This is a genomic window from Francisella hispaniensis FSC454 (genome assembly GCF_001885235.1).
Classification (GTDB): Bacteria; Pseudomonadota; Gammaproteobacteria; order Francisellales; family Francisellaceae; genus Francisella; species Francisella hispaniensis.
On sequence record NZ_CP018093.1, the window covers coordinates 461,374 to 576,716 of the forward strand.

Below are 115,343 nucleotides of genomic sequence, written 5' to 3' on the forward strand. Positions count from 1 at the left end.
TGGTTGGTTATTTAAACTTAAAATTTCTGATGAATCTCAACTGGCAGATCTATTATCTGCAGATGCTTATGCAAAAACTCTTGAGGATTAATTGCATACATAAAAAATCTGTTTTTAATCTTTTATAAAATCTTGTACAAAGGCATGGAGGAAGTATGTCTTTTATCCCACATAAACCAGAACAAATCAAAAAAATGCTTGATACTATAGGAGCGAGCTCTGTAGATGAACTATTTGATGAAATTCCAAAACACTTAAGAGCTGATACTCTTAAGATTAAAGATGGTATCAACGAGATTCAATTAGCTAATCTTATGAGAAAGAGAGCTAATAAAAATCATCATAATACAAATTTTATAGGAGCAGGAGCATATAGTCACTATATTCCGGCTGCAATATGGGATATTGTAGCTCGTGGAGAGTTCTATACGGCATATACACCATATCAAGCAGAGGCTTCTCAAGGTGGTTTGCAGGTTATATATGAGTTCCAAACCATGATGGCTGGCTTAACAGGTATGGATGCTTCAAATGCGTCTATGTATGATGGAGCGACTGCTTTGGCAGAGTCGGTACTTATGGCGATTCGCTCAAATAAAAAAGCAAAGTCACAAAAGGTCTTGATTGCCGAAGCTTTACACCCAACTTATTTAAGAGTATTAGAAACTATCACAAAGCATCAAGGTATAGAGTTTGATATTATTAATCTTGATTCTAAAAATGGTAAGACAGATATTACTAAGTTGGAAGATTTTGCGAATACCGATTATGCAGCTGTAGTTATCCAAAGTCCTAATTTTTTAGGTCAAATAGCTGATGTTGATGGGATTACAAATTGGGCACATAAGCATGGAGCTTTAGTTATTGCAGTTACTAATCCTATTTCATTAGCAATCTTAAAATCGCCAGCAGAGTGGGGCGACCATGGTGCTGATGTAGTGTGTGGTGAGGGTCAACCTATGGGTGTGCCTTTAGCTTCTGGTGGACCATATTTTGGTTTTATGACTTGTAGGATGCCACATGTGCGTCAAATGCCGGGGCGTATAGTTGGCAGAACTGTTGATTTAGATGGTAATGAAGGTTTTTGCTTAACTCTACAAGCAAGAGAGCAGCATATCCGTCGTGCTAAAGCTACTTCAAATATCTGTACTAACCAAGGTTTGATGGTTACAGCTGCAACTATTTATATGAGTTTATTAGGTACTGAAGGTTTAGAAAGAGTAGCTAGTGTTTCACATGAAAATACTACTAGGCTAGCGACTGAGTTAGCTAAAATAAACGGAGTAAGCATTAGATTTAATAATGCTTTCTTTAACGAAGTAGTAATTGATTTACCTGTAAATGCTGAAACTTTTGTAACAGAGATGGAAAAAGAAGGTATTGATGCAGGTTATTTCCTAGGAGAATATCATAGTGATTTAGCTAACTCTATTATGGTTTGCGCTACAGAGATTCATACTGCAGAAGATATAAATGAATATATACAAGCCACTAAAAAAGTTTTAGCTAGGATAGGAGGTTAATTTAAATGGTTATTTTCGAAAAAACTAGAGGTAAAAACTCGCCATCAGTAATGCCTAGCAAAAAAGGTGATGTTTCAAATATCCCTACAGATATGCTACGTACTAAGAAGCCAATACTTCCAGAGCAAGCTGAGCTAGATGTGATTAGACACTATACACAACTATCACGCAAAAACTTTTGTATAGATACAAACTTTTATCCATTAGGCTCTTGTACTATGAAATACAATCCGCGAGCTGCACATAAGTATGCTTCATTAGCAGGATTTTTAGAAAGACATCCTTACGCAAGCGCTCAAAGTGTACAAGGTACTCTTGAATGTCTATATGATTTACAAGACTTAATCAAAGAACTAACTGGTATGACAGGTGTATCACTTGCACCTATGGCTGGGGCTCAAGGTGAGTTTGCAGGTGTAGCTATGATCAAAGCATATCATCACAAGCGTGGTGATTTTGAGCGTGATGAAATCATTGTACCAGATGCTGCTCATGGTACTAATCCAGCTACTGCAAAAGTTTGTGGTCTAAAAGTTATTGAGATACCTACAAAGAAGGATGGCGATATTGATATCGAAGCATTAGATAAAGTGCTAGGACCAAAGACAGCTGGTATCATGCTTACTAATCCATCAACTGTTGGTGTGTTTGAAAGAAATATCGCTGTGATAGCTAAAAAAGTTCATGAAGCTGGAGGTCTGCTATACTATGATGGCGCAAACCTAAATGCAATCATGGGTAAAGCGCGTCCTGGTGATATGGGCTTTGATGTTCTTCATATGAATTTGCATAAGACTTTTGCTACTCCTCATGGTGGTGGTGGTCCAGGTGCTGGTCCTGTAGCTGTTAATGATAAGCTAAAAGAGTTCTTGCCAGTACCTATGGTTGGTAAAAAAGCTGATAAATTTGTATGGTTAGAAGAAAAAGATGTACCAAATACTATTGGTAGAATGTCTGCATTCAACGGTAATATTGGTGTATTAATTAGAGCTTATATCTATGGTGCGATGCTTGGTGGTAATGGCCTAACAGAAGCATCTGAAATAGCGACTCTAAATGCGAACTATATGATGGCTCGTTTAAAAGAAGAAGGCTTTACGATTGCTTATCCTGATAGAAGAGCTTCTCATGAGTTCATCGTAACTTTGAAACCTGAATTTCAGAATTATGGTGTGACAGCTACTGATTTTGCTAAGTGTTTGATAGATAGAGGAGTGCATGCTCCTACTATGTATTTCCCACTATTAGTACCAGAATGTTTGTTGATAGAACCTACTGAAACTGAAAATGTTGATAGTATGGAGAAGTTTATCCAAGCAATGGTAGAAATCAGAGATATTGCTAAGAAAGATCCTCAGTATCTAAAAGGCGCTCCTTATAATTTACCAGCGCGTCGTCTTGATGATGTCAAAGCTGCAAAAGAGCTTGATATTGTTTGGCAGCCTAAGTAATTCTTCTTTATAATCCTTTTAGGTTTATCAAAAAAATATATACATGTCTACAAATCTTAATCTAGTCAAAATTATATTTGTAATAAATATAATTTTTATAAATTTATCTTTTTATTTTCAGAGTGAATTGTTTAGTAATCTTGCAATACTATGTGCAGCTATATCGCTTATAACAAGTGTGATTTTTGATAAGAAAATTTTCAATTCAAATCTATTTTTATTTTTATCAACCTTACCAATTTATTTGATAATACCACTTTATCAGAATCCAATGCTTGCAACATTATTAATCACACTATTAATATCTGTATTAGTATACAAAAAGCAGGTTTTTGAGCTATTTAATTTTGGGAAAATAAAAGATATTAGGGTTTGGTTAGCGGTAGTGGTTGTATCACTAGTAGCTTCAATAAGCTTGATAGTTTGGGGGATATCAACGAGTGAGCTAACTGGAGTCGGAGAAGCAACTTCTCAAGAGCTTGAGAAACTTAGTACTATTGTAATTTTAATGATAATACCTGTTGGGGCATTGCTAAATGCAACTGTTGAAGAGGTTGTTTTTAGAGGAATCATCCAAACTGAATTGAGTAAAGTTTTTAATATTTCAGTAGCAATATTTTTACAGGCTTTTTTATTTGCAGGATTTCATTATGCTGGAGGGTTTCCTAATGGTCTAACTGGATTTGCGATGACTTTTGTTTATGCTTGTGCTCTAGGTACGATGAGATATAGAGTCAAAGGACTACTTGCTCCTATCATTACTCATACATTTGCTGATATGACAATTTTAATATTTTTGTGGGTGTATTTTTAGAAAAGTAAACTACATTTTCATATTAAATAATCTATAATCTTAATAATATCTTTTAGATTTTATAATTTCTAATGACAACTCAGCAATATCTCGAGCAACTTAACAAACGTTACAAAACTGGCATATCGCGCGAACATACATACCGCAAGGATTTAGAGGATCTGTTGGTTTCTCTAGTCAAAGATATAGATGTCACAAATGAGCCGGCAAATGTCACAGACTGTGGTAACCCTGATTATGTGATTACCAAAAAAGATATTCCAATTGGATATATCGAGGCGAAAGATATTGGCAAAGATCTTAACTCAAAAAACTATAAAGAGCAGTTTAGTCGCTATCGTAAGGCTTTGGATAATTTGATTATTACAGATTATTTGCGTTTTCAGTTTTTCAAAGAGGGTGAGCTAGTTACACAGATTGAGATTGCGAGCATAGAAAATGGCGAGATTAAACCAATTACTAAGAACTTCCAACAGTTTGAAAATCTAATCAAAGATTTCTGTACTTATATCGGTCAAACTATCCGTTCGCCAAAGAAACTAGCTGAGATGATGGCAGGTAAGGCAAGGCTACTGCAAAATACTCTTGAAAATGCACTAAATAAAGATATTGAAGATGAGCAAAATAGTGGTCTAAGATCACAATATGAGACTTTTAAGAATATTCTAATTCATGATCTGACACCAAAGGGCTTTGCCGATATTTATGCTCAAACCCTAGCGTATGGGATGTTTGCTGCAAGGTATCATGATGAGGTTTTGGATACTTTCTCGCGTCAAGAAGCTGCTGAGAAAATACCCAAGACAAATCCATTTTTGCGAATGCTGTTTGACTATGTCGCTGGTACAAATATTGATGATAGGATTAAGCATACGGTTGATAACTTAGCTGATGTCTTCCGTGCGGTAGATTTACGCAAGATACTTTCAAAATTTGGTAGAAGTACCAAAACCCAAGATCCGATAGTGCATTTCTATGAGGATTTTCTATCTGAATATGATTCTAAGCTTAGAAAAGCAAAAGGCGTATGGTATACACCACAACCTGTAGTGAGCTTTATCGTGCGCGCAGTTGATGAGGTGCTAAAATCAGAGTTTGGACTAAGCCAAGGGCTAGCAGATACTACCAAGACAAAGATACAAATTGACAGTCAAACAACTGATAAACGCTCCAAATCTGGTTATAAACAAATAGAAAAAGAAGTCCATAAAGTCCAAGTACTAGATCCAGCAACTGGTACAGGCACATTTTTAGCAGAGGCGATTAAATTTATCTACAATAACAATTTCAAGGCTATGCAAGGTGCTTGGAGTGGTTATGTAGAGGAGCATTTGATACCTAGGTTAAATGGCTTCGAGCTACTGATGGCAAGTTATGCAATGGCACATCTAAAACTAGATATGCTCCTAACAGATACAGGCTATAAGCCAAAATCCACCCAAAGCCAACGCTTCCATATCTATCTGACAAATTCACTAGAGGAGCATCACCCTGATACTGGGACACTCTTTGCTAACTGGCTAAGTAATGAAGCCAATGAAGCAAACCAAATCAAAAAAGATACCCCAGTGATGGTAGTGATGGGTAATCCGCCATATAGTGGCGAAAGTGCTAATAAAGGTCAATGGATAATGGACTTAATGGAGGACTATAAGAAAGAACCTACAGGTGGCAAATTACAAGAAAGAAATCCTAAATGGATAAATGATGACTATGTTAAATTTATGCGTTACGGTCAGTATTATATCGAGAAAAATGGTAGTGGAGTGCTAGCATTTATTAATCCACATGGTTTCTTGGATAATCCTACTTTTAGAGGTATGCGATATAGTCTGCTAAAAACTTATGACAAAATTTATACTATAGATTTACATGGTAATTCTAAGAAAAAAGAAACTTGCTCTGATGGTTCAAAAGATGAAAATGTCTTTGATATTATGCAAGGCGTATCTATAAATATACTCATCAAAACTGGAGCTAAGAAAAATAATGAATTAGCTGAAGTTTATCACTATGATTTATACGGTAAACGAAATGATAAATATGAGTTTTTAGCTCAAAATAGTCTAAAAAATATCCAATGGTCAAAAATTGAAAATATAGCACCTCAATACTACTTTGTGCAAAAGGATTGGGATCTTAAAAAGCAGTATGATAAAGGTTTTAATATACAAAATTTATTTCCAGTAAATAGTGTAGGAATTGTTACAGCTAGAGATAAATTTACAATTCATGATACTAAGCAAGAAGTAGAAAATACGATTAAAGAATTTCTAAAAATTAATGATGAACAAGCAAGAAGTAAGTTTAAATTAGGTAAAGATGTAAGAGATTGGAAAGTAAGTTACGCAAGAGCAGATTTAGAGGCTAATTACCAAAAAGAAGGAGTTTTTGCAGAAGTTGCTTATAGACCATTTGATAGTAAGTGGACATTTTATACGGGTAAGTCAAAAGGTTTTCATTGTTATCCAAGAAATGAAACCATGAAACACATGCTTAGAGGTGAGAATGTTGGAGTAATATTTTCTAGGACTGTAACAGGAGCATATGATTGGAGTGATATTCAAGTAACAAAGAATATTGTTGAGTTTGGTATTATGGCGACTAGAGTTGGTAATGGAGCACCTATAGCGCCACTTTACCTCTACCCAGACAATGACTCACTAGACTCTAGCAGAGTACCAAATTTGGATATGAGTATTGTTAATGAGATTGAGAAGAGCCTTGGCTTGGAGTTTGTGGCTGAGAGATCATACCCCACCGAAAATAACTGTCATACCCGCGAAGGCGGGTATCTCTCAGATACTAGCAACAAGGTAAGAGATTCCCGTCTACACGGGAATGACGGCGATAATAATTCCCCTTCAGATATGAAGGGGTGGCAGTCGCAGACTGACGGGGTAGTTTTAAAAAACTTTGCCCCAATAGACATACTCGACTACATCTATGCAGTACTACACAGCCCTAGCTACCGTGAGAAATACAAAGAGTTTCTAAAAATAGATTTCCCACGCGTACCATATCCAACTATAGATACATTTTGGCAATTGGTAGAGCTAGGTAGTCAACTTCGCCAAATTCATTTACTAGAGTCGCCACTAGTTACAGATTTCATCACAAGCTATCCAATAGATGGTGATAATATTGTCGATAAACCAACCTATAAAGATGGTAAGGTTTACATCAACAAAGAGCAGTACTTTGATAACGTCCCAGAAGTTGCTTGGAATTTCTATATTGGTGGTTATCAACCAGCTCAAAAATGGCTCAAAGATCGTAAGGGTAGAGAGCTAGGCTTTGAAGATATCCTACATTATCAAAAGATAATCGTAGCACTTACTGAAACTGATAGGTTGATGTGGGAGATTGATAAGATGGATGTTTGTGGAATGGATACTACGATCGAGTCGTAGTATGACGCAATCTTTTGGATTAGTTATACAATCCCCAAGCCTCAATAATATCTTTTTCAGTAATTTTTCTTTGAGAGTCTAAGTTCTCAAAATAAAGCTTATACTGTTGTATAAGTTGAGCAATATACATATCTTCACCAGATATATAGGAAATATCATTTTGGTTACAATATTCTAACAAATAGTTTTTCTTATTATCTTTTTCAGGCATAGCGTGACAAAATACTATTTTTGCATCCTTAACTAAGTCTATAAATTGGGTATTTTGCTCTAGTTCTGGTGATGATGATATTGGTGTGGCATCAACTACTAGATCATAGGGTCCTTCAAAGTGTGGGATATTTTCTATTCCTAGTTCTTTTCTTTTTTGAGCTACTTTTTCAGTATTTCTACCAATAATAGTTACCTTGATACCTAAGTCTTGGAGTACTTTAAAAGCAACCCCAGAAACTCCACCATTACCATAAATTATAGCTGTTTTGATGTCTTGTTTAGACTCTTTGATACCTTTTGTAAGTGCAGTATGCAAACCATAGCAATCGGTATTGTAGCCATAAAGTTTACCATCTTTGTTGATGATAGTATTTACAGCCAAGGTTTGTTGAGCAAGTGGTTCAACATAGTCTAAAAATGGTATTACTTTAGATTTAAGACCATTGTGAGCAGTGACAGTACCACCATTTACAAAAGGAGCTCTAATAGCATCAGTATAATTTTTAGCTGAAATCTCGCCATCAAAAGTAAAATAACAAAGATTAAAACCAAGTTTTTGTATCGCGGTATTGTGCCGATGTATCGATGAATTACTTCCAGATGTTGAGAATAATAGCTTAGTTTTAGTATTTAGAGGGATTTTAAATAAATCTGACATTTTTTTACCTATTTTTCAAAGTTATCTAACTATGTATAATCATTAACGAATAAGATTTCAAACCAGGAAGTTCACCAGAGTTTACTGTTTGGATTGTATCAACACCAGCTTTTTCGTGATTTGCGACAATATGCCAAATTTTACCAGCGGGTATTGGCATAAGTGCATTGACATCATAACCATCTATAGAAGTTGCATTATAGATGACAATAATATCTTGCCAGCTATCGCCATTAGCATTATTTTTGAAATGTGAAATAATCACACCAGATTTAGAATCATGATGAGCAGTAGTCATGTTTAAGTGTTTTTCTATAGTTTCACGATCTCTCATTCTAAAAGCAGGATGCTCTTTTCTAATTCTAATCAGCCCTGCAATATAATCAAAGAATACTTTATAGCGAAGCTTATCTGACCAATGAAAAGCATTAATATTATCGCCACTTTTATAACTGTTATGATCGCCTTGCTTGGTTCTAAGAAACTCTGAACCACCATGAATAAAAGGTATACCTTGGGCTGTTAAAACAATTCCCAAAGCAAGAGCATTTTGCCTAACAAAGCGATGCTCAAAAATATTTTCAGGAAGATTTTTACGATAATATCCTTGGGGGATATCATGACTTTGGCTTTTTTCAACCTGATCCCAAAGAGTATAATTATCATGAGCATCAACATAGTTAACTGACTCGCCAGGCATTGCTGTTAAGCTATAAATTGAGCCACGTAATCCTTCAATTACATTACCAATATTGTTAGGATTATGAGGATCTCCGTTGATAAAACCATTACCAGGATTGTTATTGCCACGAATAGCATCACGGAAATAATCATTAAATATTGAGAATTGTTGATTCCTTTGTGTACCTCTATGAGTACCATTTACTAATGGTGAGTCGCCACCTTTCCACGGCTCGCCATAGATAATTACATTTGGATTTATTTGCTTAACTTTGCTAACGATATTTTTAATCGTATTAATATCAATAAGTTCCATTAGGTCAAAACGGATACCATCAATTTTATAGTTTTTGACCCAGTGAATCACTGAGTCTTGGATAAACTTACTGACCATAGGCTTTTCACTGGCTAATTCGTTACCACATCCTGAACCATTAGTGAAATTGCCTAGCGCATCTGTCCTGAAATAGTATTTAGGTACAATTTTGTCTAAATTTGAAGTTTCTGTCATATGGTTATAAACCATATCCATTATTACACCAATACCTTTTTGGTGAAAACCTAATATCATATTTCTAGCTCCTCTAATTCGTTGTAGAGGATCGTAAGGGTTTATAGAATAGCTACCATCTGGAGCATTGTAGTTTTGTGGATCATAGCCCCAGTTGCGGTTATCTTTTTCATTATTTTTTTTCTCATCTACTGATGAAAAATCAAAAATCGGTAAAAGATGAATATGAGTAACTCCAAGCTCAACTAAACTATTTATGCCTGTTGATACTTTTTGGTTTGTAGCAGAATCTATATAGTAAGTGTTATTTTCAACTGCACCTAAATATTTACCTCTTAATTCTTCGCTAACACCACTTTCTGGACTAATAGTAAAATCGCGTAGATGTGCTTCATAAATGATAGCATCTTCTCTATTTAGGCAGTTAGGATTATGTAATTGCTGCCATTGTTCAGGAGTAACTTTAGGATCATTAAGATCTACTAAAAAGCCTTTTCTACCATTTAGACCTACTCCATAAGCATATGGATCAACCGCATGGGTTATCTTAATACATCTTTGACCTTTGTTATCTAAATCTTCAAAATGTAACCTGTAGATGTAATATTTATTCTCGTAATTTTTACGACAAATTTCTATATTATGAGTACCATAACTTCTTTCAGCTGTTAGCTCATGGACAACATCAGGTTGCTTTTTATTGTTGTCTAAATCCTCATTATAGATTAGAACCTCAACCTTGATTGCTGTAGGTGCCCAAATCCTTAGTGATATTAATTCATCACTAAAGCTAACTCCGATATTATCAGGATAGTAGAAATTATTTAGATATTCTCCCATTAATACCTTTGCTGCAGAAAAAGTGTTATTCGCTCTTATTTCTACAAGGTCGTGTGGGTTTATAGGTGGCAAGCCAGTAAATATAAGCTGCTTGGTGCGATGTTTTACGATTAAGTCAACATTCTCAACTTTTTTAGAATTTACCCAAAGTTCAAAAGATGTACCAATTCTAGGGATATCTGATAGATAAGCAATAATCCGTGATGCTTCATTCATCACTGCATGTATTATTCTAGGGTTGGTTTTATTGATGACATCTTCTAGAGATCTATAAATTGTAGCATCACCATAAACAATATAATAGTTTTGATGTTTCTTCGAAATTTTAAAACAGCTGGTTTGTTCCGCCCAATCATTATGCCAATTTATATCCCAAATTCTTTTTCTTGCGATGACATTTTTCTTTTGACAAAGTCCATATAAACCAAAATCGCTTCTGTGTGCAAGCGAAACTGAGTATGCTGGTTTATCTTTATTGAAATTCCATAAATCCCAATCGAAATTCTCACCTTTATATTGCTGATCTTTTTTTATGAAATGTACAAGTGAGCCTTTTCTTTTTTCTTTAATAACCGTGAAAATTCTTTCAGCTTTGAGTTCAGGATTATTTTTAGCAAAGCATGAGACTTTAACCTCTGTCAAATTACTAACGCTAGGGTCTATCAAAAGTTTGCTATTAGTCAAAGTTATTTTTGAATTTTGAGGACTAACTTGCCACTCAACATCAACAATATTCTGATAGCCGGTAATTGATCTTGTTATAGCAATTAGCTCCAAGTTAAAACCTGAAACTACGTAATTTTCAGAAGCTTTGATTTCGAGAGCGCCTTTTGCTACTTGCCAATTAAAGCTAAGTGGTATCAAATCGTGATCATTTATAGAAACCTTAAACTCTTCACCAGCTAGACTTACTAAGATAAATGAGTATTGATTTGTCCCTGCATTAAGGTTTGATATATTAAAAACATCTTTAGTTAACCACAAACTACCATCATCATTGTCAGTAGTCCATGTAAGTTTATACTCTTCAAGTTTTTGCCAATCGTTAAAATTAGCAATTACATAACCATGTAAAAAACCATCAGCTTGGATGCGAAATCTAATACTATTAGTCTCAAAATCCAGATAAACCTGATGAGTTGCATCAAGGTGAGTGAAATTGCCAAATTTATCTTGTATCCATATATTTTGATTTGTTGCCTGCATAAACTATAAAATCTCTATTGTATTAAAATTTGATTATTTGATAAGTTTGAGTACGAGTGTTGCCATAGGAGGGATTTTGATTGTAATTCTTTGCTCAAATCGATGTGATGACTGTGGTGAGGAGAAAATCTCTGTACTCATAACCTGTCCTGAACCGCCGAATTCAAGACTATCTGAGTTAAATACCTCTTTGTATGATCCTGCGTCTGGTACTCCTAGATGATAGTCATAATATGTCACTGGAGTGAAGTTACAAATAAATATTAGCTTTTGTTTATCATCTTTACTACTTCTAACAAAAGATAGGATACTTTGCTGCGAATTATCGGCATCTATCCATCTAAAACCGTGGTGTTCATAGTCACACTGCCACAGTGCTGTTTCATTGCGGTAGAAATCATTTAACTTTTTGAAAAAGTGTAGAGTTTGTTTGTGAGTATCGTATTGATCAACTACTTGCCATTGGAGTTGTTCGTATTCACGCCATTCAACAAATTGACCAAACTCACTACCCATGAAAATAAGCTTTTTACCAGGATGCCCAATCATGTATGACATATATAAGCGTAGTCCAGCATATTTATTCCACAAGTCTCCCCACATTTTATTAATCAAAGATTTCTTGCCATGAACTACCTCATCATGCGATATCGAGAGAATAAACTTTTCTGAATAATGATAGACCATCGAAAAAGTTATCAAGTTATGATGATATTTACGATAAACAGGATCTAGGGAGATATACCTTAAGGTATCATTCATCCATCCCATATTCCATTTAAAGTCAAAACCTAACCCGCCTTTTTCAACAGGAGTTGAAATATCTGGCCAAGAGGAAGATTCTTCAGCAATAGTAACAACCCCTTTGCAGGTGTGTTTTAGAACTCCATTTAGTTCTTTAAGAAAAGCTATACCTTCAAGGTTTTCATGGCCGCCATAAATATTAGGTATCCATTGACCATCTTCTCTATCATAATTAAGATAAAGAATATTTGATACTGCATCAACACGCAAACCATCTATATGAAACTCACTGATCCAGTACATTGCATTTGAGATCAAGAAGCATTTTACTTCATTTCTGCCTAAGTCAAAATTATGTGTTCCCCAGCCTTTATTGATTGCTTTTGTAGGTTCTTGATACTCATAGCATGGACTTCCATCAAAGTATATTAAACCATGCTGATCTTTACAGAAATGTCCCGGTACCCAATCTAGAATTACGCCTATATCATTATTGTGCAGCTTATCTACTAGTCGCTTTAAGCCAATTATATCACCATGACGGCTATTTACAGAATAAAAGCCAGTAGGTTGATAGCCCCATGAAGCATCTAGTGGGTGTTCGTGTAATGGCATAAATTCAACATGAGTATAGCCCATTTCTTTGATGTATTGAGGTAGAGTTTGACTTAGCTCATCATATGTCATGAATTTACCGTCTTTAGTTTTCCATGAAGCTAAATGTAGCTCATAAATATTCATGGGATTATCATAGTAGTTAGTTTTAGCGCGCTTTTCTAGCCATTTATCATCACTCCAGGTATATTGAGTTTCAGTAGTGATTATAGAAGCTGTATTTGGTCTTAATTCAGCGAAAAAAGCATAAGGATCGCTTTTATAGACATAATGATTAGTATCTTTGTTAGTTACTACAAACTTATATTTATCACCATTTTTTGCATTTTGGATAAAAACACTCCATAATCCTGCTTCACTAATAGCACTCATATAGTTGTTTTCTTGAATTTCCCAGTGGCTAAAATCACCGATAACACAAATGCTTTTAGCATTAGGAGCCCAGGTAGTAAATCTTATACCATCAACCCCATTTTCATGAGTTTTATGAGCTCCCATAAAATTATAAGCATATATATGTTTGCCTTCGTGAAAGTAATATTTATCCTGATCACCTATAGCAACATCATAACTTTGTTTTGAATTTTTATTTTTCATAAAAGCTCCTAATCAAAAATTTTAGGCTATAACAAAGCTTACTGATAAAACAGCTTTAATCATCAGCCTGTAAATATTTTTAAATACTTCATTGATTACAATCTTAATAGTTTATATGAACTTAGTAAACTAGATAATTAAGATAAAAAATAATTTTACAAATAATACAATTATTGGTTATTCTAAATTCAAGGAGATAGTGATAAGATGGATGATATAGGCTTTTAACAATAAGCCGCCTAACATCGACTAGCTCACTATTTGAGTGTATGTTAATCAATAAATACTAGGGTAAAAAAAATGGCGATTCAAACTGTATCAACCAAACCTTTTGCTAATCAAAAACCAGGGACATCTGGATTACGAAATAAAGTTACTGCTTTTCAGCAACCAGGATATTTAGAGAATTTTGTACAATCTGTATTTAACTCTTTGGATGATATAGAAGGCAAGACTCTAGTAGTAGGTGGAGATGGTCGCTATTATAATGATGTTGCAATACAAACTATAGTTAGAATGGCAGCAGCTAATGGGTTTGGTAAAATTATAGTTGGTCAAAATGGTATCTTTTCTACTCCGGCTGTTAGTTGCGTTATCCGGAAGTATAAAGCTTTTGGTGGGATTGTATTATCAGCAAGTCATAATCCTGGTGGTCCAAAAGGAGACTTTGGAATTAAATATAATGTTTCTAATGGTGGTCCAGCTCCTGAAAAAAATACAGACAGAATTTTTTCTGAAACAAAAAAAATTAATCAATATTTTATAAGTGATGCACCTAAGGAAAGCCTTGACTTAGACAAATTAGGTACATACCAGATAGAGAACACAATAGTTGAAGTTATTAATTCGGTAATTGATTATGCTGAGTTAATGCAACAAATATTTGATTTTGGTAAAATTCGCGAACTATTTGCTAAAGGCTTTAAGGTACGTTTTGACTCTATGAGTGCTGTATCTGGTCCTTATGCAAAGTATATTTTTGAAACTCTTTTGCAAGCTCCAGCTGGTACAGTTGTCAATGCTGAACCACTTGAAGATTTTGGTGGTTTTCATCCGGATCCAAATCCTGTCAATGCCGAAGACTTAGTCAAGCATATGCGTAGCGGAGAATATGATTTTGGTGCGGCATCTGATGGCGATGCTGATAGAAATATGATTGTTGGTAAACAAATAGATGTATCACCTTCAGATAGTCTAGCAATTATGGCTGCAAATGCGCATCTTATACCAGCGTATTCAAAAGGAATCAAAGGTGTTGCTAGATCGATGCCTACATCAACAGCGGTTGATAGGGTGGCAGAGTCATTAGGTCTACGTTGTTTTGAGACTCCAACTGGATGGAAATTCTTTGGTAATTTATTAGATGCTCAGAAAATCACATTATGTGGTGAAGAGAGTTATGGTACTGGCTCTGATCATATCCGTGAGAAAGATGGGGTTTGGGCTGTGCTATTTTGGTTGAATCTAGTTGCTGCTACGGGCAAGCAAGTTGATCAGTTGGTTGAGGAACATTGGCAAAAATTTGGACGTAACTTCTATTCAAGACATGACTATGAGGCTATAGATACTGCGATTGCTAACTCTATTATGGACTCTTTAAGAGAAAGGTTGTCTAGTCTTGCAGGAACTCAATTAAATGGTGAGAAAGTCGCTAAAGCAGATGATTTTAGTTATACAGATCCAATAGATGGTTCAGTTTCTAACCATCAAGGAATAAGAATTATTTTTGAAGATGGTTCCCGTATTGTGTTTAGGTTATCTGGTACAGGAACACAGGGTGCTACTTTACGTATATATTTAGAAAAATATGAGTCAGATTCTTCTAAGTTTAGTAAACCGACACAACAAGCTCTAGCTAGCTTGATAGAGATTGCTGAAGATTTGACCAATATCAAACCTTTAACAGGAATGACTGAACCAACTGTAGTTACTTAACTAAAATTTTTTTAACATAAAGGAGCTTATGATATGGATAATCATAATTCATCACATCAGTTGTACAAAAAAGCTATGGCATTAGTTTTAGCTGGGGGACGTGGATCACGTTTATACAACTTAACTGATACTAGAGCAAAACCAGCAGTATATTTCGGAGGCAAATTCAGGATTATCGATTTTGCGCTATCTAACTGTTTAAACTCTGGTATTAGAAGAATAGGTGTAGTAACTCAGTATAAGTCACATTCACTATTGCGTCATTTACAGCGTGGCTGGGGATTTTTACGTGGAGAACTAAATGAGTTTATCGATCTTTTACCGGCACAGCAGAGAGTTGATGAAGAACACTGGTATAGAGGTACTGCCGATGCTGTTTATCAGAATATCGATATTTTACGCTCATATGGTCCTGAGTATGTGATAGTTTTAGCAGGAGATCATATCTACAAGATGGATTATTCAGTTATGCTTAGAGATCATGTTAAAAGTGGTTATAAGTGTACAGTAGGATGTGTTGAAATTGATAAAGAAGAAGCGTATGCATTTGGTATTATGGGTATTGATGAAAATCGTAAAATCACAAGTTTTATCGAAAAGCCTAAAAAAAATGCACCAACAATCCCTGGTACTACTGATAGATGCTATGCAAGTATGGGTATTTATATATTTAATTCTGACTATTTATACGACTTACTTGAAGAAGATATTGCAAATAAAGAGTCAAGCCATGATTTTGGTAAAGATATAATTCCAAGAGTAGTTAGCGAAAATCAAGCTTTAGCTCATCCATTTAGTATGTCTTGTGTACCTAGAGGAGGTGGTGTTGAGCCATATTGGCGAGATGTTGGTACTATTGACGCGTTTTGGGAAGCTAACCTTGATTTAGCAGCGAATATGCCTGAGCTAAATATTTATGATAAAGATTGGCCAGTTTGGACAGCTCAAGAACAGCTACCGCCTGCTAAATTCGTTCCTGATAGAAAAGGTAAGCATGGGGTTATTACTAATACTCTAGCTGCTAGTGGTTGTATTGTTTTAGGTTCAGAAATATCAAAGTCTTTGATGTTTTCAAATGTTAGAATCTCATCCAACTGTGTTATCGATCAGTGTGTGATAATGCCTGAGGTTGTTGTTGGCGAAAACTGTCGTCTGAAAAAAGTTGTAATTGATAAAGGTTGTGATATCCCTGCCGGTATGGTTATTGGTGAGGATCCTAAAGAAGATGCTAAGAATTTCTACAGAACTGATAAGGGCGTAGTACTAGTAACTAAAAAAATGATAGATAAACTAAGAGAAGAGTAAGAGAAGTCTATGCGAGTTTTACATGTATGTAGTGAGCTGTATCCACTACTAAAAACAGGTGGTTTAGCAGATGTCACAGCAGCTTTACCTCCAGCATTATCTAAATTTAGAGTTGATAGTAGAGTTTTAGTTCCTGGGTTTCCAGCATTTATCGGGGCTGTTGAGGATAAAAAGCTTTTGCTTAAGCTTCCAGGGCGATTTGGTAGTGATGAGATAGCTATTTTTTTGGCTAAAATACCTGACTCAAAGCTAGATATATATGTAATTGATGCTCCTAGTCTGTATAATCGTCCTGGTAATCCCTATGCTGATAATAAAAATCAAGCTTATACTGATAACTATTTAAGATTTGCTTTATTAGCTTGGGTAGCAGCAAGACTTGCTGAAGGGCTAGATTCTTGTTGGCGGCCAGATATAGTACACAGTCATGATTGGCATGCTGGCTTAGTACCTGCATACATAAAAGCAACAGAAATTGCGACTGGTATAAAATCTGTCAAGACGGTGTTTACAATACATAATCTAGCTTATCAAGGGCTTTTCCCGCTAAGTACTTTTTCAGAACTGGATTTACCAGGACATTTTTTAAGCATAAATGGCTTAGAATTCTACGGTCAAGTGTCTTTTATGAAAGCTGGATTATACTTTGCTGATAAGATCACTACAGTTAGTCCTACATATGCCAAAGAGATACAGACTTACCAACAAGGGTGTGGTCTTGAGGGTTTGCTCGCAGATCGACATAATGATTTATATGGTGTATTAAATGGCGTAGATCCACAAATATGGAATCCTAAAAAAGATACTCTTATAGAGGCTAACTACTCATCTACTACAGTTGCGACAGGTAAAGCAGAGTGTAAGATAGCATTACAACAAATGATGGGTTTAGCTAAAAGAGAAGATGCACTTTTATTTGGTATAGTAACTCGGCTTACAGAGCAAAAAGGCCTAAACCTTTTAATTGAAGCAATAGGCGAAATCACTAGTAGAGGTGGTCAAGTTGTTTTATTGGGAAGTGGTGATAAAGCTTTAGAAGAAGCATTTTTAGCGGCTGCTAAGAAATCTCCTAAATCAATAGCTGTACAAATTGGCTATGATGAAGAGCAAGCTCATCGTATAGTTGCTGGTTCAGATGTGATATTGGTACCATCACGTTTTGAACCTTGCGGATTGACACAGTTATATGGTTTAACTTATGGTACTCTACCTCTTGTACATAAAGTTGGTGGATTAGCAGATACAGTTACTGATTCCTCTTTGGAGAATTTAGCTGATGGTACAGCTACTGGATTTGTCTTTGATGAGTTTAGTGTTGAGTCTCTAACTTTAGCAATTCGTAGAGCTTTTGCATTATACAATCGTAAAGCAGATTGGAAAAAAGTTAGAAAAACAGCTATGCAACAAAAAGTAACTTGGGACTCATCAGCCGAAAAAATATATCAAATATATAAAAATTTAGTCAGAGAAAATAGCTAAAATATTTTCTATATCTTGTATAGAAAATGTTTTAATGACATTATATTCTTTACTGAAATTAATATTTTAAACTCAAATCGGTTTCCTATAAAAGGTCTTGTATTATGAATGAAAAAAATCAAATTAAATTATACCTTGAAAAAATACTAAATTGTGATGTAAGTGCAGCAAATGATCAAGATTTGTATTATGCATTACTGACTTATGCTAAAGATCAAAGTGCAAATCTTCCAGAACAAGATTATAAAAAGAAAATTTATTATATTTCTAGTGAATTTCTGATAGGTAAAATGCTAATTAGCAATCTGATAAATTTAGGTGTATATAATGATATCTGCCAAATACTAAAAGAAAGTGGTAAAGATATTGTACAGATTGAGGAGTTTGAGCCAGAGCCTTCGCTTGGTAATGGAGGTCTAGGTAGATTAGCCGCATGTTTCTTGGATTCTATAGCATCACTAGGTATTCCTGGTACAGGGATTAGTTTGAATTATCATTACGGTTTGTTTAAACAAAAGTTTAAAAATCATTGTCAAAATGAGAAACCTAATCCGTGGATTGAGAAATTAGGTTGGCTAAATAAAAAAGATACTAGTTATAAAGTTGATTTTAATGATTTTAGTGTTGAATCACAATTGTATGAGATTGATATTGTTGGCTATCAGAATAATTTTGTCAATAAGCTATGTTTATTCGATATTACTAGTGTTGATGTAACTGTTATCCAAGATAATATTACTTTTGATAAAACAGCTATTGAGAAAAATTTAACACTGTTTTTATATCCAGATGATAGTGATGAGGCTGGCCATCTTTTGAGGATTTTTCAACAGTATTTTATGGTTAGTAATGCGGTAAGTTTGATTTTCTCTGATATAACTAACAAAGGCTATTCATTAGTAAACTTACCTGAGCATGCGGTTGTCCAGATTAATGATACACATCCGACTCTAGTGATTCCTGAGTTAATACGTCAATTGGTTACTAATGGTATCGATATTGATAAAGCAATAGAGCTTGTAAGTAAAACAGCGGCTTATACTAACCATACAATTTTAGCAGAGGCTTTAGAAAAGTGGCCTTTGAGATATTTAGAGAAAGTTTTATCTAAAGAAATTATAGATATCATCAAGTATTTAGACAAAAAAGTAAAGCAACAATATAAACAGTCAGAGTTAGCTATCATTGATACTAATAATTGTGTACATATGGCACATATTTGTATTCATTATAGTTTTAGTGTTAATGGTGTAGCAGCATTGCATACAGATATTCTTAAAAAAGCTGAGTTAAAACATTTTAATGAGATATATCCAAATAAGTTTAATAATAAAACTAATGGTATTACTTTCAGACGTTGGTTATTACAAGCTAACCCAGAGCTAACTAGTTATTTGAAAAGTTTGATTGGCGATAGCTTTGTACAAGATTCTAAACAACTTGAGAAACTATTGGCATATCATAATGATAAAAATGTCTTAGCTAAACTTGATGAAATTAAGAAAGCTAAAAAAGCGCAATTTATTGAGTTTGCTAGCTATTATTCAGGAGTTGAGCTTTTAGAGAATGGTATATTTGATGTGCAAATAAAGCGTATTCATGAATATAAGCGCCAGCAAATGAATGCTTTGTATATTATTCATAAATACCTTGAGATTAAGTCAGGATTATATCCAAAACCTAAGCGCCCAATCAATTTTATCTTTGGTGGAAAAGCAGCGCCTGCATATATAATAGCAAAAGATGTAATTCATCTTATATTATGTTTACAAGAGCTTATAAATAACGATGCTGATGTTAATCAATATATACGAGTTTTATTTGTAGAAAACTATAATGTTAGTATTGCCGAAAAGTTAATTCCTGCTGCTGATATTTCCGAGCAAATTTCATTAGCATCAAAAGAAGCTAGTGGTACTGGTAATATGAAATTTATGCTAAATGGAGCTATTACACTTGGTACTATGGACGGCGCTAATGTTGAGATTGCTGATTTAGTAGGAAGTGCAAATATGTATACTTTTGGTAAAGATAGTAACACTATTATTGATTTATATAAAACTAGTGGTTATAAAGCTATTGAGTACTATAATAATCCAGTTATTAAAAATGCTGTAGATTTTATAACTTCACCAACAATGCTGGCTATTGGTGATAAAGATAAATTAACTAGACTATTTAATGAGCTTATAAATAAGGATTGGTTTATGACTTTAATTGACTTGGTTGAGTATATTAAGGTCAAAGACAAAATGCTTAGAGATTATGAAAATCGTGAAGATTGGTTAAGAATGAGCTTAGTAAATAGTGCTAAGTCAGGCTTTTTTAGCTCGGACAGAACAATTGGACAGTATAATAAATATATTTGGAAAATCTAAGATTATTTGAGTAATATTCTTCATCAAACAAGAGAAAAGCTATGAGAAAAGCTGGATTATTATTAGCTATTTCAAGTTTGCCTAGCCAGTTTGGTATTGGTGACTTGGGTAAAAGTGCTTATGAATTTGTTGATATTCTAAAACAAGCAAATACTAAGATTTGGCAGGTATTACCACTTACACCATTAGGCTTCGGTAACTCGCCATATCAGTCGAGCTCTTCTTTTGCTGGAGATGAAATCTATATTAGCTTAGAAAAACTAGCAGATTATGGTTTGCTTGAAGAATCATCTCTTAAAAAACTAAATGTAAACTCTGACAAAGTTGAATATGAACTTGTTCGTAATTTCAAAGATAACTATCTTAAAGAAGCATTTAGTAATTTTCAAAGCTCAAAAGATAAGTTTGAACAAGAGTATAATGATTTTATAACTCAAAACTCTTGGGTTAAAAACTATACTATTTTTAAAGCTTTTAGAAAGGCTAATAATAACCAAGCTTGGAATTTTTGGACTGCAGAATATAAAAACTGGATTAAAGAGAAAGCAATAGAGCTTGATCAATTCCAGCAAGAGATAGATTACCAAATATTTTTGCAGTTTATCTTTTATAAGCAGTGGTTTGAGCTAAGAGGGTATGCTAATAAAAATAATATCGAAATCATGGGCGATTTACCTATCTATTTAGGTTTTGACTCTGCTGATGTCTGGGAGCATCAAGAAATATTTTTATTAGACGAGAATCAAAATCCTAGTTTTGTTGCGGGAGTTCCACCTGACTTTTTCTCAGAAACTGGTCAACTATGGGGTAATCCTCTATATGATTGGGATAAACTCAAACAAACAAACTTTGATTTTTGGATAGATCGACTCAATGGCAACTTCAAGCTATTTGATATAGTTAGGATTGATCATTTTAGAGCTTTTGATACTTATTGGAAAATCCCAGCAGGTGAAAAAACTGCTATAAATGGTGAGTGGGTTGAGGCTCCTGGGTATGAATTTTTTGATATGGTATATAAGCGCATTCTTAATGCTAATATCATTGCTGAAGATCTAGGAGATTTAAGACCAGAGGTATTTGAGCTGAGAGACCACTATAACCTTAAAGGTATGAAGGTTTTTCCATTTCACTTTGATCTAAAAACTGCTAATTTTATTGAAGATGCTAATATCATTGCTTATTCAGGTACTCACGATAATAATACTCTAAAAGGTTGGTATTTTGATGAGCTAAACAGATACCAGAGAAAGCTTTTAAAACGTTATTTTAAAGCTAATGATAAAAATATCTTTAGAAAGATTATTAAATATCTACTAAATTGTGATGCTAAATATGTAATATTGCCAGTACAAGATATTTTAGAATTAGATAGTAATGCTAGGCTAAATACTCCTGGCACTGTAGGCGAACCTAATTGGCAATGGAAATTGGTTGATTTTAATTTACTTAAGTCAAAAACTAATCGCTTAGCTAAACAGATATCTAAGTCTATAAATCATTAATATTTTTCCGATTCTTATAAGATACTTATTAGTATTCAAATATGATAAAATCTTTTACAAAATTATAATTATGTGAAAATTTTAATTAGTATGCTTACATTTCAAGAAATTATTTTAAAACTACATCATTATTGGGCATCTAAAGGTTGTGCTATTATTCAACCACTAGATATGGAAGTAGGTGCTGGAACATTTCATCCAGCTACAACTCTGCGCGCGATAGGTCCAGAGCCATGGACAGCTGCGTATGTACAACCATCTAGAAGGCCTACGGATGGTCGCTATGGCGAGAATCCTAACCGTACGCAACATTATTATCAATATCAAGTTGTGATGAAGCCATCGCCTGATGATATTCAAGAGCTATATTTAGGTTCACTTAGAGAGTTAGGCATTGATCCTTTAGAGAATGATATTCGCTTTGTTGAAGATAATTGGGAATCGCCAACATTAGGAGCTTGGGGATTAGGTTGGGAAGTATGGTCAAATGGTATGGAAATTACACAGTTTACATATTTCCAACAAGTGGGTGGACTTGAGTGTAAGCCTGTAATGGGTGAGATTACTTATGGTCTTGAGCGACTGGCTATGTATATTCAAAATGTTGATAGCATGTATGATATCTTATGGGCTAATACGCAAAATGGGCCTTTATATTACCGTGATGTATTCTTACAAAATGAAATTGAGATGTCGACTTATAACTTTGAAGAAGCTAATGTTGAAGAGCTTTTCAAACAGTTTGATTTATTAGAGAAAGAAGGTTATAGACTAGTAGGAAAAAATCTACCAATTCCAGCTTATGAATTTGTGTTAAAAGCATCGCATACATTTAACCTATTAGATGCGCGTCATGCTATATCTGTTACAGAAAGACAAGGCTATATTCTAAGAGTTAGAAAATTAGCGCTAGAAGTAGCTAAAGCATATTACAGTGCTAGAGAAAAATTGGGTTTTCCAGCTTTTAAAAAAGGCAATTGATTAAATGCTTTCGCTAACTTACGATGTAAGTTTTAGCGACATACTTTTTGCAATAGCAGAAAAAGTATGCAAAACTGCTTAGCACATGTTCGCGCTTTAATGTAAGTCATTGGTGCCTACAAAACTCGCAAGCTCAGACAGTTGTAGTCACTGGATCAATGACTCTGACATAAGCTTGCCACAAAGTGCTCTAATGTGGTGAAAATTAAAATGAAAAATATAAACCAAATATTAAAATTTCTAGATATTCAAACCTTATCTCAAAATAATTTTCAAATTGAATCGCTATCTTTAGATAGTCGTAAGTGTGATGATAAATCGGCATTTGTAGCTCTCAAGGGTCAGTTAACCGATGGTAATAAATATATTAATAGTGTTTTAGCTAAAGATATCAGTTTAGTATTAACAGATAGTCATGAATTTGAAGACCAGAAACGTGTTTTTTATATTCAAAATTTAAAAGAGAAACTATCGACCCTTGCAAAATGGTTTTATGATTATGAGAAACCACAAAATATAATAGGTATAACAGGTACAAATGGTAAAACTTCTATCTCTAGTTATATTGCTCAATTTTTAGATTTAAGTTCACAAAAAACGTTACTTTTAGGTACAAATGGCAATGGCATTTATCCTGATTTAAAAGAGAGTTCACATACGACATTAGATATATTGTCTTTGTATCAAACTATTTCATATCATAAAAACTATCAAAATCTTGTTATGGAAGTATCTTCTCATTCATTAGATCAAAAACGTACTGAAGGCTTAGATTTTGATGTTGCTGTATTTAGTAATCTTAGCCATGATCACCTTGATTACCATAAGTCTATGGCAAGTTACTTTGAAGCTAAGGCAAAATTGTTTCAATTCAAAAGACTTAAAAAAACCATAATAAATATAGATGATGAGTATGGTCAAAGACTGTGTAATATGACAAAGGTACCGGTTATCACAGTGAGTCTAAAATCTGAATATGCGGATGTCTATATTAAGCCTAAATCTATAGAAGATATTAAAACTAAGTTTGAAATGTTTTTTAATGGTAGGTTTGTTGGTGAATATACAACTAAGCTTATCGGTGATTTTAACTTGATGAATTTGGGCTTGAGCTTTGCATCACTTGATGGTGTGTTAGACTGGGATTGTATATTAGATCTAGGAAATATCAAACCAGTGAAAGGCCGAATGGAAGTAATAGAGCTAGATAATGATATAAAGATAGTTATTGATTATGCGCATACTCCAGATGCTTTAGAAAAAGCTCTACAAACTCTAGCTAACTATAATCCAAATAATCTATGGTGTATTTTTGGTTGTGGTGGTAATAGAGATACTTCCAAAAGACCTAAAATGGCTCAAATAGCAGAAGAATACGCTAATAAAATAGTTGTTACAGAAGATAATAATCGTTTCGAAAATATTGAAAATATTTTTAGTGATATTAAGAAAGGATTTAAGTATCCTCAAAAGCATATTTTTATCACCTCTCGAGAACAAGCTATTAGATTTAGTATAGAAAATGCTAATCAAGGCGATATTATTTTATTAGCAGGTAAGGGTCATGAATGTTACCTTGATAAGAATGGCATTAAAGAGTATTTTGATGAAAGAGAAATTATAAAAAATATGCTGTAATATTATTTGAATATAGTAAATAAAGAAATATAATTCATTTTTCACATTGAGATCATAGAAATGATTAATAAAAAAGTTTTGACCGTATCAATGGCTGCGATTTTATTAGCTAGTTGCTCATCTGTACAATTAAATCCTATAGCTAGTAAGGTGGAAATATCTAGAGCTGCTCCTGCGAAAGATTGTAAATTTATTAATACCATTACAGGTACACAAGGTAACTTCTTTACTGGTGCATTTACATCTAATAATAATTTGCAGGAAGGTGCATATAACAAAGTAAGAAATAAAGCAGCTAAAATGGGGGGTAATTATATTCAGCTAATATCTAGCCAAGCTGGAAATACCGGTAGCGGAGGTGGATTTGATGGTGATTATAATTCCAGCTATGAACAAACAAACTATACTGTAACAGGTTCTGTTTATAATTGCCCAAGTAATAATTCTTAAGATAACTTATTAGTTTTATTTTAAGATTAATGCTAAAGATAATATTGAAAAAATGAAAGTCTTTAAACGATAAGAAATAGATGAGAGAAATCTATAATAACTAGCCTTTAGTCATTGATTATCTTAGAATATATCTAATTAATAATTAAACTATTTGCACTTTCATTCATGATCAAGTCACTAAAACAATTAGCAACCCAAGCAGGCTTAGAATATTTGGGTGAAGATGTATCAATACAAACAGTAGCTATAAATTCAAACGAAGTAAGACAAGATTGCTTATTTGTTGCAATTATAGCTAATCGTGATGGGCATGAGTTTATTCCAAGTGCTATTGCTAATCGCGCTAAAGCTGTTCTAGTTTCAAAAAAACAGGATTTAGATATCCCACAAGTAGTTTGTAGTAATACTATCAAAGGCTTACGAGCTTTAGCCAAAGAGTATCGTAAAACTCTAACTATGCCGACAATATCCTTAACAGGTAGTTGTGGTAAAACAACGGTTAAAGAGATGATAGTAACTCTACTTGGAGGTAAAAAAGTTCACTTTACTCAAGGTAATCTAAATAATTATCTTGGTGTGCCAATGACAATACTAGAAACCCCACATGACGTTGATTTTGCGGTGATTGAGGCCGGTACAAATGTTGGCGGTGAAATAAAAGCCGCTGCTGATATTATCCAACCAAATATAGCGATGATTACAAATGTTGGAGCTAGTCACTTAGAGAATTTAAAAACATTAGATGGTGTAATGATAGAAAAAGGTGAGCTTCTTAAAGCTCTACCCAAAGACGGCTTTTGTATTGTAAATCTTGATGATGAAAGAATACCAAACTATGCATATAAATTAGACTGTAAGAAAATTACTTGCTCAATGAGTAATCAAGATGCTGATATTTTGATTTTAGATTATCAGGTTACTCCAGAGTTATACGATGTTAAGATTAGAATTTTTGACAAAGAATATAGCTATCAGTTGCCAAATATTGGTAAACATAATTTGTCTAATAGTATGCTTGCAATAGCTAGTGTAGTCGCTGCAGGACTCGAACCAAACAGTTTTTTACAAAATACGCAAAATATCAAAAATTATAAAGGTAGATTTTCAACTGAAAAGCTAAATGATAAGTTAACTCTTGTAGATGATACATATAATGCTAGTGCTGGAGCTGTCCAAGCTGCCATTGAAGATTTGGCTGAATTTGATGGTAAAAAAGTTATAGCAATTACCTCAATGAGAGAATTAGGTGATGAGGCTGAAAATTATCATCGTAAGATGGGACAATGGCTTAATGAAGCAAACTTAGATAAGATATTTCTATTTGGCGAAAAAAAATTAATAAAGTTTGCTTTAGAAGAGTATAAAAATTCAAATGTCAAATACTATGATGACAAGCAACAGCTAAATGATGATCTATTAAAAGTACTTACTGAGTATAAATCGCAAAATACTAAACTTACTGTCAAAGGAGCTAGAAGCTTCAAGATGGAAGAAGTTGTAGCTTTCGTTAAGCAGATAATATAGTTATAGAGGAGTTATTTTTAGGATTAAACTCTCTTCTTTGATAATATTTAAAACTCTTCTTAGAGGTTCTGCAGCTCCCCATAATAGCTGATCTCCTACCGTGAAACAATGAAATATATCATCAGCTAATAGGGATGATTTGATACGACCTATAGCAATATCAAGAGTTCCTGAAGTAGCTTGAGGTGTTAGATATTTTAGAGTATCTTCTTTATTATTATCTATTAATTTAACCCATTGATTGCCCTGAGAAATTTTTTGCTTAATCTCATCAATTGTTAGTTTCTTTCTAAGCTTGATAGTTAAAGCTTGGGAGTGTGATCTTAGGCTAGGAACTCTGACACATACGCCATCAACAGGAATTGTTTTTTTAGTATCTAGAATCTTGTTTAGTTCGGTAGCTGCTTTGTACTCTTCTTTTGTTTGTCCACTAGGCATACCAACATCTATCCAAGGCAATAGATTATAAGCCAATGTTTGTACAGTTTTTTGTTGTGGAATTTTTGAAGAGTCTTTAGATAGTTCTCTTAGAGTTTTTTCTCTTGTTAAGATATCTGAATTTATATCATCAGCTTTACTTAAAAGATCAGCTTGTTGGAGAATTTCTTGCATTGCTGCAGCACCAGCTCCTGAGATAGCTTGATAAGTACTAGAGTTAACCCATTCAACAAGATCTTCTTTAAGTAGTCCAGCTATAGCTAGAGACATTAAACTAACAGTGCAATTACTACCTATGAAGTCTTTTTTACCACTATCAATAGAGTTGATTATTTGCTTATGATTTAACGGATCTAAAACTAAAGTACTATCATTCTCTAAACGTAGTGTCGATGCAGCATCTATCCAAAAACCTTGCCAGCCAGCTTTTCTTAATTTGTGGTGTATTTCCTTGGTATATTCACCACCTTGACAGCTTAGAAGTATATCCATACTACTTAGTTGGTCGATACTATAGGCATTTTGTAACGCTCCATATTGTTGCATAAAACCTGTTGGCAGCTGTCCTGTCTGGGATGTCGAGAAAAATGTTGGTGAAATATCATCAAAATCCTTTGATTCAACCATTCGTGACATCAAAACTGAGCCGACCATTCCGCGCCAACCAATAAAACCAACTTTAAGCATAAAACCCTCATAATTATTAGTGATAAAATTTACTGTTAAAGTATAATACAAAAGTAACTAATTTGATATTTGTTCAACATAAGAGTATAAAAAGTATGATAGTGCATAAGTTTGGTGGGAGTAGCCTTGCTACTGCAGAAAAAATAAAAAATGTTTCTAATATTATAAACTGTAAATATGAGGCTGTAGTAGTTTCAGCTTCAGCAAAAACTACAAGAAATCTACAAAAAACTATAGATCAAGCTACAATAGCTCAAGATTATAGTGAAACTTTAGAGCAAATTTATGAGCATCATAATGAGATTATCAAGCAATTACTTCCAAATGACGAAGTTTTAAGAGCTTTGATTGTTACAGATTTAGCTAATATCAAACATATTTTAAGTACTATCACTATTACAGGTTTTTGTGCTGATAGCTTAAGATTTTTTATTTTAGGGTTTGGTGAAATTTGGTCGGCTAGGATTCTAACAGCTTATTTGAAGTCTAAGGGGAAAAAGGCAGCTTTTATAGATGCATCAGAGTGTTTGATTGTCAATGATCGTAGCTACCCTGTAACAGTTGATTGGCAACAAAGTCTAGAAAAGTTAGAAATTATCAAAAATGATAATCCAGCAGATGTGTATGTCATAACAGGATTTATCGCCCAGAATAAATATGGTAAAAGAACTATTCTTGGTTTGAATTGTAGTGACTATTCAGCAGCTATTTTTGCAAAATTATTACAAGCTAATAAGCTGTATATATGGACAGATGTTGCCGGTGTTTATAGTGCTAATCCACAAGTTGTACCAGAAGCAAAGCCTTTAAGTCAACTGACATATAAAGAAGCTCTTGAGCTTGCATACTTTGGGGCATCTGTAGTACATCCGCTTACAATAGCACCTATGGCTTTAGATAGGACACCAATATATATAAAAAGTAGCTATACTCCTGATGAGGTTGGTACAAAAATCAGCTCTGATAAGGATGAAAATCAAGGAATCATTAAGGGTCTAACAAGCGTCTCAGATGTTGCGATTGTGCGTGTGCAAGGTGCTGGTATGATAGGAGTATCAGGTATATCATTTAAGGTTTTTGGCGCACTAGAAAAAGCTAATGTTTCAGTGATGATGATATCTCAAGCAAGTTCTGAATACTCGATATGTTTTGCTATAGATAGTCTTGATGCTGATAAAGCAACAGAGGCACTTAGACAAGAATTTGCTAATGAAATAAAAAATAACCTAATAGAAGAAATAATTGTCCATAAGCACTATTCACTAATTACAGCAGTTGGTGAAGGTATGAAGTCTAAGACTGGTTCGTTAGCAAAATTAGTAAACTCACTTAAATTAGCAAATATAAATATACATGCTATTGCTCAAGGATCATCAGAAAGAAGTGTAACATTTGCTGTAAAAGCAGAAGATGAGGCTCGAGGAGTACAAGCAATGCATCGTCATTATAATTCTGTCAGTGATGATATCGCAATTGCTGTTGTTGGTGCTGGAAATATCGGTAAGGCATTTATTAGGCAGATTAAGCAAACTTATGAGAAATGGTATGCAAAAGGCATTAATTTAGTATTAGTTGGAGCTACTAATTCAAAATATATGCGCGTTTCTTATGAGAATTTATTATTTGAAAATATCGATAATTTGCTTAAAGAGAATACAGAACAAGTTAATCTAGAGAGGTTAGCTGAGTTTATGTCACATGCTTCAGCTACCAAAAAAATTGTGATTGATGCTACGGCAAGTGAAAATGTTTCGAAAAATTATAGTAATTTCTTAAAGAATGGAATAAGTGTAATTACTCCTAATAAATGTTTCGAAAAATTATAGTAATTTCTTAAAGAATGGAATAAGTGTAATTACTCCTAATAAATATGCAAATTCAGGAAACTATGAGTTCTATCAAGAGCTTAGAAAGGTAGCTAAGCAGAATGGTACTAGTTTCTTATATGAAACAAACGTTTGTGCTGGTCTTCCTCTTATAGTTACATTACAAAATATGGTTCAAAGCGGTGATCATGTTAGCACTATAAAAGGAATTTTCTCAGGAACTTTAAGCTATTTGTTTACTCAGTTAAATAATGGTGTGATTTTCTCAGATGCAGTGAAGATGGCTTATGATGCTGGGTATACAGAGCCAGATCCAAGACAGGATTTATCAGGTATGGATGTGGCGAGAAAGACAGTGATCTTAGCTAGAGAGATAGGTCTAAATATAGGTTTGAATGACTTGGTTATCGAAAATTTAGTACCTGAAGAGTTGCGTGAATGCAGTGTAGAAGAGTTTTTTGCAAAACTTCCAGCATTTAACGAGCAAATAATGCAACAGATTGCAGACAAAAAGAAAAATCTTGCTGGGGTGCATTATGTTGGATCTATCGTTAATGGTGTGGCAAATGTAGGTATTCAAGCTTATGATGAATCTAGTCCTTTTGCAAATGTGAAAGGTACTGATAATATCGTAATGATAAATACAGATAGATATACTCAACCTATGGTTATCCAAGGAGCTGGTGCTGGTGTTGAGGTAACAGCAGCGGGTGTATATGCTGATGTTATAACTGTGATAAGAGAAAGGAAGTCATGAAATTAGCTAATATTAAATCAGCCAAGGCATTTGCTCCAGCAACTAGTGCAAATTTTGCAGTTGGTTATGATTTACTTGGTTTTGCTATTGATGGAGTTGGTGACACTGTAGAGCTTATCAAAAGAGATGATACTGAGTTGGTTATCAAGCAAATTAGTGGTGCTACCGGTGCAGATAAATTACCTTTTGATAGTGATAAAAATGTTGCTACAGCTGTAATCAAAAAATTTCTAGCAGATATGGATATCAAAATAGGATTCGATGTTTATATACAAAAAGGTATAACTTTAGGTTCTGGTATGGGTGGTTCAGCAGCTTCTTCAGTTGCTGCACTAGTCGCGATGAATGCTTTTTTTGAAACACCATATAGTTATGATGATTTGATTGACTATGCTATCTATGGCGAGAGTTTGATATCAGGATCATTTCACGGCGATAATGCTGTGCCATGTATGTTTGGTGGACTAGTATTATTACAAAGTTCAAAACCATGTAAAAAAATAGATTTACCAATAGTTGATTGTAATGTGGTTATAGTTTGTCCTGATCTTTCAATCGAGACAAAAAAAGCCCGTGAACTTCTTAAAGAGCCTTATGATTTATCTACAATAGTTGAGCATAGTGCATGCTTAGCAGCTACAATAAGCGCTTTATACACACAAGATATTGAATTATTAGGTCAGAGTTTAAAAGACATTTTAATTGAACCAAGAAGATCTAAATTAATCACAGGATTTTATGATGTACAGAAAGCTGCTTATGATTCAGGTGCAATAGCTTGTGGGATATCAGGATCAGGTCCGACAATGTTTGCTCTTGTAAAAAAACAAGATGATGCAAATATTGTTGCTAAAGCAATGCAAGATAAGTTTAAAGAATTTAACCTTAAGTCGGATAGTTGGATAAGTGCTATGAGTGACAAAGGTGCATATATACTAGAGAAAAAATAATAAAGGTAAGACATGAATTTTATTAGTACAAGAGATAAAAATATCAAAGTTTCATTGAGTGAGGCAATGCAGTCTGGATTAGCTCCAGATGGAGGATTATTTGTACCTGAGAGATTTCCAACGGTTGATTGGCAGAATTTTGCTAAAGATATTAGCTATGCTGAATTTGCTGCAAATACTTTGAGAGAGTTCTTCAAAGGAGATCAGCTTGAAGCTTCTTTAGATAAGATTTGTAGTAATGCTTTTACATTTGATGTGCCAGTTAGGCGTTTGGATAAAACCACATCTATTTTAGAGCTTTTTCATGGACCAACTTTATCTTTTAAGGATTTTGGTGCGAGATTTTTAGCAAATTGTTTAAGCTCTATCGATAGTGAGAAGCCATTTACAATTTTAGTGGCAACCTCTGGCGATACAGGTTCTGCAGTAGCAGCAGCTTTTCATGGTAAGGGTAATATTCGTGTTATAGTAATGTTTCCTAAGGGTAAGATCTCTAAAAGACAAGAAAAGCAAATAACTTGCTGGGGAGATAATATCCAAGCTGTTGAGGTTGAAGGGGTTTTTGATGATTGTCAGACTCTTGTAAAAGAAGCTTTTAAGACACCTTGGTGGACAGATAGAACTAAGCTAAATACATCAAATAGTATCAATATTGGTAGATTACTACCGCAATCTACTTATTATGCTTATACATCGTGGCAGCATTATTTACATACTGGTAAAAAAGCAAACTACATCGTTCCATCAGGTAATATTGGTAATATTACAGCTGCTTTTTGGGCTAAGCAAATGGGCTTTCCAATTGATGAGATATCGATGAGTCTAAATGCTAATGACACTATTGTTGACTATCTGGAGTCTGGAAAGTTTAATCCTAAAGCAAGTGTTGAGACACTAGCTAATGCTATGGATGTGGGTAATCCTAGTAATTTTGAAAGACTATTATACTTGCTAGGGAATTATGAAAATTTCAAAGCTAATGTTAAAGCTGTATGTGTTTCTGATTTTGAAATCATAGAAGAAATAAAACAAGTTTATCGTCAATATAATGAAGTTATTTGCCCACACACTGCGACAGGCTTTGTAGCTAAAAATCAGCTTGATGCAAATAAGGATTATATAATCGTAGCGACTGCTCATCCTGCTAAGTTTGAAAGTGTAATTGAGCCGGTATTAGATATACAAGTACCGCCTACACCAGCATTACAGAAATTACTAGACAAAGAGCAACATAAAGTAGCGATAAATAAGTCTATGGATGAGCTTTGTGAAGTTTATACAAAAGCTTTTGAATAAAAGCAATCTTGAAATATAGCTACAAGTCAAATTTATATAAATTAGTATCCATTTAATGTCGTAACTTGCATAATTTCACCATTCTTTGAGATTTTTATATAGTTACCATCTTTGAACCAGTCGCCAAGTACGTATCTAGTATAATTATCAGCCACATGTATAGCCATTTTATGCGTATGACCATGAATAACAATATCACAGTTGTTACGATATTTTTCGATACCTTTATTAGTTACATCAACATTCGGATTCTTGCGATTTTTTACATAGCTTGCTTGGCGGACATTCTTTGCTGTATATTCTCTTATGAATAAGGGTAATCTTCTAAAAATAAATCTCAGAATAGGATTATATGCAATCCATTTTCTATAAGTTTGGTAACTTTTATCATCTGTACAAAATAGATCTCCATGCGAGAAAAGTATTTTTTGATTAGATATATCTATATAGTACGGATCTTTAATTAGAGTCACGCCACTTTGTTTAGCAAATTTTCTGCCAATCAAAAAATCACGATTTCCATACATGAAAAATATTTCTAAACCTTTATCTGAAGCTTCTTTTAGCCAATTTGTGATTTTATGATAAAAGTCATCTCTATGGTTATCACCTATCCAATAATCAAAAAAGTCACCAAGTATGAAAAGTTGGTTTTGTGTAGATGTAATACTATCTAAAAACTTTTTAAAAAGATCAGCCATCTCAGCATGGTTAGCATTTAGATGAAGATCTGAAATTAGATAAATATCTTTGTTATGAGCCATATTTTTGACGGTACTGTTTAAATTTGTTGATCATTGTTTCATCAAGGTTCTCTTTGACGTACTCAAAAATACTTTCAAAGTTTGTCACCGCTAGAACTGGGATGTTGAAATCTTGAGATATTTTCTTAGTTGCTGAAATATCGCTATCTTTAGCTTTTTCTTGTCGATCTATAGATAGTACAACACCAGCTATTTCAGCATTAATAGTTTTTAGCTTGTTGTATGATTCATAAAACGCTGTACCTGCAGTCATCACATCATCTATGAGCAATACTTTTTTATTTGTCATATCAGCACCAACAAACACACCACCTTCACCATGCTCTTTTGCTTCTTTACGATCAAAAGCGTAAGGCATATCTATATTATACTTCAGAGCTAGTACAGTAGAGATAGCTGCAACTAGAGGAATCCCTTTATATGCTGGTCCAAAAAGGATATCGTACTTGACATCGCTTTTGGTAATCAGTTGAGCGTAATAATCGGCAAGTGTTGCAAGTTGAGCACCTGTGTTAAATAATCCCGCATTAAAAAAATATGGACTAATGCGTCCTGATTTAAGAGTAAATTCACCAAATTTAAGTACCTGATTCTTAAGGGCAAACTCTATAAACATATATTATTCCTAATATATCCAAACTTGCTATAAATTATAGATAATAACTTTAGTAATACCAAGTAAATATAGTTTAAGATAGAGGATCTATTAATATATTTAACTTCAATAAGCTGATATAATTTAGCCACTTCGTCAAAAGTTTTAGAAAGTTCTTTAATGTCAAAACATATTCATATTTTAGGTATCTGTGGTACTTTTATGGGCTCTTTAGCGGTATTAGCTAAACAAAAGGGATATAAAGTAACAGGTTCGGATCTTAATGTCTATCCACCAATGAGTACTTATCTTGAGTCTCAAGGTATAGAAATTTTACAAGGATTTGATTGTGATCAACTAGATACAAATCCTGATGAAATTATTATTGGTAATATCATGAAAAGAGGTATGCCAATAATAGAGAAAATACTTACACAAAAATTAAACTACTTCTCGGGACCTGAATGGCTATATCAGAATATTCTTAAGTATAAAAAAGTAATTGCAATAGCTGGTACACATGGTAAAACTACAACCACTACAATGACTATAAAAATACTAGAGCAAGCTGGACTTAATCCTAGCTTTTTGGTTGGTGGGGTTAGTAGTGATTTTGGGGTTTCATCACGTTACACAGATTCTGAGTATTTTGTCATTGAGGCTGATGAGTATGATACAGCTTTTTTTGATAAACGTTCAAAATTGATCCATTATGATCCAAGTATTTTTGTAATTAATAATATTGAGTTTGATCATGCTGATATTTTCAAAGATATTGACGCAATATTTTGGCAATTTCATCAACTACTTAGAAAAATGCCATCGACAGCAAAGATTATTTATAATGACAAAGATGAGAATGTTCAAAAAATAATATCGATGGGATGTTGGTCAGAATTAGTTAGAGTAAACTCTAATACTGGTATCTGTATAACCAAGCACACATTAGATTACTCAAAGTTTGAGTTAAGAGATATTAATGGAAATAGTATTGAAATATCATGGGGCTTAATAGGTGAGCATAATGCGCTTAATGCAATGAGTGCCTATGCGGTAGCAAAACAACTAAATATATCTGATGAAGTAGTAAAAGACGCTTTAGAGAGTTTTAAAGGAGTTAAAAGACGTTTAGAAGTATTATCTCATCAAAGTAATGTTACTTTGTATGATGATTTTGCTCATCATCCAACTTCTATTAAGTTAACTTTAGAAGCTGTGCGCAATAAAGCTAAAGATGCTTATGTAATAGCCCTTATAGATCCACGCTCAAACACAATGCGCCAAGGCGACAATAAAGATAATTTGCCGATGTCAATTATCGAGGCTGATAGAGTATTGTTGTATAATCATAGTTTATTAAAATGGGATGCTAAAGAAGTTCTCAAAAATAGTAGCAATGTTGATTTTATAGCTAATATTGATGATTTTGTTGATTGTATGGATGAATTATTAACTAAGTACCAAGATAGAAATATCCAGCTTGTGATGATGAGTAATGGCTCATTTGATGGATTAAGAGAAAAGTTAGTTAAGCTTTTGGAGACTAAATGAGTAGTTTAATTTATGGTATCCATGCTGTTGATAGTTTAGTAGAAGCTAATCAAGCAAAAGAAATATTGGTATTTAAAAAGACAAATGCTAATCATAAGATTGAAAGTATTATCTCTAAAGCTGAATCAAAAGGTTTAAAAGTTACTTATATTGATAGTTTTAAGCAACTTCCAGAGCGAATCAGAAAAGATGCGAATCATCAAAATATCTTTGCGATAGAGATAAATGATTTTAAAACATATTCTGAGAATGATATTGAAAATTTAATTCCTCAGGATAAAAATGCTTTTATTTTAATATTAGATAATGTCCAAGATCCTCATAATTTTGGTGCGTGTATACGTAGCGCACACTCTGCAGGTATTGATTTTATAATTGTCCCTAAAGATAATAGCGCACCAGTAAATGCAACGGTTAAAAAAGTTGCTTGCGGTGCCGCAGAGCATACAAAGATTGTAGTTGTCACTAACCTTGCTAGAGCAATCGAAAAGCTCAAACAATTAGGGATATGGATTATTGGTTTAGCAGGTGAAGCTAATGATAGTTTATATTCGATGAATCTAGCGGATTCTGTAGCAATAGTTGCTGGTGCAGAAGGTAGTGGTATGCGTCAGCGCACAAAAGCTAGTTGTGATTTTCTTGCTAAATTACCAATGTTCGGTGAAGTTTCTAGCTTAAATGTTTCTGTTGCTACAGGAATAGCATTATATGAAACAGTAAGACAAAGGACAAATACTATTTAATTGCTTGTTGATTAAAGCCTTATTACTGAATATTTATCTTGTGGTTTGTTATATAACCTAAGTTTGACATGAGAGAGTTAATATTATTTAAATTTTGGAAGTGTAAACTAAAATATAGTTAGAGCATGTTTTGATACTTTCCAAATAAGTGTGTAAATTCTTAATTAACCTGCTATATTATTTCTGACTATATGCATTTTTATGTATCGCCCTATTACTAATCTTAATGATGAGTCATTAAGAAAAGCAAGAATTGCCTTATGTATGGCAACTGTCAAATAGCAACTAACTTACTAGGAATTTCTATTCCTAAGAGAATGTAATAAATAAAAATCTAACCCGAAATAAATACTGCTTTCTCTGTATACCATATATCTTATCTCATTGTTATAGCAATACCTCCATTATAGTTATTACCTCCACTAGTTGTACTCATCGAAACAGTACCTCTATAAGGACCATGTCCCGCGGAAATACCGCAAAGTATTTCAATAGCACCACCGTATGTTGTGCCTATTGGTGCTCCACTTACCCTATGCCCTGTCTTTGTCAATATAGTTACAGCACATATATGTGAGTCTGCAAAATCACCAGTTAAAGTATAGTTAAATGCAGTAGCATTATTATTTGGAATATCAATAAATCCTTTGATATTAGCTGTATCTACTTTAATGATATAATTATTTGTAACACCAATAGCTTCCAAAATCAAACTTAAATCCATACCTCTACTACACGCTGAAACACCTACTATCAACAAAAGACCACTAATAATTTTTAATATTTTTTTCATTTTATATATTCCTTTTTAATTTAAAAAAATATTTATCAGAGAAGAATTTACACAAACCGCCAACAAACTTCAACATAAAATTAAAACTCTTAAAAATAGATTAATAGTTGGATTGGTCTATTTTATTTTCAAAAAATAGTAATATGTTATATAAGTTATTTTAATTTTACCGCTTTATTTTTTCATGATAGTATCAATCAAATTTTAATTATTTTTAATATAAATTTAAAAATATAAAAGGAGAATAGTAAAATGAAAAAAATATTTAAAATTTCAAGTAGTTTACTGCTATTAGCTGGTATTTCAGCATGTAGTAGTAGTGATATGGATTTGCAGTTAACAGCTACACCTAATGGTGCTCCATTTAGTTCAACAATTCAAGCGAATATAGTTGACATCAAAGGATTTATTGGAGTTCCGAATGATAATGCTACTCCATTTAATTACACAGTAACAGGTGATTTTATAGATTTAAATAAATGTGAGGTACTTATATTGACAAGCACAGGTGCTCTGATGAATGGAACATCAAAAGGTACAACATATAATGGTCGGATCGTTATAGATTGTGGAATTACTGGCGCGCCTGGACCTTACAGTGGTACTGTCTCGATGAGTGCAAGTAGCGGTGGTAACAACTATAGTGGTAGTATTCCGCTTACAATCAGTTAAAATATGTAAGCTATAAAAATAGAGTATTCATTATAAGTTAAATTTTATCTTTTACATTCTCTCAGGAATAGAAATTCCTAATAAGTTAGTTGCTATTGTCATTGCTTTGACAGTTGCCATACATAAGGCAATTCTTGCTTTTCTTAATGACTCATCATTAAGATTAGTAATAGGGCAATTAACATAGAATTTGTTAAAATTGTTAGCTAATGAATACGCATACTCGCAAATATGATGTGGTTGTGAATTTTCATAAGCTCGCTGTATGGCAATAGGGAACTGTATTAATTGTAGCTGAAGTTTTTCTTCGTGTTCATTGTGAGCATTTATAACCTTATAATCTTTTGTTAGGGATCCTATATCATAGTTTTCACCAAATATTTTTCTTAGAATTGATTTGGCTCTAACTGCGGTGTATAAAAGATAAGGACCCGTTTTACCTTCATGTTGCGCAAACTTTTCTAAATCAAAGATATAGTCATTAGCATAGTTGTTGACTAGGTCACCGAATTTAATTGTTGCCATAGCTATCTGATTGATAATATTATCATTATTCTCATCAGGCATTCTCTTTTTAGCATATTCTTTTGCTTGAGAAATTAGATCTGCTAAATGCATAACACCACCTTCACGAGTTTTAAAAGGACGTCCATCTTTACCATTGACTGTGCCAAAAGCTACGTGTTTAAGTTTGCATTTTTCGCTGACAATTTTTGTCCTCTCTGCAACACTGAATACTTGTTTAAAATGAAGCGACTGTCTTTTGTCAACTACATAGATTATTTCATCTGGATCAAGATCCTTACTACGCTGCCATAATGTAGCTAGGTCTGTAGTGCCATACATGATACCGCCATCTTTTTTAATAACTATAAGTGGAGGTATTCCATCCTTATTTGTATCTATGACCCAAGCACCTTGATCTTCATAGATAAAATTATTAGCTTTAAAGTAACTAATCATCTCATCGACAAATTTATTGGCATCACTTTCACCTAGCCATAGATCAAAATGTACATCTAGATTATCAAAATCTTTTTTAACAGCATCAATAGAAATTTTTACAAAATGTTGCCAAAGAGCAACATAACCTCTGCGACCTTGTTGTAATTCAAAAGTTGCTAATCTAGCTTTTTCCATTTCATCTATATCAGATTTACATCTTTTTGAAGCGCGTGGATAAATTTCAGCTAATTCTTGGACAGTTACTGGCGATTCAGCAGGATACTCACCAGTATAATTTTCATCAAAGTACACAAGCTCAGGAGACTCTAGCTTTATTTCTTCTATAAGCATACCCATTTGTGTACCCCAATCACCTAGATGTACATCAGAGACAGCAGTATCATTGTAGAAACGGTGGATTCTTTGTAAAGCATCACCTAAAAGTGCAGATCTGATATGACCGACATGCATTGGTTTAGCAACATTAGGACCTCCAAAGTCAAGAACTACTTTTCTACTTTGCGAGTTATTTTGTGCGCCGAACTTAGTTGAATTTAAAAATTTATTTGTAATAGTAGCTAAGAGTTTTGGTGCTAAAGTTATATTGATAAAACCTGGCTTAGCAACTTCTAATTTAGCAAAAATGTCCTCAGCATCAATATGCTCTATTATCTCTTCGGCAATCACAAATGGAGGTTTTTTGGCAAATTTAGCTAAAGGCATAGCCGCATTACATTGGAAGTGTCCAACATCCTCACGAGTCGAGGTTACAACTTTAGCAAAGCTTTCTGCATAACCTAGTTTTTTGAACACTTTTGCAAAAATTTCTGATAAATGATTTTCTATATTCATTAAAATAGCCCAATTGTCTTGTTACATCTAGAGTTTAAATTAGAATGGAAATATTTTTCAAATATAGATATAATATCACGGTTATTTTAAAAAACTCAATAAATTAAGGCTCTCGAAGATCAAATATGTTAAAGGGGATTTATAAGTATCTACTGATGTGTTTTGGCACTGTATTGCTTACAGTGCAAGGAAATGCTGCGCGGATAATGAGCAATAACCCTATTAAAGAAGATTGGCAATGTAAAGTTGTTGATGGTGAGTGGAATTGTAAACGGGCGAAGAAGCCAAAGAGTGTTTTTAGTAAAGAGCTTACCACTGCTCAGAAAGAAAAGGCTCTTGCTGATGATCTAGCTTGGGTTAAGAAACCATCATATTTTGTTGGTGGATACTATAGTAATGATAGTCAGTTTACCAAAGCGCTATGCGAGTCTAAAAAGACAGATCTTAGTTATGAGAAGTCTGAGTTTGACAATGATGGTACATTAATAGCATCTGGGAATGTTCAGGTGCTTCAGTGTGATCAGGAATTGTATGGTAATAATGCGATAATAAATTTAAATAGTGATAATAGCGCTATAAGATCATTGGTGATGGCTGGAGATGTTATCGTTAAGCAACCATCAACGGGTATAGTTATTCGTACCACAGAGTTGGATGCGGATATGAACGATGGTACTTATAGTACTGGCGAAGCTTATTTCAGATTGGCGCGTGAGATGCCAAAAACTAGAATATATGATAAAGAACATTTTAGTGGTTACTTACGTGGATATGCTAAAACATTCAAGAAAGAGTCATCAGGAGATATAATACTTTCTGATGGATATATTACTTCGGGTGATCCGTATGATAATGCTTGGAAAATTACTGGTAATAATATAGATATTGATACCAACACTCATATGGCGTATGTCAAAAATGGTTATTTTGAGATTCAAGATATTCCAGTAATGTACATACCATATTTTTCACATCCAATAGATGATAGAAGAAGATCTGGTTTCTTATCCCCAGGTTTTGTACAAAATGCTAATTCTGGTTGGGGAGTATCTGTACCTTATTATTTTAACCTTGCGCCTAATTATGATCTGATGTTACAAAGTGTGATATGGTCTCAAAGAGGTATTATGGAAAATGGTACTTTCCGTTACATGACTAAATATTTTCAAGGCCAGTTTGAGGGCTCATTAGTTCCTTATGATTTTCAAACGAAAAAAATGCGCGGCTCTTTTACTTTATCAACTACAGGTCAGTATGAAAATATAAATACAAATTTTAAGTATGAATACGTTAGCGACCAAAATTATTACAATGATTTCTCAGCAGGAAATGTTAATTTAGTTACTAAGACATTACTTGATAGAGAATTCGATCTAACCTATACTAATGACTATGTTGATTCTGGATTGACAGTATTAGACTATGGTGTAGTAAATCCTCTGTTAACTGTTGATAATACTCCTTATGCTAAGCTTCCAGAGGTTAAAGTAAATCTTACATCAGATGGCTATACGCCAGATTATGTGACTTTAAGTGCTCAAACTCTTAATACGTTTTTTTATAAATCTGCTGGGCCTGCTAATACTAATCCTGGTGCTCCTCAAGGAACGAACGTTAATGCATTTAGAGCATATGAATCCCCTAAAATAAAGTTCAATCTTAATCAAACATGGGGGTATTTAAATCCTTCACTAGAAGTGCCTATTCGTTATTATCAGTTAAATACTAAACCTACGGATACAATACAATTTGCTAATAGTAATGTTACTAGCGTATTGCCAATATTTAATATCGATGCTGGTGCATATTTTGATAAAGATTATACTAATGAAAACGGGACATATACATCAACCTTACATCCTAGACTCTTCTATACTTATATACCATACCAAGATCAAACAGATATACCACTATTTGATACAAGTTTACAAAATGAGCAATACATGCAGATGTTTCAAGTAAATAGATTTACTGGTTATGACAGAATTAATAATGCTAATCAGTTAACATATGCATTAGAGGCTTCTACAACAAGAAATGATGATGGTACTACTTTAGCTTCTGCAAAAATTGGTCAGATGGCTTATTTTGCTGATAGGAAGGTTAATTTGTGCCAAGGAAATTCTGCGTGTCCAAATCCAGGCTTAATGGATGCTTTTTCAACAGATACTTTCTCACCAATTATGTCATCTTTTGAATTTCAGGTGATGAAAAATATTTACCTTTCAGCTCAAGTAAACTATAGAGTTAAGCAAGAAAACGTCGACTATCAAGTCTATCAATTATCATATAAAGATGAGAATGAAAATATCTTTAATGTTTCGTATAACAATATTGCAAATAACTGGAACTCATTAACTCAGCAACAAATAATTGATGGCGAAAAGCCCCAACCACAAGAAACTATTACTCTTTCTACAGTGTTAAATATTACTGATCATTGGGGTATTGCAGCGCTATGGAACTACAATTTTCAGCAGAAACAAATTGCAAATATGTTTGCAGGTATACAGTATAATGCTAAATCTTGGGCTGTTAGGGCATTATGGCAGAAGACTGCGTATACCAACCAAGATCCTAATAATCCAACACTACTTGGTCCACTAGTTAATACCTATATGTTTGAGTTTGAACTAAAAGGTCTTGGAGGAGTTGGAAACACTAGTGATATATCTTCGCGTCTACAACAAATAAATGGTTACCAAGTAGGGGAGTGGGGAGACGGTATATAATGAAGAAGCTGATAACAATCTTTTTTTTGATGCTAATGTTAACTAGTGCTTATTCAGATATCTCTTCATCTATGTTTCAAAATGCTTTTAACTCGGGTATTGATGCAACATCTCCGGTATCAATGAATGTATCAGATAAAAAATATCTTGTGAATAAGACAGTAGCGATAGTAAATAGTAAACCAATTACATCTTTTGAGTTAGATCAAGAGGTGGCTAAGTTAGAAGCAATGCAACCAAATTCAACATTTAATGCTGATCCTCTACAACTAAAAAGACAAGCCTTACAAGATTTGATATCTCAAAGCGTTTTACTACAGCTTGCAGAGCGTAATAATATTACAATATCTAATCAACAACTAGATAGTGCCATACAAGATATTGCTGCAAAAAATGGTGTTTCAGTAGAGTCTTTAAAACTTAATATCGAAGCAGCTGGGATGTCTTTTGATAGTTATAAAAAAAGAATAAGAGATCAGTTGATGATAAGTCAACTGCAACAGCAAGCTATAGCTCAACAAGTATATGTCTCACCTGAAGAAATACAAAAGTATATTAAAAAACATCAAAAACAATTTGATAGAGAAATGGCGCCTGTAAAGTTATATACACTTAAAAATCTAATTGTAGCTTTGCCAGACTCTAAAAAAGCACGCCAGAAAAAAATAGATTTGTTTAAAAAACTAGCTCTTGTAGTTAATGATGGTAATATTGATTTTTCTGAAATTGTCAAACAATTTTCCCAGGCACCAAATGCAGTTTCTGGAGGTATAGTTAGCCAACAAGTTAAATTTGATTCAATACCTGATATATATAAAAAATATATCAAAGAACTTAAAAATCATCAAGTATCACAACCATTTATAGTCAATCATACACTTCAAATGATATATATCGATAACATTGATGAAAAAGCACCGATATTAAGTAAAAAAGTAACAAAATATTATGTTTATGCAATAGAAATTAAACTTGATGGTAGTATGACTGAGGAAGGTGCAAAGAGTTCTCTTGAAAGAGCAAAACTTGCTATTGAGAGTGGTCAACAATTTACTAAAGTTGCGATGAAATATAATCAAGATTATGATCATCCAAATGGTAATTTTAGATGGGTATCAGAGCTTGATAGTCCACCATCATTACCACCTGCTGCGTTTGCGCAACTTAAGCAATTAAAAGAAAATGAATTATCAGAGCCTTTTCAAGCTGATGGTAGAACTTGGATGATTATCAAATATACCAAAACTAAAGAATATGATGCTGCTGAGCAGCTTAAAGAACAAAAAGCTCTAGAGGCAATATTTTCTGAAAAAGCTCAAGAAATTTATAAAACTTGGCTAACATCGATGAAAGACGATGCATATATCGAAATACTTGAAGATGATTTAAAAACACCTGAACTTTACTAAAATGCAATATAAGACAAAAGCAAAGAAATCACTAGGACAAAATTTTCTCCAAGATGAAAATATAATTCGTAAGATTGTTCAGCTAGCTAATATAAAAAAAGATGATATGGTTGTCGAGATTGGACCAGGATTAGGTGCTCTGACAAGATATTTGCTTTCTAGTAGTAATAATGTCAGCGTTATTGAGTTTGATGCGAGCGTTATAGATACGCTAATAACAAATTGCCAAAAATATGGAACTCCACGTATATATAATCAAGACTTTTTAAAATTTGATATTTCTTCTCTAGAGAATTTATCAAATCAAAAAATAAAATTAATAGGTAATCTCCCTTATAACATATCTTCACCAATTCTTTTTAAGGTAATCAAAGACAGTGATAAAATAGTTGATGCACATTTTATGCTACAAAAAGAAGTTGTTGAAAGAATAGTTTCTTTACCTAATAGTAAATCATATGGAAGGTTATCAGTGATATTACAGTATCATTTTGATTGTAGTATGATTTTAAAGATTCCACCAGAAGTTTTTTATCCACAACCTAAGGTTGATTCAGCTATTCTACGTCTTAAGCCTAAAAATAATAAAGCATTACTAAAAAACTATGATTTTTTTGGAGAAATTGTCAAACAAAGCTTTGCGCAACGTAGAAAAACTTTGCATAATAACTTAAAGTATATGTTAAAAGAGCGAAAAATTGATCCGAACACACTTCCTGTAGATACTAATCTTAGAGCAGAGAATTTAAGTGTTGGAGATTTTGTCAGCTTAGCAAACTTTTTAAGTTAAGGCATAGTAAAATGGCTACATATGTTATCGGTGACGTACAAGGCTGTTACGATGAGCTACAGTTATTACTACAAAAGATAGATTTTGATGTACAAAAAGACAGACTTGTTTTTGCTGGAGATATTATCAATAAAGGTCCTAAATCTCTTGAAACTATTAATTTTATAATGTCTTTGGGAGATTCTGCGCAGGTTATCTTAGGGAATCATGAGATATTGTTTTTAGCGGTTAGTTATAATTATTTACCGTCAAGTAATAAAAACACTTTTAATGATATTATTAAAGCAGAAAATCTAAAAGAGATCCAAGACTGGTTGTGCAATCAAAACCTCTTGATAAGAATTGATGATATTTTCATAACTCATGCAGGAATTCCACATATTTGGTCACCTAAAAAAGCGATGAAAAGAGCAAATGAAGTTGAGTTTGTGTTAAAAAACCAAACAACTCGAAGACTTTTATTAGCAAATCTTTTTAATAACGAGGTTGATAAATGGGATAAAGAGCTAGAGGGGATTGAAAGATGGTTGTGCATTCTTAATTATTTTACACGAATGAGAAGTATTGATAAAAATGGTCGTTTGAATCTTAAATTTAGTTCAACTATCGATCAGATACCTGAGAACTTTAAACCATGGTTTAAATTAAAACATAAGAAATTTGTGGATAAATATAAGATAATCTTTGGGCATTGGGCAGCTATCAAAGGTGAGACAAAAGATAGTAATGTAATAGCTTTAGACACAGGATGTGTATTTGGTGGTAAGCTTAGTTGCTATTGTATTGAGACAGAAAAAAAATATGCAGTCAAAGCACTTAAAAGCTATAAGGATATTTAGAATATGGATATTTTAGTTATAAATGGACCAAATCTTAATTTATTGGGTATTAGACAACCGAAGTTTTATGGTCATAAAACTTTAGCTGATATTAATGATAATTTATTAGAAATTGCTCAAAAAAATAACGTAAGTATAGACTTCTATCAGAGTAATCATGAGGGGCAAATAGTTGACAAAATACAGCAGACCGTTGCGAAAGTTATCATTATAAATCCAGCAGCTTTCACACATACAAGTGTGGCAATAAGAGATGCTTTTTTAGCTATAAATAAGCCTTTTATTGAAATACATTTGTCTAATATATATAATAGGGAAGAATTTAGGACTAAATCGTTTCTATCAGATATAGCTTATGGATGTATATTTGGGTTTGGGCCAAATGGTTACACATTAGCTTTAATAGAAGCAATAAATTATATAAATATGAAAGGAGAGTAGAAAAAATGGATTTACTAAAAGCGATTGATAGAGTGGCTGAAATTCTTAACTCAAGTGATATAAAGGAAATCAGAGTTAAAGATGGTGGTTCAAGCATCTTTATGACAAAAAATAATACAGCAACTATTACAAGTGTAGTTTCTGCAGCACCAGTGGCTAATAATGTTGCTCCAGCAGCAACTACTAGTACTGCAATAACAGCTCCTAAAGCTCCAGCAGAAGCTGCGGCTGATGAGATACATGGTGAGGAAATTAAGTCTCCGATGGTAGGGACTTTCTATGGTGCATCTTCACCAGATGCTGCTCCTTATGTTAAAGAAGGTCAAGAAGTTAAAAAAGGTGATGTATTATGTATCATCGAAGCGATGAAAATCATGAATAAGATTGAAGCAGAAAGAGCGGGTAAAATTATCAAAGTCATAGCTAAAGATGGTGAGCCTGTTCAGTTTGATCAACCTTTATTTATTATTGAATAATAAGCAATAAGTGACAATTAAAATAGAGACTTCAGGTATAAACTTTTTAAAAGGTAATACAAAATGATTAAAAAAGTACTGATTGCCAATAGAGGTGAAATAGCTCTTAGAATTTTAAGAGCTTGTAGAGAGTTGGGAATTAAGACAGTTGCTGTGTATTCTACAGCTGATGCTAACCTTATGCATGTCAAGCTAGCTGATGAAGCAGTATGTATAGGTCCTCCTGCTCCTAATCTTAGTTATCTAAATATTCAAGCTATTATAACTGCCGCTGAAATTACTAATGCTGATGCGATACATCCAGGTTATGGTTTCTTATCAGAAAATGCAAAATTTGCTAAGGCTGTTGAGGAAAGTGGCTTTATATTTATCGGTCCGCGTGCAGAGAGCATAGAGATTATGGGCGATAAAGTTGAAGCTATCAAATACATGAAAAAAGCTGGTGTTCCATGCGTACCAGGCTCAGGTGGTCCATTAGGCAGTGATGAAAAGAAAAACCTAGAAATTGCTGATAAAATTGGCTATCCAGTTATCATTAAAGCTGCTGGTGGCGGTGGTGGTCGCGGAATGAGTATCGTTAGAAAGAAAGAGGATCTTATTAGTGCTATTTCTCTAACAAAGAGTGAAGCAAGAATAGCTTTCAATAACGATATGGTTTATATGGAAAAATTCTTAGAAAACCCTCGCCACATTGAAATTCAAGTTTTTGGTGATGGTGAAGGTAATGCCGTATATCTATTTGAGAGAGATTGCTCTACTCAAAGAAGACACCAAAAAGTTATTGAAGAAGCTCCAGCGATTGGTCTTTCTGATGAGGAAAGAAAGCGTATTGGTGAGCAGTGTGTTAGCGCATGTAAGATACTAAAATATCGTGGTGCTGGTACTTTTGAATTCCTATATGAGAATGGTGAATTCTATTTTATTGAGATGAATACTAGAATTCAGGTAGAGCACCCTGTTACTGAGTCAATAACTTCTACAGATCTTATCAAGGAGCAAATCAGAGTTGCTAACGGTGAAGGTCTAAGTTGGAAGCAAGAAGATATTGCTATAGTGGGTCATGCAATTGAGTGTAGAATAAACGCGGAAGATCCTGAAAGAATGATTCCTTCACCTGGTAAGATCGATATGTATCATCCGCCAGCAGGACCTAGAGTGCGTGTGGACTCACATATATACTCAGGTTATGTTGTTCCGCCAAATTATGACTCAATGATAGCTAAAGTTATCGTACGTGGACATAATAGAGAAACAGCATTACAGAAAATGCGTGCAGCTTTAGAAGAAATGGTGATTAATGGTATTAAGACAAACATACCTCTTCATCAAGAAATTCTAAATAATGAAGATTTTATTAAGGGTGGAACTAATATCCATTTCTTAGAGAAATTCTTAGAACAAAAAAACAAAGCTAAATAACTAAATCTATCTTTATATATATCTGCATTTAATTTTTAGCTTTTTTCTTATATAATTTTGACTATTGTTGTTAAATAACTAGTTAATTAGTAAAATTATGCATAGTTTTCAATCTTTTCTTAAAAGTGTTAGAGATTCTCGGGAGCTTAAACGAGAAACTATCGCTGATGCTATTAATCTATCAGTAGAGACTATACAACTTATAGAAGAAGCTGACAATGATGAATTATTATTAAACTCTAGTAGTGTACTTAAGAATCAAATTAGAAGATATTGTGAATATCTAGAGATCCCTGAGAAAAAAATAGTATCGATACTTAATAAAATTGATATCCTTTATTATAAGAAATCACGTTATGGCAAACTAAAGTTTTTTGATTATATTAATAGATTTGCGATACTGATAATAACAGTAACTATAATTGTTTTAGTAATTCAACACATTAGAAACAATATAGATACTGTAACTCCAGAAAATTCAAAAGCTGCTATCATATATACTCCAATAAATTATGATATTGATAATCCTGAGCAACAGCAGCCATCTGTAGCATCTTCAAATACTAATAATTTGAAGGCGAGTGATGATACAAATCTTATTGATGATACAACTTCTAGTAAAGCTAGTCAGCTAACAGCAGCTACAGCAATTAACGCTCCTGCTATAGATACTTCGGCAGTTGCTTCAAAAACATTAGTAGCTCATCCACCAACTATTGCAAATATCAATAATGTCGTGATTGATGATAAAACTAATGAAACTGATGAAACAGCACCACAGCAATCAGAATGATTAAGATAAAAATATAAAATTTTATAAATATACCTAAGTTGTCAAATGAACCTTTTAAACAATATACTCTTAAGAGTTGAGAACTATTCCACTACATATATACTTTTGATTGACTTTGTTATATGTTTGGTTTTTAGCGTTATTATATCTTTACTAGGAAGCCTTTTAGTAATTAAGCATAAAGATACAATTAGATATTCATTCGTGAAATCATTTAAACTAACCCTTTATTTGGTTATTTGGTCGTATTTTATAAAAACTTGTGTTGACTTACCTGTTATAGTTCATCTGCCTGATTATAAAGAAGTTATAGTATCGTATTCGGATAAAATTTTTGATTTTTGTATTTATTTAGCAATTATTATTAGTTTATTTAGATTTTTATATAAAAGTAAAAATATCGTTATCGAAAAGAAAAAAGCTCAAACAAAAGATGGCTATGATGATTTTAGGGATATTAATGCTATATTTAAAGCTTTAGAGCTTGGAGCTATAGTAGTTTCAGTTATATTGATTTTAGCAGCTTTTCGTGTACCTCTTACTGCTTTAGGAGCTTTCAGTGGAGTAGCTTTGGCTGGTTTAACTCTTTCACAAAGTACTCTTCTTACAAACTTATTTGGTGGTTTGTTTGTAGTATTTAATCGTAAATATTCTGAGGGTGATATTATTTCTTCAGAGATAAATTCAACGATTAAATTTAGTGGTACTATCAAAAAAATTGGTACCTTAACTACTAGAGTTGATAATTCTGAAACAGCACCAATGCATATTCCAAACTCGGTATTTCTTAATACTTGTATAACAACAACATCACGTCGAACTCATAGACGTATAGTACAGTTTATAACTATTGATTATAAATATATTGATAAAATCCCTGTTATCAAACAAAAAATTTTAGAAATACTTAAGTCACATCCAAATATTGATCAAAATAAAACTTTAGCTGTCTCATTAGCATCAGGAGGTACCAATATTTCTGGTAAGCTAGAGGGAAGTTTTGGTAGTAGTGGTATTAATATACAAATTTATGCGATGGTTAATAAAGTTTTCTTTAGTGATTTTATCAATGTTCAGGATGAAATTTTTATAAATATTGCCAAAGAATTAAATGATTTAGATATAGATTTTGCGATAAATCCAGTTACGTTACATAAGTATTAGCAATTTAATCTAAGATAGTTAGATTTTTTATATTGCCAATACCTTCTAAACTCATAAGTAGTCTATCAAATCCTAAAGCAACTCCAGAACATTCAGGAATATTTTCCAAACACTCTAGAAGTTTAGTGTCAATATCTAAAAGAACCTTTTGTTGTTGTTTTCTCGTTACAAGATCACTCTCAAAGCGCTTTAATTGCTCTTTTTTATCTATAAGTTCATAATATCCATTTGCTAGTTCTATACCATTACAAAAAACTTCAAATCTTGCGGCAACTAATTGACTGTTTTTATCTTTAATTTTTCTAGCTAAGGCTGATTGGTGAATTGTGTAGTCATAGATAAAATAAATAGTATTTTGTTGATTGAGGTTTTTTTCAATTTTATAGCTAAAAAGAATATCTAAGCAATCTGCTATAGTCGGATTTTTTAAGCCTTGAATCTCACCAACATTTTCTCTAACTAGTGCTTGTAGTTCAGCTAAACAAGTATCATGTGGATTAATATTATAGTATTTTTCAAATACTTCTTGATAGCTTAAATATATAAACTCTAAATTTGCTTTGAGCATAGCAAATAATTTTTGCATTTCCCGCATTAGTTGATAGTAATCTATACCAACACGATACCATTCTATCATTGTGAATTCATGATTGTGCAACTTACCACAAGGCTCATCACGAAAAGCTTTACAAATTTGATAAATACTACCACTACCAGCTGCAAGTAATCTTTTCATTGCATATTCTGGAGAGCTTTGTAAATATCTTTTCCCAGCTATTGTGTTTATACTAAATACATCTATAAATGGATCAGTAACGGCATAATCATAAGCTAACGGAGTATCTACTTCTAGCACATCTAGATCTTTGAAAAAATTACGAATCTTTGCAAGGTATTCAGCGCGTTTTTTAATATTTTCTAAACTCATTTTATAACTCTAATTTTATTAATATTAGCTAGTTCAAATTCACAATAGTTATTATTTGTATCTATGATTTTTAGTTTAAGGTCTTTAGAAATACCTTTGGCAATACCATGATAACTTTGATCTGCATAGTTAAAAGTAATTCTCTTATCTAAAATATAATCATAACTAGTTAATTGTGTTAGTGTGGAGGCATCACTCATATCAAAGCTATCAATAATACTTTTAACTAAATCAACTATAATTTCAGAAGAATTTAATTGTTGATTATTTATGTTTGATAAAGATGTCCACTCACGATCAATATTTTGATTAGTACTTGTCATATTGACATTGATACCTACTCCTATAATGATATCAAAACTATCTTTTTTGATATTTTTAGTTTCTATCAGTATCCCAGCAAGTTTTTGGTCTTGAAAATAAATATCATTTGGTAGTTTTATTTTTAGATATTGTTGTAGATTTTTCGGTGTATATTTTTTGATAGTTTCTAAGACACCTAGAGCTATTTTAACACTTTTAAGTAAATCATTTGTGATTGCAAAATCACAATGAAATGCTAATGTTGAGTAGATATTATCTTTATCTTCAGAAATCCATTTATCGCCACGACGACCACGACCTTTTGTTTGCTTGTCCACATAACAAAAATGATATGTATTTGTCAAATTTGTCGCTAATAAATAATCATTTGTTGAGTCTATAGTTGGAAAATATTCAACTTTTATATCATCTATATACTCGTTAAGTTGTGTTTTTATGTAGTGATGATTTTTCATTTTTCGATCGTTTTAATATTAAGTGATAAATTTACCTGTCCTAAGAATTCTTCTTTTTGTAACTCATAGCAGGTTCTTATAGAGTCACCGATAACTAGCTGTTCTAGCATTTTATTATTATCAGTGGCATTAAACCATATTGCTTTAATTGATGATATATTCTTATAGCGTAATACTAGCTGAGCATGATTTTTATCTTTACCAACTAAGCGTAAATTTTCAAGCATAAATTCATTACAAAACAAAGGTTTTTCAAATTCTCTACCAAAGGGTTCTAGAGCATCTATTTTATCTAAAGTCTCTAATTCAAAGTGATGCTCCTCAAGCTCAAAATCATATTCTATTATAGGTTCGAGAATTATATTTTGTTTAGTGACAATATCAGTTATTTCATCTTCAAATAATTGATAGAACTTATCAAAATTGGATTTTCTTATTGTTAATCCTGCGGCACCTTTATGACCACCATATTTGATGATTAGTTGTGGTTCTTTAACAGCTATATTATCTAGGATAGTTTTGATATGAATATTGTCTATGCTTCGTGCGGATCCAGATATCAAAGTTGAGTCATGTTGCGTTTGTGAGAAGATAATTACTGGTTTACCGAACATTTCTTTAATTCTACTTGCTGATATACCATGAATTCCAGAATGACCATCCTCTAGAAGTATACATAAAGATTTTTTTTGTTGATTTAAATGATATGCTTGAGCTATCGCTTCTTGAGTAAGTTTTTTTTGGATTTCTTTACGTTGGTTATTTTGTTGTTTGAGGTTATCAAAGATATTTTCTATTTTGTGCTCATCTTCCTCAAGTAAAAAGCTAACAGAACCTAAAGCATCAGAAACTCTACCATCACTGTTTAGAATTGGTGCAATACTAAAACCAATATATTCACTTGATAGTTTGTCTTTATCTACAAAGTCCCAACATAAGCGTTGGTTATTTTTTAATTGCTCGATACCAAATTTTGTTACAATACGATTATTATGACTAGTTGCCATACTTACACAATCAGCTACTGTACCAATAGCAACAAAATCTAACAGATTACTTAAACCATATGTTTGAGATATTGCTTTGTTGTTTTGTAAATATTTTCTACGTAGTGCAGCCATAAAAAGCCAAGCAACCATACAACCAGCGATAGCTTTATCAGGATAGTTACAGCCTTGTTGATTAGGATTAAGTACCGCTATAGCACTTTTAGGCGCACCTTCGGGTGGAATAGCATGATGATCAGTCACAATTGTATCTATACCATTTTGTTTAAGAATGGCAATTCGTGGTTCATCTGTAGAACCATTATCAGCTGTTATAATTAAACTTGGTCTTATTTTATCTGTAAGAATTCTATTCATTAGCGATTCTGACAAACCATAGCCTTCCTGTAACCTATGACCAATATATGAACGGATTTTTTGTTTTGGATAGTTAAATATTTTGGTTAAAGCTTCATATAGAATTGCATGTGAAGTTTGACCGTCGCAGTCATGATCAGTTTCTAATCCAATAACTTCATTATTTTGTAGTGCTTGATAAAGCCTTTCTAGCGCTTTTTCAATATCTTTGAATAAAAATGGTGAAGATAAATCTTTGATTGAACCATTTAATATTAGCTCAATACTATCTATTTCACGTACTCTAGCTGAGATTATTTTTGCTGTAAAAGAATCATAGCCGTTGGCTAGTAGAGAGCTAAATATGTTGTTATCAATTTTTTTTTGTTTGATTAGCATAGATTTATATCACTCTGAGTTTTTTTACCTTTAAGATGATTTCTAAGCATATTCACCCCTGATATAAATAGTAGGCCTAGTGGTATTGCAAAGAATATTCCCCATAGTCCCCATATTCCCCCAAATATAAGAATTGCTGAAACAACACCGACAGGATGCATATCTAGAACTTCTGAGAAAAGTAGAGGTACGAGCAGATTTCCATCAAGTGCTTGAATTACAAAAAACACTATCAACATTGATACAAAAGTACCATTTAAGCCAAACTGCAAAATTCCTACCATTATAACTGGAATAGTAATAATCACCATACCAACATAAGGAATTATTACCGATAAGCCAACGCCAACAGCTAAAAGGACAGCATAGTTTAGATTAAAGTAAGCAAAACCAACATAAGTAAGAGTAGAAACAATAATAAGCTCGATTGCCTTTCCTCTTACATAGTCAGCTAGTTTTGGTTTTAGATCATTCCAAACATAATATAAAGCACCATTTTCTTCTGGTAAGAATGATTTAAACCAATTAATCATTTTTTCTTTATCTTTGAGAAAATAAAAAACCATTAATGGCACTAGAAATAGGTAAATTAGTACAGAAAATAAAACTGGTAATGTTGTTGCAGTATTTTGTAAAATAAAAGAACCAACATTTGAACTAATTTTTTTCCAGTCAATACTATCAAACCAGCTTACGATAGAGTTAATACGATCTTCTGTAAGAATTGTAGGATATTTTACAGATAGTTCCTCTAAACTAGTTTTTAAGGTTGACAGTATGTGTGAAGCTTGTTTCACAAAATCAATAAGCTGATTAATAATAATAGGTAATAATACAAATATTAGTGATAGAAGTGCTATCAAAAATAAAATATAAACAATATATACTAAAACTATACGCTTAAGCTTGGTAAATTTTTGTAAAATGTTTACAAGAGTGTCAAGTAAATACGCAATGACTAGTGCAGCTAATATTGGAGCTATATAATCACCTAAAAAAGTTAAAACTAAATAGAAAAACAACATTAAACCAACAAATACTATTGGTTCATTATTTTGATATCTGTTTTGGTACCAATCTTTTATAGTTTTTAAAATCATTTAATATAAAAAAATTATTAATTAAAGTGCTGATATTGTAACAGTTTTACACAATATTTGAATATTTTTAGAGTGTCAAAGTTTTTAGAGATAATTAAGATTTATTTTTTAATGGTTATAACTGCTGGAATAATTAGTGTAATAACAATTCCTACAATAAGCATTATGTCAAAATTAAAAACTGACATTGCCATATTATCTATAGGAATAAATCCGACAATTATCGCTACTAAACAGCCAAAACAACCTAGTAATGCCATTAAAATAGTTCCAAAAGAGCCCTTACATATTTCGTATTGACCTTCTTCAAGTGGTGAGCTAATTTTTAGTTTTACAGCAGTGATAAACATCAAGATATACGCTATAACCGCTAACTGTGCAGTTAAATCACTAAGATACCAGTATGCTTCATTTACTGATGGCATAAAAATATATGAGAAGCAAAATACTGTAAAAACAAGTGCTTGAGTAATAAGCATAGTATCAGGAGCATCATTTTTATTAGTTCTACCAAATACTTGTGGCAAGATGTTGTCATTACTAACAACCATAAAAGCTCTAGATAATCCCATAATCCAAGCTGATGTTGTTGTAAATGCACCAAATATCAGTGTTACTGCGATTATATAAGTCATCCATGGCATATTAATCTGACTAAAGAAATAGTGGAAAGAAACCATTAGACCTGTAACGATATCAACATCGCCAATTTGTAATTGGCTACTTACTAATATTACCGCAATATTCGATAAAATCAAAGATCCTAATATTACAGAACCTGAAATTAGTAGGGCGCGAGGGAAATTTTTCTTAGCATTTTTAACATTTGCTGCATGTATAGCACTCATTTCTAAACCAAAAAGACTAAACATCACAGTTATAAATAAAGCCCAGCTGCTAATATTATTTCCTGATGGGATAAAGTCTGAAATTTTTGGCGCAATAATCTCATTAGCATGCGACATCGACCATATGATCGCTATTATGATAATAATAAACATCGGCAAAAGTGTACCAATAATAGCACCAAGTGTACTTACTGTACTTGATGTTTTGATACCAAATAAGTTAATTGCCGTAGCACTCCAAAACATTACTAAACTCATTGATATCATATACCAAGGATTAGCGACTAAGTGATTAGCATCTTGTCCTGTCAAAGGTGCTATGACATACGCAATAACTCCAGCAAAGAATCCACAAATCGATGGAAACCAAACTAAGTTATAAACCCACTGCAACCAGATAACTAAAAATCCCAGTCTTTTACCAAATGCCTTTTTAACCCAGATGTATATACCACCATTCTCTTGTGAGGAGCCAGTAGACATTTCTGCAGTTAGTAGCGCACATGGGATTAAAAAGAAAATTCCAGCTAGAATATAAAAAGTTATAACGATCCAGCCTGCTTGAGCTGTGATGGAAATATTTCTTAAGCTATCAACGGCGATAATATTTATCATTATTAGTCTGATAAGACCAAATTTTTTACTGCTAACAATTTGTTCCATTATTTTACTTTTTATTTCTTCAATACCACGCTTTAGTATATACTTAAAGGAATTTTATAACAACTAGAGTGTGTGTTACTTTTATGAAACGAAAGGTTTTTATTATTGGCCTGCTAGTTAGTTTGTTTAACTTAGCATATTCAAAAGATGAGTCATATATTTGTGATAATAAAATTCTTAAAAGTCCTATCACTGCTACACAAACTAGAACTCAATTAAATTTTACTAACTGGGCAGATTATATATCTCCGGATATAGTACCATGTTTTTCAGAACTATCTAATACTAGAGTTAAGTATATCTATACCTCTGATGATAATATGACTCGTGCGAAAATTATGACAGGATCATCTGGTTTTGATTTAATTGAGCAAGGTGCGTTATATTTAAATAGTGAAATCGCATCTAATGCTCTTGTCAAATTAGATAAGTCAAAATTACCAAATCTAAAATATCGTAATAAAGTAATTTATGATAAAGTTTCACAGATAAATGATCCAGGTAATAACTATGCTGTAGTGTATAGTTATGGAACAACTGGTTTGGCGTATAACAAACAAGAAATAGAGCAAAGATTAGGTAAAGGTGTGGTTCCTAATAGCTGGAAATATGTTTTTGATAAAAAATATCTTAAACAAATAGCTCCATGTGGAGTTTCATTACTTGATGAACCTGAGCAAATATTTGGAAATTATTTTTTCTATCATGGAATTGATCCAAATACAAATAGCAAGGCCGAGTATGAAAAAGCAGCTTTAGATATTATTAAAAATGTGCGTCCATATATCAAATATTTTGATAGTAATAAATATCAAAATGATTTCACTGCTGGTAATCTTTGTTTAGTTATGGGTTATTCTGGAGATGTAGTTCGATCTGTTGAAAGAGCTAAGTCAGTAAACCCTGATGTTACACTTGCGTATGTTATCCCTGAAGAGGGTACTAATATTTGGTTTGATATGCTAATGATACCAAAAGGCGCTAAAGATTTAGATAAAGCTTATGCTTTGATGAACTATATTATAGATCCATATGTATCAGCACAAAATAGTAATTATTTGTATCAGCCAAATGCCGTTACGCATAATGAAAAATACCTAGATGATATATTTAAGGATACGAATATTAGGCCTACTGATGAGATGATTAAAAAGATGTATGTACTTAATATTCATGATGCAGAGATGCAGAGTTTTATTAGTAGAATGTGGATAAATGTTAAATATGGCATAGAATTCACACCAAAATACTATAAGCCTCAATAAAATCAAGTGTTTATTGTAGATTGGTTATAACAGAACTTCTCAAATCAAAATCTCTGAATTTATGAAGTTATATTCAAACGATAATGAAAACCAAATCACAGATAAACATCAACAAGCATATAGGGTAGGTTACATAATCATATTCACCTATTTGAATTAGAAAGAAGTTTATACACAATCAAAAAGGATTTATAAATTAGTAGAAAGTTTGCATAGATATAATCATGTGATGACCTGTGCTGGACTATTTTTGCCAGCAGCCGGCGATCCAAGTATAGGAAACACTATTAGAAATTCCATTCTGAGTAAAGCTAAAATTCGGTTGAGCATCATTAATCCAGGAATTGGTTTCTCTTAACCAAGACGACATAGCCACGCTGCGAGAAGACGAAGCTGTTGTAGAACCTCCGAAAGGAGGATCTTGGTTGTCGATCCATTCATAACCTGTTTCGCACGTTATTTTGAGGGCGCCATTTTCTTCTGAGAATGTTCCGTGCGCATCTCTAGCGTTTGTATTAAGGTTGGTGACTAAATCTCCTATCGTGAGACCAGCTGGAAGGGTTCCAGATTGGAACACATGGCTATCAGCAACTTGGATTGTATCCCACAGTTACTGGTGGGACAGTAGAAGCTAAATCAACTGTTTTACCATTAACAGTGATAGTACCTGATACACTTATAGAGTTACTACCAACTTGTAAATTAAATGCTGTTGGGTTGGCATTTGCAGTACAGCTATCATTCTGACAACCTGAACCAAGCTGAGTTACTACATCTGTATTAGTAGCTAGTGTAGCGCCTGCTGGTGTATTCCATGTAATCGTTCCTTGGATATCTTGTAGTGGAGTTTGGCTTTCAACCCTTTCGATTGTCTTGCCTAATAAGTTAGTATAACGTGATACTACAGCATTAGTTAGCTCAAACTTACATAAATCATTGGCAGTATTACATTGATCTACTATGCGTAGCTGAGTGTCGGTTTCACTCTTACCACAACTACCTAAGATAGCTGCACTAGATAGAATTACAGTTCCTATTAATAGCTTCTTTTTTGCAGTCATTTTGATATTTCCTTAATATTACTTAAATCTCTACAGCTAAAAAGTTGTAAGCAGAATAGCAAAATAAATTTTAGTTGAAAAGTAGAAGTTTAGATTTTCATAAAATTGCAAAATGCTTCCATTTAATAAAAATAAACTTGCTTTATTTTTTAGGATTTATAGCATTAGTTTAATACTTCTATTTGATTGCGATGAAAAATTATTTTTATGAGATCACTTATTTTTAATTTCTGCTAATATTCTATGATAATTTTTAAATCTAACGGGGTTGATATGCCCTTGTTTAACTTGCTCGACAATTTGACAACCTTTAGATCCCTCTTCATGCGAGCAATTTCTGAATTGGCACATCCCTTTATATTTTTTGAAATCTAAGAAACCATCAAAAAGCTCTTCTTTTGTGATATGCCAAAGTCCAAATTCTCTGATGCCAGGAGAGTCAATTATACTAGTGGTATCATCTATCTCATATAAAGTAGAGCATGTAGTAGTATGACGTCCTTTTTTGGTAGAATCTGATACAGCAGTTGTTGCAGTGATTTTTTCACCTAATATTGTATTTAATGTTTCAGACTTGCCAACACCTGATTGACCTAAGAATATAGATGTTTTGTCTTTAAGTTCTTCAAGAAGGCTATCAATTCCTATATTGTTTTGTGCAGAGATATAAAAAATTTTATAGCCAATTTGTTGATAAACATTTGCTAAGTTTCGAATATATTGTTTATCTTCTTCTGTTTGATTATCAATTTTGTTAATAACTAAGACAGGTTCAATATTACTATTATGTAATGCAGCTAGATATCTATCAATATAGTGCTCAACTGGTGCTGGAGAGTGTGTAATAATTATTACAGCATTATCAATATTTGCAGCAATATTTTTATTCTTACGTTGGTATTGATTTGGACGAGAAATTAGATTTTTTCTATCAAGTAGTTTAGTAATTACATAGGTAGAATTTGTGTATTCTATTTCGACATTATCGCCAACTGTAAGTTCGCCCTTTAAGTGACTACGTTGTAATGCCGAAATTTTCTCACCAGAGGTGAGCTTTACACAAATATTACCACCAAAATTTGTTATGATTCTTGCTTGCAAAAAATATAGAAAAGTTATTTGTTATTAATTTAGATTATAAGCTTCATTTATAAAATTGTTAATAATAATATTAAGTATATTTGAATAAAAATCTCTTCTTTGTTACTATCGAGAAGTTAAACAAAAAAAATATATTTTTAAAAAAAGGAGATGTAATGAAAAAATCAAAAATCTTAGTTTCGATAGCAATCGCAATTTTTGGAACTACAACAATGTCTTTTGCAGCAGAAGCTGATAAGTCCAGCTCAGCAGATAGACTATCACCAGAAGGCTATTGGGTGCAGTTTGATGAGGATAACGATGCTGGTCGTGGTATGCCTGAAGGGATTATTCACACATATTTTGCTAAGAATGATAAGTATGGTAAAAAAGGTACATTACAGATGGAAATCGTAGTGCCATTAATGTATGTTGACTCTTCTGGTAAGCCTACTAAGCCAAGAACTACTTGCTATAATTGCTCTAATGGTTCTTATAATGGTTTTAATTACAGAGGTGAAAATGCTCCTCTAGAAGGTTTTGTGTTTGCAGGTAATATGCAACCAGAAGCTGGGACAGCTGTTGCTAACCAAAAGAGTGATATATATAAAAATGGTGGAGTAATAAATCCAAATGATGGTAAGGTTTATGCCTCAGAGGCTCAAGTTCAAGATGGTGGAGATACTATGTTTGCCAAAGCTGCTTATATTGTTTGGGGTAAAGAGTTAGGTAGTAAATCTGCGCATTGGAAGAGAATAACAAAAGCTGACTATGAAAAAGTCAAAGCAGATTGCGGTGTAACTGCTGATGGTCAGTATACTAATAGTGATGCAAAAGTCACTGCTACTTGTACTAATTACCCAGTTGCTCAGTTTGGAGTTAAAAGTCCAGTCTAATTAGTTTGTATAATTACAAATTTTCTTTATACTTTATTCTAAAACTTAATCTAAATAATCTTTAATAATGTTGCGTAATTTAATTGTTATAATTGTTGCTGTTTTTGTATTTTCTTTTGCTTATACAGAAGAAGATTGGCAAGGTCTTTATGCTACTGGCTACTGGTTGCAGCGCGATAATGTCACAAAAACAAATATCGCGGTAATTCATGCATATGAAAATCAAAATGGTAATTTAAATGCTGAAGTTTATGTGCCGCTATCAAATGTTGATGATGGTGTAATTCATGAACCAATTATTTACTGTGAAAAGTGTGGAAAAGGCGATGCTTATGGTAATCTTTATGATTATTCGAGTGGCAAAGATAAATATCAAGGTTTAGAATTTGTTTGGAATGCTAAAAAAACTGATAATGGTGATCCTGCTAAGGGTAAGGGGCCAATGTATACAGATGGAGCTGTTTTGAATCCTCATGATGGTAAGTACTATCATGTAAAAGCTCGTACAGTAGAGTATGGTAAAAAGATATATGTAAGAGCTTATTGGGGCTTTTTAGGTAAGAGTGAGCATTGGCAAAGAATATCTGCGGATCAAGCTCAAAAGATAAAAAAGCTATGCGGATTGACAGCTGATAATGTCTATACTTATGAGGATAAAAACGGTAAGGTTAACAATAAAAAGTTATTTAAAGAATGTGCCACCAGAAACTTTGTAAAAGATCCTTTATAACAAAATATGCAACCACAACAACATAACTATCGTCAAATAAAAATTTTACCTGAGAGTTTAGCTAACCAGATAGCCGCTGGTGAAGTTATCGAAAGACCATCTTCAGTAGTCAAAGAACTTATCGAGAACTCGATTGATGCTGGAGCAACTCAAATAACAATTGAAATTCAAGAGGGTGGTAAGTCACTGATTAGAATTAGAGATAATGGTAAAGGAATAGCGCAACAAGATTTGAAACTAGCTTTAGCAGCTCATGCAACAAGTAAGGTCTATACCTTGGATGAACTTGAAGCAGTGGCTAGTATGGGTTTTCGTGGTGAGGCCTTAGCAAGTATTGCTTCAGTGGCTAAGTTAAAGATTATCTCTAAATATCAAGATGCCAAAGACGCTTGGCAAATCAATAATTATACTAGAGAAGTTGTACCTGCTGCGCATGTTACAGGTACAACAATTGAAGTTAGTGAGCTTTTCTATAATACTCCTGCACGACGCAAGTTTCTTAAAAAAGATAATACTGAGTTTTTACATATCTATGATTTACTTAAGAAATATATGCTTTGCTATTTTGGTATAGCTTTTAAGCTTATTCATAATGGTAAAGAAGTCAAAGATCTACTATTAGCAGAAGATGTACAACTTAAATATAATCGTGTTTTAGATTTATATAGTCGTGAGTTTATTGAAAATGCTATTTATGTAGATAAACAAGTTGATGATGCGCATCTATGGGGATGGGTAGCTAGTCCAAGATTTAATCGAGCTCGTCCTGATATGCAGAGTTTCTATATTAATGGACGTATAATTAAAGACAAAATTGTTAGTCATGCTATAAAAAATGCCTATAAAGATGTGATGTATGGCAACCGCTATCCAGCATTTTTACTTTACCTTAATATTGATTATCGTGAGGTTGATGTAAATGTTCATCCGGCAAAAAGTGAAGTACGTTTTAGAAACCAGAAATTCATCTATGATTTTCTATTTGGCACCATTAATAAGGCTATAACTACTAATGCGGATATAAAAATATCTAGTGATCAACAAGTAACCAGCCAAGAACGACAAACTAGTAATAATAATCCACTTAATATTGGTAATATGAGTTTGGATATTAATATTCAAGATGAAGCAGAGAGTGATACGAGTGTTAATTTATTTAATAAATATTTTGAAAAACAAACTATTCAACAAAATCAGATTAACATTTCAGAACAGTCAAAATCTAGTGGCTTAGGACAGGCTATTTGCCAAATCCACGGTATATATATTCTCTCACAAGTTGAGGATGGTGTTGTGCTTGTAGATATGCACGCAGCACATGAAAGAATACTTTATGAAGAGATGAAAAAAACTTGGCATGCAGATACTGATAAATTTAAGCAGAATCTATTAGTACCACTAACTTGCCAGCTATCTAGTAATATAGTTGCAACTATAGAAGAAAATCTAGAGATCTTTGAGAAATTAGGTTTTGAGATATCTATAGTCGCTGATGATGCAATACTTGTTAGAGCAACACCAATATATGTCAAAAATAAAGATATTCAAGATTTAATATCAAATGTAGCTACAGAGTTGGTATCTTCTGGTAAGACAAAGAGTGTCGAATTTTATTTAAACCATATTTTAGCTACAGTATCTTGTCACGCAGCTGTACGAGCAAATGATAAGTTAAGTATCCCAGAGATGAATCATTTACTTAGACAAATGGAGACAGTAGAGAATTCAGGGCAGTGCAATCATGGGCGACCTACTTGGGTGAAGCTTAATTTTGCTCAACTAGATAGTTTCTTTTTGAGAGGAAGGTAACCCTCTATAAAATGTTGTCATCCGTACTTAAATAGTAATCTGTTTGCTAGTTGATAAACTTTCAACTTGCTTTATAAAATATACTTGGTGTAGAATCATTGTAAATATATCAATATCTCTATTTTCAATAATCAACATAGTCATCATCTGAAATTAAATGGTTAAAATGAGATAGGTTTTTAAATATGCTTAGTTATTTTAAAGCTAGAAGTAGACTATTTAGTAATAGTGCTTTTAGTTATGCTTGTATAATGATAATTTGTAATGCTGTTGTTGTCGGCATTGCGTATATTTCTATAAGTTGGCATTTATTATCTTTACGAAATAGTATAGAAGTAATTATGCTATTTATGTTTACTTGGTGGATATTTGCGGTTTTGTTATCACCACTTACAGGTTATTTTGCTGATCTTGTACCTAGAAGGATAATCATAATTTTAGTTAATATTTCTAGAGTTTTATTACTTTTAGCATTTATATTTTTAGGTAATCTAGACTCTCTTGGTCTGGTGTATTTATTTACCATTGGGTGGGGGATTATTTTAGCATTTTTTATGCCGGCAATGATGATAATGTCGCGCGAGTTATTCGCTAGTGATGATGTTTTGCTCTATGCAAATAGTACTGTTGATGGACTATTTGAGTTTGGTATAGTCATAGGAATGTCTTTAGGAGGAGTTCTGGTTGCATATCTTGATATGCATGAGATCTTGATGGTAATGTTGATAGGAAGCTTACTAGCAATGTTATCTAGCTTTAAGATTGTTCCAAGAAGAAATGTCAAAAATACAACAGTAGGTTTTTTAAAAAATTGGCAAGAAGTAATTAGTTTTCTTAACCAAAATAAAGCACTATACTGGTGTTATTTAGCTCAAATTGGTATGACATGTTTGTATATGATTGCTCCGGTATTTATTTCTCCATATGCAAAAAATATTCTTAAAGCTTCTCCATTAGAGTTTGGTTTAATTGAAGTAGCATTTTCAGTAGGCTTTATAGCTGGAAATATTTTACTGCCATACATGATAGAGAAAATATCACCTAAACAGACTTTAGTTTTTTCAATGATTATATCAGCATTGATGTATTTATTATTAGGACTAAATGAGAGTGTATTTTTTGCAAGCTTATATTATTTAGCTGCTGGTATATTTATATCTGCATGGGTAATAATTGTTACGATAGCTCAGAAAAATACTCCGATAAAATTACAAGGTAAGATTCAGGGTATTTGTTATGGCTTGTCAGGCTTAGTGGTGATGTTTATTTATCTAATATTTTTTGTAATTAATTATCTATATCCATTGCCTAGTAATAAGTGGTTCTACATCCTAGCAATATTAGCTTTGAGTACTTTGTGGCCAATATCTAAAGGTTTAAAAAATCTTAAATTTGAGCACTAAATAAAGTATAAGAAATATTAAGGATTATTATAGTGATTCTTTTGATAAACTGATATACCGCGAATTATAAAAACTGCAGCTAATAATGCTAATATAGACCATATCAAAAGCATTACAATACCACTATAGAAATATGAATTAATATTGTTTGATAATTTAAAAATCTTATTGAAATCATATGAGATCAGAAATGAGAAGATTATTTGTCCAGCCATTGCGCCTAATACTACAAATAAATTATTAATAGATATTATTAATCCTTTATCTTGGCTATTAAGATATTGTATGATAAAAAATCCCAGAGTAATACCAGAGCCTGAAATACCACATAGAATAGTTATAAGTATAATCATAGGATAGCTGAATAAAATCGGTATGATAAATATTAAATGAGCTATGACACCAATTAATGTTAATATAATTATATATTTCTTAGCTTGCTGTATAATATTTGTACATGCCCCAACTATAAGAACAGCAACCAAAAAACTTATCCAATATATTTCCTGTATTGATAATGCATATTCTTTGCTGTAGCTATGCATATTTATATAATAATTTTTACCCCAATATCTAGCAAAAGTCATAATAATTCCCCAAGTAAGGAAAGAGTATATAAATATTGCTATATTTGTGGGTTTTTGCACTAATCTGATTATATGATGAATAATTTCTTTAAAAGATACTTTTATTATATTAGCTGCAGGTAGAGTGACTTTTATTTTATATAATTTTCTAACTAAAAATACAGAGTAAAAAAATAGCAAAGAAATCATAGTTATTGTAATTAGATTAGACATATGCCAACCTAAGTATTTAAATGTATATAAATAAATATTTCCTGCAAAATAGTCACCAAGTCCTACTGATATCTCCCCTACGCTTATGAGTAGAGGAATTATAGATTTCTTAAAATATGTAGTAGCTATGAATATTACTAGTATATATGAGCTTGCACATCCTGCCCCAATAATTATTCGACCAATACCTATAAAAATGTGGTTATCACAACGCCAATATATGAGAGATCCTATTAAAACAACAAATATACAAGAAGGTAATATCTTTTCAAAACCTTTTGAATCTATAAGATATCCATAAGGAACTTGTAATAAAGCATATGATAAAAAATATAGTGTTGATAATTTGACAAATAAATCTTCGCTAATATTAATTCTTTCCATTATAAAATCACCATTAACACTAGGTGCTATTTGCAAAAAAGCCGAAACCATAGTAAAAAACAAGGCAACAATAAATATTTGAATACGAAGATAAGTAGACATTATTTTAGGCTAAATAAACTGTCATACTTTATATTCTAAATAAAATCTTCTTAATTGAACATTATGCTATAGCTAATATTTAATTTATATAGTGAAATGATATTTTATTGACCTAGATTATCTAAATATTTTTCTGCATCTAATGCAGCCATACAACCAGTACCAGCTGAAGTAACTGCTTGTTTATAAATATGGTCTGCTACATCTCCAGCAGCAAATACCCCTTCGATATTTGTCTGTGTAGCATCACCAGTTAGTCCCGATTTAACTTTAATATAACCATTTTCCATCTCAAGCTGCCCAGCAAAAATACTAGTATTTGGTGTATGACCAATAGCAATAAATACCCCCATAACATCAATCTTAGATTCTTCGTTAGTTTTGACATTTTTAAGGCGTAGAGCATTAACGCCCATATCATCACCAAGAACCTCTTCTAATGTAGTATCCCAAATGATATTTATATTGCCGTTTTCTGCCTTTTCCATAAGCTTATCGATAAGGATTTTTTCAGATCTCAAAGTATCTCTACGATGTATTAGCGTTACAGACTTAGCAATATTTGATAAGAATAAAGCCTCTTCAACAGCAGTGTTTCCACCACCAACTACGGCAACATCTTTATTTTTATAAAAGAAGCCATCACAAGTAGCACAAGCAGAGACACCTTTACCCATAAATTTTTCTTCTGATTCTAATCCTAGGTATTTAGCAGTAGCACCAGTTGCTATAATTAGAGCATCACATGTATATTGTTCAACTTCACCAACTAGCTTAAAAGGTTTATTTTGTAGATCTACAGCATTAATAGAGTCATAGATTATTTGCGTTTCAAACCTTTCTGCTTGTTTTTGTAACTTATCCATCAGCTCAGGACCCATGATACCATCAGGCTCACCAGGCCAGTTGTCTACATCTGTAGTAGTTGTAAGTTGACCTCCTGGCTGCATACCTGTGATTATCACTGGTTTTAAGTTTGCACGAGCTGCATATATTGCTGCAGTATATCCAGCAGGACCAGATCCTAAAATTATTAGTTTATGATGATTTGCCATTTTTAAAAGTTCTTCAAAATACGATTGTGGCAAAATTATAGCATAGTGCTTGTTCAAGTGAAATTTTGAAATTACTTTCTTAAGATGTATATTTTCTATTTGTTTTTGAAACTACTAATCACTAATACGCGTTTATTTCTTTGACAAGGTTTTTAATTTCTGCAAAATCATCAATATAAGCAAAGCTATCTAGGGATTCTAGATTAACACCGTTATGATAACCATAACCCACTATTATAGTTTTTACATTTGCCTCTTTAGCACATAAAAAATCATTTAAAGAATCGCCAACCATTAGGCTTTCTTCTGCTCTAGCATTTAGTTTATCCATAGCAAAAAGTAATGGTTCTGAGTTAGGTTTATAACTAGGGGTTGTATCACCACCAACTATAAGTTTAAAATAATCAATCAAACCTAAGTGAGTTAGGGATTGAATAGCATCTTCTTCATGCTTGTTAGTTACGACAGCCATTTTGATACCTTGTTGCTTCAAGAACCCTAATGTCTCAATAACATTTGGATATATCTTGCTATTTGCACTATTTAAATTCTTGTATGTTTGGCTAACAATTTTGACACCTTCAACAGCTATAGATTCAATATAATCTTTATCAGTAAAATCTAATCCTAGTACTTTTCTGACGGTAGTAGGATAGCCTTTACCAATAATTTTAGCCAAAACATCTTCAGATACTGGTTTAAGTCCAAAATGCTGACGCATAGTATTTGTAGCAACTGTTAGATCACCTATAGTATTTACTAGAGTACCGTCTAGGTCAAAGAATATATTTTTTATCATTAATATAAGAAATTAGCTTTTGTTAGTCAAGATTATATCTAAGTTTGAATAATCTTTCTAACTTTTGAGTTTTGAAAAGCTATCTACTATAAATTCACTCAGTACTCTTATTCTATACGGTTGAAAAAGTTTAGAAGGATATACTATGCTTATCATATTTTCAGGCTTATCATTTTTGTTTAGGGTCACTCTATATTTTGGTAAAACCTGTATCAATCTTCCTGATTCTAAATCTTGCTTAACATCCCAGTATGATTTTTCACTAATACCGTTTCCACTGAGACACATTTGTCTACTTATATAACCATTATTAACTATGTAAGATGGCTTTATGTTAACTTCATGTTTGTTATTTTTCTGATCAATTAAGTACCATTTTTTGATTGTGTTAGAGTTTATTTTTAATGTTATGAAATCACAGTTTTCTAATACCTTAATATCATTGATATTAGATATATTCATCTTTTTTAGGTATTCAGGGCTAGCACATAACATTCTATAGTTATCGACAAGCTTTTTTGCAATAAAGTTACTATCTGGTAAATTGCCATATCTAATTGCTATATCAAAAGGAAACTGGTTATAAGAGATTACATCATCAGAGAGATTTATATCGTATTGTATGTTGGGATTTTTTTCTTTGAACTGATCTAGAATTGGTAGGATTATCTGCTTACCTAAGTCAAAAGGAATCGTTATTTTAATAACACCTTCTGCGGAGTTTTCATTATTTTGAATATCTTCTTCGAGGTTCTCTAGTTGCTCTAATAATTTAATAGCAGTAGTATAAAGCTTTTCTCCTGCTTTAGTAGGCTCAATCTTTCTCGTAGTTCTTATTAAAAGCTTGGTTTGATAATACTCTTCGAGGGCATTAATTTTATTACTAATACTAGCTGGAGATAAATAAAATTCTCGTCCAGCAGCAGATAAGTTAGCGTAGTTAATCACAGCTACAAATAGTTTGAGCTCATATAACATTTTCATTTTTTAGTTTTTATAAAAAGTCATTTGCTATTTTTGTATATTATCATTTAAAAACTTAAAAGTATAATCGGTGTCAAGCAATGAAAGTTTAAATTTATAAGGAAAAGATTATGAAAAAAGGTTTAATTCCACTAATGCTAGGTGGCCTTGCGATAGGGATGACAGAATTTATTATGATGGGAATACTTCCTCAGGTAGCAGGGTATTTTAATGTGAGTATTCCAGAAGCTGGGCACTTAATAAGTATATATGCATTAGGTGTGGTTGTTGGAGCACCGTTATTAATATTTTTCTCATCAAGATATAGTCCTAAAAAGTTACTTATAGTGATAAGTATTATGCTTGCATTATTTAATGGTTTATCAATATTTGCGACAAATTATGAGTTTTTAATGATTACGAGATTCTTATCAGGTTTACCTCATGGCGCGTTTTTTGGTGTTGGTTCTGTAGTTGCTATGCGTATAGCTGATCGAGGTAAAGAATCACAAGCTATAGCTTTGATGTTTGCTGGATTAACTGTAGCTAATCTTCTGGGGATTCCTTTGACAACATCTTTAGCACTGATGGTAGGATGGCAAATAGCATTTGTGATAGTTGCTTTGATAGGCATTATGACAGTTATTACAGTATTGTTGTTTATTCCAAATCTTGAGCCAGAAAAATCTGAGCAATCTACTAGTACATCAGATAAACATATATTATTAAAATCTAATAGCTGGCTAGCATTAGGTGTAGTTTCTTTAGGTTTTGCCGGATTATTTGCATGGTATAGCTATATATCTCCATTAATGATAAATGTAACACAGCTTTCAAATACAACTATCCCGTACATATTATTCTTAGCTGGGTTAGGAATGTTTTTTGGGAACCTATATGGTGGTAAATTAACTGATAGATTTGGTGCAATGAATGCTACAGTTGTTACTTTAGTTGGTCTTGTATTAGCGCTATTATTGATGTACTTAAGTGCTAACTTTAAATTCTTTGCAATAGTTATAAGCTTTGGATTAGGGTTCTTTGCATTTGCGTTAGTTCCTGCTGTTCAAACTTTGATAATAGAAGTGTTCAAAGGGTCTGAAATGTTGGGTTCTACTCTAAGTATTGCAGGTTTCAATATTGCTAATGCAATAGGTGCCTTTGCTGGTGGTTTACCAATTGCTTATGGTTTCTCATACTCAAGTAGTGTGGTTGCAGGTATGATAGTTTCTATATTTGGAGTATTAATGATATTTATGCTGAAATATAGACTATCAGTATCTGTTAAGAGTGTTTAGGATATAATTTAAGTTTAATTATTAAGATTTGATTTTATCGCAATCATTTCATCAATCTGGCTAACCTTGATCTCTAAAGCAGAAGTTGGGAAAGCTATAGAGTTAGCGTCTCGCAAAATTTTCTTAGAAGCAGAGCAGTGAATATTTGTTACTTTTGTAGTTTCGAGTATTTCTTTTACATTATTTGAGTTAATTCCACCACCAGGCATGATTTGGATTTGGCTCCCAAACTTTTCTTGTAGTGATCTTATAGTTTCTAAACCAGTTATTACATTAGTAGCTGTTCCTGATGTTAGAATCCTATCAAAGCCTAGATTGATGATTTCTTGAGTAGCTATATATATATCTGTTGTTAAATCAATTGCTCTATGAAAAGTTAGTTCTTTACCAGCTTGTTTTGTAAGTTCAATAAATGGTTCTAAGAATTTTTTATCAATTTTATTTTCTTTAGTTAAAGCACCAATTACAATTCCATCTACATTTAGTTCAAGCATTATTTTTAGATCATCGAGCATAATTTGCTGATCTATCTCATCATAATAAAAATCACCTACACGATGGCGAACCATAGCCTGTAATGAACCTGTGAAATTTTCTTTAGCAAAGTTAACCAAGCTAGGAGAGGGTGTAAGTCCTTCAACTCCAAGTGCAGAGCATAGTTCTAATCTATTTGCACCAGATTTTTGAGCATTAATAATTGATTGATAGTTATCTATACAGATTTCTAAGGTTATCATAGATGAGAAAGTTGATCTAATTTTAGTGATATATTATAAGTTAAGTTAAAAAAAGTCTAATAAGTTTAAGATAGTTTTGCTACTTAGTGCGTAAGTTATAGTTACATACTTTTTCATGGCAGCGACACCCCACTATCAAGATAGTATCCCTTTTAAGAGGGGAATTGTATGCAAAAAGCTTAGCACTACGCTATCGTAGCTTAAAACAAATGGAAAATAAAAAACTCACTTTACTCAGATAGTTTTATTTTCTAATTGTTTGTTTTTGAAACTACTAATCACTAATGTGCAAATAATTAGCATGACATTGGTAAAAAAAGTTAGATATACTTTACTTAAAATAAGTAAATTTAGAGAATTTCATGAGTCAATTATTTATAGTTTATCTCGGTGGTAGTGCTCCAAAAGCAAATATCGAACTACATGATGTACAGTTTGTAGTAGGTAATACTATCGAAGATACTTACGAGCAACTTAGACAAAATTGGTTTGGAACTATTAAAGGGTTGCATCTAGATAGTTATAAAGCTGTTAAAGGAGTAGATGGTTATAAGATATCTATAGAAGATAAACCTCAAAGTTTAGTAAAAAGTTATATTTTGTTAATTTTGGAGGTTATGAAGAGTCTAAGCTAAATGAGTTACATGAGTTTGCATTGTTTGTTGCTGCAGATAAGACGGAAGCAAAAGAGAAAGCTAAGAAAAGCTTACTAAAAAACTTATTACATCAGCATAAAGATAATCTTATGGAAGTTGATGATTGTTTAGAGCTTAGTTCTATAGATGGTAAGTATATCCACTTAACTCCAGATAATGAAAAGTATGATTTAAAACCTGATTGGTTTGGGTATAGGGTGATTGGGTAGGTATTGATTTAGCTACTTACTAAGTAAGTTATAGCGACATACTTTTTTTATAGCAGAAAAAGTATGCAAAACTGCTTAGACTATGCTATCGTAGTTTAAAACAAATTGAAAATAAAAAACTCACTTTGTTCAAATAGTTTTATTTTCTAATCACTTGTTTTTGAAACTACTAGCCGCGAATCTGCGTTTATTTATGAAATGAGTTCAGCCTGTTTCTTAACAGGCTCATCCATATCATCAGTCCAAACCCAGTAGAATACTGGCTCACTACCTTTGAAACTAGCCACATAATAATTATCTTGATTATCAATAGCATGAATCGTTAATTCATCAAGGTATCCAGTTTTCAGATGGCGTAAGTCTTTAGTTGCCTCTAATACAGCATCTTTTACAGACATTCCCATTTTTATATACAAGACTACAGATCTAGCTGTACCACAACGAATAGCCATCTCACCAGTATGTGTACATGCACAAGCACCATATCGAGAGTCGGCATATGAGCCAGCTCCAATAATTGGGCTATCTCCTAATCTACCAGGATAGCGCCAAGCCCAACCAGAAGTGCTTGTGGCAGATGAGATTGTATTGTTATGATCTTTTGATAAATATACGGTAGTATCAAAAACTTTTTCAGGGTCTATAGCAAATTTGCTAAGTTCAATTAATGGAATATTTGGAAATTTAGCTCTTTGTTCGATAGTTAAATGCTTATCTAAATGCTCTTGCCATACTCTCTTGATCTCTGGTAATAAGTTATCAATTTTTGTAGCATTGATTTCATCAGCAAATTTATTAGCTCCATCAGCAACTAATATCTCATGGTGTAATCTTTGCATAACCTCATAAGCGACTTCAACAGCATTGGCATAACCTTTAAGAGCTCCGATAGATCCGGTGCGTAAGTCATCACCATCCATTACAGATGCGTCTAGAGTTACATTACCTAATATATCAGGCCAAGAGCCTCTACCTACAGTTTTAATAGTAGTATCATTTTCGACAAGTTTGATACCTTCTATAATAGCACGAAGACCATTTTCTCTATTTTTTAGTCTTTTAAAAGCTTCAGTTACGCCACCACGACCTTCATCATTTGCAATTAAAATCATTTTTTATACCTTAGTTTTAGTTAGTTTTTTTAATATTGGGGTTAAGGCAAATAATATAACAGCCATAATAATTGCTGCAATAAAAAGTTTGAAGTATCCTGAGGCAAAGCTGCCAGCAGGCGTATTTTTAGTAACAGCAATATGAGAGCTTATGATACCACCAAAAAATCCTGCATAAGCACTAATCGTCCACCATACACCCATCATCGTAGATTTTAGATGTTCAGGAGCTAGACGAGTAACTAAGGCTAAACCAACTGGAGAAATACATAGCTCACCAAATACAAGCATTAAGTAACATAGTAGTAACCACATAACATTTGAGTGCCCAGCATGAGCTGCTATAGATCCCGCTATACTCAAAAATAAAAAGCATAGTGCAAGAAATACTAAACTAAAGACAAATTTAAGTTCATCAGATGGTTCTTTGTTATATTGTCCTAATTTTTGCCATAGAATACCAAAGAAAGGATTTATGATTATTAGTAATGTTAATTGTGTTGCCATAAGTGTAGTCACAGGCATATCAAAACCTAAAATATGCAGATCAATGTTACTCTTTATAAATAAAGGTATGCTAATAGATGTTTGGTTACTTAGTGACCAATAGAACAACATAAATATTGAAAGTATTAATAAAATCGCAATATTAGTCTTTTGAGCTTTTCCAAGAGATTTCCATAGAGAGACTAGATAAACTAATAGAACTATTCCAGATAATGAAATTATTACCATTGATTCTGTTGGATGAGCTATTAGATAAGCAAAAATACATGCTGAAAACATTACAAATAAAATAATTGCTTGCCAAACATTTAGTCCTAAAAAAAGTCTTCTTTTCATAATGTTATAGTTCGGTTCATCACAACTTTTAGGAAAATGTTTTTTGCCAAGCTCAAAACAGAGCAATCCTAGAGCCATTCCAAAAGCTGCTAGACCAAAACCATAGTGCCAACCAATTTTTTCACCAACAAAGCCAACAATAAAAGTTGCTAGAACAGATCCAAAGTTAATCCCTGTATAAAAATAAGCAAAGCCACTATTGCGTAGAGCTTCTTTATCATCATAAAGCCTACCAACCATAGTAGATACATTGGATTTAAAAAAACCTGTACCAGCAGATATACATCCCAAGCCTAGAAATAATGCTGAGTCATTAGAGCCGGACAAAGCCATAATTATATGTCCAGTCATAATAGATATTCCACCTATCAGGACACAGCGCCTATAACCGATGATTCTATCTGCTAATATCCCACCAACAGCTGTAGTGATATAAAGAAAAGTCACATAACTGCCAAATATCAAAGCAGAGCTAGCTTCGCTGAAATTTAATCTTTGAGTCATATATAAGATTAAAATTGCTGACAGTCCGTAGAAACTAAAGCGTTCCCACATTTCTGCGAAGAATAAAAATTTAAGTCCTTTAGGGTGTTTTAAAGATTCCATTAGCTAAAAAAAATAAATACATTAAATCCATTATAGCCAAACTTTTTAACTAAATCATATTATTAAACACTATATTTATTTTCTTATATTCTTTGACTAATGAAAAAGATTTTTGCTTGTCATAGATTTGTTTTATAAGCTTAATTATATTTAATAATTGTTATCTTTGCTAAATCATAAGCTTTTGATATGATGATTTTACTGAATTATATAGTTAATGCAGAGGTATAAAATATATGTTTAAAACTACAACTAAGAGAGTACTAATAGTTAATCCAGGCCCATCTGCAGAGTATACTATAACCGAATTATTCAAAAATGATGTTGAAATATTTATCATAATAACTTTAGATCCTATTGTTATCTTAAAGCTTATAGAAAAAGTTATAATCAAAATAAAAAACATTATTATTGCAAGCGAGGATAATTTTGATATCAGTTACCTCGAGTCATTAAATTTTGACTACATTATATGTGGACAAGAAGAGTCTATCCTAATATTTGATAGACTTATGAATAAATTACTTCCGCAATATGCAAATAGTCTTAATACTAGCTTAGTTAGAAAAGATAAATATCTTACCCATGAGGTTCTGAGAGCTAAGGGTTTAAACTATATAAACCAAAAACAAATCAGTTATGAAGATTATACTGAAGTAGATATGGATTATCCTTGTTTTATCAAGCCTTTAGATGGTAGTGCAAGTATAGGTGCACAACGTTTAAACTCCGATTTTGACAAAGAGAATTATATGAAACAGCGCCTAGTATCACCAATGGCTAGGGTTTATGATAAATTTATTATTTCTGAGTTGATTCAAGGCAAGGAATATTTTGTAGACGCTTTTTCTGTTAATGGAAAACACTATATATCGTCAATTCAGAAGTATGATAAGATAATATTTAAAGGTACGCCTATTCCTATATCATCAGAGCTTGAAAAAGATCAAGTTATTCTAGATATAATCACTCAATATATAAAGCCAGTACTTTCAGCATTAGGTTTAGAAAATGGCTTCTCTCATAGCGAACTTTTTCTTACTGCAGATAATAAACCGGTATTAATAGAGTTAAATCCTAGAGTATCAGGAGCAACTGGAGCTGCAAATATTACCGCTGCATTTACTGGTAATAAAACTCAATTAGATATATTTGCCGAGAAGATTTTAGCTAGAAATATACCACAAAGACAAGCAATGTTTGCAAAAACATTGTGCTTGTATAATTTTACTAACAATCCGTTAATTGATCTTAACACTTTAAAATCTACGTTTTCATCCATAAAAGTAGTTAATCAGCTAAAGCCAGTTGGTTATGTTAGAAATAATGACTCAAATTTATCAATACTTGATATTGTTGCCTTTATGGTATTACAAAATGATAATTTTGAAGAATTAGAAAAAGATGCTCAACAAATACTTAGGTACGATATCGAAACTGGTTATACAAGTATATAATTTGTATAAGTATATAAACAATCAATAAAATTCAAGTTTTGATTTAAATCGTTTGATTCTTGTAATATGATGCTTAAAAGGAGTTAGATGTAAGCAAAATTTTTTGCTTATAAGTTGTACAAATCTTTTGTAATATAGCTTTTTTAGTATTCTTGGTTGTTCATTAGTTTTTCAATACCTACAAAAGCCACATTAAATATTACTGGACCAAGAAATATTCCAATAAAACCAAAAGCATGAATACCTCCCATAATACCTATTAGTGAAGCAACAAAACTAAGTTTAACTTGTTTGTTAATAATTTTTGGTTGCATAATATTATCTGTAAAAATATTTAGACTAAAACCAATAATCAAAATAATAATAGCTTTTGTTGCACCATATATAACAAATACACTCGCACCAATTAAGATATAAACTATACCAACCATAAATGGAACCATTGAAGCAATAGCGGCGATAAATCCAAATAATATAGGGCTTGGTATACCTACCATGGAGAAAGTAATTGTCATGATACATCCGACAAGCATTGCCGTGAGAAATATTGCTAAACTAACTCTACGAGTTGTCACAATGGCTGCTGATATAAAACTATCACTATCATGAAAATCCTTTAGCACAATTTTTTTGAGAAATTTTTCTAAACTAGTACTACTTACTAAAAATTGATAGACTAGTAAAAGCGTTATTAAGAAATCAGTTACAAGACTTACTGATGTAAAGCCGATATATCTTATTGTTGGTAAGATTTTTCCAAGATTAGAAATTATCATATTTTTATCTTGATTAACCATGTTGAGAAGTTTATCAAAATGTTCTTGAAGAGTAGTACCAATGTAAGGAATATTTGCTATTGATTTGCTTAATTGTGAAAAAGTTTGAGATAGAGATTCGCTATGCTGTAAATATGAAATAATCTCTGTAATCACATAAGATAATACGATGAGTAAGGGTATAAAAATACATAATAAGATAGCAATCACAATTAGAAAACTACTTTTATGTCTTCCAATATGTTGCTCTAAGTATAATTGTAAAGGTGCAAGGATTATCGCAAGTAGTCCAGCAAATAAAATGGGATAGATAAAAGGATATAAAACCCAACCGATTAGTGCGCCAACTAAACAAATAATACTTAATTTCTTGATAGTCGTATAAGAGGTCATTTTAATAACAATAATTATTGAAGTTTATATTCTTTGACTAAGAATAACAGTTTAATTTTTATTATTAAAGTTTATGCTATTAATTTACCATGGTTGTTGGTTTCTTTGGGCATCTAAAAATTTCCCAGAATCTTTATGACTGAGATTTTCAATAAGATTAGTCATTGCTTGGATGCTATCACTAATTTCCAAATTAGCATTATCTCCACCCATAGCAGTTTTAACCCAACCTGGTCTTAGGCTTATAGTTATTATTTGAGGACATTCAGCAGCAAAGGTTTTGGTTAGCATATTAAGAGCCGCTTTAGAGATACGATAAGCATACCCAAAACCAGCTTGTGTTTGACTAATAGATCCTGCTTGACTACCCATATTGATAACTATAGGTTTTGTTGATTTCAGTAAATTATCTTTAAAATTATGTATAAGTTGAAAAGGCCCAAGACAGTTTATTTGAAAAGCATTATTTACCCAGTTTGGATCAGTTTCAGAAATACTGAATTTTTGATGATGTTCAGGATAAACACCGGCATTGTTTATTAATATATCAATAACTATACTTTTATATTTCTGAAGTAATTGCTCTTGGTTTGTAGGACTACTAACATCAAGTTTTTCTATAATAAGATTTTGATATTCCTTAGAAAGTTCTTTTAGGTCATTTGCTTTAGCTGGATCACGGCAAGTTGCGATTACATTAAAGTTTTTTCCTAAATAGTGTTTGACGAAACCAAGACCTATACCTCTATTTGCACCGGTTATTATAATAGTTTTTTTATATGGAGATGGCATAATTTTATAAGTTAGTTTTATCTATGGTTTGTTATTATAACATTTTATATTTTTTAATATTGATAGGTAATAGAATTGATCTAGAGAGGCTAAGGAAGATTTTTAAGATCTGCTAGTTATAAAAATAATCAAATAAGATTTAAGAATTCATTTATATTTTGAACAACTTGATTGCAATCTTCGATATGTGGCATATGCCCCACATTGTTTGATCACCTGTTAGTCCAGGTAGCATAACAAGAGGAGATCCTTGACAACAACACTATAAAAAATTTTTGTACCATTTTTTTCGATCATTGCTATATTATTTCTCGCTTTTCTATTCAATGTAAGCTTAGTAATTCTAAGGATTACAGAATATTTGAAACTGATTTATGATGTTATCATAGTAAATTTCTATTAAAGTTATTTAGGTATTTATATAAGATCGCAATCATCTTTTGTTTTTTGTGTTAGGCTAGATGCTGTAACTGATGGTAGCTCAACAGCTCCTACTCCTGCACCTAAAACAGCTCCTGAAATAACAGCTCCACCTATTTGAAATGGCTGTATAAATGAGTTTTTACTTAAGCCACCACTATCAAACATCATCGGGGACATCATAGCTCCGCCAGCCATTCCTCCTAGCAAGCCTACAGGCACCATTAGAATAGTTCTTACTCCTATACCTATTGCTGAGATAGGAGTCATAAGGATTGTAGATAGTGTACTACATTCTTTATTTTGTTTATGATTTTCATTTTTTAATATTTTTGGTGTTACAGCACTTATATTTTTATTCTCTGATAAACAATATCCTATGTTTGTAGTTAGGAGTAGTATTGTGATATTGAAGAATAAAACTATATTTTTTAGCATAATTTCACTAGTAAGGTAATAACTTATATTAAGTTATATTATCACCTTAAATTAGATTTTTGGAAATTATAAAATTGAAATATGGATAAAGAAAAAAGTTTAGAAAATAAAAATTACCAACCAGTAACTTCTTTAAGCTTTTTACCAATCTCAGCAGGAGATCTAGTATAAGCAATACCAGCAGCTTCGAATGCAGCAAATTTTTCTTCAGCTGTACCTTTACCACCAGAGATGATAGCACCAGCATGACCCATACGCTTTCCTGGAGGAGCTGTAACACCAGCGATATATCCTATAACAGGCTTAGTTACATTATGCTTGATATATTCAGCAGCTTCTTCTTCAGCAGTACCACCAATCTCACCAATTAAGATGATCGCTTCAGTCTGTGGATCATTCTCTAGAAGTTTAAGAGCTTCGATTTGGTTCATACCTGGGATAGGGTCTCCGCCTATACCGATACAAGTAGATTGACCAAAACCTAGCTTAGTAGTTTGAGCAACTGCTTCGTAAGTTAAAGTACCAGAACGAGAAATGATACCAACTTTACCTTTCATATGAATATGACCAGGCATAATACCGATCTTACACTCACCTGGAGTGATGATCCCTGGACAGTTAGGACCAATTACTCTTACATCTTTATCTTTTAAGTACTCTTTAACAACTAGCATATCTAGAGTTGGAACACCTTCAGTGATGATTACAACTAGCTTAACACCAGAATCGATTGCCTCAATTGCAGAATCTTTTACAAACGGAGCTGGTACATAGATTACAGATGCATCTGCACCAGTAGCTGCAACAGCTTCAGCCATTGTATTAAAAACAGGTCTATCTAAGTGAGTAGTACCACCTTTACCAGGAGTTACACCACCTACAATATTTGTACCATAAGCAATAGCTTGTTCTGAGTGAAAAGTACCATTTTTACCAGTAAAACCCTGTACTAAAACTTTTGTATTTTTATCAACTAATACGCTCATTATTTAATATCCTTTTAACTGTTTTAATTTATTAACCTAGTGATTTCACAACTTTATCAGCAGCATCAGCTAAACCATCAGCAGGTATTAGTTTTAAACCTGAATCAGCTAATATTTTAGCGCCTTTTTCTGCATTGTTACCTTCTAGACGAACAACTACTGGTACAGTTACGTTTACTTCTTTAACAGCTTCGATAATTGCTTCAGCGATCATATCACAACGTACGATACCACCGAAGATGTTAATTAAAACAGCTTTTACATTTTCATCATCTAGGATTAGTTTAAAAGCTTCGATTACTCTTTCTTTAGTAGCACCACCACCTACATCTAGGAAGTTAGCAGGCTTACCACCGTATAATTGGATAATATCCATAGTAGCCATTGCTAGACCAGCACCGTTTACCATACAACCGATGTTGCCTTCAAGAGCTACGTAATTTAGCTCATGCTCAGAAGCTTTAAGTTCTTTTGCATTTTCTTGAGATTTATCTCTTAGAGCTAATAATTTAGGGTGTCTGTAAAGAGCGTTTGAATCAAGGTTGATTTTACCATCAACACAAACGATTTCGCCGTTTTCTCTAACAGCAAGAGGGTTGATTTCAAATAATGCAAAATCACACTCAACAAATGCTTTGTAAGCACCTAGCATAGTTTTAACGAAATCATTGATTTGCTTGCCTTCAAGGCCAAGTTTGAAAGCTACTTCACGAGCTTGGAATGGTTGAAGACCAACTAATGGATCTACTTCTACTTTAAGGATTTTCTCTGGAGTATTGTGAGCTACTTCTTCAATATCTACACCACCTTCAGTTGAAGCCATGAATGTTACTTTACGGCTAGATCTATCAACTACCGCACCAAGATATAACTCACGCGTAACAGGGTATACATCTTCAAATACACCTACAGAATTAACTGGCTGACCTTCAGCATCAGTTTGGAAAGTAACAAGATTTGTACCGATTAGGCTTTCTGCTACTTCACGAGCTTCTTGAGATGATTTAACAACTTTTACACCACCAGCTTTACCACGACCACCAGCATGTACCTGAGCTTTAACCACAGCAAATTTACCACCAAGTTGGTCAAATGCTTGAGCAGCTTCATTTGGGTTATGAGCTACGATACCTTTTTGAACTTTTAGACCATAGCTTTCTAAAAGATCTTTAGCTTGATATTCATGTAAGTTCATTGATTTTCTTCCTTATTTGATAGTTTGATGAAAATTTTTATTAGATAACAAACAAAATAATAACTCATTTATATTATTTTTTCTAATAAAAATACTTATTTTAATGTTTGAATTGCCTATAATATGGTAATGTTAGTTTGGTAAAATTACAAAACAAAGGTAGTTAAAAATGTTTGATTATATATTCAACAAAATTAAGGCGACGGTTTTCTCGAAAATTACCCCAGCTCAATTGCTTCTTACAGCTGTTTTAGCGTTTGTATTTGGGTTTGTTCCAGGTATTGCTTATTCACCGTTACTTTTTATAGGAGTACTATTTCTAGTTATAATCCTAAGAATAAATATCGGTGTATTTGTTTTTATTGCAATTATTGCTAAAGCGCTCTCTTATATCTTACAAGGAGTTAGCTTTGCAGTGGGGACATTTTTACTTGATGGGTTCACCCAGCCGTTATTTAAAATTTTAGTAAATACTCCTGTAGTTGCATATGCAGGTTTTGATTATTATCTTGTAACAGGTGCATTTGTTGTTGCTATAGTTTTAGGGGTGATATTTGGGGTTATTATTGCAAAGATTTATAAAAAAATAGTTGCAAAAATGGCAAAAATCCAGTCTGGTACAGAGCTTTATAACAAAATTACAAAAAACCTTTTTGTTAAAATTGCTGGTTGGATTTTCTTAGGTAAGAATATTGCTAAAGTTAACTGGGTTGAGATGCAAAATCGCAAGTTTAGGCAGCCATTTAGATTAACAGGTGTTATACTTGTAGCTTTAATTATTGCGGCTTTAATATACTCACCAAAGCTTCTAGAAACATCGTTAGTATCAAACATCATCAAACAGCAGCTAACTAAAGCTAATGGAGCAACGGTTGATTATCAATCTCTAAATCTAGATTTAACTGATGCTAAACTAGAGATAACAGGTTTGGGAGCAGCAGATCCTAATGATCTTAATAAAGACAGATTCTACGCACAATCTATCAGTGCTAGTATAAATATCTCAAACCTGCTAACGCGACAAATTACTCTAAAAAATGTTGTTGTAACTGGAGTGGCTTTAGATAAGCAAAGAACTACCAAAGCCAAACTATACATTGATACAAAATCTTTAACTTCAGAACAATCTAAGGTTAGTTCAGAAACTATAAAACAACAGGCTATTGAGACTGTTGGTAAGGTTGGTGAAAAATTACAACAAGTTGACCTTCAAAAACTTAAAGAAAATAGTCAGCAAGCTAAAGATATTGCTAATGGTATTAAACAAGTAGCAGAATTTTTATCTAACTTTAGGTCTAGTGATACTGCTGAATCAGGACAAGTGAGTCAAGAGATTACTCCAAAAGCTGAGGCTAGGGTATATGGTTATGCAAATGTCAAAAATGAAGATTTGCGTGATAAATATCCAAGTTTTGTGATTCAAAATATTGATATTAGGGACTATAAGGATGCAGGAACTATATATAATGCAAATATAACTAATATATCAACAAATCCTGCTTTACTAGGATTGCCGACTACGATAGCTATTAAATCAACTAACAATAATGATTTTGATGCTAATATTGTTATTTCTAACAAGCAAAATGTTGATAATACAGTTAAGTTTAACTTACAAAATATTACTGGTAATGATGTTAAGGGGTTAACTATTCAAGATGTTAGTTTAGATGCTGATAGTTTAGCTGTATCAGGTCAAGGAACATGGCAGTTTAGTGGCATAAGAAACATAACATTTAATATCCCACTTCAACTGAAGTTTAATAATGTAGCAGTTATTTTCAAACAGTTGAGACAAAATGTTTCTGATCTAACCTTAGGTGGAGTTATATCGGGAGATTTAAATAAACCTAACCTTAGTGTTGATGCATCTTCTTTAAAGAACTTACTAAATGTTGATACTGTTAAAAATGTTGCAAATCAAGTAGCTAAGCAGACAGGGTTAGATAAGAAAGCTCAACAAATTATTAACAATACTAAAATTAATGGTAAATCTATCCAAGATTTAAATGCAAATGATTTAAAGAGTATCAATAAAAAAGATGTCCAAAATCTTGCTTCTCAACTTGGAATCAAAATTAATTGATAAATTTCTTATAGTTAACTTTCTATCAAAATGAATAAGTTTGTGATTTATTCAATAGTTTTTTATAAAATATTTAAACATTAAATAATTATCAAACTGAGATTAAATAGACTATTCTATTACTCAAAAACTTCTAAAGCTGTTAAAAAAGTATCAACATTAGCTTCTTTTTTTGTAGCGTTTTCGCTTAGATAACGACGATATACTTTAGCATTAGGTAAACCATTAAATAGGTTTAAGGTATGTTTAGTTATATTGTTAAGTTTTATATACGGATCATTATCCATTTGGACTTTTATATATTCAGCCATCTTATAAGCAATTTCTAGCGCTGATATATCAGTGGTAGGTTGATTATAGAAAATATTATCAAAATCTTTAAATAACATTGGGTTATGATATGCTTCTCTACCTATCATAACACTATCTACACATTTAAGGTGCTGTTGAGTTTCTTCAATCGTTGTAATACCGCCATTAATCCCTAGTTCAAGATTTGGGAAATCTTTTTTGATACTGTAGACAATATCATATTTAAGCTCAGGTATGGTACGATTTTCTTTTGGTGATAGACCGCTAAGCCAACCTTTGCGTGCATGAATACAAAGATAATCTACTCCTGCTTGAACTTGTTTATCAACAAAATTATATAGCTCTTCATAGCTATCATTATGATCATAGCCAATACGACATTTAACAGAAATTGGGATATTTAGGTTATCTTTCATCGCTTTGACACAGTCTGCTACAAGCTCTGGTTCTGCCATTAATGATAAACCAAAATTACCTTTTTTAACTCTTTCACTTGGGCAGCCAACATTTATATTAATTTCATTATAGCCAAGTTCTTCGGCGAGTTTGCCACAACTGATAAAGTCCTTTGGAACACAACCACCTAACTGTAGTGTCACAGGGTTTTCTTGGGGATTATATTTAAGTAAAAATTCTTTATTACCATGTAAGATTGCGTTTAAAGTAACCATTTCAGTATATAACATTGTATGCTTGGTGATTAGACGCATCATGTAACGATAGTGCCTATCAGTCCAGTCAAGCATTGGTGCTATGCAAATTTTTCTAGTTGTTATTTTCATTTTAAAATCTATGAGAAATTTAAGTTGTTATAAATTATAGAGGATCATCATCAAAAGTTAAGCGGCGAATGATTTTATCAATTTGTGGACGATATTTTTCAGTATCTTGTGAATATCTGCTATAGCGAGGGTTTGAACGGTCATATAACCAGTTTGCTAGATCCCAGTTATATGTTGTATCGAAACAAAGTTTACCAAATTCAGTTAGGTTAAATTCCGCTTGAGTCTGTAGACATCCTGTCATAAAAACATCAGCATATGTCTGCAAAATCGGATAGTTTTTATTTGGAAATTCAGCATCTTTAAAATCTTTAACATACATCCAAAAATCGCCTTTTGGTAAACTCTTGATACCTAGAGGTACAATATCTTTGCGTGGTATTTTTACACGACAATATGATGCTTCTCTTAGATCTGTAGCTGAGATATCCTTAGCATCGGCTTTATAATATATTGCGTTCATTGCATAACCTTTGTTTGGAACTGCAAGTAAGAATGTGGCACGAGATTTCTCACCACGTGAAGCCCATAACCTTTCAAAACCACTGACTAAAATTGGTGCAGCATATGTGGCATTTGGAACAGTTATTTGCCTAGAATCTTTATTCATAAGGCTGCCATAACCAATTACATAGTTATCTTTTTTTGGATTAACTTCAGGGCGACAGTTCAAACTATCTTCAGGTGTTTGAGATAGTTTGCTTTGTTCAAGTATTCTAAGTTCACTTTCATGAATTGACTCAGCTTTATTAAAACCTGATTTTTTTCCTAGTAAAAAGCTTGCTGCTATAACAACAACTATTAATATTAAGATCAATATGTTTTTTTTTTTCAAAATTTTAAAATGAACCTATCTGCAAAACTATTAGAGTTAATATTAGCATTTTTGGATAAAATGAAAAACCCTCAATGTTTATTAACTCACATTGTTATCAACATTAATAATCAAGATTTATTTGTGGTATAATACTTAATGGTTGAATTTTAAAATATAACGATAAATTTGGAGCTTATTAATGTCTGAGAATAAAGCTTATGACTCATCGAGTATTAAGGTACTTAAAGGTTTAGATGCTGTTAGAAAAAGACCTGGGATGTATATTGGTGATACCGATGATGGTAGCGGCTTACATCATATGGTATTTGAGGTTGTTGATAATGCTATCGATGAAGCCTTAGCTGGTTATTGTGATGATATTAAAGTTATTATAAATAAGGATGGCTCTGTATCTGTATCAGATAATGGTAGAGGTATTCCTACAGATATTCATAAAGAAGAAGGGCGCTCTGCTGCAGAGGTTATTTTGACTGTGCTGCATGCTGGTGGTAAATTTGATGATAACTCTTATAAAGTATCAGGTGGTTTACATGGTGTTGGTGTATCAGTTGTTAATGCGCTTTCAGAACAATTAAAGTTAACAATTTATAGAAACGGTATCGAGCACTATCAAGAGTATGTTCATGGAGTACCACAGTTTCCATTAAAAGAAGTTGGTTCAACAGATAAGACCGGAACACTAATTACTTTTAAACCGAGTAAAGAAACGTTTTCATTTGTAGACTTTGATTATGACATATTGATGAAGAGGATTCGTGAGTTATCTTTTTTAAACTCCGGTGTCAAAATTGAGCTTATTGATAAAATTAATAATAGGTCAGAAATATTTAAGTATGATGGTGGTATAGTTGCTTTTGTTAAGTATTTGAACAATAGCAAAAAACCTATTCATGAAAATGTTATAGCTGTCAATGGTATCAAAGATGATATTCAAGTAGAGCTTGCTTTGCAATGGAATGATTCATATAAAGAATCAATTTTTTGTTTTACAAACAATATCCCACAAAGAGATGGTGGTACGCATTTATCTGGTCTTAAAGCAGCAGTTACTCGTACGATGAATAACTATATTGAATCAGAGGGTTTAAATAAAAAGCTAAAAGTTACTTTAACAGGTGAAGATACACGCGAAGGTTTAGCGGCAGTATTATCTGTGAAAGTTCCTGACCCAAAATTCTCATCACAAACTAAAGATAAATTAGTATCATCCGATGTTAAATCAGCTGTAGAGTCATTAGTTAATGAAAAGCTACAAGAGTTTCTTTTAGAAAACCCTAAAGAAGCTAAAATTATATGTGAGAAAATTTTAGACTCAGCAAAAGCGCGTGAAGCCGCTCGTAAAGCGCGTGATATGACGCGCCGTAAGGGTGCTTTGGATATTGCTGGTCTACCTGGTAAGTTAGCAGATTGCCAAGAAAAAGATCCGGCATTGTCTGAAATTTATCTTGTTGAGGGAGATTCTGCAGGAGGATCAGCAAAGCAGGCTCGTGATCGTAAAACGCAGGCAATTTTGCCATTAAAGGGTAAGATTCTTAATGTTGAGAAAGCACGTTTTGATAAAATGCTTGGCTCTCAAGAGGTAGCTACACTTATTAAAGCTCTAGGTTGTGGTATAGGTGCGGAAGATTATAATCCTGATAAAACTAGATATCACAAAATTATCCTAATGACGGATGCTGATGTTGATGGCTCGCATATTAGAACACTTCTTTTGACATTTTTCTATAGACAAATGCCAGAGCTTGTTGAGAGAGGGTATCTATATATTGCTCAACCACCTTTATATAAGGTAAAAAAAGGTAAGCAAGAGACATATCTAAAAGATGAAGATGCTTTAGCAGAATATCTTGGTAATATAGGTCTAGAAGGTGCATGTATCTATTTAAGTAATGGTAATGTTATTTCTGGTCAAGTTTTAGCTAACTATTACGAGCTTTATCAAAAGTCACAGAAAGTAATTAAAAAATATACAAAAACATATCCTGAGAAACTTCTTAGAGTTATGGCATATGGAACTAAGTATGTTGATGAAAGTGCTGATATCTCTGAGTGGTGGCAGAAAATTGTTGAGAAGTGTAATCAAAAAGCTTTATCTTATGAGCGCTTTGAGCTTATCCAAACAAAAGGTATAGGTGAGGATAGTAAAGAAACTATATCGTATGGGGTTAATCATTATATTAATGGTTATGATACTGATTATATAGTTAAGAGTAGTTTTTTTAGTACCAAAGATTATGAAGATTTAGTTACATATGGAGATGTTTTATCAGATATATCTTTTGAAGGTGCTTATGTGGAAAGAGGGGCTAAAAAAGAATATGTTGATGATTTCGAATCAGCAATTGATTGGTTGCTTAAAGAAGCTAGAAAAGGTAATGATGTCCAGCGTTATAAAGGTCTAGGTGAGATGAACCCTGGTCAGCTTTGGGAGACTACTATGGATCCTGATAATAGAGTTTTATTACAAGTATCAATAAAAGATGCGGTTGAGGCAGATGCATTATTTACTACGCTAATGGGTGATGAGGTTGAGCCACGCAGAAACTTTATTGAGTCAAATGCTCTTAATGTGGTTAACTTAGACGTTTAATCATATCTAATTTTTTTAAAATTATCTTATATCATTTTTAAATCTTAACAAAAATTAATTTATCTATAGCACCTAAAAAAATTATAATTATTTAAGTTAGTTAGTATGACAAAATTAAGGGAGTCAATAATGTCAGATATTAACATAAAGATAGGTTTAGCAGAGATGTTAAAGGGTGGAGTTATCATGGATGTTGTCAATGCTGAACAAGCAGAAATAGCTCAGCAAGCTGGGGCAGTGGCTGTAATGGCTCTTGAGAGAGTCCCTGCTGATATTAGAAAAGATGGCGGTATAGCTAGGATGTCTGATCCTAAACTTATCAAAGAGATAATGTCCTCAGTTTCAATACCAGTGATGGCAAAAGCGCGAATTGGTCATTTTGTCGAAGCACAAATTCTAGAGTCTTTGGGGGTTGATTTTATTGATGAAAGTGAGGTTTTAACTCCAGCTGATGAGTTAAATCATATTGATAAAGATAGCTTTAAAGTACCATTTGTATGTGGCTGTACTAACCTTGGTGAAGCTTTACGAAGAATAGGCGAAGGTGCAGCATTGATTCGTACTAAAGGCGAAGCAGGTACAGGTAATATAGTCGAAGCAGTAAGGCAGCTAAGACAAGTTAATAAAGATATAAACTATATCAAAAATGCTGATAAATCAGAGCTTATGGCTATAGCAAAAAATATGCAAGCACCTTATGATCTAGTTAAGTATGTGCATAAAAATGGTAAGTTACCAGTACCAAACTTTTCCGCAGGAGGAGTAGCAACTCCAGCAGATGCAGCATTGATGATGCAACTAGGAGCTGAGTCAGTATTTGTTGGATCAGGAATATTTAAATCTGCAGATCCTCTTAAGCGAGCTAAAGCAATAGTTAGTGCAGTTACATATTATAATGACGCTAAAATATTAGCTGAAGTTTCGCATGATCTTGGTGAACCGATGACAGGAATTAATTGTGATTTTGAGAAATTCTCACAAAGAGGTTGGTAATAATGGCGCAAAAAGTCGGAGTATTGGCGATTCAGGGTGGGTATCAAAAGCATATTGATATGTTCAAATCTTTGGGAGTTGAGGTAAAACTAGTTAAATTTGAAAATGACTTCGACAGTATTGATAAGCTTGTTATTCCAGGTGGCGAGAGTACAGTCTTATTAAATCTACTAAATAAGCATCAAATTTTTGATAAGCTATATGATTTTTGTAGTAATAAGCCAGTTTTTGGTACATGTGCTGGTAGCATAATTTTGTCAAAAGGAGAAGGTTATCTAAACTTGATAGACCTAGAGGTTCAAAGAAATGCCTATGGGCGTCAAGTAGATAGTTTTGTTGCTGATATTGGTTTTAACGATAAAAATATTACAGGTGTTTTTATCAGAGCACCAAAATTTATTGTAGTTGGCAACCAGGTTGATATCTTATCCAAATATCAAAATTTGCCAGTGTTAGTTAGACAAGCAAATATTCTTGTAAGTAGTTTTCATCCTGAATTAACTCAAGATCCTACTATACATGAGTATTTTCTTGCGATGTAAGGTTATTTTTGACACTTTTTACAGAAAAAAGTATTTCTCTGACCTATAACTAAACTTTCAATTCTTGTATTGCATACATAGCATTGCTGGTTTGCTCTACCATAGACATTTAATTGTTGAGCAAAATAACCAGGTTTACCCTCAGTATTTTTATAATCTTTAAGTGTGGTTCCACCTTGAACAATAGCTTTCTCAAGTATTTTTTTAATAGAAGACACTAATTTCTCTGCTTCTTTTTTAGTAATAGTATTAGATCCTCTTATTGGTAAGATATTACTATCAAATAGCGCTTCACTAGCATAAATATTACCAACACCAACGACAATATTATTATCCATAATAGTTTGCTTGATTTTTCTAGAGGTTTGCTTGAGTTTAGAAAGTAGATAATCACTATTAAAATCAGCTGTTAAAGGTTCGACACCATGCGATACTAAAACTCTATGTTCAAGCGGTGTGTGATTAGTATTTACTAACCAATAGCCAAATTTGCGTGGATCATTGTAAACTAAAGATAGATTATCTGATAGCGTTACAACGATGTGATCATGTTTGATTTTATTGTAGTTTGTTGAGTCTATAACCTTAATAACTCCAGACATGCCCAAGTGGATAATTAATTGTAAATCATCCTCAATGACAACTATTAAGTGCTTGCCTCTACGTTGAATTTGCTTGACTATTTTATTTTTAATTTTTACTAACTGGTCTTTATCAATAGCATAACGAAGCTTATCTGTATTAATCTCAATATCAAGTATTTTTTTGTCGATAATATTTTTAATTAAGCCTCTTTTTACTGTTTCTACTTCAGGAAGTTCAGGCATAAGATAATTTTATTATAAAAATTAAAGTGAGTATATGATAACATAGTATCTTATCTATAAGCTTACTATTTATGATTTGATACTGGTAGGAAAATGAGTTTAAAAAAGCTTAAATCTTCAATACATAAAAGGCTAAATCAGCGTTATATATATGACTGTAATAAAAATATTGATTTTGAAATCTTTAAAAACGGCTCAATAATTGTAGCTAATGATACTACTATAGTTACAGTATTAGCATTGAAAACTTACCTTGAAGATAAGCATATCACAGTTTTAGGCGCTTTTGATGATAGGGCTAAGGGTCTTGAGAAGGTTATGGATAGGATTGGTATTAAATATATCGATCATATTAGCTTTTGGGATCATCAAGGCGTACTACTAGTTAATAAAAACTTAACTTCTCAAGTTGAGCAAAGTGACAATAGATTTATATTGTTTATCTGTGGTCCAGAAATGCCATATTTTTCACAACGAAGAAATTTAGATAGACAAATCTATTTTGATATTGCTAAGTTAGAAAATCTTAGATGTTTGAATGAAGAGATCGAGAATCTTTCTGTAAAAACATGGGAAGGGTATCTAAATCAACTCAAAGCACCTGCAGAAATATGGTTTAGACAGATGCTTAATGCTAAAAATAATCTAGTCTTGACAGATACAACAGGTGTTGCATTAGATGGCTATAAATTTGCTACTGGTGCGGTTTTAATGTCTAGAAAGCTTCAAGAAATTACCCAGCAAGAGGATAATGTCGGTGTATGTTTGCCGACAAGTGGCGGAGGTTATTTAGCGATTTTAGCACTGATGATGAGTGCTAAAGCAATAGTTAATCTAAACTATACAGCTTCTGAGGAGTCATTAAGACATTCTATTAACAATGCTGGAATAAAAACTATCATTACTTCAAAAGCATTTGTCGAGAAACTAACACATAAAGGCTTCTTTGTTGAAGAAGTTTTTTCGATGTGTAAGATTGTTTATCTTGAGGATATCAAGGCTAAGATTACTAAGGCAGAAGCAATTAAAACATTCTTACAAATTAAAGTTTTGCCTGCTTCGTGGTTAGTTAAAAAATATCTCAAGTCAACTAAGCTAGATGATGTTTCATTTATAATATTCAGTAGTGGTAGTGAGGGCGTGCCTAAGGGTATAGTTATAAAGAATAAAAACCTCTTAGCAAATGTGTATCAAAGTACAAATGTTATCGAATGTAAGGAAAATGATTCTGTAGCAGGGATACTGCCAATATTTCATGCGTTTGGGCTTACTATTTCGTTAGTATCACTATTTCAAGGTGGTTATATCGCGTGTCATCCGGATCCAACAGATGCAAAGGGTGTTGCAAATTTGATTAGAAAAAATAAAAATACAGTGCTATGTGCTACGCCGACATTTTTGCGAATTTATACTAAGAATAAATCGGTCAAGAAAGAAGATTTTGCTACACTTAGATTGATTATTACAGGCGCTGAGAAGCTTTCAAAAGAAGTCCGTACAATGTTTGAAGATAAATTTGATAAAGTTATTAACGAAGGTTATGGTACAACTGAGCTTTCACCTGTGGCTGCTGTTAATAGACCAACTAAATCACCAAACAAAATAGGTACTGTTGGGCTAACGGTACCAGGGGGACAGTTTAAGATCATTCATCCTGAATCGCATGAAGAGCTTCCAGTTGGAGTTGAGGGTATGATTATATATAGGGGTGTTAATAAGATGGATTACTATCTTAATGACCCTAAAAAGACAAATGAAGTGATGATACAAAAATATGGTCATACATGGTATATAACTGGCGATAAAGGCAAAATTGATGGAGAAGGTTATTTGACAGTTGTTGATAGATATTCTAGATTTGCTAAAGTTGCTGGTGAGATGGTGAGTTTAGGCTTGCTTGAACAAAAAGTCTATGATGCCTTAAGAGAAAAAGGCTATGATTCACACAAGATAGATTTTGAAGTTTTAGCAGTAGCAACCTCAGATACAAAAAGAGGTGAGATAATTAGTTTACTTTATACTCTCGAAGATCTTGAACCATCTGATCTTAAAGAGATTGTGAGACATTCTGGTATAGAGAATTTATATAAGCCAACAAACTACTTTAGGGTTATATCTATACCTAAACTTGGCTCTGGTAAAACTGATTTTTCAAAAGCCAAGAAGTTAACTAATGAATTAGTCAAGGCATAATCTAGATGCATTATTCAGTATTATTGCAAGAGTCTATTAACGATTTGAATATTAATCCTCAAGGTATCTATATTGATGCAACTTTTGGCAGAGGTGGACATTCAAAAGCTATTTTAGATAAGCTCACTACAGGGCGTTTAATAGCTTTTGATAAAGATCTTGATGCTATCAGTTATGCTAATCAAAAATTCCAGTTTAGTAATTTTGAGATAGTTCATGCAAGTTTTGCTAGTATTTATGATTACTGTTTACAGCATAACCTTCTTGGTAAAATTGATGGCATAATTATGGATCTTGGAGTATCTTCACCACAATTAGATAATGCTGCTAGAGGCTTTAGTTTTATGCATGATGGTCCACTTGATATGCGTATGGATGTTTCTAAAGGTATTACAGCTAGCCAAGCTTTAGAAGTTTTATTAGTAGATGAACTAAGTTATATATTTAAAGTTTATGGTGAGGAGCGTTTCGCAAGAAAAATAGCATTGCGTATAAAGGATTATATCCAACAAAATGGCAGTATTAACACCACACTAGAACTTGCAGAACTTATTCGTATGACTATTGGTAAGAGAGAAAAGAAAAATCCAGCAACGCGCTGTTTCCAAGCTTTGAGGATTTATGTCAATAATGAACTTAAGGATTTAGAAGCTTTGCTGGAAAATATTTTAGCAGTTATTAAAGCTGGTGGTAGGATAGCTGCAATATCTTTTCATTCATTAGAAGATAGGATTGTGAAACAAAAATTTAGCGCGCTTATAAACCCAAAACAAGAGCTTAACAGAATTACAAAGATGTTACCGCAAGATAGTAGCCAGACAAAACTAAAATGGATTACAAAAAAAGCCAAAGCTAATGATGATGAACTTAATCAAAATGTTCGTTCAAGAAGCGCTATCTTAAGGGTGGTCGAAAAACTATGATGTTAACAAACCGTCAAATAAGGATAAGGTTATTCGAATCACTTAAAAATAGTTTCTTAAAAAAAACGGTTGGGATAAGTTTTGGATTATTGTTTATATTACTTATTACTGCATTTAGTCTTATAGTTGTGCGTTTTGAATATAAATTGCAATTAAATGAGCAAAAAAATCTAATTCTTGAGGATACTAGATTGGATGAACAATGGAGTCAGATTGTATTAGAATATGGCTCTTTAGCAACACCAAATGCTGTAGAAAGGTTTGCTCAAAAAGAAAAAATGGCATTGCCAACACGTAAAAATATAGGTTTTTTAAGCGAGCAAAAAGAGGAGTTAAATGATGAGTAGTTATCGACCAAAACTGCGTCATCTTGTTATAATAATTTTGCTGTTGCTTAGCTTTATTATTTTATTTGTTAAGCTTATCTATATGGAAACTGTTCAATACCCTAAACTTAAGCAAGAAGGGGATAACCGCAGTGATAGAAGTATAGATATAAAAGCGTACAGAGGGATAATTGTTGATAGAAATGGTAATCCTTTGGCAATAAGTACTCCTGTTGATACAATTTGGGTTGATCCTTTTTATGTTAGTGCCGATAGCCCCGAGCTAAATAAAATTATGGATATCTTGAATCTATCTGAAAAAACTAGAGAAAAAATAAAAAGACAAGTTAAGGTTAGAGAAGGAAGAAGTGGTTTTGTCTATATTGAGAGAAAGGTTCAACCATATTTATCACAAAAAGTTAAGGATCTTGATGTTACAGGTATTCATGTAATAAGAGAGTTTAAACGTTATTATCCAATGGCTGAGGTGGCATCACATATTGTAGGTTTCACTAATGTTGATGGTAAAGGGCAAGAGGGTTTAGAACTTGAGTTTAATAAGTTTTTAAGTGGTCAAGATGGCTATTTTGAATACAAAAAAGATCTTCATGGTGGAGTTGCTTCTAAGGTTGAGGATAAATATGTTGATCCTAAGAATGGTCATAATCTACAAATAAGTATTGACTCTAGGCTACAATATATTGCATATAAATATCTCAAAGAAGGAGTTATTAGGACTAACTCTGAAGCAGGTTCTGTGATAGTTGAAGATATTCATACTGGCGAGATATTAGCAATGGCAAATTATCCTTCGTATAATCCTAACAGTATGGCTGATGCCTATCCTGATAGGAGAAGAAATAGAGCTATTACAGATGTCTATGAGTTAGGTTCGGTAATGAAAACTTTTGCAGCAGCGACAGCTCTAACTTATGGTGATAATGTAACTGCAGATGAGCCTGTAATTGATACTCATCATCCAGGATTCTATCGTATCGGTAAAAACACAGTAAGAGATGAGAGAGATTATGGTGATATTAATCTAAGACATATCTTAATGAAATCTAGTAACGTTGGTATCTCGAAGATGATTTTAGGTTTGACAGAGCCAAGTATATTAGAGTCATCATTAAGAAATTTTGGTTTTGGTAGTAAGACTGGGATAAAACTACCTGGTGAAAGAGATGGTTATGTTCCAACTAAAGATAAATGGGGTGATTTCCAACTAGCGACATTATCTTTTGGTTATGGTATGAATGCTACTGATTTGCAGCTAATAGCTGGTGTATCTGCAATTGCTAATAATGGTCAGTACATCCAAGCCAACTATCCTAAAAAGAAGACCTGGAGAAGAGATCGAAACAAGACCTATCATATCAGAGAAGAATTCAAAAGAAATGATAAGTATGATGCAGTCCGTAGTTGAAGACCTAGGAGGAACTGGTTCTAAAGCGCAAATTCCTCTTTATCATGTTGCTGGCAAAACAGGTACAGCTAGGATGCTTTCTGGTGGTAGTTATGGAGCAAAATATTTAGCAAGTTTCGTTGGTATTGTTCCCGCAACTGATCCTAAACTAGCTATAGTCGTGACAATCAAAGATCCTAAAGGTGATCAATATGGTGGCGGTTCTGTAGCTGCGCCAGTTTTTGCGGATGTTGCATTAAATAGCTTACAAATACTAGGTGTTAAGCCAGATAAGATTACCAACTAAACTCTTTGTTTTTTTATAGTTATAGTATATAATCACCTATTGGTAAACTGTTCCTTTGTGCGGTTTGCTATATGTTAATTTAATCAAGACAAATGGAGTAAATTTATGTTAACAACTCAAGATAAACAAAAAATAATTAAAGAAAATCAATTAGCAGAAGGCGATACTGGATCGCCAGAAGTGCAAGTGGCTCTTTTAACTGCTAGAATTAATGATTTACAAGGTCATTTTGAGACTCATAAAAAAGACAATCACTCAAGAAGAGGTCTTTTAAGATTAGTAAGTCAACGTCGTAAGTTATTAGACTATCTACATGATAAAGATGTTGAAAGATACCGTAGTCTAATCAAGAAATTAAATATACGTAGATAATAAATTTCATCTTAATCGTTCTTACATCATTAAATTCAAAAAATAAGGTTAAACTGTGAAAATATTTAGAGAAGTCTTTGAGCTAGGTAACAAAGAAATAGTTCTTGAAACAGGTGGTATGGCACGTCAAGCAGATGGGTCAGTAACTGTAAGTTGTGGGAATAATGTTGTATTGGTAACTACAGTAGTTAAGAAATCAGTAGCTGATGGTGCTGACTTTTTTCCGTTATCAGTGCACTATTTAGAGAAAACTTACGCTGCTGGTAAAATACCGGGCGGTTTTTTAAGAAGAGAAGGTAGACCTTCTGAAGAACAGATTCTTATTTCTAGATTAATAGATCGATCTATAAGACCATCATTTCCAGATGGATTTTTTAATGAGATTCAAATCGTTGCTACGGTTTTATCTTATGATGGGGCCTTTTCGCCTGATATATTAGCCTTAATAGGTGCTTCGGCATCTTTAGCAATATCTGGAGCACCTTATGATGATGTTGTTGCTGGTGTAAGAGTGGGTTATACAAGTGGTAAGTATATTCTTAATCCAAATAAGCAGGATTTAAAAGATTCTGATTTGGATCTAGTAGTTTCTGGAACAGATGATGCTATTTTAATGGTTGAGTCTGAAGCTAACAGCCTTCCAGAGTCTGTTATGCTTGGTGGGATCTTATATGCGCACAAGCATTTAAAAACTATTATTAACTCGATTAATAGACTTGCTAAAGTTGCATCTAAGCCACGTATAGAATATTCTATATATCAAATCAATAAGTTTCTTAAATCACAAATTAAGTCACAATTTTTTGGTGAAATTAAGAACGCTTATACTATAGCATCAAAGCAAGAAAGAAACTTAAAACTTAATGTGATTAGAAAAAATGTTCTAGAGTATATTTTTTCTAGTGATGTTGATGGTAATGAATATACTGAAAAAGAAATATTAGAAGCTTTCCATGATATTGAAAAAGATCTTGTAAGATCAAATATTCTTGAAGGTAAGCCAAGAATAGACGGTAGATGTACCGAGACTATTCGACCTATTAATGTCAAAATAGGTGTTTTGCCAGGTGTACACGGCTCTGCTTTATTTACACGTGGTGAGACTCAAGCTTTAGTTGTAACTACTTTAGGCAGTGATAGAGATGCACAGCTTGTAGAATCTTTAGATGGTATAGAGAAGTGCCGTTATATGTTGCATTATAACTTTCCACCATACTCAGTAGGAGAATGTGGTATGGTTGGTATGGCTCCAAAGCGTCGTGAGATTGGTCATGCTAACCTAGCTAAGCGTGCGACTCAAGCAGTATTTCCTAATGAAGAAGCATATCCTTATGTTGTTCGAGTTGTCTCTGAAATTCTAGAGTCAAATGGTTCAAGCTCTATGGCGACAGTATGTGGTTCTTCTTTATCAATGATGGATGCTGGTGTACCAATTGCTGAGCCAGTAGCAGGTATTGCTATGGGACTTATTAAAGATGGTGCAAAATATGCTGTGTTATCAGATATTCTAGGCGATGAAGATCATTTAGGCGATATGGATTTTAAAGTTGCTGGTACTAGATATGGTGTTACAGCATTACAAATGGATATTAAAATCAAGGGTATCTCAAGAGAAATTCTTGAGCAAGCTCTAGAGCAGGCAAGGGTTGGTAGATTACATATTCTAGGAATCATGAATGAAGTAATAAAAGAACACAAAGAAGCAGTATCTGATGTTGCGCCACAAATTCATGTGATGAATATTAATCCAGCTAAGATTAAAGATGTTGTTGGTCGAGGAGGTGCTACTGTAAAAGGTATAATCGAGAAGACTGGGGCACAAATTGATACTAGTGATTCAGGTGAGGTTAAGGTTTTTGCTAAAGACAAAAAATCTATGGATATGGCTGTAGCGATGATAGAGGAAATTGTTGCAGAAGTAGAAGAAGGGCAAGTTTACAAGGGTAAAATAGTTAAGCTTTTAGATTCTGGGGCATTTGTTAATCTTCTTGGTAGTCAAGATGGATATTTGCCATTCTCTGAAATTGAACAAGCTGGCATGAAAACTAACTCGTTAGTAGAAGGTCAAGGCTTAGAAGTTTTGGTTCAAAATATTGATAGAGGTGGTAGAGTTAAACTTTCTCTTCTTGTAGCGAGGTAATTATTATGAGTTAAACTTTCTCTTGTAGCGAGGTAATTATTATGAGTGAAGAAGTTCAAAGCGTTGATCCGATAAATTTTACAGAGGCTGCTTCTTTAAAGGTCAAAGAACTAATTGAAGAAGAGGGTGATAATTCTCTTAGCCTTAGAGTATATATCACCGGTGGGGGTTGTTCTGGCTTTCAATATGCTTTTGCTTTTGATAATGAAGTAAAAGAAGATGATATGATTATTACTAAAAATGGTGTTCGTCTTTTAGTAGATTCTATGAGTTTTCAGTATTTGGTTGGTGCTGATGTTGACTACAAAGATGATGTCGAAGGCGCATACTTTGTAATTAGAAACCCAAATGCGAAAACTACTTGTGGCTGTGGTTCATCTTTTTCGGTATAATTATTGCAAGTGTGTTTAAATAAAAATCTTATGAAAATTGCTAATTTTGAAGTAGGAAATGGTAAGCCATTTTTCTTAATGTCAGGGCCTTGTGTTATTGAATCTGAACAAATGGCTATGGATACTGCTGGGTATCTTACTGAAGTAACTAATGATCTCGGAATAAACTTTGTTTATAAATCATCATTTGATAAAGCTAATCGCTCATCTATAAACAGTTTTAGAGGGTTAGGTGTAGATAAAGGTCTTGAAATTTTAGCAAAGGTTAAAAAAACTTATAATATACCTGTTGTTACAGATGTTCATGAAGATACACCGTTTGCTGAGGTTGCTGAAGTTGTTGATGTGTTACAAACTCCGGCCTTTTTATGCCGACAAACAAACTTTATCGTTGAGGTTTGTAAGCAAGGAAAACCTGTAAATATCAAAAAAGGTCAGTTCTTAGCTCCTTGGGATATGCAGAATGTAGTAGCCAAAGCTAAATCTACAGGCAATCAGCAAATTATGGTTTGTGAAAGAGGAGTGAGTTTTGGTTATAACAATCTAGTTTCAGATATGCGTTCACTTGAGATTATGAAAGCTACAGGATGTCCTGTAGTATTTGATGCTACTCATTCGGTGCAATTACCAGGAGGGCAAGGTAGCTCCTCTGGTGGACAGAGAGAGTTTGTACCAGTTTTATCAAAAGCAGCTATGGCTGTTGGTATAGATGGACTTTTTATGGAAACTCATCCAAACCCTGATGAGGCAAAAAGTGATGGTCCTAATTCGTTCCCAATGTATAAAATAAAAGAATTTCTAAGTTTGCTAAAAGAGCTTGATCATTTAGTAAAAAGTCAACCAAAAATAGAACTATAGGATATAAATAATGGCTGGTAAAGGCGATGTTTTTATAATAGGTATAGTTGGTGGTTCTGGCTCAGGTAAAACATTATTTTCGAATGCTATCATTAAGAAATTAAAATCAAAGCATTTAAATAAAATTGCGGTAATTTCTGAAGATAGATATTATAAAAACTGGGGAGAGATGGTTGGTTTTGAAGAGGCTTGTAAAATAAACTATGATCATCCAGATGCTTTCGATCATAAGTTATTAAGAAAAGATTTAAGTAATCTAGTTCAAGGCAATGATATCTATATTCCTCATTACGATTACACTACTCATTCAAGGATTGAAGAAAAAGCCGAGAAAATTGCTGGTGGTGTAAGTGTAATTATACTAGAAGGAATTATGCTTTTTAATGATCGTAAATTATTAAAGATGATGGATTTTAAGGTATACATGGATACACCTGCTGACTTGTGTTTTATTAGGCGCCTGATGCGTGATCAAAATGAAAGAGGCAGAAGTGTTGAGAGTGTTATAAATCAGTATCTAGAAACAGTGCGACCGATGCACATCAAGTTTATTGAGCCATCAAAGAGAAAAGCAGATATTATAATTCCTGATGGTGCGCAAAATAAAACCGTAATTGATATAATATATAATAAAGTAAGACAATTATTGAAAAAAAATGGAGTGAAAAATGGCTAGAGTAACAGTAGAAGATTGCTTAGATAAAGTAGAAACAAGATTTGATTTAGTAGTTTTAGCTTCTATGCGAGCAAATAAAATACTAAAAAATGGCTACTCTGAATCTATGGAGAATGAAAAAAAAGAAAAGGCTACAGTTGTAGCTTTAAGAGAAATTGCTGAGTCAGAAATTACCCCAGAACAAATCTTAAGAAATGAGATAGAAGGATAATTTTTCAATCTTTTGAAAAAATCCTTGACTTGTATTAAAAGCTCTATATAATTCTTTGCTATCGGGTGCTTAGCTCAGCTGGGAGAGCATCGCCCTTACAAGGCGAGGGTCGGGGGTTCGAACCCCTCAGCACCCACCATGATTTGAAAAGCGACTTAGGTCGCTTTTTTTATGTCTAATATTTTCATGTTTAAATTTATCTGTAATAATAATTAAGCTTTTGTGTGCTAGAATTTGTATATATAGTTTTGTTAGGAGATTTCATGAAAAAAGTATTGCTAAGTTCATTGTTATTATCATTAGGCATTTGTTCAGTATCCTATGCGGATTATACAAAAGATTCAATATGTCCTAATGACTTAAAATATCAAATTATTAATATGAGAGATATGACTTTTAAATATTCACAATATAAAAGTCATATTTGTGGTATTTTAGAAGTTAATCTTAATAAAAATACACAATGGCAAGAAAAAGGTAGTGGTTGGTTTGCTGCTGGCTTTGGAGCTAAGTCTATGAAGGGTTCGAATATGTTTATATTTGTGCCACAAAAATCTCAATCTCAAGATGTACATTACGATGTTTTTGCAAATATTGGCGGAGCATATGGTCCAACTAAACCTTTAGATACTAAACCTCAAAAAGGACAAATAGAGGTTTTATCATCTTCATTAGCTAAGGTTGAGTTTGCTTTATATCCACAAAAAATACCAGGTTTAGCAAATAGTGGTAAGATAGATATGATTTTTTCACATTCAAAAGCTGGGGTTTATCAGTTTGCTCCAGGTCATGTTGCAGCATATGACAATAAAGCTATTAATCTAAAATAATAAAAGCCAATGCTAAGTTTTGTTATTAAGTTGTATTTGTGATTTGAATTAAATACAATTGTCGTAATATTTTTTTGTTTAATCATTTATGGGAAGATCTAGACGTCATAATAAGCTAAAAGAGGGAATCTTTGAGGCTGAAATTACAGCATTAAGTCATGATGGTAGAGGTATTGCAAAAGTTGATGGTAAAACTACTTTTATACCTTTTACATTACCTGGTGAAGTAGTTAAATTTGAATATACATTCACAAAATCAAAATTCGATGAAGCGAAAGTCGTTGAGTATGTAAAGAAATCATCTAGCAGAGTTAATCCGCCTTGTGAGCATTTTGAAGTATGTGGAGGTTGTAGCTTACAACATATGTCTACGGATGCGCAGATTGAGCATAAGCAACAAACTTTACTAAATCAATTAAAATATATTGGTAATGGTGTTGAGCCAGAGAATATTTTACCACCACTACGCACAAGTAATACTGAAGGATATCGTAATAAAGCACGTTTAGGTGTTAGGTATGTCAGCAAAAAAAGCAAAATTCTTGTTGGCTTTAGAGAGCGTAATGGTAGGTTCTTGGCAGATATAGATAAGTGTATTGTTTTAAATCCCCTTGTCGGTGACAAAATAACAGAAATATCTTCATTTATAGAGACGTTATCTATATATCAACATATAGCACAATTAGAAATAGCAATAGATGATACAAGACCCGCTATGATTGTGCGTCATCTAGAACCATTTACAAATGAAGACTTAGAAAAGCTAAGATCATTTGCACAAGAAAATAATTATTGGATATATTTACAATCAAAAGGTCCAGATACTATTTTTAGATTATACCCACAAGGTGATGTAGAGCCTAAAAAGCTAAGCTATCAGCCTGCTGCTGGAATAGATATTGGTTTTGAGCCAAATGATTTTACTCAAGTTAATAATGATATTAATAGGAAAATGATAAAAAGAGCAATTGAGCTTTTAGGTATATCAGAAAATGACTCTATTATTGATTTATTCTGTGGTTTAGGTAACTTTACACTGCCAATTTCTCAGCATGCAAAAACTGTAATTGGCGTAGAGGGTGAGCCAACGATGGTCAAAAGAGCCAAAGAAACTGCTGATAATAATAATATAACAAATGTTAATTTTTATGCGGCAAACCTTTTTGAGAGCTTTGAGGATAAAGAATGGTTTAATAATTTTGAATATAACAAGATGCTTCTAGACCCACCTCGAGCAGGTGCACAAGAATTATGTAGCAATATTGAAAAGTTTAATGTTGTACGTATAGTGTATGTTTCATGTGATACAGCCACCTTAGCACGTGATGCTGGTATTTTGGTCAATAGCAAAGGTTATAAACTAATAAGTGCCGGTGTAATGGATATGTTTCCTCATACAATGCATGTTGAGTCAATAGCTGTTTTTGAAAAGGTTTAATCATGTATTTAGGTTTAGATATTGGCGGTAGTAATATTTCAGCAGGAATTTTTGATGAACATAAAAATCTACTTAAGACAGCCAAAGTAAAATCAAAAGGCAAAAGTGATCCTGATGTAATTCTAGCGCAGATTTTCAAAGTAATTAATAAACTACTTGATAGTTCAAATAAAAATAAGATAAAAGCAATAGGAGTTGGTATTGCTGGTTTTGTTGATTCAAAATTAGGGGTCTTAAATTTTAGTGCTAATATAAACCTTAATGGTATAAATATTGCTCAAGAAATTAGCCAAAAGTTTGCAAATGTACCAGTATTTATCGAAAACGATGTTAATGTTGGGGTTATCGGTGAGTGGAAATATGGTGCTGGTAGAGGTCACCAAAACATTGTTGGTATATTTGCCGGTACTGGTATCGGTGGCGGTCTTGTCATAAATAATCAATTTTTATATGGAGTTACAGGTGGAGCTGGTGCTGTTGGACATGTAACTATCAATAGCCAAGGGACTTATTGTCAGAGCTGTGGTTCACAAGGGTGTTTAGAAACTTATGCTGGTAAAGTTGGTATTGAAAATAGACTTATGAATTTGCATAAAAAAGGTATAAAAAGCATCTTAATAGATTTTGTTTTAGAAAATAAAGGTAAGCTCAAAGGTTCTCATCTTAAAAAAGCTTTAGCAGCTAAAGATAAAATTGCAGAAGATATAGTGACTGATGCAATGTCTAATCTAGGAATTGCTGTGGCAAATTATATTAATCTTTTAAATCCATCAATGGTTTTATTTGGTGGTGGAATCATGGAAGCAGTTGGACAAAAATATTTAGATACTATTTATCATACATGTTCAAAATATGCTTTCAAAACGATGCTAGATGCTTGTGAACTAAAAATTGCGACATTGGGCGATAATTCAGGTGTATATGGTGCTATGGATATAGCAGTTAATCGATTAGAAGGAAATTGGTAATGTTTATAGGTGTCGATATTGGTGGCTCAAATATGGCTGCAGGCTTGTTTGATGAAAATAAAAATCTAATCACAACAGCGAAAGTTAAATCAAAAGCTAAAGAAGCAACCGAAGTTGTGGTTGGGCAATTATTTAAAGTAATTGATAAGCTAATAGCAGAAATACCAACTAATAAAAAACTAATAGGTATTGGTATAGGAGTTGCTGGACTTATAGATAAGAAAACATCAGTTGTGCGCAGAAGTGTTAATATCAATATTAATGGTGTTAATCTAAAACAAATTATACAAGATAAATATGCTGTCAAATCTGAGATAGATAATGATGTAAATGTTGGAGTCTTAGGTGAGGCTAAATATGGAGCAGGTGTTGGCTGTGATGATATTATCGGTGCCTTTGTAGGTACTGGTATCGGCGGCGGTTTGGTGCTTAATGGTAAGTTATATACTGGAAACAGTGGTTTAGCAGCTGAGTTAGGGCATACTATTATCAAGCAAGGTGGCGCATATTGTCCAGGTTGTGGTTCGCAAGGATGCTTAGAAGCTTATGCTGGTAAAGTTGGTATCGAAAAGAAAATAGAAAATTTAGCAAAGAAAAATGTTCATAGCACTTTGATTGACCTAGTGATCGAGAATAGCGGTAAACTAAAGAGTAGTCATATTAAAAAAGCATTAGATGAGCAAGATGAAATTGCTATGGATATATTAAGTGAAGCTATGGAGTATTTAGGTACAGGTCTAGGGAGTACTTTAAATATGATAAATCCATCGATGGTAATATTAGGTGGAGGTGTTATGGAAGCTATTGGTGAAAGATATCTTGATCAGATTAAAAGAGCAGCAATGAAAAATTCATTTGCTGATATTTATGCAGAATGCGAATTTAAGTTAGCTAAGCTCGGAGATCAAGCAGGGATTTATGGAGCTATGGAGCTTGTCGCAAGTTAATTTAGTTGGGAACATGTTGTATGATTACTCAAGTTATCAATAATTTTTTTTCACAATTAGCAAATTATTTCAGAGGATTTAAAAATATAAAGCTTTCAAATATTTTTAATGATTGGAATATTTTTGAAATATTGTGGCTAGTGATTTCTGTAACTAGTCTAGGGATTATAAGCATTCTAACGACAAACGATTATTTAGTTATTACTACTATAGCTACCGTTACGGGCATGCTAAATATTTTACTAGTAGCTAAAGGTAAAATTCTTAATTATTTTTTTGCATTTATTAATAATCTTACTTATGCTTATGTTTGCTATGAACAAGGTATTTATGGGCAATTTTTACTTTTTGCTTTTTTCTTTTTTCCTATGCAGTTTTATGGTTTATATACTTGGACAAAACCACAAAATACTAGCGAGAATAATAATATCATTACAAAAAATTTATCAGTAAAGCAGAGAGCATATCTTATCATAGCTATAATTATTGCAGCGTACATCTATGGGAATTTTATTTTAAAAGGTTATTTTAACCAACAGGTTGGTTTGATTGCTGATTCATTGACTGGCATAGTATCTGTTGTAGCTATTATATTAATGGTCAAGGCCTATATTGAACAATGGGTTTTATGGATTATTATAAATACTCTTTCGACGATTATTTGGTTGCAACAATATTTTTCTGGTACAGGTGAGGGTATAGCATTTTTAGCTATGTGGCTTATCTATTTATTAAACGCTTTATATGGCTATATAAACTGGATAAAATTAAAAAAGATTGATTAAATTTCTTTGTAAAACTTTTCCTATAACTAGCTTAACTTAATTAAAAGCTTTCTATATAATTTGCAGTATTGATTATATCTTTCTTTGGAGGTTAGAGCGGTGACCGTTAGACAGACTTTATTTATTATTATCACACCAATAATCGCAATGTGTGTATTATCATTTGGCAATGGTTTTTTTACAACTTATTCGTCTATTGAGCTAAATGATCTTGGTCGCTCTAGTTTAATGATTGGTATAATTTCAGCAGCATATTTCTTTGGTATGACTGCAGGATCTTATTTTTCACAGTTTACTATAATTCGAGTAGGTTATATAAGAGCTTTTGTGCTGTTTGCATCTCTTATGGCTATCAGTACCTTAATACTTGGTGCCGATAAAAGCGTTGCAGTTTGGATATTATTTAGATTTCTTTGTGGCTACTCATTAGCAGCCTTATTTATCATTATAGAGAGCTGGTGTATATTATCATCAGATAAAAAAAATAGAGGTTTGATTTTTTCAATATATCTTTTTGTATATTATGGTACACAAGCATTGTCACAATTGATGATAAATATTCACTTTAGTAATGGATTGTTAGCATACTGTTTCATATCATCATTATGCAGTATTGCGATTGTATTAATGGCTTTTACAAAAACAGTTGCTCCTGTCCCTCACTCCGAAGAAATTTGTTCTCCTGCTAAAATCATCAAAAAAGTTCCTTTAGCAATGGTTGCTAGTGTTATTGGCGGTTCACTATTAGGTTCTATATATACTTTATTGCCTATATTTTTAGTAAGAGTTGGTAGTGATCATGACATGATATCGGTATTAATGATGACTACGATTCTCGGAGGAATGTTATTACAAGTACCTATTGGTAAATTATCAGATCTTATTGATAGACGTAAGGTAATATTTCTAGCAGGAGCAGGTATTTTTATTACCTCAATATTTATATTTGCTTTTCATACATCGTATTTTATATTTGCCATAATTATGTTTATTTTTGGTGGTAGTGCTTTTGTGATATATCCATTATCTATATCTCATGCAAGTGATTTTCTTAGTGAACATGAAATACTAGGAGCAATAGGCGTTTTAACAATCGCATATGGCTTAGGATCAGTAATCAGCCCTATAGTAATATCTGGCGTAATGTCTATTTTTGGACCATTTGGATTTTTTATAATTACAGCGTTGCTAAGTATTAGTTTATGCTTGTACTCAGCATATAGAATATCAGTGCGCAAATCCGCTACAGATACAGCTACATTTACAATAGCAACTGCTGAAAGCCTTAACTTCACTGAGGCACAGGAAATCATCTCAGAGAAATCATCTGAAGAATAATCTTCAAATAAGTATATTAAATTGCAAAGCATACATAGCTAGCTTATAATTGATAAAGTTTTTGAAAAATTGATAAAAGACTTAATTTATCTAAGGAGTTTGTAATTATGTCGTCACAAATAAAACAAGTTTTTGCCAGACAGATATTAGATTCGCGTGGTAATCCTACAGTTGAAGTAGATGTGGTTTTGGAAAGCGGTGCTTTTGGTCGTGCTGCTGTACCTTCTGGTGCTTCTACAGGTATAAGAGAGGCCCTAGAGTTAAGAGATGGCAATAAGTCTCTTTTTCTAGGTAAGAGTGTATATAAAGCTGTTGAGAATGTTAATACTAAAATAGCTCAAGCAGTTAAAGGTTTAGATGCATTAGATCAAAGATTGATTGATAAAACTATGATTGAGCTAGATGGTTCTGAGAATAAGAAAAATCTAGGTGCAAATGCAATTCTAGGTGTTTCATTAGCTACTGCTAGAGCTGCAGCATCACATCTTAGAAAACCTTTTTACCGTTATCTAATGGATGTCAAAGAATATCTAATGCCAGTACCGATGATGAATGTCATTAATGGTGGTTCACATGCTGATAATAATGTCGATATGCAAGAGTTTATGATTGTTCCAGCTGGCTTTGATACATTTTCAGAAGCTCTAAGATGTGGTACAGAAGTTTTCCATATACTTAAAAAGGTTCTAATTGCTGATGGTTATAGTGTAGCTGGTGTTGGTGATGAAGGTGGTTATGCTCCTGATCTACCATCAAATGAAGCAGCTATAGAAGCTATATTAAAAGCGATTAAAGAAGCTGGTTATGAGCCTGGTAAACATGTATTTATCGCTCTAGATCCAGCAAGTAGTGAATTCTACAAAGATGGTAAATATGAGCTTAAGTCAGAGAATAAGTCATTAACAAGTGAAGAAATGATTGATTATTACGCTGCTTGGGTTGAGAAGTATCCTATAGTATCTATAGAAGATGGACTTGCTGAAGAAGATTGGCAAGGTTGGAAACTTTTAACTGAAAAGCTTGGTAACAAGGTACAATTAGTTGGTGATGATTTATTTGTTACTAATCCAAGTATTCTTGCTAAAGGTATCGAAAAAGGTATTGCAAACTCAATTTTGATTAAGCTAAATCAAATTGGTACTTTAACAGAAACTTTTGAAGCTATGGCAATGGCAGGTCAAGCAGGATACACTTGTGTAGTATCACATCGTTCAGGTGAAACTTCTGATACTATTATTGCGGATTTGGCTGTAGCGACATGTTCAGGGCAAATCAAAACAGGCTCATTATCTAGATCTGATCGTATAGCTAAATATAATCAGTTACTTAGGATCGAAGAGGAATTAGGTGAAAATGCAATTTATCCTGGAATAAAAGCATTTGTATTTAATTCTGATGAAGAAGTGGAAGAGGATGTTCAAGAAATTATTGTAGAAGATAGTCAAACTGAGAAAGTTGTAGTTCAAGTAGAAGAATAATTATCTCATGGATATCAAGTCTAATTCTTTTTTTTACATTTTTATTTCGGTAGTTTTGTTACTAATTGCTATATTGCAATATGATCTGTGGTTTAGTAACACAGGTTTTATCAAGTATCAAGCACTAAAAAAAACTGTAGCCAATCAACAAAAAGAAGTTAAAAATAAATCTCAGACTAATGCGCAATTATATTCTGAAGTAGTTTCATTACGTCAAAATAGTGAGGTGCTTGAAAGCTTAGCTCGTGAGAATATGGGCCTAATCAAGCAAGGAGAAGTTTTTTACAGTGTCAAGTAAATATGTAATTATTCCAGCTGCTGGAATAGGTACTAGAATGCAGTTAGATATTCCTAAACAATACTGTAAACTTAGTAATGGTAAGACTATTCTTGATAATACCTTAGCAAAGTTTATTGATAATCCATTGTTTGATAAGATATTTGTTGCAATTGCTGCTACTGATAATTTTTGGAATGATTCGTTATATTATAATCATGACAAAGTAGTAGTCTGTAGTGGTGGTAAAACTAGATTTAATAGTGTTTATAATGCTCTTAAAGCTATTGATCAACGCAAAAGTGATGATTGGGTTTTTGTTCATGATGCTGCCAGACCGTGTGTTGTTATTGATAGTATTATCGATTTGTATGAGCGAACTAAGGCATCACATTCACAAGCAGGTATCTTAGCAGTAAGAGCCTCTGAAACAGTTAAACAAGTTACAAAGGATATAATTATCAAAACACTTGATCGTAATAATATTTGGCTTGCTCAGACACCACAGTTATCTAGGCTTGGACAGTTAGAGAAAGCTTTTGATTTTTGTTACTCAAATAATCTTATTGATAAAGTAACTGATGAAGCATCAGCTTTAGAAATATTCGGTATAAACCCGATTGTTGTTGAATGTTCAAAGAAAAATATCAAGATTACAACCAAAGATGATTTAGAGTATGCTAATTGGCAATTAAGCTAATAAATTACTTTAAAAGTAAACCTATTACATAACCAAATATAATTATTAAGCCCATTATAAATAACATAGAGTCTAATATTACGCGTCTGTAATCTTTGCAGTGAATATTTTTATAAATTATTATTACAGGTAAAACATATAGTAAAAAAGCTACTGTAGGGGCAACTAATATACCTATAATATTAAGTATTTTAAAATTACATATTGTACATATCCAAAGAACTATAAATATTAATCCAACACAGATTTTATTTATTAGTGAATCAGAAATTTCGACTTTATAAATATTTTTAAAAAATATTTAAATAGATATTTTAAAGCTTCTTTTGAACCTATGTAACAGCCTATAAATGAGCTAATAATAGCAGTAAAAACAATCATAGGCGCAAGGATATTCAGCAATGCTCCCGGATGTTGCTCTTGTATGAGTGTTACTATTGATAAATTGTTTGTATTAGCTCTATTAAGATCCGGTATAGTAGTGCTAAGTAAGCAAGATGTTACAAAAAGTAGTACAAATATAAAAAGAACTAACGCATTAATTTTAAGTATTTTATAGACTTTATATTTTTCTTGTGAGCGCTCAACTTTTACATAGTCACGATAAAAAATTACTAGACTAGAAATAACTGGCGAATGATTCATCGATAATATCAAAATCGGTAATACCATTAATACACCTGTAATATAACCAAGAGTATCAAAATGACTATCAGTTACAAACTCAAAGTTCCAGTAAGGTATTATATATATAGATAATGTCACTACTAGTACAATCAATAGTATAACTATAAGCTGCATAAACTTTAGAATTATATTGATACCTAAAGAAACTATTATCAATAAAACAGCTAAAATACTAAAACTAAACCATATATGTGTTGATAAATTAGTCTTTACAATATTATAGTTTAAAAGAAAATTACTTAGTTCGCTATTTAGACCAATAGAGTACATTGGCATATTTAGGAATATCGCAAAGAAATATAGCACTACACAGGTTAACCCAAAAAATCTACCAAGATTGTGGGTAAATACATCTGTAATACCACCATTATCTGTGCAAAGTACAATATTTGACATATTTTTATGTGAGTAATACGTCAAAGGTAAAGCAAAAATAAGTACTGTTACAAAAGCCCAAAGACCGCTATCTCCTGCTTGGACAGGTAGATAAAGTAACCCTGCACCTATTGCTGTACCAAATAGAGTAAATACCCACTGAATATCAATTTTTGTAGTATTTGAGTAATCTGGCTTTTTCATTCTAGCTGCTCCAATCCAGTATCACTTTACCACATTGACTACTTTTCATTATCTCAAATCCTTTTTGGTATTCATCAATATGAAGTCGATGTGTAATAATAGGGTTCATATCCATACCAGCTTGGAGCATACTAGTCATTAAGTACCATGTTTCAAACATTTCTCTACCATATATCCCTTTGAGAGTTAGACCTTTAAATAATATTGCTCCCCAGTCAACAGAGATATCACCCGCAGATATGCCTAGAAGTGATAATTTACCACCATGATTCATAACATCAAGCATCATTGAGATCGCAGAGTTAATTCCTGACATTTCTAGACCAACGTCAAATCCTTCTGTCATACCTATCTCAGACATAACTTTGCGCATTTGTTTTACTAGATCATCTTGATTCTTAAATGGAGCGACATTCAAAGCGACAGTTGCACCAAAATCCCTAGCCATTTGTAGGCGATACTCATTAATATCTGTGATTACTATTCTGCGTGCACCACAGAATCTTGCTATTTTAACAGCCATTAAACCAATAGGTCCAGCACCAGTTATAAGGACATCTTCGCCAGTTAAGTTAAAAGAAAGAGCAGTGTGAATAGCATTGCCCATAGGATCAAAGGTACTAGCGATATCATCACTGATAGAATCAGGGATTTTAAAAACATTGACAGCAGGCATAACCAAATATTCAGCAAAAGCCCCTTGTACATTGACGCCTATACCTATAGTTTTTCTACAAAGATGGCGTTTACCTGCTCTGCAATTACGACATTGCCCACATACAAGATGGCCCTCACCTGATACTCTATCACCGATATCTACGCTTGTAACACCATCTCCCTTAGCTACAACTTCACCAGCAAATTCATGTCCGGTAATCATTGGTACAGGTATGGTATTTTGAGACCATTTATCCCAATTATAGATATGTAGGTCAGTACCACAAATTGCAGTTTTTCTAATTTTAATCAAAACATCATTGTAGCCATATTCTGGTATTGGCGCATCATCAATCATCCAAATACCAGGTTCTTTTTTCAATTTAGCAAGTGCTTTCATAGTTTGATTCCTATTAACTATATAATACCTAATTCTTTGGCAGCTTTTGTAAAGCCATCAACAGCTTTGTCGATTTGTTCAAAAGTATGAGCAGCAGACATTTGTGTTCTAATTCTTGCTTTACCCTTAGGTACCACTGGATATGAGAAAGCAATTACATATATACCATAATCTAGTAGCTTATCAGCAAATTCAGCTGCTTTTTTCTCATCATATATCATTACAGGAATAATAGGGTGTTCTCCTGGAATTAAATCAAATCCAGCAGCAGTCATTTTCGATCTAAACCTTTGTTGGTTAGCTTGTAATTGTTCTCTTAGTTCATTCGAGCCTTTAGTAATTTCTAATGCTTTTATAGAAGTCTTGGCAATTATTGGTGCAAGTGAGTTTGAGAAGAGGTATGGTCTAGAAAGATTTTTAAGTAAATCTACCACTTCTTTTTTAGCACAAATATATCCACCTGAAGCACCACCTAATCCTTTGCCTAGAGTACCAGTTAGGATATCAACTCTACCCATAACATCACAATGCTCAATTGAACCTTTACCATTTTTGCCAACAAAGCCTGATGCGTGAGAATCATCAACCATAACAATAGCATTATATTTATCAGCTAAGTCACAGATAGATTTCAAGTCAGCAATAATACCGTCCATTGAGAAGACACCATCTGTAGCAATCATTTTGAATCTTGCTCCAGCTTGATCAGCTTCTATAAGTTTTGCTTCAAGGTCTTGCATATCATTATTGTTATATCTAAAACGCATTGCCTTGCACAATCTAACACCATCAATAATACTAGCATGATTAAGAGAGTCGCTTATGATAGCATCTTCTTTTGTAAGAAGCGTCTCAAAAAGTCCAGCATTAGCATCAAAACATGAAGGATATAGGATTGTATCTTCAAACTCGAAGAACTCACTTAATTCTTTTTCTAGTTGTTTATGTACAGAGTTTGTACCACAGATAAATCTAACTGATGCCATACCATAGCCACATTCTTCAATATGGTTTTTTGCATAAGAGACTATTTCAGGATTATTTGCAAAGCCAAGATAATTATTTGCACAGAAGTTAATTAGTGTTTTACCATTCTCTAGATTAATCACAGGCTCTTGTGGTGTTGCGATTATTCTTTCACTTTTGTATGTGCCAGCCTGTTTGATTTCTAGTATCTTAGTATTAATATTTTCATAGAAATTTTTATTCATGTAGAACTCCTTTAAGCATTTAATTTTTAAAATTATGAATTTAATCAAATATAGATATTAACTAATATTAGTTGTTTTTTGAAACTATTTGATATCAAAACTGCAAAAAGAATACTTAGCTTAGAATATATTCAAAAATATTCTTAGCTAAAACTTAAAATATAGCTAATATCTGTGAAAAGTTTTTATATTAAGCATTAATTTTTACTAGGACCTATTATTTTTTGATAATTTATTAAATATTTATGCGTGTTATATTTTAGATCAAATAAATAAAACATAGAGGTCTTAAAGGAATATTAAGTTTTATTTATGATTACCATAATAATAAAGCATTTAAGTGTTTTTCTTTTGCTTTGCTTTTAATTATGGTCATATAATCATAATGTAAGCATTGTGCCTACATTTGTTAATAGTTGTAATAAGGAGAAATACTTATGAACAAAACAAAATTAGTTTCAGTAGTATGTGCATTAATGGGTTTGGGATCATATTCACTGCTAGAAGCAGCGCCTGTGAATGACTCTAAAACTTATGATTTTAAAGCACCATTTAAGGATTATAATAACAAAATAGTCCTAAGTATTAACAATGTGCCATCTGCAAAAGTAGTTGAATTTACTAGTAACTTCAAACCAAAAACTGGTTGGGGTAGTTGTTTTGGTGCTCGAGCAGATCTTGTTAATTTTGAAACAACACAGCTAAGTAATGGAGAGTACCTAACAAGATTATCTCTTAAAGATAGTGAAGGTTCGTTAGATCTAACTCAAACATGCGACATCATGGGTACTGATTCTGGTAATGCAATAGTATTGCCAGGGGTAGTTGTGCCTATCGTTAGTAGTGTAAAAGTTGACGGCAAAGAACTAGAAATAGAAAGACCATGTGCAGATAATGTTTGCGAAGATCCAACACCAGGATATACTAATGCTGCATACTATGCTCAATGGGCTGTGTGGGGTCGTAAATATAATCCATATGACTTCAAATATGATAAGTTAAATACAATAATCTACGCATTTATCGGTTTTGATAAAAATACTGGTAATATTAAGACGCTAGATGCTTCAGCCGATTCATGGGGCCTTTCTGCAGCAGCAAGAGCAGCTAAAAAATATCCTTATCTAAAATCATTCTTATCATTTGGCGGTTGGACTAATAATGGTGTGACAACAGCACCAATGTTTGAGCAGTTAGCTTCAAATCAGCAAAGTATGGAAAATTTTGCTAAGCAGTCAGTCGAATTAATGCGTAAGCTTGGTTTTAATGGTATTGATATAGATTGGGAGTGGTGGTCAGACTATGGTGATGACGTTGCTCCTGCTAAAAAGATGTTAGCATTCTTTAAGGTTTTACGTGCTGAGTTAGACAAAGCTAGTAAAGTGGATGGTAAAAAATATTACCTTGCCATAGCTGTAAATGGTGCGAGAAGTCGTATTGAAGCGATGGAAAATCCTAATAATCCAAATAGCGTAGCAGATTTCTGGAAGCAAACAGGTGAGCTTATGGATGAAATTAATATTATGAACTACGACTATCAAGGTGGTTGGGGTACTGGTGCACCAGCTTGGTTCCAAGCATCAGCAGCATTCCCGAATATCAACTTCTCTCCTGAGGTTGCTAATTCAATTGGTAAAACAGGTGGCTGGTCAGTACAAGGCTCGGTAGATGCTTATATTAAAGCAGGTGTTCCAGCTAAGAAACTAATAGTTGGTTTACCACTATACGCTAGATCAATGACTGTAGCTAGTGATACAGATGGAGGTTTATTACAGACTATCACAGCACCTGGATTTGGCGACTATGAAGCGGGAGTATTTGATTATAAGTGTTTAGTTAATCCTGTAAATGATCCTGTAAATGGTTGCGGTACTGCAAAACCTATCAGCGGTTTATCAGATCTAGTTTATTATGATATCAGTTCAAATGTTGATATCTTCAACAAGTACGGTAAAGTAGCAATGCAACCATGGGCATATAGTCCATCAACGAAGACTTTCGTGACTTTTGATGATGTATGGTCTGTAAGTGAGAAAACTAAGTATGCTAAGAGTAAAAATCTTGGTGGTACTATGTTCTGGCAAGCAGATGGTGACTCAACAGATAGTAATAAGTCATTGATTAATGCTGTAGCTAAGGTTTATGCTTCTGATACTATTAATGTATCTGTTAGCGATGTTACTGAGAATTCTGCTACTATATCTTGGAATAAGCCAGAGTTAGATGGTTCTATCAAGTATAGAGTATTGCTAAATGGTGAAACTATAGCAGAAAATATCACTAGCCAAAGTTATGTGCTTACAAACTTAAATAAAGGTACTAGATACACTATAGAGGTGATTGCAAGTACATCAAACACTTCAAGAGAAGATAGTATAACTTTTGAAACTATTGGTTCAGATGATCAAAACAATGATCAAAACAATGATCAAAACAATGATCAAAACAATGATCAAAACAATGATCAAAACAATGATCAAAATAATGATCAAAATAATGATCAAAATAATGATCAAAATAATGATCAAAATAATGATCAAAATAATGATCAAAATAATGATCAAAATAATGATCAAAATAATGATCAAAATAATGATCAAAATAATGATCAAAATAATGATCAAAATAATAATGCTGGATCAGCTGGTAACTGGAATGCAGAAGCAGTCTACAATAAGGGCGATAAAGTTATTGTTAATGGCGTAACTTATGAAGCTCAATGGTGGACACAAGGTGAAAATCCTACGCAGTCAGGTCAGTGGGGAGTATGGCGTGTAACTAGTAACCAAAATAATAATGACCAAGGTAATGACAATTCTTCAACAGTGAGTACATGGAATCCTCAAACTGTATATACTAAAGGTGATGAGGTGACTTATAATGGTCAAAAATATGTTGCTCAATGGTGGACACAAGGTAATAATCCAGCTGATGGTGGTGCATGGAAGAAACCTTTTGTTTCAGGTGAGGTATGGAACCAAGGTCAAGCATATACTGGCGGCCAAGTAGTTACATACCAAGGCGTTAAGTACAAAGCTAAGTGGTGGACACAAGGCGATATTCCTTCAAACAGCAACGTTTGGGAAAAACAATAATAATAAACTCTTATATCTAAATCTTATTAAATTCTACTAAAATTTATCACTTCTTTAAAATCCTTCTATAAACATAATTTATAAAGAGGGCTTTATATTATTTATCAAATCAAAATTTCAAATCTATATAAGCTAATTCAATAGACTTAATTTGAATAAAGATTTGTTATAATAAGATAAATTAGTCTGTTTTGGAGAGTTATGAAAGTAGTAGAAATAAATCATCCTATGGTCAAACACAAGCTTGGTCTTATGCGTGCAGCAGCTATAAGTACACAAGAGTTTAGAAGATTAACAAAAGAAATTACAAGTCTTTTAACTTATGAGGTGACAGCCGGTTTTGAGCTTGAGAAAACGCAAATTTTAGGGTGGCAAGGTGAAGATATTGAGATCGATCAGATTAAAGGAAAAAAATTAACAGTTGTACCTATTTTACGAGCAGGTCTTGGAATGATGGATGGGGTTTTTGAGCATGTTCCAGCTGCTAAAGTGAGTATGGTTGGTATGTATCGTGATGAAGAAACAGCTAAGCCAGTAGCTTATTTTGCTAAGCTTTGTGATAAGCTTGATGAGAGAGTTGCTTTGATAGTTGATCCAATGTTGGCAACGGGGGGATCAATGATCGCAACTGTTTCGTTACTTAAAAAAGCGGGCTCAAAAGATATCAAAATTATAACTTTAGTTTCTGCACCTGAGGGAATACAAGCATTAGCCAACGCTCATCCAGATGTTGAGTTATATACAGCTTCTATAGATAGTCATCTAAATACCAAAAAATATATAATTCCAGGTCTTGGAGATGCTGGAGATAAAATATTTGGAACTAAATAAATCAAAAATTTAGCTAAAAATCTAACTAAAATAATAATTATGTATTATAGTTTATTATTAATTTCTTAAAAAATATATAAAATGCAAAAGTATCGATTACTGATTGAAACTGATGATCAAAAAGGTTTAGTTTATAAAGTTTCAAAAATTATCTATGAAAATAATCTTAATGTTGAAAGAAACTCAGAGTTCGTTGATAAACTACATAATAAGTTTTTTATGCGTACAGTGTTTTCTGGTGAAGTAAATATTCAACAAATGCTTATAGATTTACAAAATACTTTGCCTACTAATTCAGAGATTAAGCTAGTAGATTCTTCTAAAAAAAATATAGTTATTCTAGCTACAAAAGAAATGCATTGTCTCGGTGATCTACTAATAAAACATGCCGAAGGAAAACTTGATGCAAATATTACAGCAGTAATTTCAAACTATGATAATCTTAGAAGCTTGGTTGATAAATTTGATATACCATTTGAGCATATTTCTCATGAGGGAATTTCTCGAGAGGAGCATGAGAGTAGAGTTTGTGATATTATAAAAACTTATCAACATGATATTATTGTACTTGCAAAATATATGCGAATATTATCACCAAACTTTGTAAAATATTTTCAAGGTAAGCTAT

Annotated in this window: 91 protein-coding genes, 1 tRNA gene and 6 pseudogenes (2 of these 98 only partly in view); 65 read left to right on the forward strand and 33 right to left on the reverse strand. The window is 32.8% G+C overall.

Annotated elements, in window-relative coordinates; genetic code table 11:
* From gcvH to FSC454_RS02390, 5 genes are all read left to right on the forward strand, one after another.
* Window positions 1-91, forward strand: partial view of a glycine cleavage system protein GcvH gene (gene gcvH / locus FSC454_RS02370; RefSeq protein WP_014547779.1) — the 3' portion only. It extends 293 nt beyond the left edge of the window; 91 of the gene's 384 nt are visible here — the last part of the coding sequence; its start codon lies off the left edge, out of view; the stop codon is at window positions 89-91.
* A gap of 64 nt (window positions 92-155) precedes the next feature.
* The gene (gcvPA, locus tag FSC454_RS02375) at window positions 156-1,523 is read left to right on the forward strand and encodes an aminomethyl-transferring glycine dehydrogenase subunit GcvPA (RefSeq protein WP_066044815.1); all 1,368 of its coding nucleotides are present in this window, start codon (window positions 156-158) and stop codon (window positions 1,521-1,523) included.
* Between the two features lie 5 nt (window positions 1,524-1,528).
* Window positions 1,529-2,974, forward strand: a complete 1,446-nt coding sequence (gene gcvPB / locus FSC454_RS02380) for an aminomethyl-transferring glycine dehydrogenase subunit GcvPB (RefSeq protein WP_066044816.1) — start codon at window positions 1,529-1,531, stop codon at window positions 2,972-2,974.
* Window positions 2,975-3,101: 127 nt separating this feature from the next.
* A complete protein-coding gene (locus FSC454_RS02385; RefSeq protein WP_231865132.1) occupies window positions 3,102-3,788 on the forward strand; it encodes a CPBP family intramembrane glutamic endopeptidase in 687 nt (228 codons plus the stop codon).
* A gap of 71 nt (window positions 3,789-3,859) precedes the next feature.
* On the forward strand, window positions 3,860-7,201 hold the full coding sequence (locus FSC454_RS02390; RefSeq protein WP_066044820.1) for a type ISP restriction/modification enzyme: 3,342 nt from the start codon (window positions 3,860-3,862) through the stop codon (window positions 7,199-7,201).
* 19 nt (window positions 7,202-7,220) lie between these two features.
* On the opposite strand, the gene FSC454_RS02395 is transcribed toward FSC454_RS02390, so the two are convergent.
* The 3 genes from FSC454_RS02395 to glgB are packed head-to-tail and all read right to left on the reverse strand — an operon-like array spanning window position 7,221 to window position 13,266.
* Window positions 7,221-8,072 carry a shikimate dehydrogenase family protein gene (locus FSC454_RS02395; RefSeq protein WP_066044822.1) on the reverse strand — a complete coding sequence of 284 codons (852 nt, stop codon included), beginning with the start codon at window positions 8,070-8,072 and terminating at the stop codon, window positions 7,221-7,223.
* 25 nt (window positions 8,073-8,097) lie between these two features.
* Window positions 8,098-11,310, reverse strand: coding sequence for a type I pullulanase (pulA, locus tag FSC454_RS02400; RefSeq protein ID WP_066044824.1), 3,213 nt, complete (start codon window positions 11,308-11,310; stop codon window positions 8,098-8,100).
* A gap of 33 nt (window positions 11,311-11,343) precedes the next feature.
* Window positions 11,344-13,266, reverse strand: coding sequence for a 1,4-alpha-glucan branching protein GlgB (gene glgB / locus FSC454_RS02405; protein ID WP_066044826.1), 1,923 nt, complete (start codon window positions 13,264-13,266; stop codon window positions 11,344-11,346).
* A 300-nt stretch (window positions 13,267-13,566) separates the two neighbouring features.
* Between glgB and FSC454_RS02410 the strand changes: the two genes are divergently transcribed.
* From FSC454_RS02410 to FSC454_RS02450, 9 genes are all read left to right on the forward strand, one after another.
* The gene (locus tag FSC454_RS02410; RefSeq protein ID WP_066044827.1) at window positions 13,567-15,201 is read left to right on the forward strand and encodes an alpha-D-glucose phosphate-specific phosphoglucomutase; all 1,635 of its coding nucleotides are present in this window, start codon (window positions 13,567-13,569) and stop codon (window positions 15,199-15,201) included.
* 33 nt (window positions 15,202-15,234) lie between these two features.
* Entirely contained in the window at window positions 15,235-16,506 is a 1,272-nt protein-coding gene (gene glgC / locus FSC454_RS02415) for a glucose-1-phosphate adenylyltransferase (RefSeq protein WP_014547790.1), read from the forward strand.
* 9 nt (window positions 16,507-16,515) lie between these two features.
* Window positions 16,516-17,985, forward strand: a complete 1,470-nt coding sequence (gene glgA / locus FSC454_RS02420) for a glycogen synthase GlgA (RefSeq protein WP_066044829.1) — start codon at window positions 16,516-16,518, stop codon at window positions 17,983-17,985.
* Window positions 17,986-18,089: 104 nt separating this feature from the next.
* Window positions 18,090-20,363, forward strand: a complete 2,274-nt coding sequence (locus FSC454_RS02425) for a glycogen/starch/alpha-glucan phosphorylase (RefSeq protein WP_066044831.1) — start codon at window positions 18,090-18,092, stop codon at window positions 20,361-20,363.
* 41 nt (window positions 20,364-20,404) lie between these two features.
* Complete coding sequence (malQ, locus tag FSC454_RS02430; protein ID WP_066044833.1) at window positions 20,405-21,868, forward strand: 4-alpha-glucanotransferase; 1,464 nt, start codon at window positions 20,405-20,407, stop codon at window positions 21,866-21,868.
* A gap of 90 nt (window positions 21,869-21,958) precedes the next feature.
* The gene (gene glyQ / locus FSC454_RS02435; RefSeq protein WP_066044835.1) at window positions 21,959-22,849 is read left to right on the forward strand and encodes a glycine--tRNA ligase subunit alpha; all 891 of its coding nucleotides are present in this window, start codon (window positions 21,959-21,961) and stop codon (window positions 22,847-22,849) included.
* Window positions 22,850-23,059: 210 nt separating this feature from the next.
* Window positions 23,060-24,487, forward strand: a complete 1,428-nt coding sequence (locus tag FSC454_RS02440; RefSeq protein ID WP_066044837.1) for a UDP-N-acetylmuramoyl-L-alanyl-D-glutamate--2,6-diaminopimelate ligase — start codon at window positions 23,060-23,062, stop codon at window positions 24,485-24,487.
* 54 nt (window positions 24,488-24,541) lie between these two features.
* A complete protein-coding gene (locus FSC454_RS02445; RefSeq protein WP_325148002.1) occupies window positions 24,542-24,937 on the forward strand; it encodes a DUF4156 domain-containing protein in 396 nt (131 codons plus the stop codon).
* A gap of 168 nt (window positions 24,938-25,105) precedes the next feature.
* The gene (locus FSC454_RS02450) at window positions 25,106-26,464 is read left to right on the forward strand and encodes a UDP-N-acetylmuramoyl-tripeptide--D-alanyl-D-alanine ligase (RefSeq protein WP_066044840.1); all 1,359 of its coding nucleotides are present in this window, start codon (window positions 25,106-25,108) and stop codon (window positions 26,462-26,464) included.
* On the opposite strand, the gene asd is transcribed toward FSC454_RS02450, so the two are convergent.
* A complete protein-coding gene (gene asd, locus FSC454_RS02455; protein WP_066044841.1) occupies window positions 26,465-27,589 on the reverse strand; it encodes an aspartate-semialdehyde dehydrogenase in 1,125 nt (374 codons plus the stop codon).
* Window positions 27,590-27,684: 95 nt separating this feature from the next.
* Here asd and FSC454_RS02460 point away from each other — a divergent pair.
* The 3 genes and pseudogenes from FSC454_RS02460 (at window position 27,685) to thrC (ending at window position 32,418) form a co-directional block, all read left to right on the forward strand.
* Window positions 27,685-30,172: pseudogene (locus FSC454_RS02460) on the forward strand (aspartate kinase).
* A complete protein-coding gene (locus tag FSC454_RS02465; RefSeq protein ID WP_066044845.1) occupies window positions 30,169-31,122 on the forward strand; it encodes a homoserine kinase in 954 nt (317 codons plus the stop codon). The pseudogene FSC454_RS02460 and the gene FSC454_RS02465 overlap by 4 nt, the downstream one beginning before the upstream one ends.
* 12 nt (window positions 31,123-31,134) lie before the next feature.
* Window positions 31,135-32,418: a threonine synthase gene (gene thrC, locus FSC454_RS02470; RefSeq protein WP_066044847.1), complete on the forward strand. Its 1,284-nt coding sequence runs from the start codon at window positions 31,135-31,137 to the stop codon at window positions 32,416-32,418.
* Between the two features lie 41 nt (window positions 32,419-32,459).
* Here thrC and FSC454_RS02475 read toward each other — a convergent pair whose 3' ends face one another.
* Window positions 32,460-33,182 (reverse strand): UDP-2,3-diacylglucosamine diphosphatase, encoded by a 723-nt coding sequence (locus tag FSC454_RS02475; protein ID WP_066044849.1) that lies wholly within the window; start codon window positions 33,180-33,182, stop codon window positions 32,460-32,462.
* On the reverse strand, window positions 33,172-33,798 hold the full coding sequence (gene pyrE, locus FSC454_RS02480; protein WP_066044851.1) for an orotate phosphoribosyltransferase: 627 nt from the start codon (window positions 33,796-33,798) through the stop codon (window positions 33,172-33,174). The genes FSC454_RS02475 and pyrE overlap by 11 nt, the downstream gene beginning before the upstream one ends.
* Before the next feature lie 159 nt (window positions 33,799-33,957).
* Here pyrE and mpl point away from each other — a divergent pair, with 159 nt between their 5' ends.
* The 3 genes and pseudogenes from mpl to FSC454_RS09925 all read left to right on the forward strand — a co-directional run.
* Complete coding sequence (gene mpl, locus FSC454_RS02485; protein WP_066044853.1) at window positions 33,958-35,328, forward strand: UDP-N-acetylmuramate:L-alanyl-gamma-D-glutamyl-meso-diaminopimelate ligase; 1,371 nt, start codon at window positions 33,958-33,960, stop codon at window positions 35,326-35,328.
* A complete protein-coding gene (rlmB, locus tag FSC454_RS02490; protein WP_066044855.1) occupies window positions 35,325-36,071 on the forward strand; it encodes a 23S rRNA (guanosine(2251)-2'-O)-methyltransferase RlmB in 747 nt (248 codons plus the stop codon). Before mpl ends, rlmB begins: the two co-directional genes overlap by 4 nt.
* 210 nt (window positions 36,072-36,281) lie before the next feature.
* Window positions 36,282-36,394, forward strand: a pseudogene (locus FSC454_RS09925) (DALR anticodon-binding domain-containing protein); the annotation flags it as partial.
* Between the two features lie 53 nt (window positions 36,395-36,447).
* Here the strand turns inward: FSC454_RS09925 and FSC454_RS02495 are convergent.
* On the reverse strand, window positions 36,448-36,864 hold the full coding sequence (locus FSC454_RS02495; RefSeq protein WP_066044857.1) for a hypothetical protein: 417 nt from the start codon (window positions 36,862-36,864) through the stop codon (window positions 36,448-36,450).
* 252 nt (window positions 36,865-37,116) lie between these two features.
* Between FSC454_RS02495 and FSC454_RS02500 the strand changes: the two genes are divergently transcribed.
* Entirely contained in the window at window positions 37,117-37,536 is a 420-nt protein-coding gene (locus FSC454_RS02500) for a hypothetical protein (RefSeq protein ID WP_066044858.1), read from the forward strand.
* Between the two features lie 51 nt (window positions 37,537-37,587).
* Here the strand turns inward: FSC454_RS02500 and argS are convergent, their stop codons facing one another.
* Window positions 37,588-39,333: an arginine--tRNA ligase gene (gene argS / locus FSC454_RS02505; protein ID WP_066044860.1), complete on the reverse strand. Its 1,746-nt coding sequence runs from the start codon at window positions 39,331-39,333 to the stop codon at window positions 37,588-37,590.
* Window positions 39,334-39,458: 125 nt separating this feature from the next.
* On the opposite strand from argS, the gene FSC454_RS02510 reads away from it, so the two are divergent.
* From FSC454_RS02510 to FSC454_RS02550, 9 genes are all read left to right on the forward strand, one after another.
* Window positions 39,459-42,065, forward strand: a complete 2,607-nt coding sequence (locus tag FSC454_RS02510; protein ID WP_066044862.1) for an LPS-assembly protein LptD — start codon at window positions 39,459-39,461, stop codon at window positions 42,063-42,065.
* The gene (locus tag FSC454_RS02515) at window positions 42,065-43,474 is read left to right on the forward strand and encodes a SurA N-terminal domain-containing protein (RefSeq protein WP_066044864.1); all 1,410 of its coding nucleotides are present in this window, start codon (window positions 42,065-42,067) and stop codon (window positions 43,472-43,474) included. Before FSC454_RS02510 ends, FSC454_RS02515 begins: the two co-directional genes overlap by 1 nt.
* A 1-nt stretch (window position 43,475) precedes the next feature.
* On the forward strand, window positions 43,476-44,264 hold the full coding sequence (gene rsmA, locus FSC454_RS02520; protein ID WP_066044866.1) for a 16S rRNA (adenine(1518)-N(6)/adenine(1519)-N(6))-dimethyltransferase RsmA: 789 nt from the start codon (window positions 43,476-43,478) through the stop codon (window positions 44,262-44,264).
* 11 nt (window positions 44,265-44,275) lie between these two features.
* Window positions 44,276-45,103: a symmetrical bis(5'-nucleosyl)-tetraphosphatase gene (locus tag FSC454_RS02525; protein WP_066044868.1), complete on the forward strand. Its 828-nt coding sequence runs from the start codon at window positions 44,276-44,278 to the stop codon at window positions 45,101-45,103.
* A 3-nt stretch (window positions 45,104-45,106) separates the two neighbouring features.
* On the forward strand, window positions 45,107-45,544 hold the full coding sequence (gene aroQ, locus FSC454_RS02530; protein WP_066044870.1) for a type II 3-dehydroquinate dehydratase: 438 nt from the start codon (window positions 45,107-45,109) through the stop codon (window positions 45,542-45,544).
* A 5-nt stretch (window positions 45,545-45,549) separates the two neighbouring features.
* On the forward strand, window positions 45,550-46,020 hold the full coding sequence (gene accB, locus FSC454_RS02535) for an acetyl-CoA carboxylase biotin carboxyl carrier protein (RefSeq protein ID WP_066044872.1): 471 nt from the start codon (window positions 45,550-45,552) through the stop codon (window positions 46,018-46,020).
* A gap of 63 nt (window positions 46,021-46,083) precedes the next feature.
* Complete coding sequence (gene accC, locus FSC454_RS02540; RefSeq protein ID WP_003033338.1) at window positions 46,084-47,439, forward strand: acetyl-CoA carboxylase biotin carboxylase subunit; 1,356 nt, start codon at window positions 46,084-46,086, stop codon at window positions 47,437-47,439.
* Window positions 47,440-47,536: 97 nt separating this feature from the next.
* Window positions 47,537-48,232: a helix-turn-helix domain-containing protein gene (locus FSC454_RS02545; protein ID WP_066044874.1), complete on the forward strand. Its 696-nt coding sequence runs from the start codon at window positions 47,537-47,539 to the stop codon at window positions 48,230-48,232.
* A 45-nt stretch (window positions 48,233-48,277) separates the two neighbouring features.
* Window positions 48,278-49,396, forward strand: a complete 1,119-nt coding sequence (locus tag FSC454_RS02550) for a mechanosensitive ion channel family protein (protein ID WP_066044876.1) — start codon at window positions 48,278-48,280, stop codon at window positions 49,394-49,396.
* Window positions 49,397-49,400: 4 nt separating this feature from the next.
* Here FSC454_RS02550 and epmA read toward each other — a convergent pair whose 3' ends face one another.
* The 5 genes from epmA to gadC form a co-directional block, all read right to left on the reverse strand.
* Window positions 49,401-50,324, reverse strand: coding sequence for an EF-P lysine aminoacylase EpmA (gene epmA, locus FSC454_RS02555; RefSeq protein WP_066044877.1), 924 nt, complete (start codon window positions 50,322-50,324; stop codon window positions 49,401-49,403).
* The gene (locus FSC454_RS02560) at window positions 50,321-51,103 is read right to left on the reverse strand and encodes a biotin--[acetyl-CoA-carboxylase] ligase (protein ID WP_066044879.1); all 783 of its coding nucleotides are present in this window, start codon (window positions 51,101-51,103) and stop codon (window positions 50,321-50,323) included. Before FSC454_RS02560 ends, epmA begins: the two co-directional genes overlap by 4 nt.
* Complete coding sequence (recJ, locus tag FSC454_RS02565; RefSeq protein WP_066044880.1) at window positions 51,100-52,845, reverse strand: single-stranded-DNA-specific exonuclease RecJ; 1,746 nt, start codon at window positions 52,843-52,845, stop codon at window positions 51,100-51,102. The genes FSC454_RS02560 and recJ overlap by 4 nt, the downstream gene beginning before the upstream one ends.
* A complete protein-coding gene (locus FSC454_RS02570) occupies window positions 52,839-53,945 on the reverse strand; it encodes an AI-2E family transporter (RefSeq protein ID WP_066044881.1) in 1,107 nt (368 codons plus the stop codon). The genes recJ and FSC454_RS02570 overlap by 7 nt, the downstream gene beginning before the upstream one ends.
* 101 nt (window positions 53,946-54,046) lie before the next feature.
* Window positions 54,047-55,456 (reverse strand): glutamate transporter GadC, encoded by a 1,410-nt coding sequence (gadC, locus tag FSC454_RS02575; RefSeq protein ID WP_066044883.1) that lies wholly within the window; start codon window positions 55,454-55,456, stop codon window positions 54,047-54,049.
* An 83-nt stretch (window positions 55,457-55,539) separates the two neighbouring features.
* Here gadC and FSC454_RS02580 point away from each other — a divergent pair, with 83 nt between their 5' ends.
* Window positions 55,540-56,721, forward strand: coding sequence for a polyamine ABC transporter substrate-binding protein (locus FSC454_RS02580; RefSeq protein ID WP_066044885.1), 1,182 nt, complete (start codon window positions 55,540-55,542; stop codon window positions 56,719-56,721).
* Between the two features lie 244 nt (window positions 56,722-56,965).
* Here the strand turns inward: FSC454_RS02580 and FSC454_RS02585 are convergent.
* Window positions 56,966-57,782 (reverse strand): annotated as a pseudogene (locus FSC454_RS02585) (DUF3281 family protein).
* Window positions 57,783-57,995: 213 nt separating this feature from the next.
* On the reverse strand, window positions 57,996-58,883 hold the full coding sequence (gene rsgA, locus FSC454_RS02590) for a ribosome small subunit-dependent GTPase A (RefSeq protein ID WP_066044887.1): 888 nt from the start codon (window positions 58,881-58,883) through the stop codon (window positions 57,996-57,998).
* A 155-nt stretch (window positions 58,884-59,038) separates the two neighbouring features.
* Here rsgA and FSC454_RS02595 point away from each other — a divergent pair, with 155 nt between their 5' ends.
* The 4 genes from FSC454_RS02595 to FSC454_RS02610 all read left to right on the forward strand — a co-directional run bounded on the left by FSC454_RS02595 (window position 59,039) and on the right by FSC454_RS02610 (window position 63,700).
* Window positions 59,039-59,758, forward strand: coding sequence for a DUF2147 domain-containing protein (locus FSC454_RS02595; protein WP_066044889.1), 720 nt, complete (start codon window positions 59,039-59,041; stop codon window positions 59,756-59,758).
* Window positions 59,759-59,825: 67 nt separating this feature from the next.
* Window positions 59,826-60,488 carry a DUF2147 domain-containing protein gene (locus tag FSC454_RS02600; RefSeq protein ID WP_066044891.1) on the forward strand — a complete coding sequence of 221 codons (663 nt, stop codon included), beginning with the start codon at window positions 59,826-59,828 and terminating at the stop codon, window positions 60,486-60,488.
* Window positions 60,489-60,494: 6 nt separating this feature from the next.
* A complete protein-coding gene (gene mutL, locus FSC454_RS02605; RefSeq protein ID WP_066044892.1) occupies window positions 60,495-62,297 on the forward strand; it encodes a DNA mismatch repair endonuclease MutL in 1,803 nt (600 codons plus the stop codon).
* A 185-nt stretch (window positions 62,298-62,482) separates the two neighbouring features.
* Window positions 62,483-63,700, forward strand: coding sequence for an MFS transporter (locus tag FSC454_RS02610; protein WP_066044893.1), 1,218 nt, complete (start codon window positions 62,483-62,485; stop codon window positions 63,698-63,700).
* Window positions 63,701-63,717: 17 nt separating this feature from the next.
* Here the strand turns inward: FSC454_RS02610 and FSC454_RS02615 are convergent, their stop codons facing one another.
* The 4 genes from FSC454_RS02615 to FSC454_RS02630 all read right to left on the reverse strand — a co-directional run bounded on the left by FSC454_RS02615 (window position 63,718) and on the right by FSC454_RS02630 (window position 67,824).
* Window positions 63,718-64,986, reverse strand: coding sequence for an MFS transporter (locus FSC454_RS02615; protein ID WP_071794764.1), 1,269 nt, complete (start codon window positions 64,984-64,986; stop codon window positions 63,718-63,720).
* Window positions 64,987-65,090: 104 nt separating this feature from the next.
* The gene (gene trxB / locus FSC454_RS02620; protein ID WP_066044951.1) at window positions 65,091-66,041 is read right to left on the reverse strand and encodes a thioredoxin-disulfide reductase; all 951 of its coding nucleotides are present in this window, start codon (window positions 66,039-66,041) and stop codon (window positions 65,091-65,093) included.
* Between the two features lie 121 nt (window positions 66,042-66,162).
* Window positions 66,163-66,840 carry an HAD-IA family hydrolase gene (locus FSC454_RS02625; protein ID WP_066044953.1) on the reverse strand — a complete coding sequence of 226 codons (678 nt, stop codon included), beginning with the start codon at window positions 66,838-66,840 and terminating at the stop codon, window positions 66,163-66,165.
* A 57-nt stretch (window positions 66,841-66,897) separates the two neighbouring features.
* Window positions 66,898-67,824, reverse strand: a complete 927-nt coding sequence (locus tag FSC454_RS02630; RefSeq protein WP_066044955.1) for a LysR family transcriptional regulator — start codon at window positions 67,822-67,824, stop codon at window positions 66,898-66,900.
* A gap of 110 nt (window positions 67,825-67,934) precedes the next feature.
* Here FSC454_RS02630 and FSC454_RS02635 point away from each other — a divergent pair, with 110 nt between their 5' ends.
* Complete coding sequence (locus FSC454_RS02635) at window positions 67,935-69,101, forward strand: MFS transporter (RefSeq protein WP_066044957.1); 1,167 nt, start codon at window positions 67,935-67,937, stop codon at window positions 69,099-69,101.
* 14 nt (window positions 69,102-69,115) lie between these two features.
* Here the strand turns inward: FSC454_RS02635 and FSC454_RS02640 are convergent, their stop codons facing one another.
* Complete coding sequence (locus FSC454_RS02640) at window positions 69,116-69,838, reverse strand: copper homeostasis protein CutC (protein WP_066044959.1); 723 nt, start codon at window positions 69,836-69,838, stop codon at window positions 69,116-69,118.
* A 362-nt stretch (window positions 69,839-70,200) separates the two neighbouring features.
* On the opposite strand from FSC454_RS02640, the pseudogene FSC454_RS02645 reads away from it, so the two are divergent.
* Window positions 70,201-70,703, forward strand: a pseudogene (locus FSC454_RS02645) (DUF1543 domain-containing protein).
* Window positions 70,704-70,894: 191 nt separating this feature from the next.
* Here FSC454_RS02645 and FSC454_RS02650 read toward each other — a convergent pair.
* The gene (locus tag FSC454_RS02650) at window positions 70,895-71,815 is read right to left on the reverse strand and encodes a glycosylasparaginase (RefSeq protein WP_066044961.1); all 921 of its coding nucleotides are present in this window, start codon (window positions 71,813-71,815) and stop codon (window positions 70,895-70,897) included.
* Window positions 71,816-71,818: 3 nt separating this feature from the next.
* On the reverse strand, window positions 71,819-73,264 hold the full coding sequence (locus tag FSC454_RS02655) for a peptide MFS transporter (protein ID WP_066044963.1): 1,446 nt from the start codon (window positions 73,262-73,264) through the stop codon (window positions 71,819-71,821).
* Window positions 73,265-73,500: 236 nt separating this feature from the next.
* Here FSC454_RS02655 and FSC454_RS02660 point away from each other — a divergent pair, with 236 nt between their 5' ends.
* Complete coding sequence (locus FSC454_RS02660) at window positions 73,501-74,721, forward strand: ATP-grasp domain-containing protein (protein WP_066044965.1); 1,221 nt, start codon at window positions 73,501-73,503, stop codon at window positions 74,719-74,721.
* Between the two features lie 143 nt (window positions 74,722-74,864).
* On the opposite strand, the gene FSC454_RS02665 is transcribed toward FSC454_RS02660, so the two are convergent.
* The 5 genes from FSC454_RS02665 to sucC form a co-directional block, all read right to left on the reverse strand.
* Window positions 74,865-75,905, reverse strand: coding sequence for an AI-2E family transporter (locus tag FSC454_RS02665; RefSeq protein WP_156470841.1), 1,041 nt, complete (start codon window positions 75,903-75,905; stop codon window positions 74,865-74,867).
* Between the two features lie 69 nt (window positions 75,906-75,974).
* The gene (locus tag FSC454_RS02670) at window positions 75,975-76,682 is read right to left on the reverse strand and encodes an SDR family oxidoreductase (protein ID WP_066044968.1); all 708 of its coding nucleotides are present in this window, start codon (window positions 76,680-76,682) and stop codon (window positions 75,975-75,977) included.
* 417 nt (window positions 76,683-77,099) lie between these two features.
* Window positions 77,100-77,540 (reverse strand): hypothetical protein, encoded by a 441-nt coding sequence (locus FSC454_RS09930; RefSeq protein WP_231865136.1) that lies wholly within the window; start codon window positions 77,538-77,540, stop codon window positions 77,100-77,102.
* A 113-nt stretch (window positions 77,541-77,653) separates the two neighbouring features.
* Window positions 77,654-78,526 carry a succinate--CoA ligase subunit alpha gene (gene sucD, locus FSC454_RS02680; RefSeq protein WP_003020335.1) on the reverse strand — a complete coding sequence of 291 codons (873 nt, stop codon included), beginning with the start codon at window positions 78,524-78,526 and terminating at the stop codon, window positions 77,654-77,656.
* A gap of 31 nt (window positions 78,527-78,557) precedes the next feature.
* Window positions 78,558-79,721, reverse strand: coding sequence for an ADP-forming succinate--CoA ligase subunit beta (gene sucC, locus FSC454_RS02685; protein ID WP_014547848.1), 1,164 nt, complete (start codon window positions 79,719-79,721; stop codon window positions 78,558-78,560).
* A gap of 169 nt (window positions 79,722-79,890) precedes the next feature.
* Between sucC and FSC454_RS02690 the strand changes: the two genes are divergently transcribed.
* A complete protein-coding gene (locus tag FSC454_RS02690) occupies window positions 79,891-81,807 on the forward strand; it encodes a TIGR03546 family protein (RefSeq protein WP_071794765.1) in 1,917 nt (638 codons plus the stop codon).
* A 119-nt stretch (window positions 81,808-81,926) separates the two neighbouring features.
* Here FSC454_RS02690 and dusA read toward each other — a convergent pair whose 3' ends face one another.
* Together dusA and chaC are read right to left on the reverse strand one after the other, a co-directional pair.
* Window positions 81,927-82,901, reverse strand: a complete 975-nt coding sequence (dusA, locus tag FSC454_RS02695; protein WP_066044973.1) for a tRNA dihydrouridine(20/20a) synthase DusA — start codon at window positions 82,899-82,901, stop codon at window positions 81,927-81,929.
* 34 nt (window positions 82,902-82,935) lie between these two features.
* Window positions 82,936-83,736: a gamma-glutamylcyclotransferase ChaC gene (gene chaC, locus FSC454_RS02700; protein ID WP_044247247.1), complete on the reverse strand. Its 801-nt coding sequence runs from the start codon at window positions 83,734-83,736 to the stop codon at window positions 82,936-82,938.
* Between the two features lie 181 nt (window positions 83,737-83,917).
* Here chaC and gyrB point away from each other — a divergent pair, with 181 nt between their 5' ends.
* From gyrB to pdxT, 3 genes are all read left to right on the forward strand, one after another.
* Window positions 83,918-86,329, forward strand: a complete 2,412-nt coding sequence (gene gyrB / locus FSC454_RS02705) for a DNA topoisomerase (ATP-hydrolyzing) subunit B (RefSeq protein ID WP_066044974.1) — start codon at window positions 83,918-83,920, stop codon at window positions 86,327-86,329.
* A gap of 129 nt (window positions 86,330-86,458) precedes the next feature.
* Window positions 86,459-87,322 carry a pyridoxal 5'-phosphate synthase lyase subunit PdxS gene (pdxS, locus tag FSC454_RS02710; protein ID WP_066044976.1) on the forward strand — a complete coding sequence of 288 codons (864 nt, stop codon included), beginning with the start codon at window positions 86,459-86,461 and terminating at the stop codon, window positions 87,320-87,322.
* Window positions 87,323-87,324: 2 nt separating this feature from the next.
* Complete coding sequence (gene pdxT / locus FSC454_RS02715; RefSeq protein WP_066044978.1) at window positions 87,325-87,864, forward strand: pyridoxal 5'-phosphate synthase glutaminase subunit PdxT; 540 nt, start codon at window positions 87,325-87,327, stop codon at window positions 87,862-87,864.
* 2 nt (window positions 87,865-87,866) lie between these two features.
* On the opposite strand, the gene mutM is transcribed toward pdxT, so the two are convergent.
* Window positions 87,867-88,691 (reverse strand): bifunctional DNA-formamidopyrimidine glycosylase/DNA-(apurinic or apyrimidinic site) lyase, encoded by an 825-nt coding sequence (mutM, locus tag FSC454_RS02720; protein WP_066044980.1) that lies wholly within the window; start codon window positions 88,689-88,691, stop codon window positions 87,867-87,869.
* A 93-nt stretch (window positions 88,692-88,784) separates the two neighbouring features.
* On the opposite strand from mutM, the gene migR reads away from it, so the two are divergent.
* The 20 genes and pseudogenes from migR (at window position 88,785) to ispD (ending at window position 107,255) form a co-directional block, all read left to right on the forward strand.
* Window positions 88,785-90,884, forward strand: coding sequence for an iglABCD operon regulator MigR (migR, locus tag FSC454_RS02725; RefSeq protein WP_066044982.1), 2,100 nt, complete (start codon window positions 88,785-88,787; stop codon window positions 90,882-90,884).
* A gap of 5 nt (window positions 90,885-90,889) precedes the next feature.
* A complete protein-coding gene (gene rsmH / locus FSC454_RS02730) occupies window positions 90,890-91,807 on the forward strand; it encodes a 16S rRNA (cytosine(1402)-N(4))-methyltransferase RsmH (RefSeq protein ID WP_066044983.1) in 918 nt (305 codons plus the stop codon).
* Window positions 91,804-92,154, forward strand: a complete 351-nt coding sequence (gene ftsL / locus FSC454_RS02735) for a cell division protein FtsL (protein WP_066044985.1) — start codon at window positions 91,804-91,806, stop codon at window positions 92,152-92,154. Before rsmH ends, ftsL begins: the two co-directional genes overlap by 4 nt.
* Window positions 92,147-93,845: pseudogene (locus tag FSC454_RS02740) on the forward strand (peptidoglycan D,D-transpeptidase FtsI family protein). Before ftsL ends, FSC454_RS02740 begins: the two are co-directional and overlap by 8 nt.
* Window positions 93,846-93,950: 105 nt before the next feature.
* Window positions 93,951-94,217 (forward strand): 30S ribosomal protein S15, encoded by a 267-nt coding sequence (gene rpsO, locus FSC454_RS02745; protein ID WP_014547865.1) that lies wholly within the window; start codon window positions 93,951-93,953, stop codon window positions 94,215-94,217.
* A gap of 55 nt (window positions 94,218-94,272) precedes the next feature.
* Window positions 94,273-96,357 carry a polyribonucleotide nucleotidyltransferase gene (gene pnp, locus FSC454_RS02750; protein ID WP_071794766.1) on the forward strand — a complete coding sequence of 695 codons (2,085 nt, stop codon included), beginning with the start codon at window positions 94,273-94,275 and terminating at the stop codon, window positions 96,355-96,357.
* 41 nt (window positions 96,358-96,398) lie between these two features.
* Window positions 96,399-96,749, forward strand: a complete 351-nt coding sequence (gene erpA / locus FSC454_RS02755; RefSeq protein ID WP_014547867.1) for an iron-sulfur cluster insertion protein ErpA — start codon at window positions 96,399-96,401, stop codon at window positions 96,747-96,749.
* 30 nt (window positions 96,750-96,779) lie between these two features.
* Window positions 96,780-97,607 carry a 3-deoxy-8-phosphooctulonate synthase gene (gene kdsA / locus FSC454_RS02760; RefSeq protein ID WP_066044990.1) on the forward strand — a complete coding sequence of 276 codons (828 nt, stop codon included), beginning with the start codon at window positions 96,780-96,782 and terminating at the stop codon, window positions 97,605-97,607.
* Window positions 97,608-97,617: 10 nt separating this feature from the next.
* Window positions 97,618-98,283 carry a uridine kinase gene (gene udk / locus FSC454_RS02765; protein WP_014547869.1) on the forward strand — a complete coding sequence of 222 codons (666 nt, stop codon included), beginning with the start codon at window positions 97,618-97,620 and terminating at the stop codon, window positions 98,281-98,283.
* Window positions 98,276-98,494, forward strand: a complete 219-nt coding sequence (gene rpoZ, locus FSC454_RS02770) for a DNA-directed RNA polymerase subunit omega (protein ID WP_003019409.1) — start codon at window positions 98,276-98,278, stop codon at window positions 98,492-98,494. The genes udk and rpoZ overlap by 8 nt, the downstream gene beginning before the upstream one ends.
* Window positions 98,495-98,557: 63 nt before the next feature.
* A tRNA-Val gene (locus FSC454_RS02775) sits at window positions 98,558-98,633 on the forward strand.
* A 124-nt stretch (window positions 98,634-98,757) separates the two neighbouring features.
* The gene (locus tag FSC454_RS02780; protein WP_066044992.1) at window positions 98,758-99,324 is read left to right on the forward strand and encodes a hypothetical protein; all 567 of its coding nucleotides are present in this window, start codon (window positions 98,758-98,760) and stop codon (window positions 99,322-99,324) included.
* A gap of 88 nt (window positions 99,325-99,412) precedes the next feature.
* Window positions 99,413-100,762 (forward strand): 23S rRNA (uracil(1939)-C(5))-methyltransferase RlmD, encoded by a 1,350-nt coding sequence (gene rlmD / locus FSC454_RS02785; protein ID WP_066044994.1) that lies wholly within the window; start codon window positions 99,413-99,415, stop codon window positions 100,760-100,762.
* Window positions 100,763-100,764: 2 nt separating this feature from the next.
* Entirely contained in the window at window positions 100,765-101,730 is a 966-nt protein-coding gene (locus FSC454_RS02790; RefSeq protein WP_066044996.1) for an ROK family protein, read from the forward strand.
* Window positions 101,730-102,677 carry an ROK family protein gene (locus FSC454_RS02795; RefSeq protein ID WP_066044998.1) on the forward strand — a complete coding sequence of 316 codons (948 nt, stop codon included), beginning with the start codon at window positions 101,730-101,732 and terminating at the stop codon, window positions 102,675-102,677. Before FSC454_RS02790 ends, FSC454_RS02795 begins: the two co-directional genes overlap by 1 nt.
* 20 nt (window positions 102,678-102,697) lie before the next feature.
* Entirely contained in the window at window positions 102,698-103,462 is a 765-nt protein-coding gene (gene pnuC / locus FSC454_RS02800; protein WP_082810680.1) for a nicotinamide riboside transporter PnuC, read from the forward strand.
* An 84-nt stretch (window positions 103,463-103,546) separates the two neighbouring features.
* The gene (locus tag FSC454_RS02805; protein ID WP_156470843.1) at window positions 103,547-104,800 is read left to right on the forward strand and encodes an MFS transporter; all 1,254 of its coding nucleotides are present in this window, start codon (window positions 103,547-103,549) and stop codon (window positions 104,798-104,800) included.
* A 107-nt stretch (window positions 104,801-104,907) separates the two neighbouring features.
* Window positions 104,908-106,278 carry a phosphopyruvate hydratase gene (gene eno / locus FSC454_RS02810; RefSeq protein ID WP_014547877.1) on the forward strand — a complete coding sequence of 457 codons (1,371 nt, stop codon included), beginning with the start codon at window positions 104,908-104,910 and terminating at the stop codon, window positions 106,276-106,278.
* Window positions 106,279-106,285: 7 nt separating this feature from the next.
* Window positions 106,286-106,576, forward strand: a complete 291-nt coding sequence (locus FSC454_RS02815) for an FtsB family cell division protein (protein ID WP_014547878.1) — start codon at window positions 106,286-106,288, stop codon at window positions 106,574-106,576.
* Window positions 106,566-107,255, forward strand: coding sequence for a 2-C-methyl-D-erythritol 4-phosphate cytidylyltransferase (gene ispD / locus FSC454_RS02820; protein ID WP_066045002.1), 690 nt, complete (start codon window positions 106,566-106,568; stop codon window positions 107,253-107,255). The genes FSC454_RS02815 and ispD overlap by 11 nt, the downstream gene beginning before the upstream one ends.
* Before the next feature lie 4 nt (window positions 107,256-107,259).
* Here ispD and FSC454_RS02825 read toward each other — a convergent pair.
* The 3 genes and pseudogenes from FSC454_RS02825 to FSC454_RS02835 all read right to left on the reverse strand — a co-directional run bounded on the left by FSC454_RS02825 (window position 107,260) and on the right by FSC454_RS02835 (window position 110,789).
* Window positions 107,260-108,521 (reverse strand): annotated as a pseudogene (locus FSC454_RS02825) (amino acid permease).
* Between the two features lies 1 nt (window position 108,522).
* Window positions 108,523-109,578, reverse strand: a complete 1,056-nt coding sequence (gene tdh, locus FSC454_RS02830) for an L-threonine 3-dehydrogenase (protein WP_066045005.1) — start codon at window positions 109,576-109,578, stop codon at window positions 108,523-108,525.
* A gap of 17 nt (window positions 109,579-109,595) precedes the next feature.
* Entirely contained in the window at window positions 109,596-110,789 is a 1,194-nt protein-coding gene (locus tag FSC454_RS02835; RefSeq protein ID WP_066045007.1) for a glycine C-acetyltransferase, read from the reverse strand.
* Window positions 110,790-111,226: 437 nt separating this feature from the next.
* Here FSC454_RS02835 and FSC454_RS02840 point away from each other — a divergent pair, with 437 nt between their 5' ends.
* The 3 genes from FSC454_RS02840 to purU form a co-directional block, all read left to right on the forward strand.
* Entirely contained in the window at window positions 111,227-113,884 is a 2,658-nt protein-coding gene (locus tag FSC454_RS02840; RefSeq protein ID WP_071794767.1) for a glycosyl hydrolase family 18 protein, read from the forward strand.
* 201 nt (window positions 113,885-114,085) lie between these two features.
* On the forward strand, window positions 114,086-114,715 hold the full coding sequence (upp, locus tag FSC454_RS02845; RefSeq protein ID WP_066046831.1) for a uracil phosphoribosyltransferase: 630 nt from the start codon (window positions 114,086-114,088) through the stop codon (window positions 114,713-114,715).
* 81 nt (window positions 114,716-114,796) lie between these two features.
* Window positions 114,797-115,343, forward strand: the 5' portion of a protein-coding gene (gene purU / locus FSC454_RS02850; RefSeq protein ID WP_066046833.1) for a formyltetrahydrofolate deformylase. Its footprint extends 287 nt past the window's final position; the window shows 547 of its 834 coding nt (coding positions 1-547); it begins with the start codon at window positions 114,797-114,799; its stop codon lies off the right edge, out of view.

Excerpts from the sequence above, each read along its gene's own strand:
- gcvPA (WP_066044815.1), top strand. The coding sequence starts at position 156 with ATGTCTTTTATCCCACATAAACCAGAACAAATCAAAAAAATGCTTGAT.
- gcvPB (WP_066044816.1), top strand. The coding sequence starts at position 1,529 with ATGGTTATTTTCGAAAAAACTAGAGGTAAAAACTCGCCATCAGTAATG.
- FSC454_RS02390 (WP_066044820.1), top strand. The coding sequence starts at position 3,860 with ATGACAACTCAGCAATATCTCGAGCAACTTAACAAACGTTACAAAACT.
- FSC454_RS02395 (WP_066044822.1), bottom strand. The coding sequence starts at position 8,072 with ATGTCAGATTTATTTAAAATCCCTCTAAATACTAAAACTAAGCTATTA.
- pulA (WP_066044824.1), bottom strand. The coding sequence starts at position 11,310 with ATGCAGGCAACAAATCAAAATATATGGATACAAGATAAATTTGGCAAT.
- glgB (WP_066044826.1), bottom strand. The coding sequence starts at position 13,266 with ATGAAAAATAAAAATTCAAAACAAAGTTATGATGTTGCTATAGGTGAT.
- FSC454_RS02410 (WP_066044827.1), top strand. The coding sequence starts at position 13,567 with ATGGCGATTCAAACTGTATCAACCAAACCTTTTGCTAATCAAAAACCA.
- glgC (WP_014547790.1), top strand. The coding sequence starts at position 15,235 with ATGGATAATCATAATTCATCACATCAGTTGTACAAAAAAGCTATGGCA.
- glgA (WP_066044829.1), top strand. The coding sequence starts at position 16,516 with ATGCGAGTTTTACATGTATGTAGTGAGCTGTATCCACTACTAAAAACA.
- FSC454_RS02425 (WP_066044831.1), top strand. The coding sequence starts at position 18,090 with ATGAATGAAAAAAATCAAATTAAATTATACCTTGAAAAAATACTAAAT.
- malQ (WP_066044833.1), top strand. The coding sequence starts at position 20,405 with ATGAGAAAAGCTGGATTATTATTAGCTATTTCAAGTTTGCCTAGCCAG.
- glyQ (WP_066044835.1), top strand. The coding sequence starts at position 21,959 with ATGCTTACATTTCAAGAAATTATTTTAAAACTACATCATTATTGGGCA.
- FSC454_RS02440 (WP_066044837.1), top strand. The coding sequence starts at position 23,060 with ATGAAAAATATAAACCAAATATTAAAATTTCTAGATATTCAAACCTTA.
- FSC454_RS02450 (WP_066044840.1), top strand. The coding sequence starts at position 25,106 with ATGATCAAGTCACTAAAACAATTAGCAACCCAAGCAGGCTTAGAATAT.
- asd (WP_066044841.1), bottom strand. The coding sequence starts at position 27,589 with ATGCTTAAAGTTGGTTTTATTGGTTGGCGCGGAATGGTCGGCTCAGTT.
- FSC454_RS02465 (WP_066044845.1), top strand. The coding sequence starts at position 30,169 with ATGAAATTAGCTAATATTAAATCAGCCAAGGCATTTGCTCCAGCAACT.
- thrC (WP_066044847.1), top strand. The coding sequence starts at position 31,135 with ATGAATTTTATTAGTACAAGAGATAAAAATATCAAAGTTTCATTGAGT.
- FSC454_RS02475 (WP_066044849.1), bottom strand. The coding sequence starts at position 33,182 with ATGGCTCATAACAAAGATATTTATCTAATTTCAGATCTTCATCTAAAT.
- pyrE (WP_066044851.1), bottom strand. The coding sequence starts at position 33,798 with ATGTTTATAGAGTTTGCCCTTAAGAATCAGGTACTTAAATTTGGTGAA.
- mpl (WP_066044853.1), top strand. The coding sequence starts at position 33,958 with ATGTCAAAACATATTCATATTTTAGGTATCTGTGGTACTTTTATGGGC.
- rlmB (WP_066044855.1), top strand. The coding sequence starts at position 35,325 with ATGAGTAGTTTAATTTATGGTATCCATGCTGTTGATAGTTTAGTAGAA.
- FSC454_RS02495 (WP_066044857.1), bottom strand. The coding sequence starts at position 36,864 with ATGAAAAAAATATTAAAAATTATTAGTGGTCTTTTGTTGATAGTAGGT.
- FSC454_RS02500 (WP_066044858.1), top strand. The coding sequence starts at position 37,117 with ATGAAAAAAATATTTAAAATTTCAAGTAGTTTACTGCTATTAGCTGGT.
- argS (WP_066044860.1), bottom strand. The coding sequence starts at position 39,333 with ATGAATATAGAAAATCATTTATCAGAAATTTTTGCAAAAGTGTTCAAA.
- FSC454_RS02510 (WP_066044862.1), top strand. The coding sequence starts at position 39,459 with ATGTTAAAGGGGATTTATAAGTATCTACTGATGTGTTTTGGCACTGTA.
- FSC454_RS02515 (WP_066044864.1), top strand. The coding sequence starts at position 42,065 with ATGAAGAAGCTGATAACAATCTTTTTTTTGATGCTAATGTTAACTAGT.
- rsmA (WP_066044866.1), top strand. The coding sequence starts at position 43,476 with ATGCAATATAAGACAAAAGCAAAGAAATCACTAGGACAAAATTTTCTC.
- FSC454_RS02525 (WP_066044868.1), top strand. The coding sequence starts at position 44,276 with ATGGCTACATATGTTATCGGTGACGTACAAGGCTGTTACGATGAGCTA.
- aroQ (WP_066044870.1), top strand. The coding sequence starts at position 45,107 with ATGGATATTTTAGTTATAAATGGACCAAATCTTAATTTATTGGGTATT.
- accB (WP_066044872.1), top strand. The coding sequence starts at position 45,550 with ATGGATTTACTAAAAGCGATTGATAGAGTGGCTGAAATTCTTAACTCA.
- accC (WP_003033338.1), top strand. The coding sequence starts at position 46,084 with ATGATTAAAAAAGTACTGATTGCCAATAGAGGTGAAATAGCTCTTAGA.
- FSC454_RS02545 (WP_066044874.1), top strand. The coding sequence starts at position 47,537 with ATGCATAGTTTTCAATCTTTTCTTAAAAGTGTTAGAGATTCTCGGGAG.
- FSC454_RS02550 (WP_066044876.1), top strand. The coding sequence starts at position 48,278 with ATGAACCTTTTAAACAATATACTCTTAAGAGTTGAGAACTATTCCACT.
- epmA (WP_066044877.1), bottom strand. The coding sequence starts at position 50,324 with ATGAGTTTAGAAAATATTAAAAAACGCGCTGAATACCTTGCAAAGATT.
- FSC454_RS02560 (WP_066044879.1), bottom strand. The coding sequence starts at position 51,103 with ATGAAAAATCATCACTACATAAAAACACAACTTAACGAGTATATAGAT.
- recJ (WP_066044880.1), bottom strand. The coding sequence starts at position 52,845 with ATGCTAATCAAACAAAAAAAAATTGATAACAACATATTTAGCTCTCTA.
- FSC454_RS02570 (WP_066044881.1), bottom strand. The coding sequence starts at position 53,945 with ATGATTTTAAAAACTATAAAAGATTGGTACCAAAACAGATATCAAAAT.
- gadC (WP_066044883.1), bottom strand. The coding sequence starts at position 55,456 with ATGGAACAAATTGTTAGCAGTAAAAAATTTGGTCTTATCAGACTAATA.
- FSC454_RS02580 (WP_066044885.1), top strand. The coding sequence starts at position 55,540 with ATGAAACGAAAGGTTTTTATTATTGGCCTGCTAGTTAGTTTGTTTAAC.
- FSC454_RS02595 (WP_066044889.1), top strand. The coding sequence starts at position 59,039 with ATGAAAAAATCAAAAATCTTAGTTTCGATAGCAATCGCAATTTTTGGA.
- FSC454_RS02600 (WP_066044891.1), top strand. The coding sequence starts at position 59,826 with ATGTTGCGTAATTTAATTGTTATAATTGTTGCTGTTTTTGTATTTTCT.
- mutL (WP_066044892.1), top strand. The coding sequence starts at position 60,495 with ATGCAACCACAACAACATAACTATCGTCAAATAAAAATTTTACCTGAG.
- FSC454_RS02610 (WP_066044893.1), top strand. The coding sequence starts at position 62,483 with ATGCTTAGTTATTTTAAAGCTAGAAGTAGACTATTTAGTAATAGTGCT.
- FSC454_RS02615 (WP_071794764.1), bottom strand. The coding sequence starts at position 64,986 with ATGTCTACTTATCTTCGTATTCAAATATTTATTGTTGCCTTGTTTTTT.
- trxB (WP_066044951.1), bottom strand. The coding sequence starts at position 66,041 with ATGGCAAATCATCATAAACTAATAATTTTAGGATCTGGTCCTGCTGGA.
- FSC454_RS02625 (WP_066044953.1), bottom strand. The coding sequence starts at position 66,840 with ATGATAAAAAATATATTCTTTGACCTAGACGGTACTCTAGTAAATACT.
- FSC454_RS02630 (WP_066044955.1), bottom strand. The coding sequence starts at position 67,824 with ATGAAAATGTTATATGAGCTCAAACTATTTGTAGCTGTGATTAACTAC.
- FSC454_RS02635 (WP_066044957.1), top strand. The coding sequence starts at position 67,935 with ATGAAAAAAGGTTTAATTCCACTAATGCTAGGTGGCCTTGCGATAGGG.
- FSC454_RS02640 (WP_066044959.1), bottom strand. The coding sequence starts at position 69,838 with ATGATAACCTTAGAAATCTGTATAGATAACTATCAATCAATTATTAAT.
- FSC454_RS02650 (WP_066044961.1), bottom strand. The coding sequence starts at position 71,815 with ATGATTTTAATTGCAAATGATGAAGGTCGTGGTGGCGTAACTGAAGCT.
- FSC454_RS02655 (WP_066044963.1), bottom strand. The coding sequence starts at position 73,264 with ATGGAATCTTTAAAACACCCTAAAGGACTTAAATTTTTATTCTTCGCA.
- FSC454_RS02660 (WP_066044965.1), top strand. The coding sequence starts at position 73,501 with ATGTTTAAAACTACAACTAAGAGAGTACTAATAGTTAATCCAGGCCCA.
- FSC454_RS02670 (WP_066044968.1), bottom strand. The coding sequence starts at position 76,682 with ATGCCATCTCCATATAAAAAAACTATTATAATAACCGGTGCAAATAGA.
- FSC454_RS09930 (WP_231865136.1), bottom strand. The coding sequence starts at position 77,540 with ATGCTAAAAAATATAGTTTTATTCTTCAATATCACAATACTACTCCTA.
- sucD (WP_003020335.1), bottom strand. The coding sequence starts at position 78,526 with ATGAGCGTATTAGTTGATAAAAATACAAAAGTTTTAGTACAGGGTTTT.
- sucC (WP_014547848.1), bottom strand. The coding sequence starts at position 79,721 with ATGAACTTACATGAATATCAAGCTAAAGATCTTTTAGAAAGCTATGGT.
- FSC454_RS02690 (WP_071794765.1), top strand. The coding sequence starts at position 79,891 with ATGTTTGATTATATATTCAACAAAATTAAGGCGACGGTTTTCTCGAAA.
- dusA (WP_066044973.1), bottom strand. The coding sequence starts at position 82,901 with ATGAAAATAACAACTAGAAAAATTTGCATAGCACCAATGCTTGACTGG.
- gyrB (WP_066044974.1), top strand. The coding sequence starts at position 83,918 with ATGTCTGAGAATAAAGCTTATGACTCATCGAGTATTAAGGTACTTAAA.
- pdxS (WP_066044976.1), top strand. The coding sequence starts at position 86,459 with ATGTCAGATATTAACATAAAGATAGGTTTAGCAGAGATGTTAAAGGGT.
- pdxT (WP_066044978.1), top strand. The coding sequence starts at position 87,325 with ATGGCGCAAAAAGTCGGAGTATTGGCGATTCAGGGTGGGTATCAAAAG.
- mutM (WP_066044980.1), bottom strand. The coding sequence starts at position 88,691 with ATGCCTGAACTTCCTGAAGTAGAAACAGTAAAAAGAGGCTTAATTAAA.
- migR (WP_066044982.1), top strand. The coding sequence starts at position 88,785 with ATGAGTTTAAAAAAGCTTAAATCTTCAATACATAAAAGGCTAAATCAG.
- rsmH (WP_066044983.1), top strand. The coding sequence starts at position 90,890 with ATGCATTATTCAGTATTATTGCAAGAGTCTATTAACGATTTGAATATT.
- ftsL (WP_066044985.1), top strand. The coding sequence starts at position 91,804 with ATGATGTTAACAAACCGTCAAATAAGGATAAGGTTATTCGAATCACTT.
- rpsO (WP_014547865.1), top strand. The coding sequence starts at position 93,951 with ATGTTAACAACTCAAGATAAACAAAAAATAATTAAAGAAAATCAATTA.
- erpA (WP_014547867.1), top strand. The coding sequence starts at position 96,399 with ATGAGTGAAGAAGTTCAAAGCGTTGATCCGATAAATTTTACAGAGGCT.
- kdsA (WP_066044990.1), top strand. The coding sequence starts at position 96,780 with ATGAAAATTGCTAATTTTGAAGTAGGAAATGGTAAGCCATTTTTCTTA.
- udk (WP_014547869.1), top strand. The coding sequence starts at position 97,618 with ATGGCTGGTAAAGGCGATGTTTTTATAATAGGTATAGTTGGTGGTTCT.
- rpoZ (WP_003019409.1), top strand. The coding sequence starts at position 98,276 with ATGGCTAGAGTAACAGTAGAAGATTGCTTAGATAAAGTAGAAACAAGA.
- FSC454_RS02780 (WP_066044992.1), top strand. The coding sequence starts at position 98,758 with ATGAAAAAAGTATTGCTAAGTTCATTGTTATTATCATTAGGCATTTGT.
- rlmD (WP_066044994.1), top strand. The coding sequence starts at position 99,413 with ATGGGAAGATCTAGACGTCATAATAAGCTAAAAGAGGGAATCTTTGAG.
- FSC454_RS02790 (WP_066044996.1), top strand. The coding sequence starts at position 100,765 with ATGTATTTAGGTTTAGATATTGGCGGTAGTAATATTTCAGCAGGAATT.
- FSC454_RS02795 (WP_066044998.1), top strand. The coding sequence starts at position 101,730 with ATGTTTATAGGTGTCGATATTGGTGGCTCAAATATGGCTGCAGGCTTG.
- pnuC (WP_082810680.1), top strand. The coding sequence starts at position 102,698 with ATGATTACTCAAGTTATCAATAATTTTTTTTCACAATTAGCAAATTAT.
- eno (WP_014547877.1), top strand. The coding sequence starts at position 104,908 with ATGTCGTCACAAATAAAACAAGTTTTTGCCAGACAGATATTAGATTCG.
- FSC454_RS02815 (WP_014547878.1), top strand. The coding sequence starts at position 106,286 with ATGGATATCAAGTCTAATTCTTTTTTTTACATTTTTATTTCGGTAGTT.
- tdh (WP_066045005.1), bottom strand. The coding sequence starts at position 109,578 with ATGAAAGCACTTGCTAAATTGAAAAAAGAACCTGGTATTTGGATGATT.
- FSC454_RS02835 (WP_066045007.1), bottom strand. The coding sequence starts at position 110,789 with ATGAATAAAAATTTCTATGAAAATATTAATACTAAGATACTAGAAATC.
- FSC454_RS02840 (WP_071794767.1), top strand. The coding sequence starts at position 111,227 with ATGAACAAAACAAAATTAGTTTCAGTAGTATGTGCATTAATGGGTTTG.
- upp (WP_066046831.1), top strand. The coding sequence starts at position 114,086 with ATGAAAGTAGTAGAAATAAATCATCCTATGGTCAAACACAAGCTTGGT.